92 protein-coding genes and 4 pseudogenes (1 of these 96 running past the window's edge) are annotated in these 115343 nt (G+C 70.4%); 51 read left to right on the top strand and 45 right to left on the bottom strand.

Annotated elements, in window-relative coordinates; genetic code table 11:
• From IL992_RS38920 to IL992_RS49280, 10 genes and pseudogenes are all read left to right on the top strand, one after another.
• Positions 1-254, top strand: the end of a protein-coding gene (locus IL992_RS38920) for a hypothetical protein (protein WP_193208311.1). 1120 nt of this gene lie to the left of the window's left edge; the window shows 254 of its 1374 coding nt (coding positions 1121-1374); the start codon falls outside the window, past its left edge; it ends in the stop codon at positions 252-254.
• 123 nt (positions 255-377) lie between these two features.
• Positions 378-716 carry an ArsR/SmtB family transcription factor gene (locus tag IL992_RS38915; protein WP_193208310.1) on the top strand — a complete coding sequence of 113 codons (339 nt, stop codon included), beginning with the start codon at positions 378-380 and terminating at the stop codon, positions 714-716.
• Positions 713-1414: a cation transporter gene (locus IL992_RS38910; protein WP_193208309.1), complete on the top strand. Its 702-nt coding sequence runs from the start codon at positions 713-715 to the stop codon at positions 1412-1414. The genes IL992_RS38915 and IL992_RS38910 overlap by 4 nt, the downstream gene beginning before the upstream one ends.
• A gap of 99 nt (positions 1415-1513) precedes the next feature.
• Positions 1514-1864 carry a hypothetical protein gene (locus IL992_RS38905; protein WP_193208308.1) on the top strand — a complete coding sequence of 117 codons (351 nt, stop codon included), beginning with the start codon at positions 1514-1516 and terminating at the stop codon, positions 1862-1864.
• The gene (locus tag IL992_RS38900) at positions 1861-2286 is read left to right on the top strand and encodes a MerR family transcriptional regulator (RefSeq protein ID WP_319019101.1); all 426 of its coding nucleotides are present in this window, start codon (positions 1861-1863) and stop codon (positions 2284-2286) included. The genes IL992_RS38905 and IL992_RS38900 overlap by 4 nt, the downstream gene beginning before the upstream one ends.
• 140 nt (positions 2287-2426) lie before the next feature.
• Positions 2427-2759: a YnfA family protein gene (locus tag IL992_RS38895; RefSeq protein ID WP_193208307.1), complete on the top strand. Its 333-nt coding sequence runs from the start codon at positions 2427-2429 to the stop codon at positions 2757-2759.
• Between the two features lie 101 nt (positions 2760-2860).
• Entirely contained in the window at positions 2861-3301 is a 441-nt protein-coding gene (locus IL992_RS38890) for a hypothetical protein (protein ID WP_226874595.1), read from the top strand.
• Between the two features lie 296 nt (positions 3302-3597).
• Complete coding sequence (locus IL992_RS38885) at positions 3598-5256, top strand: TIGR03767 family metallophosphoesterase (protein WP_193208305.1); 1659 nt, start codon at positions 3598-3600, stop codon at positions 5254-5256.
• A gap of 207 nt (positions 5257-5463) precedes the next feature.
• Positions 5464-6777 (top strand): vanadium-dependent haloperoxidase, encoded by a 1314-nt coding sequence (locus IL992_RS38880; protein WP_193208304.1) that lies wholly within the window; start codon positions 5464-5466, stop codon positions 6775-6777.
• Between the two features lie 134 nt (positions 6778-6911).
• Positions 6912-7274 (top strand): annotated as a pseudogene (locus IL992_RS49280) (transposase); the annotation flags it as partial.
• A 134-nt stretch (positions 7275-7408) separates the two neighbouring features.
• On the opposite strand, the gene IL992_RS38875 reads toward IL992_RS49280, so the two are convergent.
• The 5 genes and pseudogenes from IL992_RS38875 to IL992_RS38855 form a co-directional block, all read right to left on the bottom strand.
• Positions 7409-10339 (bottom strand): CHAT domain-containing protein, encoded by a 2931-nt coding sequence (locus IL992_RS38875; protein WP_193208303.1) that lies wholly within the window; start codon positions 10337-10339, stop codon positions 7409-7411.
• A gap of 1 nt (position 10340) precedes the next feature.
• A complete protein-coding gene (locus tag IL992_RS38870; RefSeq protein WP_193208302.1) occupies positions 10341-11252 on the bottom strand; it encodes a hypothetical protein in 912 nt (303 codons plus the stop codon).
• Positions 11253-11257: 5 nt separating this feature from the next.
• The gene (locus tag IL992_RS38865; protein ID WP_193208301.1) at positions 11258-11605 is read right to left on the bottom strand and encodes a hypothetical protein; all 348 of its coding nucleotides are present in this window, start codon (positions 11603-11605) and stop codon (positions 11258-11260) included.
• Between the two features lie 221 nt (positions 11606-11826).
• Positions 11827-12056 (bottom strand): annotated as a pseudogene (locus tag IL992_RS47090) (transposase); the annotation flags it as partial.
• A 310-nt stretch (positions 12057-12366) separates the two neighbouring features.
• Complete coding sequence (locus IL992_RS38855; protein ID WP_193208300.1) at positions 12367-12840, bottom strand: MarR family winged helix-turn-helix transcriptional regulator; 474 nt, start codon at positions 12838-12840, stop codon at positions 12367-12369.
• 57 nt (positions 12841-12897) lie between these two features.
• Between IL992_RS38855 and IL992_RS38850 the strand changes: the two genes are divergently transcribed.
• Both IL992_RS38850 and IL992_RS38845 read left to right on the top strand, forming a co-directional pair.
• On the top strand, positions 12898-13674 hold the full coding sequence (locus IL992_RS38850) for an alpha/beta fold hydrolase (RefSeq protein WP_193208299.1): 777 nt from the start codon (positions 12898-12900) through the stop codon (positions 13672-13674).
• A 99-nt stretch (positions 13675-13773) separates the two neighbouring features.
• Positions 13774-14238 (top strand): hypothetical protein, encoded by a 465-nt coding sequence (locus tag IL992_RS38845; RefSeq protein WP_193208298.1) that lies wholly within the window; start codon positions 13774-13776, stop codon positions 14236-14238.
• A gap of 248 nt (positions 14239-14486) precedes the next feature.
• Here IL992_RS38845 and ligA read toward each other — a convergent pair whose 3' ends face one another.
• Entirely contained in the window at positions 14487-16580 is a 2094-nt protein-coding gene (gene ligA / locus IL992_RS38840) for an NAD-dependent DNA ligase LigA (RefSeq protein WP_193208297.1), read from the bottom strand.
• 194 nt (positions 16581-16774) lie between these two features.
• Between ligA and IL992_RS38835 the strand changes: the two genes are divergently transcribed.
• From IL992_RS38835 to IL992_RS38820, 4 genes are all read left to right on the top strand, one after another.
• Positions 16775-18361 (top strand): serine/threonine protein kinase, encoded by a 1587-nt coding sequence (locus tag IL992_RS38835; protein WP_193208296.1) that lies wholly within the window; start codon positions 16775-16777, stop codon positions 18359-18361.
• A 202-nt stretch (positions 18362-18563) separates the two neighbouring features.
• Entirely contained in the window at positions 18564-19040 is a 477-nt protein-coding gene (locus IL992_RS38830) for a MarR family winged helix-turn-helix transcriptional regulator (RefSeq protein WP_193208295.1), read from the top strand.
• A 110-nt stretch (positions 19041-19150) separates the two neighbouring features.
• Positions 19151-20074, top strand: a complete 924-nt coding sequence (locus tag IL992_RS38825; RefSeq protein WP_319019100.1) for a zinc-binding dehydrogenase — start codon at positions 19151-19153, stop codon at positions 20072-20074.
• An 87-nt stretch (positions 20075-20161) separates the two neighbouring features.
• Positions 20162-21070: an NmrA family NAD(P)-binding protein gene (locus IL992_RS38820; RefSeq protein WP_193208293.1), complete on the top strand. Its 909-nt coding sequence runs from the start codon at positions 20162-20164 to the stop codon at positions 21068-21070.
• A 404-nt stretch (positions 21071-21474) separates the two neighbouring features.
• Here IL992_RS38820 and IL992_RS38815 read toward each other — a convergent pair whose 3' ends face one another.
• Positions 21475-21825: an ArsR/SmtB family transcription factor gene (locus IL992_RS38815; protein ID WP_193208292.1), complete on the bottom strand. Its 351-nt coding sequence runs from the start codon at positions 21823-21825 to the stop codon at positions 21475-21477.
• A gap of 123 nt (positions 21826-21948) precedes the next feature.
• Between IL992_RS38815 and IL992_RS38810 the strand changes: the two genes are divergently transcribed.
• A complete protein-coding gene (locus IL992_RS38810; protein WP_193208291.1) occupies positions 21949-23136 on the top strand; it encodes an MFS transporter in 1188 nt (395 codons plus the stop codon).
• 229 nt (positions 23137-23365) lie between these two features.
• Positions 23366-23677: a VOC family protein gene (locus tag IL992_RS38805; protein WP_193208290.1), complete on the top strand. Its 312-nt coding sequence runs from the start codon at positions 23366-23368 to the stop codon at positions 23675-23677.
• Positions 23678-23854: 177 nt separating this feature from the next.
• On the opposite strand, the gene IL992_RS38800 is transcribed toward IL992_RS38805, so the two are convergent.
• Positions 23855-24706: an alpha/beta fold hydrolase gene (locus IL992_RS38800; protein ID WP_193208289.1), complete on the bottom strand. Its 852-nt coding sequence runs from the start codon at positions 24704-24706 to the stop codon at positions 23855-23857.
• A 158-nt stretch (positions 24707-24864) separates the two neighbouring features.
• On the opposite strand from IL992_RS38800, the gene IL992_RS38795 reads away from it, so the two are divergent.
• Positions 24865-25257: a MarR family winged helix-turn-helix transcriptional regulator gene (locus tag IL992_RS38795; protein WP_193208288.1), complete on the top strand. Its 393-nt coding sequence runs from the start codon at positions 24865-24867 to the stop codon at positions 25255-25257.
• Positions 25254-25823: a nitroreductase family protein gene (locus IL992_RS38790; RefSeq protein WP_193208287.1), complete on the top strand. Its 570-nt coding sequence runs from the start codon at positions 25254-25256 to the stop codon at positions 25821-25823. Before IL992_RS38795 ends, IL992_RS38790 begins: the two co-directional genes overlap by 4 nt.
• 19 nt (positions 25824-25842) lie before the next feature.
• Here the strand turns inward: IL992_RS38790 and IL992_RS38785 are convergent, their stop codons facing one another.
• A complete protein-coding gene (locus tag IL992_RS38785; protein ID WP_193208286.1) occupies positions 25843-26043 on the bottom strand; it encodes a hypothetical protein in 201 nt (66 codons plus the stop codon).
• 310 nt (positions 26044-26353) lie between these two features.
• On the opposite strand from IL992_RS38785, the gene IL992_RS38780 reads away from it, so the two are divergent.
• The 3 genes from IL992_RS38780 to IL992_RS38770 all read left to right on the top strand — a co-directional run bounded on the left by IL992_RS38780 (position 26354) and on the right by IL992_RS38770 (position 29545).
• Positions 26354-27214 carry an alkaline phosphatase family protein gene (locus IL992_RS38780; protein ID WP_193208285.1) on the top strand — a complete coding sequence of 287 codons (861 nt, stop codon included), beginning with the start codon at positions 26354-26356 and terminating at the stop codon, positions 27212-27214.
• Between the two features lie 100 nt (positions 27215-27314).
• The gene (locus IL992_RS38775) at positions 27315-28499 is read left to right on the top strand and encodes an MFS transporter (protein WP_319019099.1); all 1185 of its coding nucleotides are present in this window, start codon (positions 27315-27317) and stop codon (positions 28497-28499) included.
• A 23-nt stretch (positions 28500-28522) separates the two neighbouring features.
• Positions 28523-29545 (top strand): TolB family protein, encoded by a 1023-nt coding sequence (locus IL992_RS38770; RefSeq protein WP_319019098.1) that lies wholly within the window; start codon positions 28523-28525, stop codon positions 29543-29545.
• Positions 29546-29593: 48 nt separating this feature from the next.
• Here the strand turns inward: IL992_RS38770 and IL992_RS38765 are convergent, their stop codons facing one another.
• A complete protein-coding gene (locus IL992_RS38765; RefSeq protein WP_193208282.1) occupies positions 29594-30256 on the bottom strand; it encodes a response regulator transcription factor in 663 nt (220 codons plus the stop codon).
• Positions 30244-31368 (bottom strand): histidine kinase, encoded by a 1125-nt coding sequence (locus IL992_RS48725; RefSeq protein ID WP_193208281.1) that lies wholly within the window; start codon positions 31366-31368, stop codon positions 30244-30246. Before IL992_RS48725 ends, IL992_RS38765 begins: the two co-directional genes overlap by 13 nt.
• A 132-nt stretch (positions 31369-31500) precedes the next feature.
• Between IL992_RS48725 and IL992_RS38755 the strand changes: the two genes are divergently transcribed.
• Positions 31501-32514, top strand: coding sequence for a hypothetical protein (locus IL992_RS38755; RefSeq protein ID WP_193208280.1), 1014 nt, complete (start codon positions 31501-31503; stop codon positions 32512-32514).
• A 294-nt stretch (positions 32515-32808) separates the two neighbouring features.
• On the opposite strand, the gene IL992_RS38750 is transcribed toward IL992_RS38755, so the two are convergent.
• The 3 genes from IL992_RS38750 to IL992_RS38740 form a co-directional block, all read right to left on the bottom strand.
• The gene (locus IL992_RS38750) at positions 32809-34038 is read right to left on the bottom strand and encodes an RNA polymerase sigma factor (RefSeq protein ID WP_193208279.1); all 1230 of its coding nucleotides are present in this window, start codon (positions 34036-34038) and stop codon (positions 32809-32811) included.
• Positions 34035-34373: a YciI family protein gene (locus IL992_RS38745; RefSeq protein WP_193208278.1), complete on the bottom strand. Its 339-nt coding sequence runs from the start codon at positions 34371-34373 to the stop codon at positions 34035-34037. The genes IL992_RS38750 and IL992_RS38745 overlap by 4 nt, the downstream gene beginning before the upstream one ends.
• Positions 34374-34504: 131 nt before the next feature.
• The gene (locus IL992_RS38740) at positions 34505-47572 is read right to left on the bottom strand and encodes a hemopexin repeat-containing protein (RefSeq protein WP_193208277.1); all 13068 of its coding nucleotides are present in this window, start codon (positions 47570-47572) and stop codon (positions 34505-34507) included.
• A gap of 319 nt (positions 47573-47891) precedes the next feature.
• Here IL992_RS38740 and IL992_RS38735 point away from each other — a divergent pair, with 319 nt between their 5' ends.
• Complete coding sequence (locus tag IL992_RS38735) at positions 47892-49304, top strand: hypothetical protein (RefSeq protein ID WP_193208276.1); 1413 nt, start codon at positions 47892-47894, stop codon at positions 49302-49304.
• A 193-nt stretch (positions 49305-49497) separates the two neighbouring features.
• Here the strand turns inward: IL992_RS38735 and IL992_RS38730 are convergent, their stop codons facing one another.
• Positions 49498-49815: a hypothetical protein gene (locus tag IL992_RS38730; protein WP_193208275.1), complete on the bottom strand. Its 318-nt coding sequence runs from the start codon at positions 49813-49815 to the stop codon at positions 49498-49500.
• Position 49816: 1 nt separating this feature from the next.
• Here IL992_RS38730 and IL992_RS38725 point away from each other — a divergent pair, with 1 nt between their 5' ends.
• Positions 49817-50881, top strand: a complete 1065-nt coding sequence (locus tag IL992_RS38725; protein WP_193208274.1) for a hypothetical protein — start codon at positions 49817-49819, stop codon at positions 50879-50881.
• A gap of 84 nt (positions 50882-50965) precedes the next feature.
• On the opposite strand, the gene IL992_RS38720 is transcribed toward IL992_RS38725, so the two are convergent.
• The 3 genes from IL992_RS38720 to IL992_RS38710 all read right to left on the bottom strand — a co-directional run bounded on the left by IL992_RS38720 (position 50966) and on the right by IL992_RS38710 (position 53476).
• Positions 50966-51811: an alpha/beta fold hydrolase gene (locus IL992_RS38720; RefSeq protein WP_193208273.1), complete on the bottom strand. Its 846-nt coding sequence runs from the start codon at positions 51809-51811 to the stop codon at positions 50966-50968.
• Positions 51808-52401: a TetR/AcrR family transcriptional regulator gene (locus tag IL992_RS38715; protein WP_193208327.1), complete on the bottom strand. Its 594-nt coding sequence runs from the start codon at positions 52399-52401 to the stop codon at positions 51808-51810. Before IL992_RS38715 ends, IL992_RS38720 begins: the two co-directional genes overlap by 4 nt.
• A gap of 85 nt (positions 52402-52486) precedes the next feature.
• Positions 52487-53476, bottom strand: coding sequence for a glutathione S-transferase C-terminal domain-containing protein (locus IL992_RS38710; protein WP_193208272.1), 990 nt, complete (start codon positions 53474-53476; stop codon positions 52487-52489).
• A gap of 238 nt (positions 53477-53714) precedes the next feature.
• Between IL992_RS38710 and IL992_RS38705 the strand changes: the two genes are divergently transcribed.
• The 3 genes from IL992_RS38705 to IL992_RS38695 all read left to right on the top strand — a co-directional run bounded on the left by IL992_RS38705 (position 53715) and on the right by IL992_RS38695 (position 56196).
• Positions 53715-54272: an NADPH-dependent FMN reductase gene (locus IL992_RS38705; protein WP_193208271.1), complete on the top strand. Its 558-nt coding sequence runs from the start codon at positions 53715-53717 to the stop codon at positions 54270-54272.
• 188 nt (positions 54273-54460) lie between these two features.
• Positions 54461-55549 (top strand): helix-turn-helix domain-containing protein, encoded by a 1089-nt coding sequence (locus tag IL992_RS38700; RefSeq protein WP_193208270.1) that lies wholly within the window; start codon positions 54461-54463, stop codon positions 55547-55549.
• 65 nt (positions 55550-55614) lie between these two features.
• The gene (locus IL992_RS38695) at positions 55615-56196 is read left to right on the top strand and encodes a dihydrofolate reductase family protein (protein WP_193208269.1); all 582 of its coding nucleotides are present in this window, start codon (positions 55615-55617) and stop codon (positions 56194-56196) included.
• 117 nt (positions 56197-56313) lie between these two features.
• Here IL992_RS38695 and IL992_RS38690 read toward each other — a convergent pair.
• Positions 56314-56613: pseudogene (locus IL992_RS38690) on the bottom strand (ISL3 family transposase); the annotation flags it as partial.
• Positions 56614-56762: 149 nt separating this feature from the next.
• On the opposite strand from IL992_RS38690, the gene IL992_RS38685 reads away from it, so the two are divergent.
• On the top strand, positions 56763-57152 hold the full coding sequence (locus IL992_RS38685) for a winged helix-turn-helix transcriptional regulator (protein ID WP_193208268.1): 390 nt from the start codon (positions 56763-56765) through the stop codon (positions 57150-57152).
• A gap of 5 nt (positions 57153-57157) precedes the next feature.
• Here IL992_RS38685 and IL992_RS38680 read toward each other — a convergent pair whose 3' ends face one another.
• Positions 57158-57448: a hypothetical protein gene (locus IL992_RS38680; RefSeq protein WP_226874592.1), complete on the bottom strand. Its 291-nt coding sequence runs from the start codon at positions 57446-57448 to the stop codon at positions 57158-57160.
• Positions 57445-57783 (bottom strand): RraA family protein, encoded by a 339-nt coding sequence (locus IL992_RS38675; protein WP_226874591.1) that lies wholly within the window; start codon positions 57781-57783, stop codon positions 57445-57447. Before IL992_RS38675 ends, IL992_RS38680 begins: the two co-directional genes overlap by 4 nt.
• A 133-nt stretch (positions 57784-57916) precedes the next feature.
• Here IL992_RS38675 and IL992_RS38670 point away from each other — a divergent pair, with 133 nt between their 5' ends.
• Genes IL992_RS38670 through IL992_RS38660 form a run of 3 tightly spaced genes read left to right on the top strand, consistent with a single transcriptional unit; the run spans position 57917 to position 60551 of the window.
• Entirely contained in the window at positions 57917-58738 is an 822-nt protein-coding gene (locus IL992_RS38670) for a CPBP family intramembrane glutamic endopeptidase (protein ID WP_193208266.1), read from the top strand.
• A complete protein-coding gene (locus IL992_RS38665) occupies positions 58735-59895 on the top strand; it encodes a sensor histidine kinase (RefSeq protein WP_193208265.1) in 1161 nt (386 codons plus the stop codon). The genes IL992_RS38670 and IL992_RS38665 overlap by 4 nt, the downstream gene beginning before the upstream one ends.
• Positions 59892-60551, top strand: a complete 660-nt coding sequence (locus IL992_RS38660; protein ID WP_193208264.1) for a response regulator — start codon at positions 59892-59894, stop codon at positions 60549-60551. Before IL992_RS38665 ends, IL992_RS38660 begins: the two co-directional genes overlap by 4 nt.
• 42 nt (positions 60552-60593) lie before the next feature.
• Here IL992_RS38660 and IL992_RS38655 read toward each other — a convergent pair whose 3' ends face one another.
• The 7 genes from IL992_RS38655 to IL992_RS38625 form a co-directional block, all read right to left on the bottom strand.
• The gene (locus IL992_RS38655; protein ID WP_193208263.1) at positions 60594-61451 is read right to left on the bottom strand and encodes a DMT family transporter; all 858 of its coding nucleotides are present in this window, start codon (positions 61449-61451) and stop codon (positions 60594-60596) included.
• Positions 61448-62164, bottom strand: coding sequence for an ABC transporter ATP-binding protein (locus IL992_RS38650; RefSeq protein WP_193208262.1), 717 nt, complete (start codon positions 62162-62164; stop codon positions 61448-61450). Before IL992_RS38650 ends, IL992_RS38655 begins: the two co-directional genes overlap by 4 nt.
• Positions 62161-63975, bottom strand: a complete 1815-nt coding sequence (locus tag IL992_RS38645) for a branched-chain amino acid ABC transporter ATP-binding protein/permease (RefSeq protein WP_193208261.1) — start codon at positions 63973-63975, stop codon at positions 62161-62163. Before IL992_RS38645 ends, IL992_RS38650 begins: the two co-directional genes overlap by 4 nt.
• Positions 63972-64841: a branched-chain amino acid ABC transporter permease gene (locus IL992_RS38640; RefSeq protein ID WP_193208260.1), complete on the bottom strand. Its 870-nt coding sequence runs from the start codon at positions 64839-64841 to the stop codon at positions 63972-63974. Before IL992_RS38640 ends, IL992_RS38645 begins: the two co-directional genes overlap by 4 nt.
• Positions 64842-64890: 49 nt before the next feature.
• Positions 64891-66051, bottom strand: a complete 1161-nt coding sequence (locus tag IL992_RS38635) for an ABC transporter substrate-binding protein (protein WP_193208259.1) — start codon at positions 66049-66051, stop codon at positions 64891-64893.
• A gap of 153 nt (positions 66052-66204) precedes the next feature.
• Positions 66205-67950, bottom strand: coding sequence for a thiamine pyrophosphate-binding protein (locus tag IL992_RS38630; RefSeq protein ID WP_226874590.1), 1746 nt, complete (start codon positions 67948-67950; stop codon positions 66205-66207).
• A gap of 2 nt (positions 67951-67952) precedes the next feature.
• Positions 67953-69398 (bottom strand): aldehyde dehydrogenase family protein, encoded by a 1446-nt coding sequence (locus IL992_RS38625; RefSeq protein WP_193208258.1) that lies wholly within the window; start codon positions 69396-69398, stop codon positions 67953-67955.
• 304 nt (positions 69399-69702) lie between these two features.
• Between IL992_RS38625 and IL992_RS48720 the strand changes: the two genes are divergently transcribed.
• The 3 genes from IL992_RS48720 (at position 69703) to IL992_RS38610 (ending at position 72552) form a co-directional block, all read left to right on the top strand.
• Entirely contained in the window at positions 69703-70467 is a 765-nt protein-coding gene (locus IL992_RS48720) for an IclR family transcriptional regulator (RefSeq protein WP_193208257.1), read from the top strand.
• 88 nt (positions 70468-70555) lie between these two features.
• Positions 70556-71779, top strand: coding sequence for a CaiB/BaiF CoA transferase family protein (locus IL992_RS38615; protein ID WP_193208256.1), 1224 nt, complete (start codon positions 70556-70558; stop codon positions 71777-71779).
• On the top strand, positions 71776-72552 hold the full coding sequence (locus IL992_RS38610; protein ID WP_193208255.1) for a citryl-CoA lyase: 777 nt from the start codon (positions 71776-71778) through the stop codon (positions 72550-72552). Before IL992_RS38615 ends, IL992_RS38610 begins: the two co-directional genes overlap by 4 nt.
• Before the next feature lie 158 nt (positions 72553-72710).
• Here IL992_RS38610 and IL992_RS38605 read toward each other — a convergent pair whose 3' ends face one another.
• Positions 72711-74861, bottom strand: coding sequence for an outer membrane protein assembly factor BamB family protein (locus tag IL992_RS38605; protein ID WP_193208254.1), 2151 nt, complete (start codon positions 74859-74861; stop codon positions 72711-72713).
• A 189-nt stretch (positions 74862-75050) separates the two neighbouring features.
• On the opposite strand from IL992_RS38605, the gene IL992_RS38600 reads away from it, so the two are divergent.
• On the top strand, positions 75051-76016 hold the full coding sequence (locus tag IL992_RS38600) for a ThuA domain-containing protein (protein ID WP_193208253.1): 966 nt from the start codon (positions 75051-75053) through the stop codon (positions 76014-76016).
• Between the two features lie 25 nt (positions 76017-76041).
• Here the strand turns inward: IL992_RS38600 and IL992_RS38595 are convergent, their stop codons facing one another.
• The 7 genes from IL992_RS38595 to IL992_RS38565 form a co-directional block, all read right to left on the bottom strand.
• Entirely contained in the window at positions 76042-76713 is a 672-nt protein-coding gene (locus tag IL992_RS38595) for a TetR family transcriptional regulator (protein ID WP_193208252.1), read from the bottom strand.
• Positions 76714-76753: 40 nt separating this feature from the next.
• Complete coding sequence (locus IL992_RS38590; RefSeq protein ID WP_193208251.1) at positions 76754-78616, bottom strand: bifunctional sugar phosphate isomerase/epimerase/4-hydroxyphenylpyruvate dioxygenase family protein; 1863 nt, start codon at positions 78614-78616, stop codon at positions 76754-76756.
• Positions 78617-78626: 10 nt separating this feature from the next.
• Entirely contained in the window at positions 78627-79481 is an 855-nt protein-coding gene (locus IL992_RS38585; protein WP_193208250.1) for a shikimate dehydrogenase, read from the bottom strand.
• Entirely contained in the window at positions 79478-79933 is a 456-nt protein-coding gene (aroQ, locus tag IL992_RS38580) for a type II 3-dehydroquinate dehydratase (RefSeq protein ID WP_193208249.1), read from the bottom strand. Before aroQ ends, IL992_RS38585 begins: the two co-directional genes overlap by 4 nt.
• Positions 79934-80022: 89 nt before the next feature.
• Positions 80023-80808: an N-acyl homoserine lactonase family protein gene (locus IL992_RS38575; RefSeq protein ID WP_193208248.1), complete on the bottom strand. Its 786-nt coding sequence runs from the start codon at positions 80806-80808 to the stop codon at positions 80023-80025.
• Complete coding sequence (locus IL992_RS38570) at positions 80805-82145, bottom strand: MFS transporter (protein ID WP_319019096.1); 1341 nt, start codon at positions 82143-82145, stop codon at positions 80805-80807. Before IL992_RS38570 ends, IL992_RS38575 begins: the two co-directional genes overlap by 4 nt.
• A 194-nt stretch (positions 82146-82339) precedes the next feature.
• Positions 82340-82498 carry a hypothetical protein gene (locus IL992_RS38565; RefSeq protein ID WP_193208246.1) on the bottom strand — a complete coding sequence of 53 codons (159 nt, stop codon included), beginning with the start codon at positions 82496-82498 and terminating at the stop codon, positions 82340-82342.
• 645 nt (positions 82499-83143) lie between these two features.
• On the opposite strand from IL992_RS38565, the gene IL992_RS38560 reads away from it, so the two are divergent.
• From IL992_RS38560 to IL992_RS38545, 4 genes are all read left to right on the top strand, one after another.
• The gene (locus IL992_RS38560) at positions 83144-84550 is read left to right on the top strand and encodes a family 43 glycosylhydrolase (protein WP_193208245.1); all 1407 of its coding nucleotides are present in this window, start codon (positions 83144-83146) and stop codon (positions 84548-84550) included.
• A gap of 20 nt (positions 84551-84570) precedes the next feature.
• Entirely contained in the window at positions 84571-85995 is a 1425-nt protein-coding gene (locus IL992_RS38555; RefSeq protein WP_193208244.1) for a family 43 glycosylhydrolase, read from the top strand.
• Positions 85996-86111: 116 nt separating this feature from the next.
• Positions 86112-87155, top strand: a complete 1044-nt coding sequence (locus tag IL992_RS38550) for a LacI family DNA-binding transcriptional regulator (RefSeq protein ID WP_319019095.1) — start codon at positions 86112-86114, stop codon at positions 87153-87155.
• 226 nt (positions 87156-87381) lie between these two features.
• Positions 87382-89631 carry a rhamnogalacturonan lyase family protein gene (locus IL992_RS38545; protein ID WP_193208243.1) on the top strand — a complete coding sequence of 750 codons (2250 nt, stop codon included), beginning with the start codon at positions 87382-87384 and terminating at the stop codon, positions 89629-89631.
• Between the two features lie 107 nt (positions 89632-89738).
• Here the strand turns inward: IL992_RS38545 and IL992_RS38540 are convergent, their stop codons facing one another.
• From IL992_RS38540 to IL992_RS38525, 4 genes are all read right to left on the bottom strand, one after another.
• Positions 89739-91871 (bottom strand): acyl-CoA dehydrogenase family protein, encoded by a 2133-nt coding sequence (locus IL992_RS38540; RefSeq protein ID WP_193208242.1) that lies wholly within the window; start codon positions 91869-91871, stop codon positions 89739-89741.
• A 22-nt stretch (positions 91872-91893) separates the two neighbouring features.
• Entirely contained in the window at positions 91894-94269 is a 2376-nt protein-coding gene (locus IL992_RS38535) for an acetyl-CoA acetyltransferase (RefSeq protein WP_193208241.1), read from the bottom strand.
• A 29-nt stretch (positions 94270-94298) separates the two neighbouring features.
• Complete coding sequence (locus IL992_RS38530) at positions 94299-96419, bottom strand: acetate--CoA ligase family protein (protein WP_193208240.1); 2121 nt, start codon at positions 96417-96419, stop codon at positions 94299-94301.
• A 206-nt stretch (positions 96420-96625) separates the two neighbouring features.
• On the bottom strand, positions 96626-97759 hold the full coding sequence (locus IL992_RS38525) for a nitronate monooxygenase (protein WP_193208239.1): 1134 nt from the start codon (positions 97757-97759) through the stop codon (positions 96626-96628).
• A 140-nt stretch (positions 97760-97899) separates the two neighbouring features.
• On the opposite strand from IL992_RS38525, the gene IL992_RS38520 reads away from it, so the two are divergent.
• Together IL992_RS38520 and IL992_RS38515 are read left to right on the top strand one after the other, a co-directional pair.
• Positions 97900-98517, top strand: a complete 618-nt coding sequence (locus tag IL992_RS38520; protein WP_193208238.1) for a TetR/AcrR family transcriptional regulator — start codon at positions 97900-97902, stop codon at positions 98515-98517.
• Between the two features lie 69 nt (positions 98518-98586).
• Positions 98587-99165 carry an NADAR family protein gene (locus tag IL992_RS38515; protein WP_193208237.1) on the top strand — a complete coding sequence of 193 codons (579 nt, stop codon included), beginning with the start codon at positions 98587-98589 and terminating at the stop codon, positions 99163-99165.
• Positions 99166-99261: 96 nt separating this feature from the next.
• Here IL992_RS38515 and IL992_RS38510 read toward each other — a convergent pair whose 3' ends face one another.
• Complete coding sequence (locus tag IL992_RS38510; protein ID WP_193208236.1) at positions 99262-100233, bottom strand: GlxA family transcriptional regulator; 972 nt, start codon at positions 100231-100233, stop codon at positions 99262-99264.
• Between the two features lie 72 nt (positions 100234-100305).
• Here IL992_RS38510 and IL992_RS38505 point away from each other — a divergent pair, with 72 nt between their 5' ends.
• The gene (locus IL992_RS38505) at positions 100306-101511 is read left to right on the top strand and encodes an MFS transporter (RefSeq protein ID WP_193208235.1); all 1206 of its coding nucleotides are present in this window, start codon (positions 100306-100308) and stop codon (positions 101509-101511) included.
• A gap of 412 nt (positions 101512-101923) precedes the next feature.
• Here IL992_RS38505 and IL992_RS38500 read toward each other — a convergent pair whose 3' ends face one another.
• Positions 101924-102754: an enoyl-CoA hydratase/isomerase family protein gene (locus tag IL992_RS38500; RefSeq protein WP_193208234.1), complete on the bottom strand. Its 831-nt coding sequence runs from the start codon at positions 102752-102754 to the stop codon at positions 101924-101926.
• A 123-nt stretch (positions 102755-102877) separates the two neighbouring features.
• Here IL992_RS38500 and IL992_RS38495 point away from each other — a divergent pair, with 123 nt between their 5' ends.
• Positions 102878-103261: a winged helix-turn-helix transcriptional regulator gene (locus IL992_RS38495; RefSeq protein WP_193208233.1), complete on the top strand. Its 384-nt coding sequence runs from the start codon at positions 102878-102880 to the stop codon at positions 103259-103261.
• 170 nt (positions 103262-103431) lie between these two features.
• Here IL992_RS38495 and IL992_RS38490 read toward each other — a convergent pair whose 3' ends face one another.
• The gene (locus tag IL992_RS38490) at positions 103432-104544 is read right to left on the bottom strand and encodes an ABC transporter substrate-binding protein (RefSeq protein ID WP_193208232.1); all 1113 of its coding nucleotides are present in this window, start codon (positions 104542-104544) and stop codon (positions 103432-103434) included.
• Positions 104545-104635: 91 nt separating this feature from the next.
• Positions 104636-105493, bottom strand: coding sequence for a helix-turn-helix transcriptional regulator (locus tag IL992_RS38485; RefSeq protein WP_193208231.1), 858 nt, complete (start codon positions 105491-105493; stop codon positions 104636-104638).
• A gap of 149 nt (positions 105494-105642) precedes the next feature.
• Between IL992_RS38485 and IL992_RS38480 the strand changes: the two genes are divergently transcribed.
• Together IL992_RS38480 and IL992_RS38475 are read left to right on the top strand one after the other, a co-directional pair.
• Positions 105643-106560 carry an NADP-dependent oxidoreductase gene (locus IL992_RS38480; protein ID WP_193208230.1) on the top strand — a complete coding sequence of 306 codons (918 nt, stop codon included), beginning with the start codon at positions 105643-105645 and terminating at the stop codon, positions 106558-106560.
• 643 nt (positions 106561-107203) lie between these two features.
• Positions 107204-108670 (top strand): MFS transporter, encoded by a 1467-nt coding sequence (locus IL992_RS38475; protein ID WP_193208229.1) that lies wholly within the window; start codon positions 107204-107206, stop codon positions 108668-108670.
• A 96-nt stretch (positions 108671-108766) separates the two neighbouring features.
• On the opposite strand, the gene IL992_RS38470 is transcribed toward IL992_RS38475, so the two are convergent.
• Entirely contained in the window at positions 108767-109528 is a 762-nt protein-coding gene (locus IL992_RS38470) for a class I SAM-dependent methyltransferase (RefSeq protein WP_193208228.1), read from the bottom strand.
• Positions 109529-110046: 518 nt separating this feature from the next.
• Here IL992_RS38470 and IL992_RS38465 point away from each other — a divergent pair.
• From IL992_RS38465 to IL992_RS38450, 4 genes and pseudogenes are all read left to right on the top strand, one after another.
• Positions 110047-111813: a ricin-type beta-trefoil lectin domain protein gene (locus tag IL992_RS38465; protein ID WP_319019094.1), complete on the top strand. Its 1767-nt coding sequence runs from the start codon at positions 110047-110049 to the stop codon at positions 111811-111813.
• 295 nt (positions 111814-112108) lie between these two features.
• The gene (locus IL992_RS38460) at positions 112109-113134 is read left to right on the top strand and encodes a LacI family DNA-binding transcriptional regulator (RefSeq protein WP_193208227.1); all 1026 of its coding nucleotides are present in this window, start codon (positions 112109-112111) and stop codon (positions 113132-113134) included.
• Between the two features lie 637 nt (positions 113135-113771).
• Positions 113772-115037 carry a lectin gene (locus tag IL992_RS38455; RefSeq protein ID WP_226874589.1) on the top strand — a complete coding sequence of 422 codons (1266 nt, stop codon included), beginning with the start codon at positions 113772-113774 and terminating at the stop codon, positions 115035-115037.
• A 105-nt stretch (positions 115038-115142) separates the two neighbouring features.
• Positions 115143-115343 (top strand): annotated as a pseudogene (locus IL992_RS38450) (PHB depolymerase family esterase); the annotation flags it as partial.

Here is a 115343-nt window from a genome sequence, read left to right as displayed (position 1 = left end):
GCTCGGGACGGATCAGCCTGGCCGAGGTCTTCCGGCGCACCGACCCGGTCACCCAGCACACCCCGATCCGGCGGATCCTGCGCGCCCTGCCCGGAGCCACCCCCGCCACCGTGCGCGACCTGATCACCACCACCGGGGTGGGCGCCAAAGAGCACATCGCCGACCTCAGCGACCGGCAACGCCGCACCCTGCTGACCGCCCTCACCCACCGGCCCGAACTCCTCACAGCCACCCACACCGGGGACGGCGACTGACGCCACACAGCCCCGTCTCCCGCATCTCGCGCCGGACGGCCTGTCGCCGCGGCTCGTGCGGCAGAGGGACGCAACCTATGATTCACGACGTACTGAATTCAGGTTCTTCTGTACTATCGGGGTGTGGACACCATCGCCTCCGACATCGACGTGCTCGCCCGGTTCGGTCGCGCCCTGGCCGACCCGATCCGCTGCCGCATCCTGATCGCGCTTCGTGAGGCTCCGGCCCACCCGGCCGACCTGGCCGACCTGCTCGGTATCTCCCGCACCCGTCTGAGCAACCATCTGGCCTGCCTACGTGACTGCGGCCTGGTCGTGGCCGTGCCCGTCGGCCGGCGTACCCGCTACGAACTGGCCGACGAGCGGCTCGGCCACGCGCTGGACGACCTGCGCACCGCGGTGATCGCGGTGGCCGCCGACCGAACCTGCGTGGACGCGGGCGAGAAAGGCTGTTGCCGATGACCGCGATCTCTCTCGGCCCAACCCCGGCCCGCCGCGACGCGCTCAGGCGGCGCATCCGGCTGCTGGTGGCCGCCACCATCACCTACAACGTCATAGAGGCCGTCGTCGCCGTCACCGCCGGCACCCTCGCCTCCTCGGCCGCATTGGTCGGATTCGGCCTGGACTCCGTCGTAGAGGTCGCCTCCGCCACCGCGGTGGCCTGGCAGTTCTCCGCGACCGACCATCAGGCGCGGGAGAAGACCGCGCTGAGGATCATCGCCATCTCCTTCTTCGCGCTGGCCGCCTACGTCACCGTCGACGCCGTGCGCGCCCTGCTCGGCGCCGGTGAGGCCGAGCACTCCACTCCCGGCCTGATCCTGGCCGCCCTCTCGCTGGTGATCATGCCGTTGCTGTCGTACGCCCAGCGCCGCGCCGGCCGCGAGCTCGGCTCCGCCTCAGCGGTCGCCGACTCCAAGCAGACCCTGCTGTGCACCTACCTGTCGGCGGTGCTGCTCGCCGGGCTCGCACTCAACAGCGCCTTCGGCTGGTCCTGGGCCGACCCGATCGCCGCCCTGGTCATCGCCGCTGTGGCGGTCAAGGAAGGCCGCGAAGCCTGGCGCGGCGACGCCTGCTGCGCCGCTCCCGCGCTCACTTCGTCCACCTCGTCCGGCGGGTGTGCCGACCCGTGCTGCTCCCCCGCCCACGACGACCCCCGGTGACCGACCGCCCGATGCCCGCTCGCGTACGCGCCGGCGCACGGGTCATCGGCGCGCAAGAGGTTGCATCCGATACCCAGGTACAGGCTTACCGTGACAGGTATGACGCAGGACATCGCCCTTGACCGGGGATGGGCTCCCTCAGCGTGCACACTGCCCACCGCGGAGCAGCCGCTCCGGGTGGCCGAGTTCGACGCCTTGTTCGCCGAGGCGGTCCAGTCGGTGCAACGTCCTGGGCGTGAGCGGCTGCGGCTCGAGCTCGTCTTCAGCCCGGAGCACGCGGCCCGGGCGGCCGAGCTGGCCGCGCGGGAGAACGGCTGCTGCTCCTTCTTCGCCTTCACCCTGACCATCGCCGACAGCGGCCTAGCGCTGGAGGTGGCGGTGCCGCCGGAGCAGACCGAGGTGCTGGCCGCGCTGCAGGCACGCGCCGTCACGGCAGCCGCTGCCCCGTGAAGCTGCGCAGCGGGCAGGTGGCCAAGCAGGCCGGGGTCAACCTGCAGACGTTGCGCTATTACGAGCGTCGCGGGCTGATCGCCGAACCGGCGCGCAGTCCCGGCGGGCACCGCGCCTACCCGCCGGAGACCGTCACCCTGCTGACCGTTATCAAGGCCGCTCAGTGGCTCGGCTTCACCCTGGACGAGATCGCCGAGCTGATCGACACCGGCCGGCGCGGTCACCCCACCCCCGACCTGCGCGCCCGCGCCCAGGCCAAGATCGCCGAGGTGGATGCGCGCATCGCCGACCTGACCACCATCCGCACCGCGCTGACTCAGGTGGTCACCGCCGGCTGCGACAGCCTGACGAACTGCACCTGTCCCGACTGCCCGCTGCCGTTCGCCGACCTGCCCACCGGCCGCGCCCCCGAGGAGAGCTGACCATCGCGCTGCGGGAATGTGGTGGCTTCGCCGCCGATGCGCCGCTCACGTGAGCTCCCACTGCGGATGCCTGGCACCCGCAGCGCGGCGAAGCGGACCCGACGTCGGGCGGGCCGCCGCCGTGCGCTGTACTACCGGCCATGACGGTCATCCGCTCCCTGCTGCTTTTCGTCCTGGCCGCCCTCGCCGAAATCGGCGGGGCGTGGCTGGTCTGGCAAGGCGTACGCGAGCAGCGTGGCCTGCTGTGGATCGGCGGCGGCGTGATCGCGCTCGGCCTGTACGGGCTGGTCGCCACGCTCCAGCCGGACGCGAACTTCGGCCGCATCCTGGCCGCCTACGGCGGCGTCTTCGTCGCCGGCTCCCTGGCCTGGGGCATGCTCGTCGACGGGTTCCGGCCCGACCGCTGGGACGTCATCGGCGCGCTTGTCTGCCTGGCCGGCGTCCTGATCATCATGTACGCGCCACGCGCCTGACCGACCACGTTGACGGTGGATCAACTGATGTCCCAGATCACAGGTGAGGGGTGTGCCGGGCGATGACGAGCCGACACAGGGCGAATCAGCCGGAGTGCGCTGTGCAACGCCGACGCCTGCATCGGGCCGTCTTCGTCGCCGCCGGGGTCTACAACATCGCCTCGGGCGCGTACGCGGCCATGGACCCACAGTGGCTGTTCCGGTTCGCCGGGATGCCGCTCCAGAACCAACCGCAGATCTTCACGACCCTGGGCATGGTCCTGGCGCTGTACGGCGTGCTGTATCTGGACGTGGCGCTGCGGCCCGAGCGGGGCTTCCTGATCGCGGCCGTGGGGCTGGCGGGCAAGATCCTCGGCCCGCTCGGCTGGCTGTGGCTCTTCTCCACAGACCAGTGGCCGGTTTCCTCCGGGATCCTCGTGGTCACCAACGACCTGGTGTGGTGGATCCCGTTCGTCGTCTATCTGGTGGACGCCTGGCCGAACTGGTGGCGCGACGTTCGCACCGGTTCCAAAGCCGATCACTGTGCCTCTGATCTTCCATAGCGACTGACTGCGAGGTGGACGTCCGCGACGGGACCTTCAGAAGGGCGGGGCGGCGCGTGTCGCGCGCCGCCCGGCCGGCCGGGCCGCGGCGGCCTCGCGAACTCGAGACCGCGCTCTTTTGAACGGTGGGAAAGCGGCAGGCTTCCGGCCCGCTGCCCCCAGGTGTCCGAATCCCCTACGGCTATTTCTAGGCCATATATGGCTGGACAGCGTTTCAGCCGTGTTAGGCCGGGAGTCATTCCCGCTGTCAAGCATTCCCAGTGGACGTTCGCCTCGACGCCACCACTGGGAGCATCATGGATCCCGCCCTCAGCCGCCGCGCCTTTCTCCTCGCCTCCGGGATGACCGCCTCGGGCGTCGCGCTGGAGATCGCACTTTCCTCCACCCCGGCCGCCTCCTCGGCCGTGACGCCCTCGGCAACGACGGCCATGACGACGGTCCACACCGTCGCCGGACCACGCGGCACCGGCGGATACCGCAGGCTGTCCGACGGCCCTGGCTGGCGGCGGGTGACACGTACCGAACTGGCCGAGGCCAAGAAGGGCAGGGCCGAACGCCGCACGGCGCTGGCCTGCTTTGTCCAGTTCACCGACCTGCACATCACCGACGTGCAGAACCCGCAGCGCTATGAGTTCCTGCGCGCCGGAGACATGGGCTCCTGGCGCCCGCAGGAGGCGTTGACCGCCGTCGGCGCCGTCTCGTTGATCGAACAGGTCAACGCCCTGCGGCACGGCCCGGCCACCCGGGCGCCGATCGGCTTCGTCATGACCACCGGTGACAACACCGACAACAACTCCCGGATCGAGCTGGAGTGGTTCCTCACCGCCATGACCGGCGGCCGCTTCACCCCCAACACGGGCGACCCCGGCACGTATGAGGGCGTGCAGAACTCCGGCCTGGGCCTCTACTGGCAGCCCGATTCCGGCATGCGCGACGTCGACAAGCGGGCAGGGTTCCCTCGCCTGGACGGCTTCCTGGAGGCGGCCATCCGCGAGGTGAGCAGCCCCGGTCTGGCCGTACCGTGGTATTCCACCATCGGCAATCACGACCAGCTCTTCGGCGGCGCCTACTCCGTGGCCGGCGGCTTCTTCGCCGACCTGGCCACCGGCTCGCGCAAGCTGTTCGCCCTGCCCGCCTCCGAGGCCGGCGCCGTCTACCAGGCACTGCGCCGGGGCGACCCCACGGGCGCCCACTTCCGTGCCGCGTGGAAGCGCTACAGAGGCAAGGCCCGCACGGTCACCGCCGACGAGCGCCGCGCCCCCTTGAGCCCGCACGCCTACATCGCCGCTCACCTCGACCCGGCGTACACCGGCTCGGGACCCGTCGGCCACGGCTATACCCGGGACAATCTCGACAGCGGCCGGCTGGACTACTCCTTCCGGATCGCCGACGGGGTCGTCGGCATCAGCCTGGACACCACCGACCGCGGCGGCGACTACCGCGGATCGGTCGGCACCCGGCAGCTGGCCTGGCTGGAGAGGACCCTGAAGACCCACGCCGACGACACCGCGCTGATCTTCAGTCATCACCCGAGCTGGGCCATGACGAACCTCACCCCCAATCCGGCCCGCCCGCACGAGAAGCGCCACGGCGGGCAGGAGTTGCTGGCAGTGCTGCGGAAGCACGGCAACGTGGCCGCGTGGATCAACGGTCACTCCCACCTCAACAAGATCGTCCCTCATGGCGGCTTCTGGGAGGTCTCCACCGCCTCGCACGTCGACTACCCGCAGCTGGCGCGCGTCGTCGAACTGGCCGACAATCACGACGGGACACTGTCCCTGTTCACCACGCTGGTGGAGTCGGCCGCGCCGCACCGCACCGACTTCACCGATCTGTCCCAAAGTGGCCTGGCCGCGCTCTACCGGGAGCTCTCGTTCAACTCCCCCGGCATGCGGAGCGGGCTGGCGGGCCTGCCCGGTGACCGCAACACCGAGCTTCTGTTGAAGAGGCGCTGACGGCACGCTTTCGGGCCCCGGCTGCCCGCGGAGGTGGCAGAGCGGTCACCTTGGCCGCGCCGGAGGCCAACTGACCGCTCGGGGTCAGGCTGAGAATGATCAGGATAGAAATATCTCATATTGCGAGCTCATTTCGGTCGGATCGATATCGATTTTCCGGCACTCTTGCCACTGTAACGTTTTTCAGCGGCATAGTAGTTTGCGTTCATGTCCAGCCCATTTGCTGCATATCGGGTAGCCGTTCTGCGACCCGCGGTCGTCTGGGTAGCCCTCGCCGGGGTCATCGCCGCCGGGTCGCCGATCGCCCTCGGCTCGCCCCCCGCGTACGCGACGGACTCGGGCTCCCCCGCCAACGCCGTCATCGTCTGGGACCGTAACGCGCAGACCGCGATTTGGGACATCGCCGGTCAGCAACCGCAGGTCCAGGCACGCAGCTTCGCGATGGTGCACGGAGCGGTCTACGACGCGGTGAACGCGATCGCCGGCGCCCCCTACCAGCCTTATCTGGTCGCACCGGCCGCCGCTGGCACCGAATCGACGGACGCGGCCGTCGCGACCGCGAGTTACCTGGTGCTGCAAGCGCTGTTCCCCGACCAGCAGGGGAGGTTGAAGACCCAGTACGACGAGTCGCTGAGCGCGATACCCGACGGCACCGCGAAACAGCGTGGAATCACCGTGGGCACTCAGGCGGCCGATGCGATGATCGCCGCGCGACGGGACGACGGGGCGTTCGGCGACCAGACCTGGCCCGTGGGCACCCAGCCTGGTCAGTGGCGGCCGACGCCGCCCACCTTCGCCTCGGATGGGGCATGGGTCGGTCACCTCAAGCCGTTCCTCATCCCCAGCGCGTCCATCTTCCGTACGTCCGGCCCGCCGGCGCTCACCAGCCGCCGGTACGCCCGGGACTTCAACGAGGTCAAGACGGTCGGCTCGGCGACCAGCACGGTCAGGACGGCCGACCAGACGCAGGCCGCGATCTGGTGGCACGACCGGCACCTGGCCGAATGGGAGATCAAGCGTCAGCTCGCGACGCGGCAACGCCTGAACACCCTTCAGACGGCGCGGATGTTCGCGATGGTCGATCTGGCCGAAGCCGATGCCACGATCGCCTGCTACAACGAGAAGGCGGCATGGAACTTCTGGCGGCCGGTGACCGCGATCCGGCTGGCCGACACGGACGGCAACCCGGAGACGGCCGCCGACCCCGGATGGACGCCGTTGCTCGTCACGCCGCCTCACCCCGACTACACCTCTGGGCACACCTGTTTCACGGCGGCGAGCATGTCGGCGTTGCGGCACTTCTTCGGCCGGGACGACATCCCCTTCAGCGGCTACAGCGCCGACTCGGGCACCACCAGGTATTTCCGTGGTTTCTCCCAGGCGCTCGCCGAGGTCATCGACGCCCGCGTCTGGGGCGGCATCCACACCCGCACGGCAGACGTGCAGGGCGCGAAGATCGGCGCGCAGGTCACCGCCTACATGAATGCGCACTACTTCAAGCCCAGGCCGAGGAGCCGGTAGAGCCTCGCAGCCCGTGATCCGGGCGGCGCTGGTGAGGTGATGTGTCTGATCAACACAATCCTGGACCTGCTGCAGGGGCCTGCCGGCACGCCGGCCGGGTATGTGGTGGCGGTGCCCGAGAGCCAATGGATCGGCACGGGCCGGCCGAGCCCGGCTACCAGCGCTGGCTTCTCGTCCGGCGTAGCCTCGCCCCCAATGCCAAGGGCGAGCTTGTCCTGGCCTATTACCTGTGTTACGCACCAGTCGGCACCACCGTGGAGGACCTCATCGCCGTCACCGGTTCCCGCTGGGCGATCGAGGAATGTTTCCAGTCCGTGAAGAACGAGACCGGACTGGGACCACTGCCAGGTCCGGCGTTATGACGCCTGGCACCGCCACATCACCTTGCGATGCTCGCCCACGCCTATCTCGCCGTCACCGCCGCGCACGCCCCAAAAGCCCAAGCCGCCTGGTCCGCCTCACACCAGCAGAGATCCGCCGTCTGCCGGCACGCCTGACCGCCAGGATCACCCTCCCGCTCGACCACGCCCTCGCCTGGTCCCAACTCCGAGGACACCACCAAGACCGCGCCCGAGCCAACCAGTACTGGAAACGCTGCCTCCAACATGGCGAAATCAGCCTGTAGTACTAGCTAGGGACCGTAGTGAACGAGTGCCGCCCAAAGATCAGGTCTGTCCGGGTGGGTGCGGCGCAGGTCGCCCATGACGCGGTGCAGCACACGGGCGGCCTCGTTCGCGTCCGGTCCAGGCAGTTGGCGGTAGAACTCGCGGGCGACCGCCGCGGCCGTCGCGTCGTCGAGCAGCCATTGACTGCCGACGACATGGCGGAAACCGGCCAGCTGGAACGCGGATGCGAGATGGATCGACTCGTTGGCGTGGAAAATCCCGCTGAAGGCGGTCGAACATGCCGACAGGTAAGCCAGTTCGGCCTGGTCGAGGGGCAGTGCGCCGATCGCGCCGATGGGCAGCAGGGTGTCGTGCAGGACGAGGCCGCCGAACGACGGTTTCTCGGCGTCGGTGGCCGCGTGGCAGGCGAAATGGGCCCAGGTGCGGCCGGGCAGCTCGGCGAGTACCCGATCGGTCGTGGCGTCCTCGTCGACGAGCAGGATGCCGGGGTGGCGCTGGTGCAGAGCCTCTGCCTCCTGGGCGGTACCGGTGAGAGTGGGCAGCTCGGGTGCGCTGCTGACCGCGACGGTGAGCTGGTGGCGCACCGTGGCCGGCGTACGCGACCTTGCCCGGGCGAGCGCGCGGAGCGTCGATGTGTAGGAGGACACCACGTGGTCGGGGAGTGCCGTGTGCAGAGGGAGGACGCCGAGCATGCCGATGGGCAGCCACCAGACTCGGTCCACTCCAGACAGGGCGGCTCCGATCGGCCCGGCGATCGTGGCCGACAGCCACTCAAGAGTCTCCTTGACCACCCGCTGCATGCGCAGCGCACCGGTCAGCGTGCCGTCCGCCGATGCCTGCATGGCGATGACCAGTTCGGCCACGTGTGCCGCCACATCGGCCCAGGAAAGGTCGGGCAACGCGACCGGTGTGATGTCCTCGGTGGTGATGATGATCGCGTCGCCACGGCTGCGCGCCGAGTTGACCAGCACCACCGCGCCGCCTCCCGCCGCGGCGCGCAGTTCGGTCAGGTCCAGCTGGCCGAGGAAGCGCGGGAACCCACATCGAATTTCCTTGACCAGGTCGTCGTACTCGGCCCATAGCCGCGTGCGATCGTTGACCAGGTCGGTGGTGTACACCATGAAGCCGCCGGGGCTCACCTGCGACGTCGCGCGAAGCCTGTCGCGTACGTCCCGGAAGCGCTCGGCGAGCCCAGGTTCGCGCGCCGCCAGTTCGGCGAGGTCGGCGTGCAGGTCGACCTCTTCGGCCAGCAGGATGCCTCTGCCCTGCTCCGCCACCGCGACGGCGCCCGCCGGATCGCCCGCGGCCAGGTGGGCGGCGACGGCCTCGCCCACCAGGTCCGGATACTCGCCGACCCGTTCTTCTTGATCTACGCGGGCGTTGCGCCTGGACACCGCGGCGGGCAGCAGCGCGACCGCGGCGGCGTACAGGTCGGCGGTGAGCGACAGGTCACCGAGGTCGCCGGCGAGCCTGGCCAGTTTGGCGAAGGCGCGGACACTGTGACTGGGCACTGAGCGGACGGCGCCGCGGGCCAACTCGGCGAGGTGCCGCAGCTCGTCCGCTTTCACCGCGAGTGAACCGGCGGCGCGGCGTGACGAGTGAATATCGGTGATTATGGAGACGATCGCGGCGGTTGCGGGGTGGCCGTCCGGCAGCCGCCGGAGGGCGTTCTGGGCGAGCTCGCCCGCGCGTCCCAGGTCCGCGGCGTCGCCGCTGCGCTCGTACCGCCAGAGGTAGCCGAGGGCGAGGTCCGCGAGCTGTTTGGCCTGATCCGCGTCGCCGGACACGAGCGCGAGCCCCTGTTCACCGATCTCGATCGCGCGGTCCAGCGTCGCCGGATCGCCACCGTGCTCGTGGCGCCGCGCCAGTACGGCGACGAGCTGCCTGAGGTAGATCACCCGCTCGGGATGGTCGTCGGGCACCGCGGCCAGGCTCTCCTCCGACAGCTCGATCGCGCGGTCGAGATCCGACACGTTACCCAGACGCTGGTAGCGCTGGAGCAACGCGATGCTGAGGTTGTTCAACCGGCCCGGCCGGTCCGGGTCGTCCGGGTGGGTGGCCTCGACCGACGTCTCGGTCAGCGTGATCGCGCGAAGCAGGTCGGTCAGCCCGCCGTCCCTTAGGTAACGCAGCTGGTAACCGATGCCGAGGTACGAGATCGCGACCAGCAGCAGGGGATGGTCGTCGGGCGCGGTCTCCACGACCTGGTCGCCCAGCCGGATCGCCTCGTCCAGGTCGGCCACATCGCCGCGGAGCTCGTATCGTTGCTGGTAGACCGCGGTGAGGTTGGTGGCCACCGCGAACCACTCGCCGCTCGACGCGCTCACGAGGCTCAGTGCCTCCTGTGTGGCCGAAGCCGCGGTATCGAGGTCGCCGGGGTTGCCGTGCCGCTGGTAGCGGTGGCGGTAGGCGACCCCGAGGTTTGTGAGCAGAAGCGGCAGTGCCGGGCTGCCGGCCGGTGTCCCGGCCGCCGCCTGGGCGAGCAGGGTGATGACGGCGGTCAGGTACGACGGCTCGGACGTGGTGTGCAACTCGGCCAGCATGACCGTCGCCGTGCCGGCCTGGACCTCCGGGTCGGCGTCGGGGCCGATCAGTTGCCGCAGCGGCTCGGGGACCACATCTGGGATGTGCGCGACCGGCGCCAGGTGGAAAACGGCCTGGGACAGCTCGAAGTTCGACTGCGTGGCCACCCAGCGGGCGTGAAAGAGCCAGCCGATGGCGATATGCGCCCTGAACAGCCATTCCCGCTCCAGGTCGGTCATGTCCGCGGGTTCCCGCCGCACGGCGCCGTGCCACAGCCGGAGCGCGTCCGCGAGAGCGGCGTCGGCGAGCACGGTCCGGGCGTCGCCGGTACGTTCATAGGCCACGAGGCGGCGGCGGATCCGACGGGCGATCAGGTTGAGCCGAAGGCCGCGTAGCGCACCACGGATTCCCACCTCAGCGTCCTTTCCGTGCCACAGCGGTGACCCGGCTGCCCTCCTCGACGGTGAGCGGCCCCGCATGGCCGTCGTCGGCCACGCCCAGTGCCACCGCGAGCGTACGGCCGTGCAGGTCCACGACGGACTCGACGAGCAACGCCAGTTCGGTCACGGCGCCGCGGGCGCGTACCCATCCGGCGGCGCCGACCGCGGCCGCGACCAGGGCGGCGGGCCACCACATGACGGCAAGGGCGACCAGGGGCCACGACCAGCTTCCGATGGCGACCGCGGTGGCCAGCGCGGTGTTGGCGTTCATGAGATCGGCACGCGCGGCCTCGGGCAGCACGAGCCACAGCCTCGGCCAGACGAAGGGCAGGTCCAGGCCGTAGCGGTCCCGTGCGACCGCCTCCGCACCATGGATCCGGTCGCCCAGCCATGTCGGCCGGCCCGGCTCGGCCAGGGCCACGCGGTTGACCCTGGCCGCCGCCTGATCGATCTGCTCCTGTTGCTCGGCGGTCCTGGTCTCGGCTGGGTGGGCGCGGGTGAGAGCCCGGCGGCGATCCAGCAGCGCGTGCCAGCGGACGCGCCTTCGCCGTACCAGACTGCTCCGCAGCCCGCCGAACGGCCGTGGCCATTGGCCCAGCCACAACGTACGCGTCACGCCGGCCATCGCCTGCACCAACAGCCCGACCCCGCCGGTCGCCACCAGCACGGCGACCAGTAGGCCCACCTGGGCGCCCGCGGGCCTTCGAGCGAACCACTCCGAGAACGCGGACACCTCCCTGGCCGCCAGGTCCACGTCGAGGGCGTGAGCATGCCCCAGGCGGACGCCGAGCGCCGCGGTGGCGAGGAACAGCACCCCGGGAAGCAGGAGCAGCGAGACCCATCGCTCGGCGAGCTTCTTGGCCAGCTCGGCGAAGAAATCGCCCACGATCGCTACCTGGGCCGCATCGGCGCGGAGGTCACCCGGCACACTGGAACCGGCCCGCCGGGCAACGGGACCTCCACCCGGTCACACGCGCCGTCCGGGCAGATGAACGCCTCGTCGTGCGCCCGGCCGGGACCGCTACCCGGGAGCGCGCTGCCGAGCGTGCGCAGGGCGCCGGACCCGTCGCTGCCGAGCAGCTGCCCCAGCATGGGGATGATCGGCTGCCGCGCGCGAGCCGCGGCCTCGATGGTGCCGAGCAGTCGCTGGTGGCGCTCGGACTGGCGTGCGCATTCGGCACGCAGCTCAGGCAGCTCGCCGCATAACACGGTAAGCGCGAGACGTTCGGCGGAATCCATCGTGCCAATCGTCCCAGCTCGTGATCGTGGCATCAAGGTGGGTGAAAAATCTGGCTGAGCACCCGCCTACTCATGCGTGATCGGCCGGGCCCCCGCATGGTGGCCCATGCAGACCACATCCCGCTCACCCGTGCCGTCGTCAGTGACGCTGGGCGAGATCGGTGCGGGCACCATGGCTGAGGCCGCCTGGTATGGGCTTGGTGGTGAAGCCACCTCCTCGCGCCGGCCTGGATGCAACGCTCCCGGTCGTCAGTCGGGGACTTCGGCAGATACAGCTCGGCGTCGATCAGCGTCCGGCCCAGCGGGGAGGCGTAGGCGAGGAACAGGCCCGCCTGGCAGTTCTCGATCCGGCCGGCCGTGCCGGAGTACTGGCGCTGCACCCCGGCCGACTCCCCAGCAGATACGCCCGCGCCCGCCTGCGCGGCTCCACCCGCCCGAACCGTCCCGTCACCTTCGCGAACAACACATCCAGCCCGGCCACCCACTCCTGAAGGTCGCCCGCGGTCAGGCTCGGCGCTGGCGTAGTCGTCGCGTTTCAGTGGCGTCGGCGGTGATGAGCCAGGTCCTGTCATCGGAGCAGGGCCTGGCGGCGCCCGATAGATCCAGGTGCAGACCGTGGCGGTCGGCGTGTTCGGGGCCAGGCCGCTCGACGCTTCAGGCACGGGCGCGTTGTACCGCCCGGCCATGGGTTAGGGCGAGTGCGGCGAGATCGGATTCCCCGCGCAAGACCTGAGAAGATGCCGCTCCTCGTCCCGTCCGGCTCATTCGATTTCGACGTTGTCCAGGGACTGCAGCAGGCGTGAGAGGACCCGGATGCAGGCGTCGACGTCGGCACTCGACAGGTCGCCGCCGACCCGGCGGAACACCGCGCGCTCGCGGTCGACCACGGCTGTGATAGCGGTCCGGCCCTCCTGGGTCAGCCGGATGAGCGAGGACCTCTTGTGCGCCGGATTGGGGACGAACTCGACCAGGCCCCGCGCGGCCGCGTCGTTGATCATGCGCTGGACGAACTGGCGGCTCAACGCCTGGTCCCGTCCCATCTGAGGGACGGTCATCGGGCCGCGCTCGCGGAGCATGTTGAGCACGGCCCGCATCCCTACCGACAGCCCCTCGATGGTCGTGTCCTGCTCCACCTTCCGGAAGGCACGTCGGTACAGCGGTCCAACAAGGTCGAACACCTCGGCGAGCCGGTCGGCGAGTTCTTCTGACGCCAGGCTACGTTCACTCTCACTCACCTCACCATCATGACACCTGGGTTGTCATTACCGGCAAACAATGACACCTTGGTTGTCATGAACGGTATGTACTGGCTCGACACCGGCACGGGCCGGCCCCTCGTCCTGCTGCACGGCGGCTTCCTGGACCACACCATGTGGGATGACCAGATCAAGATCCTCGCCGCGCACCACCGCGTCATCGCGCCCGACGCCCGCGGCCACGGCCGCTCCGCCAACCCCACCGAGCCGTACCGGCTCACCGACGACCTCGCCGCGCTGCTGCGCCACCTGGACACCGGGCCCGCGATCCTGGTGGGAATCTCCATGGGCGCGAGCACCGCGGTCGACACCGCGCTGGAGCACCCGGAATTGGTCAGCGCCGTAGTCATCAGCGGCGCCGGCACCAGCGAGCCGTACTTCACCGACCCCTGGACCACCCAGGTCCTGGCCACGTGGCACTCGGCCATGGCGGCCGGCGACCTGGAGGCCTCGATCGAAGCGTTTATGCTCTTCGCCGCAGGCCCGCACCGCGGCCTCGGCGATGTCGACCCCGGCATCACCGGCCGCCTACGCCGGATGGCCAGGGCCACCATGTCCAAGCACACCGCCGGAGAGGCCGGCCCGCTCGTCCCCGTACGCGACACCTGGGACCGCGTCGCCAAGATCGACGTTCCCGTGCCGGCCATCAACGGCGCCATCGACTCCCCCGACCACATAGGCATGGCCGAACGTCTCACCAGCACCGTCGCCAACGGCCGCGCGATCTCGATCGACGGGACCGCCCACTACCCCAATATGGAGCGCCCGAACGTCTTCAACGACATACTCGAAGCCTTCGTCCGCACCGTGTGACCACGCCATGAGCGCTAGCCGGTCAGAAGCTTGAAGGTCGTTGAGGCACGTCAGGCAATTAGGCTGACCGCGATCGCCCGCGACGGTGAAGGACTGCTCATGACCATCGACCCAACGATGACCCGGATCGCCCAGGGGGTGGACTTGCATCACCACCAAGGTCAGCGTGAAGCCGCTCGCGACTTGTTCACGCAGATCTGGGACGACATCGGCGGTGAGCAAGGCGACCCGCTGCATGTTTGCGTCCTTGCCCACTCGATGGCCGACGTGCAGGACGACGTGCACCAGGAGCTGATATGGGATCTGCGAGCGCTTGCCGCCGCCGATCTCGTCACCGATGAGCGGGTAGCCCAGGCTGGAGTGCCACTCACAGTGGCCGGCTTGTATCCGTCGTTGCACCTGAACTTGAGTGAGTGCTATCGCAAGCTGGGCGATCTCGGCCGCGCCCGTGAGCACCTCCGGCAGGCGCGGGCCAAGATCGGCGCGCTTGGCGACGACGAGTACGGGCAGCTCATCAGGGGCGGCCTCGAGCGGCTGGCCGAACAGTTGGGCGAGGTCACCTGACTGCGCCCCGGCGAATTCTCCGCACCAGCGCCACCTCATCCCGCGAAGAACATCAGTGCTCTCACCGCAAGCCCTCCGGCGCTTCTACTTCACAGTGACGTCGGTGGTTGACGGCCAGTCGCTCCAAGGCGGCGTCCGAAGAGGTCCGGTCCGACCACGCCGGGTCAGACCGGACACCATCAGACCTCTCGCCTGAGCTTGCTCGTCTCGCCCGTCGGATGTGGCTACACGCGGACGAACCGGGTCGCCTACAACAGCTGCGCGACCATCTCGGCGAACTCCTCCGGGGAGACGATCCGCACGCCGAGGGATTCGGCCTTCGCCCGCTTGGACCCCGCGTTCTCTCCCGCGACGACCAACGAGGTCTTCGCCGAAACGCTGGACGACGCCCGGCCTCCGGCCTGTTCGATGAGCTCGTTCATCTGGTTGCGCGACAATGCTGCCAGCCGCCCGCTCATCCCGCCCGTGACCACGACCGTCATTCCGGTCAGTGGCAGAGCACCCGGCTCGTCGCCACCCGATGTGGGGGTGGCCGTGCCGCCCTCGTCAGCGGCCACCGCCGCCACACCGGGCTCGACCATGTTCACCTCGGCGCGGACGAGCTTGTCGATGAGGTCGCTCAGCTCGGCCAGCTCGGCGACAATCACTGGCGCCTTCTCCGGGCCGATGCCGTCGACCTTCTGGAACCCCTCGGCGTCGGCCGCACGGACGGCCTCCATGGTGCCGAAGTGCCGGGCGATGCGGCGGCTCATCGAGCGCCCCGTCCCCCTGACCCCGAGCGCGCAGAACACCCGGCTCAGCGGTCTGGTCTTGGCCCTGTCGATGGCGGCCAGGAGGTTGTCCGTGGACACCTCCCCCATCCGTTCCAGGCCCAGTAGCTGCTCGCGTGTGAGGAAGAACAGGTCGCCGAAGTCGGTGATCAACCCGGCGTCCAGCATCTGCTGGACGCGGTTGTCGGCCAGCCCCTCCACGTCCAATTGGTCGCGGCCGACCGCGTACCGGATCGAGGCGATCGCGCGGCAGTTCCGGCCTCGCACGCACCTCCACCGCTCCTGCGACGTGTCGATCTCACCGCCGCAGGTCGGGCACACCTCCGGGAACACGATGGGCTGCTCGTCGCCGGTGCGCAGGTGCACCACCGGGGACTCCACCCGCGGGATCACGTCACCGGCCTTGTAGACGACGACGCTGTCCCTCAGCATGAGCCCACGGCGCTTGATGTCGGAGGGATTGTGCAGCGTCGCGTACGTCACGACGGAGCCGTCCAGCTCCACCGGCTCCAGAACCGCCCGCGGGGCGATCACACCGGTCCGGCCGGTGTTCCACTCCACCGTGAGCAGCTTCGTGATCTTCTGCACGGCGGGCAGCTTGTACGCGATCGCCCACCGCGGCGCCCGCGAGCTGAACCCGGCCTGCGCCTGATCCGCCGCGTCATTCGCCTTGATCACGATGCCGTCGATCCCGAACGGCAGCTCCGGCCGCGCGGCCGCGATCTCCTCGACCCGCTGCTGCACCTGCTCCACAGTCGTCGCCACGATCCCGGCGACCGCGGTCCCGGCTGTGGTCTGCACCCCCTGCCCGGCAACCCAGTCCATCACCTGGCTGTGCGGCAACTCCCGGAGCCGCCTGGCGAGGTCGGACGTGTCATCAGGCAGCGGCAGCGCGCCGTACCCGAAGAACGTCAGCTCACACACGTACGGCCGGTCCTGCGCCCTCAGCGTGCCCGCGGCGGCACTGCGCGGGTTCGCGAACGTGGTGCCGTCATGCGCCTGCCGTTTCGCGCACGCCTCCTCGAACTGCCGGGCGGTCATCATCACCTCGCCACGCAGCTCCATGGTGACCGGGTCGGCCAGCCGCTCGGGCAGGCCGACGATCGTGCCGATCGCGTGTGAGACGTCCTCGCCTGCTGTTCCGTCGCCGCGGGTGACCAGTTGGACGAGGCGGCCGGCCCGGTAGCGGGCGGCGATCGCCAGCCCGTCCAACTTCGGCTCCACGGACCATGCGGTTACCGGACGGCCGAGGCGGCGTTCCAGCGAGGATGCCCAGCCGGCCAGCTCCTCAGGCCCGAACACGTTGTCCAAGCTGAGCATGGGCACCGTGTGCGGGACATCACCCACGACCGCGCCACCCGCGACCTTGCCCGTCGGCGAGGCATCGAGAACCTGCTCGGGGTGGGCCTCCTCGTAGGCGGCGATGCCACGGACGAGCCTGTCGTAGGCGTCGTCGTCCAGTGGGGAGGTGCCGTCACCGTAGTAGGCCGCGGCCGCGTCGGCCGCCAGCTGGACCGCCTCGGCGTAGGCGGTCTCATCGGGGATCGCGTCGATCGGGGGCGCTTCAGTCATGCGGCCATCGTGCCGGGCGGCACCGACAAAGACGTCCGTCGCCGTGCGTCGGCCTCCGGGACGACGGTCGGCGACGTCCCGGAGGTCTGCGAGCAGCTCTGAGCGACATGGCGCGGCGGGCTCGCCTCCATGGTCGGCGTCCGGCTACTGCGAGGCGTATCGCACACCGCCCCTCGTCGCTAGGGTTCGGTGCCATGGTCACCCCCCTGGAGCCCGACGACCCGCGCGTGCTGGGTGAGTTCACACTGAACGGACGGCTCGGCGAGGGCGGGCAGGGGGTGGTGTTCCTCGGCCGGTCGCCCCGCGGCGAACCGGTCGCGGTCAAGGTGCTCAAGTCGGGGCTCGACGCGTCGGTGAAGGAGCGGCTGGTCCGCGAGCTCGACGCGATGCGCGGAGTCGCGCCCTTCTGCACCGCCCGGGTGCTGACCGCCGTGGTCGATGGGCGGATGCCGTACGTGGTGAGCGAGTTCATCGACGGACCGTCTCTGCAGCAGCGGGTCGCTTCCGGAGGTCCGCTGCGGGGCGGCGAGTTGGAACGCCTCGCGGTCGGCACGGCCACGGCGCTGGCGGCCATTCACGCGGCCGGGATCGTGCACCGGGACTTCAAACCGGCCAACGTGTTGCTGGGGCCGGACGCCCCCCGAGTGGTGGACTTCGGCATCGCCAGGCACAGCGCGAGTGACACGATCACGGCGGGCCCGGTCGGCACCCCGGCCTACCTGGCTCCCGAGCAGATCGCCGGGGAGCCGGCCACCCCCGCCTCCGACGTGTTCGCCTGGGGAGCCACGATCGTCTTCGCCGCCACGGGCCGCCCGGCCTTCGGCGCCGCCAGCGTCCCCGCCGTCATGCACCGGATCCTGACCGCCGAGCCCGACGCCTCGGCACTGCCCCGATCGCTGCGGGGGGTGGTCGAACGGTGCCTCGCCAAGGATCCCGCCCGCCGGCCGACCTCCCGCGACCTGCTGCTGGAACTCGTCGGGTCCGCCCCCGACCCGCTGCAGGCGGGCGCGGCCGCGGCGACCACCAGGCCGAAAGGCGTACGGCAGGGCGGGACGACCGCGATTCTCCCGGCCTTCCCGGCTCCCGGTCCGGCCGGGACGATCCCGTCGGGCCCGGAGACCACCGGGGCGGGCGGCCGTCGGCAGGCTTCCCGTATCGGGATCGTCGCCGGGGCGGTGGCCGCCGTGGCAGCGGTGTCGGTCACCGCCGCTCTGCTGGGGCCGCGCCTGCTGTCCGGCGACACGACCGCCACCTCGCCGCACGTCGCCATGACGACGACCGTCTCGCACACCGCCGGCTCACCGGCACCGCCCGCCGACCCCACGCCGGGGGAAACCGTCACGGACGACACCGGCGCGACCCAGGCCGACACCGGCGCGGGGCAGGACGACACCGTGACGACGGACGACGCCGCGGGGGACGCCACAGCGACTCCGAATGCCACTCCCGTGCCGTCGACCACGCCGGGCGGGACGGTTCCGGCCGCGTTCGCCGGCACTTGGGGAGGCCATCTCGAGCCCGACCAGCTCGTGGGAACCAGCGAGACCGACGTCCAGATCGTGCTGGAGCCGGGCAGGCGCACGGGAAGCTGGAAGGACACCAACAGCTCATGCCGGGGAAGCCTGACGCTGACGCGCAGCTCCGGCACGGCACTCGTCTTCCGGCTGGACAGGTGCGCCGCGGGCAGGATCACGCTGATCCAGACCGGCGACGGGCTCGCCTACCGATGGGACGGCGACGACGGCGACGTCACCTTCCGGGGCCTCCTGATCAGGGACTGACCACTCCGCATGGAGGTCCTCGCTTCCGACGTGCTCGGCCGGGCCATCGAGCGCCACACCGCGGTCACCCGCCACCGCAGTCCACGGCGAAGCGGATGACGGCCATCCACGAGAAGGGCCGTGACCCTCTGCTGCATGGACCGTCGCGCCTTGCTATATAGTTGGTTTTGGCCAACCAACTAATCGGGGTGAGGGTGCCGGGATGGACGGTACGGCGGGGAACGGGGACGACCGGCTGCGGGAGGCCACCGATCGGGTGGCGGCGGCGCTGGCCACGGTGGGCAACTGGATGTTCGCCCCGGCGACGCGGCGACGGATCATGGCGGCCTCCGGGCTGGAGCTGTCGCTGGGGGACTACACGCTGCTCGCGCAGATCTCCCTGCACGCGCCGGTGCGGTTGTCGGTGCTGGCCGAGCAGATGGAGGTGGACAAGTCCACGCTCTCGCCCCCCGCCAAGCGCCTGAAGTCGCGCGGGTTCATCGAGCGGCAGCCTGACCCGGCCGACGCCCGGGCGAAGTTGGTGAGTGTCACACGAGAGGGCAAGCTCGCCATCCGCCAACTCTGGAAGGCCCGGACGGCCGCCGTCGCCGCCCTCATGGAGGGCTGGGAACCGTCCGACATCGAGCATCTCGCCGACGGTCTCGCCGCCTTCGCCGAGGCGATCAAGAAAGGCGCATGACTTCACCGCCGGTCCGTGGGACCGCGCGTCGCCGATTGAACGGAGTGAGCACCATGCGTGCTGTTGTGCTGCGTGAATTCGGGCCACCGGCCCGTCTGACCATCGGAGAGGTGCCCGAACCTCGGCCGGGGGCGGGGCAGGTCACCGTACGGGTGGCCGCCGTCGGCGTCCAGTTTCTGGAGACCCAGGTGCGCTCGGGAGTGATGCGCGGCGCGCTGGGCGGCGCGGGCCTGCCGATCGTTCTCGGCAAGGAGATCGTTGGAGAGGTCGCGGAGGTCGGCGCCGGATGTGATCCCGCTCTCGTCGGCACTCAGGTCCTTGCCAGCACCTCGGGGACGGGCGGGTACGCCGAAATGGCGGCCGTACCCGCCGATTCGCTCATCCCGATTCCGTCGGGGCTCGGCCTGCACGAGGCCGTCGCGCTCTACCGGTACGGGGCCACAGCCCAGGGCCTGATTCGTGCGGCACGGGTGGCCCCTGGTGATCGTGTGCTGGTTCAGGCCGCCGCCGGCGCCGTCGGCACGGTGTTGGTGCAGTTGCTCACGCGAGCGGGCGCGACGGTCGTCGGGGCGGCGCGTGGTGAACACAAGCTCGACCTCGTCGCCAGGCTTGGTGTCGGCCATGTCGTCGACTACTCGCTGCCCGGCTGGACCGATCGGGTCCGTGAGGCGGTGGGCGGTTCGGTGGAGGTGGTGTTCGACCACGTCGGCGGGACACTCGGACAGGAGGCGCTCGGGCTGCTCACCCCGGGCTCCGGCCGGCAGGTCGTGTTCGGCTTCTCCAGCGGCGCGCCGCTGGAGGCCGCGCCCATGAAGCTGATGGGCCGGGGCCTGACCGTCAGCGGATTCAGCGCGGGCCTCATCTGGAGCCGGCCCGCCTTCGCCCGCGAGTTGGTGACCGAGGTGCTCGACCTGGCCGCCGCCAGTCGGCTCACGCCGGTGATCGGCCAGCGGTTCCCTCTGGAGAAAGCAGCCGACGCGCACGCCGCCGTCGAGGCGCGCGACACGCTCGGCAAGACCCTGCTCATTCCCTGAGTCCTGTGCGGACCCCCAAAGACGCCCAAGAGCCGTTACCGGCCTGGGTGAAGTACCGATTTGTTTCCGAACAAGGAGCCGGTAGACGTGTCCACTTCCCCAAAGGTCTTCGTGGCCGGTGCCACGGGACTGCTCGGCAGTCAGATCATCAGCGCCCTTCTCGACCGGGGCGCGCCCGTCCGGGCCCTGGTGCGGCCCGGTGCCGACGCGGACAAGAAGACCGCGCTCACAGCGCTGCGGTCGCGCGGCCTGGAGGTGGTCGAAGGCGACATCACCGACCCGGCCGAGGCGCTGGCCGAGGCCGTCGGCGACGCCGCCACCGTCATCTCGGCCGTGCAAGGTGGCCCCGAGGTGATCGTGGACGGCCAAGCCAACCTGGCCCGCGCCGCCGCGAAGGCCGGTGCCCGCCGGTTCGTCCCCTCCGACTTCGCCATCGACGTGACCAAGCTGGAGGACGGCGACAACGTCATGATCGACTGGCGTCGCCGGGCCGCCGCCGAGTACGCCCACGCCGGTGTTGAGGTGATCTCCGTGCTCAACGGCGCGTTCTACGAAGTGATGGTCGGTTTCATGGGGCTGGTCGACTGGGATCGGGGCACCCTGTCGCACTGGGGCGACCCCGACCAGCCGCTCGACCTGACCTCCGTGCGCGATACCGCCGCCTACACCGCCGCCGTCGCTCTGGACCCGAAGGCCACCGGCACGCTGCGTTTCGCCGGTGAAGTGCTGTCGATGCGGCAGTTCCACGAGGCCGTCCAGCGTGGCTCGGGCCGCACCCTGGAGCTGCGGCACCTTGGCACCGCCGACGAGCTGCGCGCGGAGATCGAACGCCGAGCCGCTCGAACCCAGAACCCGTTCGACTATGTCGCCCTCCAGTACCAGTGGTGCATGGTGACCGGAAAGGCCAAATTCGACGCCCTCGACAACGACAGGTACCCACAGATCACGCCGGCTTCGGTGACCGACTTCGTCCGCGCGGCCGCACCCACGGCCTGATTGGCAGCAATACCAGGCCGGGGCAGGACCCGGTGTGAGACATGACAGGACGCTGGGCCGGAACCGCTCTGTTCCGGCCCAGCGTGCCGACGTGGGCGTTTCACGAGCGGACGATCGCCGCGCCTTCTCGTCCGCTTCCCCTTCTGGATCTGGCACGACGATCCATCTGGCTTTGGCGGCGGAGGTGGGTGCTACCGGCCCTGATCTTCTTGGCGCCGGGCGGGGTCGGTGGTGCGCTGAGGTCCAGGCGCTGGTCAGTGGTGCGGTGCGCGTGCGGGCGGCTGTCGTATGGGCAGGCTCGCGCGATGCTGGACGCCCATACCGCGCCACGGCGGGCCGGGCACCGGGGAGCGGGCTCGTCTGCGTCTATCGCACGTTGTGAGCGGGTGCCGGGGAGCCCGGGTCTACGGTGCCTCGACAGTGCCGGTGGTCGTGGTGTCGCGTGTTCGGCGCTGTGCGCTCAGTACAGAGTCGAGCAGGCCGGGGAACAGTGCGTCGAGGTCCTCTCGGCGCAGCCGTACCAGCCGGGATCGGCCCTGCAGCTTCGTCCACGTCACACCGGCCTCGCGCAGCACCCGGTAGTGGTGCGACAGCGTCGTCTGATGCACATCGATTTCGGCGCCGATCGCGTTGCAGAAGTCCTCGCCCATCTGGTCGAGCCGCAGGACGAGGTCCAGCCGTACCGGATCGGCCAGTGCGCGCAGCACCTCCACCAGCCGGATGGCCTCGGTCGCCGGTTGTGACACCTCACGCATCGCCGCCCCCTGTGTTCCGCACTCCGCCACGCTACCAACATATGGATACATGGACAACCATCCATGTATTGCCTAGGGTTTCTCCTCGGTACTTCTGAGCCTCTGGAAAGGTGGCACCACCCGGTGTTGAAACGACTTCTTCCGCTGGCCCTGGCGACCTTCGCCGTGGGCACCGACAGCTACGTCATCGCCGGCCTGCTCCCGGCCATCGCCACCGGCCTGCAGGTGTCCACTCCCGCCGCCGGGCAGTTGGTGACGGTGTTCGCCCTGGTGATGGCGCTGTCGGCGCCCGTCATGGGCGCCCTTACCGGTGGACTGGACAGGCGGACCGCGCTGCTGATCGCGTTGAGTATCTTCGTGGTCGGCAACGCTGTCACCGCCCTGGGCACCAGTTACGAGGTGGTGATGATCGCCCGTATCGTCACCGCTGTCGGGGCCGGAATGATCAACTCCGCCGCCTCCAGCACTGCGGGGGCCATCGCACCCCCGGAACGCCGAGGCAGGGCCCTGGCCTTCGTGTTGGGCGGCCTCACGTTGGCGACGGCATTGGGTCTTCCTCTCGGCACGCTGATCGGCCGTACCGACTGGCACATCACTCTGTGGGCCGTCGCCGGGATCGGCCTCGTCGCGACCCTCGGGATCGCCGCCGGCCTGCCCAAGGTGACGCTCCCCGCTGCCTCACTGGGCGACCGGCTGCGCCCGCTCAAGCAGGGCCGGGTCCTCGCGCTGCTGGCGGTCACCACGCTCGTCTTCCTCGGCACCTACACTCTCTACACCTACATCGGCCCGGCCCTACAGGATGCGACCGGCGGCTCAGAATCGCTGCTCGCCGTCATCCTGCTGGCCTGGGGAATCGGCGTCCTGGCCGGAAACATCATCGCCGGACGGCTGGTCGACCGGCACGACCCCGCGCACGTGTTGACCGGTCCCCTCACCATCGCCGCCGTCGCCCTTGCCCTCACCTCGGTGGCGACCGCCACGCTCGTGTCCACCCTGGCATGGGCCGCGATCTGGGGCGCGGCCCTGGGCGTCATCGTCGTGCCCCAACAGCACCGACTCGTCGCCCTCAGCCCAGCCGCAGCACCGGTTCTGCTCGGCCTCAACTCCTCAGCCGTCTACGTCGGGATAGCTCTTGGTGGCGGCCTGGGCGGACTGGCCCAGAAGTGGTTTGCGCTCGTGCCCGCCGCACTGGGGCTGCCGGCCGCCGGTGTCACGACCTTGGCGCTGCTCTACCACCTGAAAACCGCACGCCGCCATGCGCCCGCAGCACCTCAGCCGACTCCCTCCACCTCGGAGACGGCCGGGGCGTAACGCCCCTGCTGGACTCGCCACGAGCCCCGGCGCGTTGCCGGTTCCGGGGCTCGAACGCTACCCGTCTACTCAAGGCACGGGATTAACGGACGGAGCCCGCCGGGCATCTCCGGGAGTTGGAAGGAGCAGCGGCCCATCAGGTTGATGTGGTGCCGTGACACCCCTCATGCCCAAGGCTGTCAGTAACGATCGTGGTCCAACGGAGCAACACGCGCAGAAAAGGATCCCCATGCCGACCACCGCTACTCGCTTCACGCTGCTGGTTCTCTACACCGACCGGATGGAGGAGTGCCGCACCTTCTACAGTGCACTCGGCATCGGCTTCACACGGGAGCAACACGGGCACGGCCCGCAGCATTACGCCGCTGTTCTGCCTGACGACAGCGTCTTCGAACTTTATCCGGCCACTTCCGAGCGCCGAACCGGCGCCGTACGGCTCGGTTTCAGTGTTGACGGCGCCACCTGCGAGCCGCGACTGAAGCCCGGTCGACATCTCATGACCGATCCGGACGGCAGGGTGATCGAGATCTACGCGGTGTGATCACAACCGGCTCCTTGACACCGACATCCCGCTGTCGTGCCGGTAGCAAGCCGGCAACTCCCCCCGACGGCGGCACGGCATCCATCCGTCCAGCCCGTCGTACGCGTGTCGGGCTGGGCGCCACCGCAGCTGCGGCAGAGCTGTTCTCCGGGCTGACCCGAGCCCCGGCCGGTGAGTTCAGGCGCGGAGAAAGTGGGTGATCGCTTGCCATGTGCCGTCCGGGTTTTCTTCTGCGAGGTAATGGACGGCGTCGGGGACGAGCCCGACAGCGAGATCCTCGTTCCCGGCGGCTGAGAGTCCCGCTCGGTAGGCGTCGAGAGAGGTTGTGGTCATGCGCATGCCGTGTTCGCCGCGCAGGTAGAGCAACGGCGTTGCGCAGGCGTCGAGTGAACGGTTGTGGTCGCTGTCCGCGGCGAACGCGCGGTACATGTCGAAGCCTGACGTGAGGGCGGCCGGGGTGGCGTAGGCCTTGGCGTAGACGTGTTGCTGTTCCGTGGGGATGGGATGGTCGGGATGGGTGAGCGGGTCGAAGAAATGCCGGAAGTAGGTGTGTTCGCGACCGCTGACGAGGCTCTCTGGGAGATCAGGCGTGGCGTGGAACGCGAAGTGCCACAAGCGCGGGTTGGCCAGAACCTGGTTCCATGGGTCGACGCCGGGGATGACCGCGTCCAGGATGACCGCGCAAGAAGCATCGTCGTAGTGATGGACGTAGTCGTAGGCGATCATGCCCCCGATGTCATGCCCCACGAGCACCGCGTCTGTCGCGCCAAGGTTGGCGAGTGCCTGGTGAAGAACGGCGGCGATCTGATGCTTGGTCCCGTCGGTACGAACGCCGGCGGAGTCTCCGATACCGGGCAGATCGAAAGCGATCACCCGGTGCGTGTCCGCGGCGAGAGGAATGAGCCGGTCCCAGCATCGTCGAGTCTGAGGCCAGCCATGCAGCAGAACGAGCACCGGGGCGCGGAAGTCCCCAGCCTCGGTGTACGCCAACTCCCCGCGCGGCACTGTCACCGTTCGGCTCGACGTCATCGCCCACTCCCTCTCCGAGTCCTCTGCGCATGCACAGCGAAGATACTAGGGGTATCCAACAATCGGGGTATCCAAGCATTTGCTACTGTGGCGCCGTGTCGATACACCCTGAGTCCCTTCGCCAACAGCCCACGTTCCTCCTCGCGCGGGCGGCCACGATGGCCCGCCGGCTGTGCGGCGAGGCATTGGCAGAGGTCGGCCTCACGCAGGCTGAGCACGGGATTCTTGCCTGCCTCCGCGAATGCGGTCCCCTCATGCAGCGCGATGTCGCGGAACGACTCGCGCTCGATCCCGGCGACCTGGTCACGTACCTGGACAAGCTCGAAGCACTCGAGGCGATAAGCCGGACGCCCGACAAGAAGGACAGGAGGCGCCGCGTCATTGAACCGACGGCGCTCGGCAACGAGCTGCTCACCCGCGCTGACGACGCCCTCGCCACCGCCACCGCCCGTCTCCTGGATCCACTCGACCCCGCGGAGACCACCCACCTCATGGCGGTCTTGACGCGGCTGCTTGGCGCACACGACCCGGCCCACTGGTGTGAGATATGAACGCCCCACAGCTCACATCGGCGCTGCACGGGCGGTTCAGTCCTCTGCGCTTCGATCCCAACCATGTGCTGTCTGGCTCCGACGTGGAAACCCTGCTGGAGGCAGCCCGGTGGGCTCCGTCTGCCGGCAACGCTCAGCCCTGGTCGTTCCATCTGCGCCGCCGAGGAGAGGACGGACACGATCAACTTGTCGAACACCTCGCTGGAAGCTCGCGCCGATGGGCGCCTGCTGCCAGCGCGCTGGTCGTCAACATGGCTCGCCGCGAAGTCGACGACAGCGGCATGGTCTACTCGGAGTTCGCCGACTACGACCTTGGCCAGGCGGTGGCGCACATGACTGTGCAGGCCCACGCCATGGGCCTGGCCTGCAGGCAGTTCCGCGCCTTCGATCTCGAAGGGCTACACGACCAGCTCGGTGTCAGGCTCGGTTGGCACATCCTCACGATGACGGCCATCGGAGTTCCACTCCGGGACGACACGACACCCCCCGTACGAGAGCGCCGGAGCATCGCGGACCTACGCACCGCAGGTGTGGCATCTCCACGAGACTGGCATCCACTGGAGTAAGTAGGCCGAGTTCGGCCTCTCACGGCCCGACAGGGCTCCCGCTGCCGGTAGTGAGGTGCGGGCCTTGGTCTGAGACCAGCCGGTATGGTCGCTTCAGCAGATACGGCGGGGCGAGGTCCTTCGGGTGTGCCTCCACGCGTTGCATGGCTGCGTCCAGCGTGGGGCCCAAGGTGAGGGCGTAGAGGACGAACAGCGTGAGGATCACCCTGAGCGTATGCACGGCGCCTCAGCCTAGGACGATCTTCGATCTTCGGCTGAGGGAATCCACCTGGCCGGCCATGATGCGATCAGCGCGGCCGGCCGGGAGCAGGGGGGCCGCCGGCTCCTCGGTCCGCTCCTCGCGCTCGCCGGGACCGAGCTCACCGTACGGCGCCGACTGCTTGCAGGTCTGCCCCGCGAGGCGTCCCGGAAATCGGGCGACAAGGGGCTTCACTCACCGTTCGGCCAACCTTCACGTCGGGCGGGCGATCCGCGTCACGGGGCGTTCCTAGCCTGAGCTGGTCGCAGACACCCCCCTGTGGAGGACAGCCATGCCGTCCCGCCGGATCACCGCTCTCGCCGCCGCCTTCACGCTGTCCGCGGCCTCCCTGGGCCTGTGGGCCGCCGGAGGCTTCAGCGCCCAGGCGGCCACGTTGCCGACACCGGACCACACGGTGGTCGTGGTCTTCGAAAACCACGCCTACTCACAGATCATCGGCAGCTCCAGCGCCCCCTACATCAACTCCCTGAAGAGCGGCGGGGCCAACCTGACCGCCTTCTACGCCGAGACCCACCCCAGCCAGCCCAACTACTTCGCCATGTTCTCCGGGTCGACGCAGGGCATCACCGACGACTCCTGCTACACCCCCGGCTTCAGCTCCGCGCCCAACCTGGCGTCGGAGCTGATCGCCGCGGGCAAGAGCTGGGCCAGCTACAACGAGTCGCTGCCCAGCCAGGGCTCGACCACGTGCAGCAGCGGCAAGTACGCCCGCAAGCACAACCCCTGGTTCGGGTTCTCCAACGTGCCGACGTCCACCGCGTACACGTTCGCCCAGTTCCCCACCGACTTCACCAAGCTGCCGAAGGTGGCGTTCGTCGTCCCGAACCTGTGCAGCGACATGCACGACTGCTCGGTGTCGACCGGTGACACGTGGCTGAAGAACAACCTCGGCGCGTACGCGACCTGGGCCAAGACGCACAACAGCCTTCTCGTGGTCACCTTCGACGAGGACAACCGCCTGGCCGGCAACCGCATCGCCGCCGTCCTGTACGGCCAGCCGGTGCTCGCGGGGTCGTCCTCCGGCACGACCTACAACCACTACAACCTGCTGCGCACCCTCGAGGACATGTACGGCACCGGCCACGCGGGCAACGCGGCGTCGGCGTCGGCCATCTCCGGCATCTGGAACTGACCGCGTGTACCTCGCGGACAGTCGCGGCGCGCCCGCCGCCGTCCCGCAACGGGGACGGCGGTGGGCCGCGGTTCCGGGAACCGTGCTGGCACTCGGCGCGGTGAGCCTGATCACGGACGTGTCGGCGGAGATGATCACCGCCGTGCTGCCGCTCTACCTCGTCTCCGGGCTGGGGCTGTCCCCGCTCGGCTTCGGCGTGCTGGACGGCGTCTACAACGGGGTCGGCGCCCTGGTGAGGCTGGCCGGCGGCCAGCTCGCCGACGGTGGGGGCGGGCGGCACAAGGCGGTCGCCGTGGCCGGCTACGGCCTGTCGGCGCTGTGCAAGCCGTTGCTGCTGGTCGCCCACACCCTGCCGGTGATCGGCGCGGTGCTGGCCCTCGACCGTACGGGCAAGGGCCTGCGCACCGCCCCCAGGGACGCCCTCATCTCCCTGGCCACCCCACCCGAGCGCCGGGGGCAGGCGTTCGGCGTGCACCGGGCCATGGACACCGCCGGAGCCCTCTGCGGGCCCGTCCTCGCGTTCCTGGTGCTGGGGGTGGCGGCGGAGGGCTACGACGCCGTCTTCACGGTCAGTGCCTGCGTCGCCGCGCTGGGCGTGCTGGTGCTGGTGCTCTTCGTCCCCGGCCGTCCCGGCGGCGTGGGCACCGCCGGGAGTGCGACGCCCTCCGGCCCGCTCCGGGCACCCGCCCTCCTGCGGATGCCCGGCCTGCCACGGCTGGCGGCGTGCGCGGTGCTGCTGGGGCTGACGACGGTGAGCGACTCCTTCGTCTACCTGCTGCTGCAGCGCAGGTTCGAGGTGCCCGCGCAGTGGTTCCCGCTGCTCCCGCTCGGGACCGCGGCCGCCTTCCTGCTGCTGGCCGTACCCGCAGGCGCCGTCGCCGACCGGATCGGGCGGCGGAGGCTGTTCCTGCTCGGGCACCTGGCGCTGCTCGTCGCGTACGGGCTGGTGCTGGCCGTTCCCGGCGGGCCGCCGCCGGCGGTGGTGGCGGTGCTCGTGCTGCACGGGGCCTTCTACGCGGCGACCGACGGCGTGCTGGCGGCCGCGGTCGCCGGCGTCGTGCCGGACGCGATGAGGGCGAGAGGCCTGGCCCTGGTGGGCACCGGCCAGGCCCTCGCCCGGTTCGCCTGCTCGATCGGGTTCGGCGCCGCCTGGACGGCCTGGGGCGACGGCCCGGCGCTGGCCCTCGCGACGGCGGGGCTCGTGGTCTCCACCCCCATCGCGATCGCCGCACTCCGCCCCTTCTCGTGCCCCTCCACATGCCCCTCCCGGCATCGGACGACCTGACCGTGCGACGAGAAAGAAACCCTGTGGCCGTCCCACCTCGCCTGACGGTCCTGCTGGCCGCGGTGCTGCTCCTCGGGGGCCTGTCCGCCTGGGCGGTGGTGCACGCCGCCGCCCGGGCGGGGAGCCGAGACCTACCCCGGGCGGGGGAACCCGCCGCCGGTCCGGGTTCGGTCACACTCGCGGCGGGACTGGGGCGCCGGATGCTCTTCCGGACGATGGCGTGGGGTCCACACCGTGACGAGGTGGTCTCCGTGCCCGCGGACGACCCTGGGGGCCCGCGCGTCTCGTCCGGAGTGCGGTGCCTGCGCTTCCACGCCTCGTCCGGCACCGGCTCATGCCTCCAGGCCGAGCACGGCTCGCTGGGCGACACCTATCGAGCCGTGGTGCTCGACGCGCGACTGCGGGAACGGCGGGCGTTCCCTCTCGCCGGCATCCCCACCCGCACGAGAGTCTCCCCGTCCGGCCGCATGGCGGCCTGGACCGTCTTCGTGAGCGGCGACTCGTACGCGGGGACGAACTTCTCCACCCGCACCTCGATCCTGGACACACGCACCTGGTCCCTGCAGGACAACCTGGAGACCTACCGTGTGCTCAAGGACGGCCGTCCCTATCACGCGGCCGACGTCAACCTGTGGGGGGTGGCCTTCGCCGACGACGGCCACTTCTGGGTCACCCTCGCGACCGGGGGCCGAACGTGGCTCGCACGCGGCGACGTCGCGGCCCGCACCCTGACCACGGTCAGGCAGAACGTGGAGTGCCCCTCGCTCTCCCCCGACGGCACCCGGATCGCGTTCAAGAAGCGGGTGCCCGGCCTGCCCGAGGACGCGCCGTGGCGGCTGTACGTCCTCGACCTCCGGACCATGCGGGAGACCCCGGTCGCCGAGCGGCGCAGCGTCGACGACCAGGCGGTGTGGCTCGACTCCCGCACGCTCGGCTACGCCCTGCCGGGCGACTTCGGCGCCGACATCTGGACGGCGCCGGCGGACGGCTCGGGCACGCCGCGTCGCCTGCTGGCCGCGGCGCTCGCACCCGTCGTCGTCGAGTGAACGCCGCCGCCCCGCCGAAGGTCGACCGTGTGCGGGAAACGGGTCCGGCTAGAGCGGACTGTCGTGGGCGATGAGGGCGAGTTGGACGCGATTGTCCAGGTCGGTCTTCGCCAGGATGCGGGAGATGTAGCTCTTGACCGTGCCGACGCTCATGTGGAGCTCGGCCGCGATGTCCGCGTTGGACCTGCCCCGGCCGACCGCGGCGGCGACCTCACGCTCGCGATCGCTGAGTCGGGACAGCAGCCTGCGTGCGTCGTCGCGGCGGCGGTCCTCCGCCTCCGGCGCCAGGTGGGCGATCAGGCGCCGGGTCACGCCGGGTGACAGGATCGGCTCGCCCGCCGCGACCCGGAGGACCGCGTCGACGATGCCCTCCGGCGGGGTGTCCTTGAGCAGGAACCCGCTGGCCCCGGCGCGCAGCGCGCCGAAGACATGCTCGTCGGCGTCGAAGGTGGTCAGCATGATGACGTGGGGAGGGTCGGGCCGCCGCCGCAGCAGCCGGGTGGCGTCGATCCCGTCCAGGCCCGGCATCCGGATGTCCATGAGCACCACATCGGGCGCATGCGCGTCGACCGCGGCTCCGACGTCGGCGCCGTCGGCCACGCCGCCCACCACGACGAGCTCGTCGGCGCCCCTGAGCATCAGCGTCAGACCCGCCCTGACGAGCGGGTCGTCGTCCACGACCAGCACGCGTATGGCGCTCACACCGGCCATGGTAGCCAGACCGCCAGGCGGAACTCGTCTTTCTCCACTCCGGCCTGCTCCACCCGGCCGCCCGCCAGCTCGGCCCGCTCCCGCATCCCGGCCAGGCCGGCGCCCTCGCCCCGGGGAGCGTGCACCACGGCATTGCGCACCTCGATGGCGAGCCCCCGGTCCGGCCTGCCGTCGAGGCGGACAGTCACCGGCCTGCCCGGCGCGTGCTTCCTGGCGTTGGTGAGGCCTTCCTGGACGATTCGGTAGGCCGCCCGCGCCGTCGCGCCCGGCAGGTCGGGCAGGCGCACGCCGCCGTCGTGCATCTCGACCTCCATGCCCGCCCGCCGTACCTCCTCGAGCAACGTGCGCAGGTCCAGCTCGGCCAGGACGGGCGCTTCACGGAGCACCGAGATGACCTGGCGCAACTCCTGCAGCGCCTGATGTGCGCTGGACCGCACCACCGCGGCCGCCTCGACCACCTCCGCGGGGTCGGCCCGCGCGTTGAACTGCAGCGCCCCGGCGTGCAGCGCCAGCAGCGACAGCCGGTGCGCAAGCACGTCGTGCATCTCGCGGGCGATGGCCAGGCGTTCGTCGTGGCGGGCCCGCTCGACGCGTCGCCGTTGCTCCTCCTCGGCCCTGCGGACCCGCTCCGCCAGCGACAGCACCAGTTGGCGGCGGGCCCGCGCCAGCATCCCCCATCCGGTCAGCGCCACCCCGAACAGCACCGCGACCAGCGCCCACACCGGGTATGGCGCCAGCCCCGGCGGCCGCAGCCAGAACCGGGCCAGCGTCGCGGCCACCCAGGCGGCGCCCACGCCGATCGCGACGACCGAGCGCCGGTACAGGGCGGTCATCAGCGTGGCGATGCCGGCCGCGACCGACGCCGAGGCCGCGGGCACCGCCAGCGCCACGGCCACGAGCGCCGTGGTGGCCGGCCACCGGCGCGACAGCCACAGCGCCCCGCACGCCGCCGCGCCGCCGGCCACGTCCGCGACCAGGTACCAGCCGGAAGCCGCCCCGAGGTCGTCTCGCACGACGACCGCCGCCGCGGCCAGCGCGCAGGCGACGCCTCCCGCCCGGATCGCCCGGTCCCGCCGGGTCCTGGCAGGGCCCGGCCGTACGTCTGCCGTCACGGACGCCCAGCGTAATGACGGCGGGCCCGCCGACGGCAGCAACCAAAGTCGACGCCAGGTTGTCACCCGGGTTGCCGTGGGCAGGACCCGGGGCGGCAGACGTGGGTGGTGTGCGCGGAACACGCTTGCCGCATGACGGCGAACAAGACGCGCGGCCGCCGGGCCGCACTGCTCCTCGCGGTGATCACACCGCTCGTGGCCGAGTTCACCCTCGGCAACCCGCCGCTGCGCATGGCCTGGCTCCTGCTGCTGTGGATCCCGATATACGGCGCGGGCGTCGTCCTGGTGCGCGAGCTGGTACGGAGGGCCGGAACGGGCTGGACCGGGGTGCTGCTGCTCGGCGCCGCCTACGGCATCGTCGAGGAGGGCTTGGCGCTGCAGGCGCTGAGCAGCCCCACGATCTACGGCGCCGCCGGGTGGGCGCCCCGGATCCTGGGCCTGAACAGCGCCTACGCCGAGCTGCAGATCCCCTACCACGCGGTCTTCAGCGCCGCGGTCCCGATCCTCCTGACCGACCTGATCGTCCCGTCCCTGCGTGATCGGCCCTACCTGGGCAGGCTCGGCACCTGGCTGGCCGGGACGGTCTTCGTCCTCGGCGCGCTGCTGCTGCGGGTGACGGTGGTGACGTCCATCGACCCCGGGTACGAGGCGCCGGCCGCGATCCTGGCGGGCTGTGCGGCCGCCGTGGTCCTGCTGACGGTAGCGGGGCTGCGGCTGAAGCCTCGCCCGGGCGTGCCCTCGATCAGCCCACCCGCGCCCGCGGCGGCCGGAGTGTTCGGCGCCGTGGCCGCCTTCGGATACCTGGCGTCGCTGTTCCCCTTCGGCGGCGCGACCCAGCCCGCCTTCACCCACGGCGGGTGGGTGATCGTGCCCATGTCGGCCGCCGCCGTTCTGGCGGTCACCGCCGCGTGGCTCCTGCGCCGCTGGACGGCCGGCGGCCTGTGGACGGACCGGCACAGCCTGGCCCTGGCCTCCGGCGCTCTGATCGCCCACACCGCCTTCGGCCTGATCTCCAACACCGACACGGCGGCCGACCGCGTCGGCCTGGCGGTCGTCGGCCTGGTCATGACGTGTCTGCTGGCCCTGCTGGGCCGCAAGGTCAGCGGCCTCCCTCGCCCCAGATGCAACGACGAGCAGTTCCTGTGAGCGCGAGCTTCGAGCACACACGGCGCGTCATCGGCCATGTGCACGTCGAACAGCGGGCGCCTTTACAAAGTAGATCACGAACCGGATGTTGTCCGACTGGCACACGCGGTGAGGTTCGGCGCTAGCTCCTCCCCCAGCGCGTTCTGCACCGGGGATGTGGCGACTCACCGCATGTGCAAGGGTGCCCGGGCCACGGAGATGACGCCCGGGTCGGAATCCGGTGACCCGGGTCCCCGCGACTGGCGAGTGAACGGACCCTTGCGATGGATGGCTGCGATGCTCAGCCGGCCGACGCTATAGCCACTCTCCATGAGTCAGGTCCAGCCGCTGGTGGAGCAGGGCCTGCTGGGCCGGGTTGGCGGTCAGGCCCAACGCCCGCTCGTCGCAGAGCCGCGCCTGGCTCGTCTCGCCCAGTGCGCGCAGCAGTTCCGCTCGGGTGGCGTGCAGGAGCGGATAGCGGGACAGCGCCTCCTCCAGACCGGCAAGCTCCGCCAGCGCGGCCGCGGGTCCCTTGACGTAGCGCAGGGCGATGGCCCGGTGCAGCCGGGTGACCGGCGAGGGGGTCACGGCCAGGAGCATGTCGTACAACACGAGGATCTGCGCCCAGTCGGTCTGCTCGAAGCCGGCGGCCTCGGCGTGACAGGCCACGATCGCGGCCTGCAACTGGTAGGGCCCCGGCCGGCGATAAGCCCTGGCGGTGCGCGTCAGCAACGCGGTCGCCTCGGCGATCGCGGCGCGGTCCCACAGGTCGCGGTCCTGCTCGGCGAGCGGCACCAGACGCCCGTGGGAGTCGAACCGGGCCGCGCCGCGCGCCCGGTGCAGCCGGATGAGCGCGAGCAGCCCGGCCACCTCCGGCTCGCCCGGCATGAGGCCGGCCAGGAGCGCGGCCAGCCACTCGGCGTCGTCGGCCAGGTCGCGCGCCTCGGCCCGATCGCCGGTGCTGGACAGATAGCCCTCGTTGAACAGCAGATAGACGACCGCGAGCACGGCGTCAAGCCGCTCGGGCAGCTCCTCTGCGGCCGGAATCCGGTAGGGGATGCCCGCTTCGGCGATCTTTCGTTTGGCGCGGGTGAGCCGCTGGGCCACCGTCGTCTCCGGCACGACGAAGGCCGCGGCGATCTGCGCGGTGCTCAGCCCGCACACCACCCGCAGGGTCAGCGCGATCCGGGCCGCCGGCGCCAGCGCCGGATGGCAGCACGTGAAGATCAGCCGTAGCCGGTCGTCGCCCTTTCCCGGCTCGGGCCACCGCAGCTGCGCCAGCTTGGCGCGGTAGTTCGTCTCCCGCCGCAGCACGTCGAGGCCGCGGCGGCGGGCCACGGTGAACAGCCAGGCATCCGGCCGGTCCGGCACGCCCTCGGCCGGCCAGCGACGCAGCGCGGTCTCCACGGCGTCCTGCACCAGGTCCTCCGCCGCGGAGAAGTCGCCCAGCAGCGACACCAGGCACGCCGCGAGGCGGCCCGCGTGCTCGCGCACGACGCGGGCCAGCGCCTCGCGGCTCCCCCGGCCGTCATCCGATCCGCTCACGAGACCGGGCGGATCTCCACGAGCGGGCACGCCGGCCAGGACCTGACCAGCTTCAGCGCCTCGTCCAGATCGGCCACCTCCACCTCCGCATAGCCGCTGACGACCTCCTTGCCCTCGACGAACGGCCCGTCGGTGACGACGGGCTCGCCATCGCCGAGACGTACGGTGGTCGCGGTGTGCGCGGGCGCCAGATGCATGTGATGCGTGATTTTGTCGGAGTTCTCGGCGAACCAGCGGCCCACCGCCTCGTAGGCGGCCTCGCGCTCCAGATCGCCCATCTCCTCCAGTCGCCTGCCGAACTCCTCGGTCTCGACGAACATCAGCACGTACTTCACGGTTGCCCCTCTTCCTTCGCTGCCGATCCGGCAGAGCCCCGATGCTCGGCCTTCGACAGGAAGACGAACGGGCGACCGCCTCATACGACATTCGGCGGCAAGACTTCTACCACGCCGCTCTCACGGCGGGGTCAGATGGCGCGGTAGGTGAAGATGAGCCCGATCGTGCTGAGCGTGGACGGATCGCCGTCGACGGTGAAGGTGATGTCGTCCGCGGTCATGCCTGCCGCGCGCACCAGCGAGCCCTCGGTGAGGGCCGTTCTCGTGTCGCCGTCGAGCAGCAACCGCACCGTACCGGCCTCCTCCTGCTCGGTGCCGTCCGCGACGTACGTCGCCGCGACGCCGGTGAGCTGGCGTCCGGTGAGCCGCGGGAAGAGCGCGGGGGTGAGCGGCAGCGTCAGTTCGCCGGTCTCCCCTTCCGTGAACGCGGACCACTCGTCGGGGAACTCTTCGGCGACGTCGATGTAGCGGGCGGCCTGGTACGGCTTGAGCATGCCCTTGACCGCGTTGGCGAACACCGCGCCGCCCTGGTCGGCGACGTACTTGACGACGATCGTCACGTCGGACAGATCGGCGGGCGGCAGGCCGGACGTCTCCAGCCGCCACGTGGACACCGCCCCGGTGCCTTCGAACGGCAGGTATCTGTCGTCGTCGAAGCGCAGCTCGAACAGGCCGTTGTTGTCGCGGCCCTCCTCGACGTCGGACAGCGCGATCTGCTGTCCGGCGCGCCAGTCGGAGCGGAGCGTGGCGGGGGCGGCGCCGCGGCCGTCCACGAGGTAGCGCACCGCGGCGGGATCGGGGGTGAGCACCGTGCGGTGGCCGAGTTGCGTGAGCGTCGCGTTGACGTCGACGATCTCCTCGGGGTTCTCGAACGTGACGGACACCGTCTTGATGCGGCGGCGGTAGTGGCCGGGGAAGTCTCGGTCGTACATCGCCTCGGTGAGCGCGAACTCGCAGCGGCCTTCGGACTTGAGTTTCAGCAGCGCCAGCGGGTCGAGCGCGAGCAGCGACACCCGCCGGGTGATCTCCAGGCCCCGCATGTCGCCCGCGACGTACGCCGTGGCGAGCCGTTGCAGGTCCTGGCCCAGCGCCTCGCCCGCCATCAGGCCGTTGCGCTGGTTCTCCCAGTAGGCGGGCCTGATGAACGTCTGGTCGGTGCCGCGTTCGTACTGGTAGGCCCGTTCGGCCGCGCGGGCCATGTCGTAGGCCATGTTGTACGACTGGAAGTACAGCGTGGCGAGCCGTCCCGACATCCACTGATAGAGGTCGACGTTGCTGAACTTGCCGGTCATGAAGTCGGCGACGGCCTGCGCGTTGGCGATCTCCTGGTTGGTGAGCTCCAGGTCGCGCTGGGCGGAGGCGAGCTGCGCCGCGGCGGACGCCACCTGGTGCTGGATCTCGGCGACCTCGCCCTGGGAGACCATGAGCTGGAACTTCCAGTCGCCTGCCTGTCGTTCCTGCTCGACGCGGACGGCGAACAGCTCGCCGGTGACGCTGAGCGCCTCGCCGATCGACGAGGCGACCTCGGCGCCCTTGTCGAGCACCTGCCCGACCTGTTCGCCGCCCATCTCGGTGCCCATGATGAACGGCCCGACCAGCGCCTGTGGCGCCGCGAACGCGATGGCCGCGCCGATCTTGAGCCCGCTGGCGTACAGGTGGGCGATGGACGCGCCGGTCATGGCGGCGATCTGGGCCAGCTGCAGCGGGCTCAGCCCGGCCGCGATCAGGTCCTGATAGTACGTGACCCGCTTGTTGGCGTAGTCCAGCGCGACCTGCGCCTCCGCGAGGCCCTCGGCGGCAGCCCTGACCTGCGCCTCCTTGACCTCGCGCATCATGATCTGGATCGCGGTGTCCTGCCGGGCGCGCAGCAGGTTGAGCTGTTCGCCGTCGCGCCGTTCCAGGACGCTGACCAGGTCGCCGCCGAACTGGCGCAGCTCGTCCACGAGCTCCTGGGCCTTGCGCATGACGAACGAGAACCGGTAGTGCGGCACCGGCGCGCTCGCCCCGGCGACGACCTGGTCGGGGCTGAGCCCGGTGGCCGCGCCGCGTACCAGGGCCATGACGTCGGCGGGCGGCTCGAACAGCGGCAGCGGCCGGCTGACGCCCAGGATGTCGAGCGACGCCCTGATCTTGCGGAGCCGGTCCTCGACCCTGGTCCAGTAGTCGCCGAGCACCGGGTTGCCGGGGATGTAGTAGTACGGGTGCGCGACGCTGGCGTGGATCGCGCCGAGGCCGTCGAGCATCCGGCCGCCCGCGGTGATCCGTTCCGCGGCGGCGTCCGGGGTCCACTCGGCGCTCCGCAGGTCGTCGTAGGTCAGGGTGGGCGACAGGGCGCGCGGGCCGACTCCCTCGGGACGCCTGCCGAGCAGGTCGTAGGCGAGGACGTACAGCATGCGGGCCTCGTCGATGCTCTCCATCGTGTACTGCCGGAAGAGCATGTCGCCCCAGTCGAGCAGGTTGTCCACGTACGCCATGACGACGGCCCGCCGGTACGCCGTCGGCCGCAGCTCGGCGATCGTGTGCGGGTCGAACGGGTCGTCCTGGTACGCCTTGAGCAGCGCGCCGTGGTCGCCCATGAGGTTGTACTGGGCGCGCAGCCGGGCGAGCATGGCGACCTTCTCGCGTAGCGCCGCCGCGGTGGCGTTGCCGGTGAGCAGGCCGAGCGCGGTGTCCACGGGGGTGAGCACGTCGGCGGCGAGGCCGTCGAGGAACACGGCTTCCTGCGTGGTGAGCGTTCTGGCCTGCTCGAACGCCGGGGTGACGGCCTCGACGTCGATCAGGATCTGCCGCAGCGCCGTGGAGATGCCGGGGTCGGCGAGCGCGTCGAGGTCGGCGCGGCAGGCCGCGACGAGGGCGCGCGCGTCCACCGCGAGGAACGGCAGGAACCGCCAATACCTGTCCTGCTCGGTGGGGTCGAAGACGTACTCGTACCACTGCCGGGCGTCCTCGAAGCGCTGCGCGGTGGCGAGCGCCTGCGCGATGAGCATCGGCGCGTGGAAGAAGATCTCCCAGTAGTAGCGGCCGTTGGCGCTGGAGAAGTCCAGGTGCGTGCTGGCCGGCATACCCGCGACCTCCGGGCGCACCTTGATCGTGGTCGGCCCCGAGGCGGCCTTGCTGAACGCGGGCAGTTCGTCGGTCTCCTGCGCCTGCGGGGCGAGCAGCGCGGGCACGCCGCCGACGAGCAGCCGCCGGTTCAGCTCGAACGCGCTGCTCGACGTGAGCCGGATGATCTCGTGCGGCAGCTCGGCGTACTCGTACGGGCGGGGGACGACGGTGTCCTTGGGGTAGCTCGCGTACTGGGAGCCGACGAACAGGTAGAGCTGGCTGTCGGCGTCGAGCATGCCGGTGAAGCCGGTGGCGAAGCCGGTCGGCAGGGAGTGCCAGTTGCCCGCGATGTCGTGGAAGGCGCCGGGGGTGAGGTCGCCGAGTTCCTTCCCGTCGGGGAGCACGGCGTACTTGCCGTCGCCGAAGACGTAGCGCCGCTCGCCGCGCCGGAACACGCCCTGCACGCGCTGCGGGAGCGTCCGGGGGTAGCCGGGGTCGGCGGTCCTGGCGACGGTGTCGTCGTCGACGAGCGAGTAGCGCATGTATTCCAGACCGCTGGTCAGGTAGACCTTGCGGCCGGCACGGTAGGCGGCGTCCACCAGGCCGGTCGTGTTGATAGTGGTCGGGATGCCGCCGAGGTCGCGGGTCTGGCCCGTGCTCCGCCCGCCGGGGCCGTCCACGAGGTAGGTGCCCGCGCCGTTGTCGAAGTAGTACCAGCTGTCGCCGTAGGCGAAGGCGGCGTCCAGGCGCTGCCAGGCGGGCAGGTGGTCGTCGCCGCCGCCGGTGAGCGCCTTGGGATAGCCGGGGTCCGGCCGATCCAGGCGGTCCGGGCGGTCCGGCCTGTCGTTGCGGTCGCCGCCGTAGCGGACGTACTGGCCGCCGGTCACGACGAAGGTGCGGCCGTCGCGGACGAACACGGCGTCGGGCAGGGAGCGGTTCCACCCGTCGCGCAGCTTCCTGGGCAGCCCGGACGGCGCCGACTCGTGGTAGGTGCCGTCGGACAGCGCGAAGCACTCGGCCCCGGTGCCCGAGTTGAACGCGAGGTCCACCCGGTCCCAGCGCGGGAACCCGTCCGGGTTGTCGCGCAGCTGCTTGGGATACTCCGGCTGCAGCGGCCCGAACGGCGTGCCCCGGTAGCAGTAGTACTGCGGCCCGGAGAACACGTACGTCAGGTCGCCGCGGACGATGACGCCGTCCACGGCCCCGGTCGTGGTCAGCGAGTTGCCGACGACGCCCCATGTCCTGGCGGTCACGTCGTTGCCGGTCCGCAGCTTGCCCCTGGTCTTGACCTCCAGGAACTCGCCGCCTCCGGCGGCGTTCCTCGTGAAGAACAGGCGGGTGCCGCCGGGCAGCTCGACGGCCGCGTCGATCTCGGCCCAGGCGGGCAGCCGGACGCCGTTGTCCTTCAGGTCGGTCAGCACCGGGTCGGCGCCGGGGTCCACGGTGATCGGGCGGCACAGGAAGCTGCCGCCCTTGTGGTCCACGCTGAACCACGGCCCGTCCTGCGACCCGGCCGGGCTGTTGAACCGCACGACGCCTGCCGGGTCGACGGGCGCGCCGTCGGGCTCGTCGAAGATGCGCGACAGCTCGACGAGCCGGGCGGGCTCGGCGGCCGCGTCGACCGGCACCGCGTACAGCTCGGGGGTGAGCGCGTGCGCCGCGGTGACGGTGACCGGGCCGGCGGGCCGGGCGACGGTGTAGGTGCGCGACACCACGATGGAGTCGTGCAAGCCGGGGTCGCCGCCGGGCAGCGTCGCGGACGCCTGGACGAACAGGTGGACGTCGCTGATCTGTCCGTCCTCCAGCGCGCCGGGCGGCAGCTCCTGCGCGGGCACCCACTCCTTGTTGAGGTTGTAGAAGGAGTAGTAGACGCGCACCCGGTGCTTGGGCGGCGGCGCGGCGACGCTCTGCTGGTCGCCGCTCTGCTTGGTGACGATGGTGGTGGCGCCGGTGGCGTCCGGCGCGACGGTCTCGACGACGCTCCAGAACACGAACACCCGGCCGAACGCGTGGACCGGGTCCACCCGGTCGGCGTCGATCTGGATGTCCACCTTGACCCACGGCTCCCAGGTGGCCGACAGCCGCGCGCCGTCGCGGAACTCGGCGGAGCGGTAGTAGTGGCGGCGCGGCTCGGTCCTGGTGCGGCCGAACAGCACGAGCCGGCGGGTGCCCTCGTCGTCGTGGTCGGCGCGGTAGACGTACGCGCCGGCGATGGCGAGCCGGGAGACCTCGGTGTACTCGTCGAGGTAGCGCTTGTAGGCGCGCTGCACGCTGTCGGCGGTGATCTCGCCCTGGAGCAGGTCGTTCTCCAGTTCGCGGAACGCGGGGGTCTTGGTGTCGCGCAGCTCGGGCCTGATGTAGTTCTCCGGGTAGAGGAAGACCTTCCTGTTGGCCTCCCAGATCCGGTAGTTCTTCAGCCACGCCCACCACGACTTGATCTTCTCCCGGACGTCGGCCGCGGCGGCGCCGGGGTCCTCCAGGTCGAGCAGGTAGCGGTGGATGTAGAGCTGCGTGGCGGCGATGGCCTCGCGCACGGGCGAGGTCATGCCCTCAGGGCCCATCTCGACGTCGGCGAGCACGTGCTCGTACAGGGCGCGGACGTCGGCCAGATCGGGGTTGAGGCACAGCGCGGCGGGCAGCAGCGCGTCGCGCTTGAGGACGTTCAGCTCGCCCTGGACCACCGCCGACAGCGCCTCCCACTCCTGCGGGGCGTGCCGCCGTTCCAGCAGCAGCGCGAGCGCGTCCGCGGGCGCGGACCCGGCGACGACCCGCGTGTACAGGTCGGAGGGGCCGGCTCCCGCCCGTCCCGCGAGCCGGAAAACGTCCACCAGGGCGAGCAGGAACTCGATCTCGAAGCGGTCCTCCTCGGCGGGGAACGCACTGATCAGCCCGGCGTTGCGGCGCAGCCAGCGGACCTCCTCGACCGGCCAGCCGAACAGCGCGGCGAGCCCGGCGAACGGGTCGGGGCCGCCCGCGTCGAGCAGCGCGGCCAGACCGGGGTGGGTGCGCGCGAGCGAGGCGAAGCCGGTGATGGTGTGCACGTCGGTCAGCCGGTAGTCGGCGAGGTCCGACCAGCGGTGCCGGAACAGCTGCGGGAACGTGCGGTCCACGTCGTCGTACGGGCCGGAGTAGCGGACGTACCTGTCGCAGCGGGCCAGGTAGGTGCGGCCCTCCACGACGAACGCGCCGCAGATCCCGGCCTCGAACTCGGCGGGGAGCGCGCCCCAGTCGTCCCTGATGGTGCGCGGGTAGCCCTCCTCGGCGAGGTCGAGCGCGCCGGGCCGGTACTTCACGTACTGGTCGCCGCGGAACGCGTACAGGTCGCCGTCCGGGGAGACGAACGCGGCGTCGATCACCGGGGCGGCGGCGAACTCGTTGCGGATCCTCCCCCACTGGTCCGTGATCGCGCGCGTGGTCGTCCCGTCGTGGAAGAGCGTGCCCTTGAACAGGTACAGCGTCCCGTCCGGGGCGCGGAACGCGGCGTCCAGGCCATCCTCGAACGCCTCGGGCAGCGCGCCCCAGTCGTCCCCGATGGAACGCGGGTAGCCCTCGTCGGGGTGGTCGTAGGCGGAGCCGGTGTAGCGGACGTACTGGTCGCCGGAGAACAGGTAGGTGTGGTCGTCGCGGACGAGCGCCGCGTCCACGCGCCGGCGGTCCTGTATCGCGTTGCGCACCCGGCCGAGCAGCGCCAGGTCGTACGTCTGCTCCGGGGCCCGCGACGCGACGTGCAGCACGCCGCCGACGACGAGGTAGGCGGTGCGCCCGTTGGCGACGGCCGCCTGCACGACCGGGCCGCTCCCCCGGTCCGCCACGGCGTCCTCGAACGTCTCGGGCAGCGCGGCGAACGCCGCCTCGGCACGCAGATCGCCCGCGATGGGCTTGGGGTAGCCGGGGTCGGCGTACTGGTAGTCCGGGCCGGTGTACCTGACGTACTGCGTGCCCGAGAACAGGTAGGTCGTGTCGTCGCCGAAGACGATCGCCGCGTCCACGCCGCGGCTGCCGTCGTCGGGCAGGAACGGGTTGACCGACCTGCCCCAGCGCTGCCTGATCGGCGCGGGCGGGTCGAAGGCGCGGTTCGCGTAGCGGGCGTAGTGCTCGGTGAAGAAGAAGTACGTCGCGCCGTCCGGGGCGGTGAACGCGGCGCGCAGCACGTCGCCCGGCGGCAGGTCGCGGCCGAAGCCGCGCCACACCCGCTCGATCGGCCGCGGGTAGGACCACTGGCCGGTCTCGCTGAGCTGCACGCACCGCTCGCCGTTGAGCAGGATCATCGTGTCGCCCTCGAAGAGCACGGCCGACGGGACGGGGAACCCGTCGGGCGCCTTCCAGAACGTGGCGTCGGCGAGCGCCGGGTAGCCGGGGTCGGGGTCGGCGTACGGGCCGTACTCGCCGCTGTAGACGACGTGCCGCATGACGCCGTCGGCGTCGGGGTGCTCGAACAGGTAGGTGACGCCGTCGCGCACGTAGGCGAGGGTGACGCTGGCGAGGCCGCCCCAGTGCTCGGCGATCGGGCGGGGCTCGCCGTCGGTGGTGCCGAGGGTGCCGGTGTAGGTGACGAACTGGTCGCCGCGGAACAGGTAGGTCTTCCCGTCCCGGCCGACGAACGCCGCGTCCACCGCGTTGTCCTGATAAATCGTGTTACGGGGGCGGCCCCACTCTTCGGCCGCCGGGTAGTCCTTGCCCAGCTGCGTGTTGTAGCAGTTCGCGCCCTTGAACAAGTACGTGGCGCCGTCCGCGCCGGTGAGCACCGCGTCCAGGCCGGTCCGGTAGTCCTCCGGCACCAGCCGCAGGGTCAGCGGCCGCACCGCCTCCTCCACCACCGGGCCCTCCAGCGCCGCGCGCCTGGCCCAGCCCGTGTCCCGCTGCACGAGCACCGCGCCGTTCTCCATGAACGCGCAGGTCACCGCCGCGAGGCCGGGGTCGGGGTAGGCCCGGTACAGGGTGTCGGACACCACGTGCCACTGGCCGCCGCGGAACAGGTACACGTTGCGGTGGTCGGCGAACGCCGCGTCCACCCCGTCGAACTCTTCGGACAGCGCCGCCATCCGCGGCTCGGTACGCAGCGCAGACAGGGGACGCGGGTAGCCGTTCTGGACGACCGAATAGTCGCCGTCGGCGTAGCGGACGTACTGGTCGCCGGAGAACAAATAGGTGTAGGTGTGCGGCACCTGCGCGCCGTCCACCGTCTCCACCACGTCGAGGACGAGCGTCGCGTCCACCCGGCCGGTGCGCGCGATCGCGTTGGCGACGTTGCCCCAGAACGCCCCGACCCGCGCCGGGAATCGGTCGTCCACCTGCGTGTAGTCCGTGCCCGAGTATCTGACGTACTGGTCGCCGTTGAAGATGTACGTCTTGCCGTCCCGGCCGACGAACGCCGCGTCCACCCGGTCGAACGGGATGCTGTCCCACTGCTCGCGCAGCCGCGCGGGCTCCGACCACCAGCGGTGCCGCGCGTCGAACACCACGAACCGCGACCCGGAGAACAGGTACGTCCGGTCGTCGCGCCCGGTGAACACCGCGTCGATCGTCGCGAACGCCGGGTCGGCGGCGAGCGTCACCGGCAGGTTCCACCAGTTCTCCGCCTGCGGGCGCGGGTATCCGGCGTCGGGGACGGTGTAGTCCCTGGTCGAGTAGCGCACGTAGAAGACCGTGTCGTCGCCCAGGACCTTGATCCGGTCGCCCGCCCTGCGGATCGTCAGCGTGATCGGGCCCTCGGCGACGACCTGCCACTCGGGCGATGTGCCGGTGACCGGCGCGTCGTCCGGCACGGTCACGCCGTGCTCGCGCAGGCGGCGGCGCAGCGCCGTCGACAGCCGCCCGCCCGCCAGCTCCGCCTCGTACGCGGCGGGCAGGTCGAGTATCTGACCGACCGGGCCGAACAGGTGCGTCACGCCGTCCAGCACGAACGCCGCGTCCACTCGGTCGAGGCCGCCCCAGTCCCCCGCGATGCCGCGCGGGTAGCCGAGGTCGACGACGGAGTAGTCGGCCGAGGAGTAACGCACGTAGCGGTCGCCGCTGAACAGGTAGGTCCTGCCGTCGCGGCCGACGAACGCGGCGTCCACCGTGCCGCTCGGTAGAACCGGGGCGAGCACGCCCCAGCGCCGCGCCGTCAGCGCGACCTCGCCGGAGCCCGCCGGGCCGAGCGCGACGGTCCTGCCGTCCTTGAACAGGTGGATCGTGCCGGTGGCGTCTCGGAACGCGGCGTCGAGGCCGGACTCGAATCCGGCGGGCACGTCCGGCCGCCAGTCCTCGATCCTGACCGGGTTGCCGTCGGCGACCCGGACGCCGTCGTTCTCCGGGCTGTCGGTCATCCTGGCGACCTGGTCGCCGCTGAACAGCAGGTAGCCCTCGGCGTCCGCGTACGCGGCGTCGAGCCGGGCCGCCCCCTCGAACGCGTTGCGCGGCCGGCCCCAGCGGTCGGCGAGCGGCCGTTCGACGGTGCCGTCGAACCAGCGGTCGCCGCTGAAGACGTGGGTGCGCCCGTCGAGGCCGTGGAAGGCGGCGTCCACGTTCCGTTCGAAGCCCGCGGGCAGCGGGGTGTCGTTGCCCTCGCGGGTCCACCAGTCGGCGACGGCGCGCGGGTAGCCCTCGTCGGCGACGGAGAAGTCGGAGCCGGAGTAGCGCACGTACTGGTCGCCACAGAACAGGTAGGTGCGGCCGTCGGCGTCCACGAACGCGCCGTCGATCTTCCCGGGGTTGTCGAAGGTGGAGCGGACCTTGCCCCACACCTGCTCCTTCGGCCCCCAGCGCAGCCCGCCCCGCGTCCGGACGAACGCGTGCGACCGCCCGTCCACGCCGCGCCCGACGAGCCACTCGGCGCCGTCCGGCAGCGTGAAGCCGGCGTCCATCCCGGCGAGCCCGGAAAAGTGCGGCGACAGGTCGGTCAGCGGCTTCGGCAGCGGGTCGGCGAGCGCGTACGTGGTGGCCGAGTAGACCCAGTAGCTCGCGCCGCGGAACAGGTAGATCTTGTCGTCCCAGCCGGTGAGCAGCGCGTCGATGCCGTCCACGCCGGGCGGCAGCGCGAGCGGCTCGGGGAACTTGCCCGCCAGATCCTGGTCGTGGAACGCGACGCGCACCCCGGCGGCGTCCAGGCCGAGCTTGGCGGCGAGCCTGGCGAACCGCCTGATCCGCCGATAGGAGCGGCGCAGGTGGGGGTCGCCGGGCAGGACGGTCAGGTCGTCGGCGAGCGCGGGCGGCACGAGCAGGTCGAGCACGTCCGGCGTGATGGCGTCGCAGATGGCCGCGACGACGTCGGAGGGGACGCCGAACGCGTCCTGGAGCACCGCGAGCACCGCCGTGTGCTGCCGCTCCGCGAGCGCCGCGACCCGGTTCACGATCTCGGTCATCGCGTCGGTCGTCTGCCTGGCGACCGCGTGCAGCAGGAAGAAGACGTCCTTGCTGTAGTCCTCCGCGCCGGGAAGCGTGAAGTCCAGCGCGTTGGCGACGGTGGCGAAGTAGTGCAGCATGTCGCGTGGCACGCCGAGCGCAGGGTCGAGGTCGCCCGCGTCTGCGAGCAGCGCGACCAACTGGCCCTGTTCCTGCTCGTCGAACCCGAGGTCGGCCACCGCCGCCATGTCCAGCCGGTACGGCGCCTGCGCGCGCACGATCGCGCCGATGCGCGCGTACACGACGGTGCCGTCGGCCTCGGTGAAGCCCGCGCCGAGGTCGAGGTAGCCTTCGGTGTCGCCGAACAGGTCGCGGGAGTCCTCGCGGACCCGGCCGTCCTCCGTGATCGAGCCTTCCAGCAGGTCCACCACGCGCCTGGCCTGCGCGTCGTCGGCGACGTCGGTGAAGTCGTCGGCGCCGAAGGTGAGCAGCTCGCCGCGGGCGGCCTCGATCTGGTCGCGCAGCGCGTCGAGGATGAGGCGGCGCGCCGGGTAGAGCTCCAGCGGCACCGGCAGGTCGTCGGCCCCGAGCGTCAGCAGCGCCACCGGGTCGGTGTACGCGTCGTCGGCGTCGAGCAGGCCGTTGAAGCGCAGCAGTTCGGTGAGCTCGGCGGCCTGGGACTCGGGGAGCCGCAGGTCCGCGAGCACGCCGGGGTCGAACGCGATGGCGGTGGCGTCGGCGTCCTCGATCTTGGCGGCCACGACGCCGAGCACGCCGGGCGTGAGGTCCGCGAGGTCGGCGGACGGGGAGAACAGTTCCGCGTTGTCCGGGTCGGCGAAGAACTCCTGGTCGGCGATCTGGCCGTCCTCGTCGAGGTAGCCGTTGTAGACGAGGTTGTCGTACAGCTCCTCCTGGTCCACCTCGTCCAGGTCGGGCAGCAGCTCGGCGACGTCGGACGGGTGGAAGGCCCCTCCCGCCCGCGCGAGCGCGTCGAACAGGACGGGCGCGAGGTCGTCGAAGAAACCCGCGATCAGCAGGTCGTCGGGCACGTCCTCGGTCGCCAGGCGGCCGTCGGACGCGAACAGGCCGTACAGGACGAGGTTGGTGAAGATCTTGGCCGCGACGCGCGGCGCCAGCCCGATGCCGTGGAAGTCCTCCTTGGTCAGCACCGGGAGGTCCGACACGGCCGCGTACGCGGCGTCGGCCAGGCGCGCCGGATCGACCCGCAGCAGGCGCGAGTCGCGCGGCGAGACGACCCCGTCGTCGTAGGCCACGAGCACGTCGTGCGCCACCTGCGCGGACCGCTCGTCGAACCGGTCGGACACCAGCGACTCGGGCGTGAAGGCGAGGTCGGCGAAGCGGTCGGCGATGCCGGTGAGCACCGCCAGCTCCTCCTCGGCGTCCTCCGCGGTGGCGGGCTCGCCGAGCACCTGCCCGAGCTCGGCGACGGCGAAGCCGGACGCGGTCAGCCAGGCGTTCACGGCGCACAGCGTCTGCGTGAGCCACAGCGCGGCCTGCGGGTCGTCGTCCATGAGCGTCCGGTGGCAGTCGCCGGGGCCCGCCTCGGTCACCGGCAGCACCGCGAACGTCGAATACCTGACCAGCGCCGGGTCCGCCTCGACGGCCGCGATCAGGCCGAACAGGTCCTCCACCGGCATGCCGAGCGTTCCGGTGAGCCGGGCGACCCGGACGAGCAGCGACAGCGCGGACGGCCCGATCGCCCGGTCGAACGGGCTCTCCTCCAGGGGCCCGTCGTAGTGGTCGCGGAAGTGCCGGACCACGGCGACCAGGTCGGCCTCGGCCATGTCGAGCGCGACCGACAGCCGCAGCCGATACTCGCGGTTCTGCGCGCCGAGCACGTCGCCGAACGGCGGGGCGAGCGCGGCGGCCTCGCGCGGCACGCGGTGCGTGGCGAGCGTCGCGACCACGTCGAACGGCACGCCGTACGCGTCGCGCAGGTCCACGGCCGCCGCGAGCAGGCGCAGCGCGGGGCCGTCGAGCGTGCCGTCCGCGCAGGCGGCGAGCACGAGGTCGAGGTCGGGGAAGGCGAGCCCGGTGCGCCTGGCCAGCCGGACGAACCGATTGACCCGGTCGAACCACTCCGCCGGGACGGCCGCGGCGGGGTCGTCGGCGCGCACCAGGGTGAGCCCGTCGTCGGAGACACGCACCACGGGACCGCCCGCGTGCACGAAGAAGTCCTCGGGGGAACGTTCCAGAGCGTCGTTCTGATCGGGGTCGCCGTACAGCACGACGCTCAGCTCGTCGCCGTGCAGCGCGGTCGCCGCCAGGAACGCCTCGACGTCGGTGAGCTCGGCGAGCGGCCTGCCGTACAGCTCGGCGATGCCGGCGTCGTCGGCGCGCGGGGTCGTCACGACCTCGACGTCCAGGGAGGTCAGCCGCAGCCGCTCGCGGGCGACCCGGTCCGGGTCGAGGCGGCCGGTGAAGACCCGGTAGAGCTCGACCGGGTCGAGGCCGAGATGACGCAGGTAGGCGGCGATCCGCGCGTCCTCCAGCGAGAACGGCAGCCCGGCCGGGTGCCGCATCGTCGCCAGCGTCTCGTACGGCCGGGGCCCGACGAGCCCTTCGAGTATCCGCACCACGATGTCCAGGTAGGGCACCGGCGGGAACGTGTTGCCGGCGTCCAGCGGGATCGCCGCGATGTCGGGCCTGCGCCGCAGCAGCGCCGGGTCCTCGAACGCGTCGTCCAGCAGGTTGAGCAGGTCGGTGAGGTAGGCGGCGGGCGAGTACACCGAGCGCGCCTCGTCGCCCAGGCGCAGGTCGAGGTCTCCGAAGAGCCGTTCGTAACTGGGTAACCAGGCATCGCTGTGCACGTGGGCACATCCCCTCAGAATCCCCGAATCGGCCCCCGAATCGGCCGCCCCATGATTTCCGATCGTGGCGGATGGGAGCTACGTGGCGGGAAGGTGACACTTCCGGCCGTAGGAGCTCCAACCAATGGACCGCGTCAAACCAGTCGTTGACCATGCGGCGCCTCGAGACATACCGTCCGGTAGCGCACCCAACGCCGTCCTGGAACGGCTGAACGCAACGTGCGAGCCCGAAAAGCCCACGAAGGCCGCGACCAAAGGCGAGACCAGAGCGGCGAACCAGCCCAAGGGGACGAAGAAGTAACGGCCGGAAGGCGGTGCCATGAGCGAGTCCTCCATTGAGGAGAAGAAGGCCAGGAAACGGCCCTCACGCAAGGTCGTCACCACGGACGGGAGCGACAACTCGCGGGTGAAGCGCGCCAGGCTCAACAAGGACGCAGCGGCCACCACGACCACCGGCTCGAAGTCCCCGGAGAGGTCGCCGCTCAGGAAGTCCAAGCGCACGGCGCCCGCCCCGGCGTCCGGGAACAAGCCGGTCGGCACGGGCGCGCCGGGGAGCGCACTGATCGGCGGCGACAACCCGATCCTCATCCCCGCGCCCGCCGCGATCGCGTCCCAGAGCGGCAAGCCCGACATCGCCCTGCTGACCGCGGAGGCCGACACCAGGGACTACGTCGAGTCGGACTACCTGTACCAGGCGCTCAAGCAGTTCAGGGAGAACGCCCTGTTCACCGACCTGCTCGCCTCGGTGACGGGCCAGGCGCCGGACTCCTGGGCCGCCCTCGCCGCCGACCAGAAGACCCTGGCCGAGGAGGCTCGTTCCATGCCCGACGACGTGCTCACCCGGATGGCCAAGGTCGATCCGTCCGTGGGCATCGTGGTCGTGGACGGCGTCGGCTTCCCCGACCTGGAAGAGGGCAGGCGCAACGGCGGGCCGCTCGCGGCGTACAACTCGATCCTGCACGTCATCGAGCACAACAAGGTCATGGCCAAGGACGCCCCCTACGCGCTGAAGGCCGGCGGCGGCTACTGGACGTACTTCCACGGCGTGCTGTTCGAGCTGTGCAACGCCTCCCAGCGAACCGCCATCCAGGCCATCGACAAGGCCGCGGCCGACGGCGACCTCGACTGCGTGAGCTTCATCCTCGCCAAGGAGACCCTGGAGGCCGCGAGCGAGGACCTGCACGACCAGCTGATGACGCAGGCGCTCCAGAACCAGGCGTGCCACACCGTACGCGACGAGGGCGCGAGCACCACGAGCGTCCTGAAGAGTCCGCAGCCCGCGAAGATGCTCTACGGCAACATCTCCGACTCTCGGACCGAGCGACTCACCAGCAACGTCAAGAAGGGCCACGCGCTCGGCTACGTGGAAGCTTGGAAGCGCGACTACGCGGACCAGTACAAGACCAGGAACGCGAACTCGTTCGCCCAGTTCGAGCGGTGGCTGGCGATGGCGGGGGACCCGCCCGCGATCGACCACGCGGCAGTGGTCCACCAGTTCACCGGCATCGACGTGACCGAGGACGAGGTCACCAGGATCCAGGACCACACGCGGGAGACCTACGCCAACCCGGACTCCTTCGACCCCGAGGCCGCGCAATCCGACGACGAGGACTACGTCTCCACCACGACGACGAAGACGTCCACGACGTCGAACAAGCGCAAGCGGACCTCGTCCGCCAAGAAGCCGGTCCGGAAGAAGACCAAGACCCGGAATACCAAGGTGGGCAAGTAAAAGGCGGCCGCATGAGCCTCGACTCCGGCGACGTGAACCAGAACAACAAACGCCGCACATCGAAAACGGACACCTCTCGCGTGAAGCGCGCCAGGAGGGTGTCGCCCCAGACACAATCGACGTCGTCGATCACGGCGTCCCCGCCGACGACCACGTCCCGCGTGCCTGTCCCGACTCCCTCGTCACCTCTCGGTCAGCTCGGCCACCAGGTCCCGTTCGTGATCCCGGCCACACACCCGACCACTCCCACGGTCACCCCGCCCACCACCTCACCGTTCCTCCCGCCGCCGATCACGACGACAACGTCGACGACGACCACCACCACCACCACCACCACGCCCGGGCTGGTGGGCGGGGACAACCCGATCATCATCACCGCGCCCCCAAGCGCCAGTGGCACGACCACCGGCGGCACGAGCACGACCAGAAGCACGTCCAAGGGACGGTCGTCCTCCACCCCGCCCGCCCCGCCGACGGCCCCCCGCCGGCCCGACATCGCCCTGCTGACCATCGTGGCCGACACCCAGGACGAGGTCGAGAGCGACTACCTGTACCAGGCGATCCGGAAGATCCGGGACAGCCCGATCTTCTCGGCCCTGCTCGACGAGGTGACGAAGCACGCGCCGGACGACTGGGCCGCCCTGGCCGCCGACCAGTTGAGCCTGAACCCGGACGAGCGCTCCATGCCCGACGAGGTGCTGAACCGCATGGCCAGACTCGGTCCGTCCGTGGGGATCGTGGTCGTGGACAGCGACGGGTTCGCCGGCATGGGCGACCCGCCCGTGGCCTACAACTCCACCACGCACGTCATCGAGCACGCCAAGCCCACCTCCAAGAAGGCCCCCTCCGCACTGAAGAACGGCGGCGGCTACTGGGCGTACCTGCGCGGTGTCGTGTTCGAGCTGTGCAACGCGTCCCAGCGGCCGCTCCTGCAGGAAATCGACCGCCAGGCCGAGGCGGGCGACCTCGACGCGATCAGCTTCACCTTGGCGAAGGAAGTGCTGGAGACGACGAGCGAGGAGATGCACGACACGCTGATGCAGCGGGTGTTCAAGGACCGGTCGTTCCGGAGCACACGTGACGAGGGCGCCACCACGACCACCGAACTCGCCCTGCCGAGCACCAAGAAGATGCTCTACGCGGAGATCTCGGCCGATCGCACGGATCGGCTGCGCAACAGCATCAAGGTGAGGCACGCGCTCGGCTACCTCGAGGCGTGGAAGAGGGACTTCGCCGACACGTACAAGAGAAAGCATCCCACCGAGTTCAATCGACTCACGGCGTGGACCACCTCGACCGGCTCGAAGGTCAAGCCGCCTGGGACCGATTACGTGAAGGTACTCGGCACGCTCGGGCTGACGACGAACAAGGCCGAGGTGTCCCTGATCGAGGACCACGCCCGTCAGGCGTACGACCGCCCCGACGCATACGACCCGGACGCCGGGCAGTCGAGCGACGAGGACTACTCGGAGAAGACGACGAAGAGGAAAGAGCGCAAGACGAGTAAGTCGTCGAAGCGCGGGAGCGCGAAGCGCACCCCGCGCAAGAACAGCACCAGCAGCAGCGGCAGCAAGTGACACCCAGCTGGGCGATGCCGTGACCGAGACCAGCCGCAGACCGCTTACCATCTGCGGCAGCGTGGCCTCGGCTCCGTACCGGCTCTAGGTCCAGGCGCTCAGTACCTTGCGGAGCAGCTCGCCGAACTCCGCGGGGTGCGTGCTGAGGCCCGTGTGCCCGCCGGGGAAGTGGACGAGCGACGTGCCGAACCGCTCGGCGAGGAATGCGGCGGGGCGGTAGGGCAGTTCACCGCGTGAGTCCGCTCCCCCGGCGAGCACGAGCCGGTCCGACAGAGCCTCCAGGCGATCCACGTCCGGCGTGTAGGCCATGAAGCTCGGCACGATACGCCCGAGGAAGTAGGGCATGTTCGCCATCGTCCGCTCCACTCGGGCCGCCGCCTGCGGAGGGAGTTCGGTGGCCGCCTTGGCGTCGACGGGATCGGCGCCGGGCCGCCTCATGCCGGCCGCGAACACGGCCGCCGCGGGCATCAGCCCCTCCCGGCGGAGCGTGTCCTGCACGCGGGCGAGCAGCGCGCGATGCTCGGCGGCGTCCGGCAGCACCTCCACCATCGGCGGCTCGTGCGCCACGACGCGCTCGATCCGCCCGGGATGAGTGGTGAGCATGTGCAGCGCGACGATCGCCCCCGAACTGCAGCCGACCACGCGGGCGGGCACGCCTGGAGACAGCAGTTCCAGCAGCCGGAACGCGTCGTCGGCGTGCTGCTCGACCCGCTGCCGGGCTTCCGGGTCGTCCAGCAGGCTGCGGGACAGGCCGCGCGGGTCGTAGGACGCGACCGTGTAGTCGGCGGCCAGGTCGTCGGCGACGCCGTCATAGGAAGCCGCGCCGCCCGTGCCGCCGGGGATCAGCAGCAGGAGCGGGCCTTTTCCGCGCACCTCGTAGTGCAGAGTGGCGCCGTCCACGCGTAGGCGGCCGATGGCCGGGCTGGTCACGTTTGGTCTCCTTCTTCGTGTGTGGGCCAGTGCTCCAGGAGGGTGTGCAGGGCGTCGAGGCAGCGGACCCAGGTGTCTTCCGCCGGGCGCGCGTGCGCGAACCCGCCCGCGGCCTCGAGGCTGGTGAAGCCGTGGAGCGTGCTGCGCATCAGCCGGACCGCGTCGGTCAGGTCGGGTTCCTCCAGTGCGTAGCCGCGCAGCATGCTGTAGGTCAGCTCGATGGCGCGTCGCGGCCCGGCTGCCCGGGCCACCAGCTCGGGATCGATCTGTATCGGAATCTGCGTCGCCGTGTATCGGCCCGGGTGATCGTGGGCGTACTGCCGCCACGCGTTCGCGTACGCGACCAGTGCGTCCTTGCCGGCCCGCCCGGCGGTCGCCTCCGCGATGCGGATGGTCTTCTCGTCCGCCGCCAGCAGCGCGATCCGCCCGCGCAGGTCCTCGAGGCTGCGGACGTGCGCGTAGAGGCTGGCGTCCTTCACCCCGAGTCGTCGTGCCACCGCCGACATGGTCACGTGCTCGAGCCCGACCTCGTCCGCCAGCTCGGCACCGGCGAGCGTCACCCGATCCGCCGTCAACCCGGCCCGCACCATGTGCATGCCGCCCTTCTCAGCCTAGAGGCATTTGGATATGCCTAGGAATACTAGACTATTCCTTGGGCCCCAAGGGCCACGGCGGTCAGGCGGTAAGGGAGTCCCGGTCGTGCGGCTCGTCCCAGTCGGCGCGGTAGGGCTCGACCTCGATACGGGTGACGGCCTCGTCGAGGAAAGGCGGGCCGAGGTGCGAGAACGCGTCGAGGTCGGTGCTGTCGCGGAAGGCCGGGCGCTGGTAGAGGTCGCGGGCGTACCCCCACAGGTTCGGGAAGTCCGTCAGCCGGCGCTCGCTGATCTTTGCGAACGGGTTATAGGTCAGGTCGAACCGGACCAGTGTCACCCACAGGCGGACGTCCGACTCGGTGATCGAGTCACCGTGCAGGAACCGGCACGCGGACAGCCGGTCGTCCAGCAGTTCCAGCGCGGAGATCACCCGTCCGCGCAGTTCCTCGTAGGACTCGTTCGAGGCCGCGCCGGCGACCCGGTAGGTGCCGTCGTTGACGTTGTCGTAGAGGTAGTCGTTGAGTTCGTCGATCCGCCGCCGCAGTTCGACGGGGTAGAGCCGGACGGCGGGGTCTCCCCACTCCTCGAACTGGGTGCCGAGATCGAGGGTGATGTCAGGGAAGTTGTTGCTCACGATTCGTCGGGTCTCCCGGTCCCAGAGCACGGGGACGGACACGTGGCCGCCGAAACCGGGCTCGGTCGCCTCGTAGGCCTCCCGCAGGAACCGGAAGCCGTTGACGGGATCCGCCCCGCGCTTCTCCCGGAACGCCCAGCCCCGCCCGTCCCGTTCGTCGTCGACGTAGGAGAGCGAGACGACGTCCTCGAGGCCCTTCAGGAGGCGGACGATCGCGCTGCGGTGCGCCCAGGGGCAGCGGTGCGAGACGTAGAGGTGGTAGCGGCCCGGTTCGGCCCGGTAGCCGCTCGACCCGTCGGCGGTGACGCGCCCCTGGAACGGATAGCGGGGCCGGTTCCAGCCCCCGTTGCCGACTTCGAGCGCAGTCGCGCCGTAGACGCCGTACGTGTCCAGGTCCACCGGGTCGGCGTACAGCGGGGCGTGGGCCGGCGTGGTCATGCGGATCGCCTCCACCTTCAGGGGTCACAGGGGCCGGCCGTCCAGCGGGGGCGCCCGGTCCTCGCCTCGGTCCCTGCCGCCACCATCCGGCTTCTTTCTCCTCGGCGAATTCTTCCGACCGGCGCGGCTTCTCGCCAGAAGGAACATTCGTGTAACCACGGGAAGGAAATGTGCCTTCTTCCACCTGCCCGTGAACGGGTGCAGGATCCCGAGCAGGCAGAAGGAAAAGGACTGAAGAATGACAAGAATCGCCATTGTCGTCGGCAGCACTCGGCCGGGCAGGATCGGCCGGGATGTGGCGGACTGGGTTCACCAGATCGCCTCGAAGCGCACCGAGGCCGAATATGAGCTGGTCGACCTCGCCGACGAGAACCTGCCACTCTACGACGAGACGATCCCCGCCGCCGTCGGCCAGTACGCCCAGGAGCACACCAAGCGGTGGGCCGAGGTCGTCCGCCGGTACGACGGCTACCTTGTGGTGACGCCCGAGTACAACCACGCTCCGCCGGCGGCGCTGAAGAACGCGTTCGACCTGGTGTACGCCGAATGGCACAACAAGGCCATCGGCTTCGTCGGTTACGGCGCCGCGGGAGGCGCGCGCGCCGTCGAGCACCTGAAGCTGGTGGCGGTCGAGCTGAGCATCGCGCCGGTCTCCGCGCAGGTCGGACTGCTGATCCCGGCGGACTTCCCGGCCTACCCGGAGTTCACGCCGCTGGAGCACCGCGAGTCCGAGCTGACACGCGTGCTGGACCAGTTGGAGTCCTGGACGAAGGCGCTGGCCGCCGTCCGCGGCTGAGCGCCGGCGTGAAGAGGCGCGGGCCCCGGTCCGGTGCCCGCGCCAAATTCTTTCCGCGGATAAAGGCCCGTGTCTTCTCATCGAGTTTGCCGGCCCTACCGGAACGAAAAGACGGGAACGGCCGTCGAATTTCCCTGAGCACCCCCCGTTCTCCGTTTCCCGGCTCTTCACAATGCGAAGTGTCTTCGGTGACGCTGATGCGCCGATTGTCGTCGAACTCGCGCAAGAACCAGATCTACAAGGCGTTCCGGGAGGTCGGGCGCGTGATGCGGACCGTGGCGCTGCCACGCAGCACGCGTAACCCACGCAAATGTCCGCGGCCGGGCGCTCGTCCGGGAGCGGTGCCGGCTCGATGCTGGCGGCAGCGCGGCTGGACCATCCCGGCGCGCGATGCCGGCGGGGTTGATCGCGAACACGGTGGCGGCGATGCTGTGGGCGTGGAGTACGTGTCCAGAGTGCCGCGACCGCCGCTGGACGGGCTGATCGACGACCTTTACTACCTGGAGGGTGCGCCGCCGTACGCCCGGCTGACGCTGCCGCCGATGCCGTCGGCGTTGCTCATCGTCAACCTCGGGGCACCGTTCCGCATCCGCGCCGGCACCGACATCGAGACGGCCGAGTACGCCGACGGCTGCGTGGTCACCATGCCCACCCGCGCGTTGGAGTTCGGCTACCCACTCCGGACTCGGTCCGTCGGCGTGCACTTCAAGCCGTGGGGGCTGGCGCCGTTCCTGCCGATGCCCGCGGCCGAGCTGTGTGACCGGCCGGTGACGGTAGAGCAGGTTTGGGGCCGGCCCGCCATTGCTGAGCTGCGAGACCGGCTGGCCACGGCGGACGGACCGCACGAGATGCTGACGCTGCTCGAGGAGGAGCTGATGCGACGGCTGTGCGAGACCGCCGGCCTGGGGCTGGTCCGCCATACGAGCAGTGTCATCGCGGCGACCAGCGGGGCGGTGGCGATCGGCGACCTGAGGGTGGCAGCCGGTGTCAGCAGCACTCATCTGACACAGCGGTTCAAGGAGCTCATCGGCGTCACGCCGAAGCGGCTGGCCCGCACCTACCGCTTCGCCGCCACCGTTTTCGCGATCAACCCCGCCGGACCGATCGACTGGGGCGACCTCGCCGGTGGCGCAGGCTACTTCGACCAGGCCCACTTCGGCCACGAGTTCCGGGCCTTCACCGGGCTCACGCCGACCCGGTACGTCGAAGTCCGGCGGCGGTTCCTGCGCGAACATCCCGGCCACGTGCTGGACGGCTGGCCGCTGCCGGCCGATTGATTTCTTACAAGAGCGACAGCTCACGACACGCTAATTTGGGGCACCCCAAAGCAGAGGAGAGCCCCGTGGGCAAGGTGATCATGTACAGCTCGGTGTCGGTGGACGGCTTCGTCGCGGACGAGAATGACCAGCCCGGACCGCTGTTCGACTGGTTGTCCAGCGGTGACGTCCCGTTGGACGAGAGCGGCGAGCTGAAGGTGTCGCAGACGTCCTACGACTACACCCGGGCGTACTGGGACCAGATCGGAGTCACGATCGTCGGCCGCCACGTCTTCGACCTGACGGACGGCTGGGGCGGCAAGCCGCCGAGCGGCATCGACCACGTGGTCGTCGTGTCGCACCGGCCGATGCCCGAGGGCTGGGACCCCGAGGCGCCGTTTCACTTCGTCGACGGCGTCGAGGCAGCCGTGGCCAAGGCGCAGGAGCTTGCGGGTGACCGCATGGTCGAGGTCGCCGCCGGCGACGTCGGTGGCCAGGTGCTTGCCGCGGGCCTGATCGACGAGGTGCGCATGGACGTCGTACCCGTCGTGTTCGGGTCCGGCAAGCGCTACTTCGGGTCCGTCCACGCTCAGCACATGTTGGAGGATCCTGAGGTGGTGATTCAGGGCAACCGGGTGCTTCACCTGCGCTATCGGGTGCGCCGTTGACCGATCTGAGCGGGTACGCGAAGAAGTCCACTGCGAACGGTGACACAAGATCGGGCCTCCGGCTGCGTTTGCGCATCGCTGTCCCTGGTCGGGCAGCCGACGCCGATCCAGCACCTCACCTGCGCGCAGGGTTCGCCGGGCACGGTAGAGCGGGTCGTTCTTACGCCCGCGGCGGCCGGGGGTGGTCTGCTGAACGCGGCGGCGGCAGTCGTTGAGGGCGTCGCCGGCAAGGCGCACCACGTGGAAGGGGTCCATCACCGCGACCGCGGCGGGGACCTCCCCAGCGGCGGCGGTCTTGAAGGCGGTGAACCCGTCCATCGCGACGACCTCCACGGCCTCGCGCCACGCCTGGGGGCGCTGGGTAAGCCAGGCCTTGAACACGGCCTTGGAGCGGCCCGGGATCATGTCCAGCAGCCTTTTCCCGCTTCACGTACGCCTCGATGGCGCCGGCGCCGATCCCTCTTACCGCGCTGCCTCCCCACAGGCTGGACCGGGTGGGAAGGCTGCGGCTTGTTCACGCGCCGGTCGCGTGCGAGGCTGACGTTCTCAGCGGGGAGGGGAGCGCGATGTCAGAAGGATCTCGACTGCCCGGCGACGTGGAGCCCGACGTGTGCGCGGCGTTCCGCGATGCCCTCGACCGGGTCGGGAGCAAATGGGGAATCGCGATCATCGCGGCCGCGAGCAGCGGGCCCATCCGGTTCGCCGAGCTTCACCGGACGATTCCCGGCATCAGCCGCCGCATGCTGACCCTCACGCTACGCACCCTGGAACGTGACGGGCTGCTCGTCCGCACCGTGTATCCCACCGTGCCTCCGCAGGTCGACTACACGGCCACCGCTCTGGCCAGGGAACTGTTCGCGTCCACGCGCGCGCTGTCGGAGTGGGCGGAGAACAACCACGAGAAGATCACGGCCGCGCGGGCGGCCTACGACAGGAGCGCCGACGCCCGCCAGTAGCCGGCTCACAGCTGTTCGCCGAGCTTGAAGCCACGCTCGACGTCGCCCACGCGGGTGTAGGAAAAGCCGTCCGCGCCGACCGTCACGGCCATCTCGCCGGTGTGCGTGCGCTCCACGACCGGCACCGGATTGCCGTCGAGATCGAGCACCGCCGACGCCTCGGTGTACCGGCTCGGGACGACCGGGTTGCCCCACCAGCCGAGGACCAGGCGGTAGCCGGGCGAGAACTGGCCGGTCTCGATGCGCTCGCGGATCCAGTCGTAGGCGATCCGAGACTTGCTCCTGGTCTGGGTCATGGATGCTCCTCCCGCCAGGCCCGATAGCGCCGCCGCCCGAGTACCGAGGGATGAGCGGCCTGGGCGAACGTGGGGATGCCGATGGCGGCGACGGCGGCCGAGTCACGCGCGGCCCCGTCCGTGACGATTCCGGCGGCACCCAGCGTCTTCGCGCGCAGAGCGAGGACGTCGCCGACGGTGCCGGCGGTGGCGTCGCCGCGGGCCTCGATCACCAGCACCTCGCCCTCCCCGAGCGAGTCGAAGGCCCGCTTCTGGGCGTTGAAGCCGCCGCCGTGCGACTCGAACAGATCCGGCCGGTGCGCGACGAAGCGCAGGGTCCGCGCTATCCCGATCATCGCGGCGCACCTGTCCCCCATGCGAGCTACCCGCGAGTGTCCACCGTGCGGTGACGATTCCAGGCCGACGAATCCCTAACGTTCCGGGCGTAGCCGCGGCGCTCCGGCCGCGGGATCTCGCAAGGGAGTCGTCATGCGACTGTTGAAGCAGCTCGTGGCCGTCGCGGCGGTCGCCTTCGCCGGCAGCATGGGCGTGGGCGCGGTACAGGGGAACGCGCTCCTCACCCTGATCCTCGGTGTCGCGACAGCCGTACTTCTGGTGTTCGTGTACGCCCGGGTGGTGCGGTGGTCCGAGCGCCGCGCGCCGGTGGAGGTGGCCGCGAAAGGCGCCGCCTCCGCCGTCGGCCGGGGGCTGCTGATCGGTGTCGGGATGTTCGCGGCCGTCATCCTGAACATCGCCCTCATCGGCGGCTACCGGATCGACGGCGCGGGCTCCGTGGCGGGCGCGGTCGGGGTGCTGGGCCTCATGGCCGCCGCCGCGGTGACGGAGGAGCTGCTGTTTCGCGGCATCCTGTTCAGGATCGTCGAGGAACGCGCGGGGACGTGGCTTGCGCTGGCGCTGACCGGCCTGCTGTTCGGCCTGTCGCACCTGTTCAATCCGCACGCCAGCCTGTGGGGCGCGATCGCCATCGCGATCGAGGCGGGCGGCATGCTCGCCGCCGCCTACGCCGCCACCCGCACCCTGTGGGTGCCGATCGGCCTGCACTTCGGCTGGAACTTCGCCGCGGCCGGCATCTTCGGCACCGAGGTCTCGGGCAACGGCGCGCAGGAAGGGCTGCTGCACGGCGTGACGTCAGGCCCGGCCCTGCTCACCGGCGGCGAGTTCGGGCCGGAGGCGAGCCCGTACGCGGTTCTGTTCGGCCTGCTGCTGGCGGTCGCCTTCATGTGGCTGGCCCGCCGGCGCGGCAACGTGGTCCCGCTCCGGCGCGGCGCGACCGCTACGCTCGCCCAGTGATCGATCTTCAGCGGGTCACGGACCTTTGGCGGCGATGCGACGTCGTGGTCCGGGATTTACCGTTCGGGCTGCTGCTGGCCGTCGCATCGCTCCTGCCGTCGCTCCACGGCAAGGGGACGCAGGTCGGAGACCTGCCGGCCCGCCCCTTCGACGCGCTGGCGCTCGTGGTGATCGCCCTGGAGTGCCTTCCGCTCGCCGTGCGCCGGCGGTGGCCGGCCGTGTGTCTGGCTCTGGTGTCGCTCGGCTTCGCCCTCGACCAGATCCGCGCCTACCACGTGTTGGCGAGCAACGCGATGCCCATCGCGCTGATCAGCGCGGGCGCCCATCTGGAGCGCCACCGGCGTGTCACCGTGCTCCTCCTGTCCGCGGCGTACGTGCCGCTGGCGGTCGCGCTCGGCCGGCTCGGCGCGGCCGAGCGGGTGGAAGGTTACGTGGTTTTCTACCTGGCGCTGGCTCTCGCGTGGGGCATCGGGGCCTGGCTGCGCTCCACCCGGGCCGCCGAGGCCGAGCGCCGCCGCCACATCGCCGAGGCCACCCGCGCCGCCGAGCGCACCCGCATCGCCCGCGAACTCCACGACGTCGTGACCCACCACGTGACGGCGATGGTCGTGCAGGCCGAGGCGGCCCGCTACCTGACCGCCGCACCCGACCGCCTCGACGCGGCCTTGAGCGCGGTCACCGGCACCGGCCGGCGGGCCATCGCCGACCTGCGGCACCTGCTCGATCTGCTCAACCCCGACCACTCCGACCCCTCCGACGTCAGGATGCCGTCCGTCGGCGAGCTTCACACGCTCGTGGAGCAGACGCGCCTGGCCGGGCAGCCGGTGGAGTTCGCCGAGGAGGGCAGGCCGGCGGAATCGGCGGGCAGTGCCGAGTTCGTGGCCTATAGGGTCGTGCAGGAGTCCCTGACGAACGCCCTCAAATACGCCCATGGCAGCCACACCGAGGTCCGCGTGCGCTACAGCGAGAAGGAGATCATCGTGGAGGTCGGCACCGACGGTTCCGGCTCGCGGGCGGGCTCGCCCGGCGGGAGCGGGCGGGGCCTCGCCGGGCTCCGCGAGCGGGTCGAGACCCTGGGCGGCGAGTTCAGCGCCGACCGGCGGGCGGGCGGCGGCTTCGTCGTGAGGGCCCGCATCCCCGTGGGGAGCCCGTCGTGAACGCGCCGGTCCGGGTCCTGGTCTGCGACGACCAGGCGCTGATCCGCACCGGGTTCGCGACGATCATCGATGCCCAGCCCGACCTCGAGGTGGTGGGCGAGTGCGGGGACGGCCGCACCGCGGTCGACCTCGCCCGCCGGCTGGAGCCGGACATCGTGGTGATGGACGTACGCATGCCGGTGCTCGACGGCATCGAGGCGACCCGCCTGCTGGCGGGTGCCGGGGTGAAGCATCCCGTCAAGGTGCTCGTGGTGACGACGTTCAACCTGGACGAGTACGTGTACGAGGCGCTGCGTGCGGGGGCGAGCGGGTTCCTGCTCAAGGACGCCCCACCGGCGCAGCTGCTGCACGGCATCCGAACCGTCGCGACGGGTGCCGCGTTGCTGGCCCCCGAGGTGACGCGGCAGCTCGTCGGCAGGTACGCGGCGCGGATCCGTCCCGCCGAGGGCACCCCCGACGACGCCGTGCTGACCCCGCGCGAGCTGGAGGTGCTGCGGCTCATCGCCGACGGCCTGTCCAACAGCGAGATCGCCGCGACGTTGGTGATCAGCCAGGAGACCGTCAAGACGTACGTGTCGCGCATCCTCACCAAGCTCGGCCTGCGTGACCGCGTGCAGGCGGTGGTCTACGCCTACCGCAGGGGCCTGGTGACCTGAGACCGGCAGACCGCCGCGCCACTCGGGACCAGGACGCCTCGCTCAGGAGAGCGGGTGGAGGACCCACCGCAGGCCGATCACGATCACGCCGATCCCGACCATCGTGACCGGCGACAGCGGCTCGCCGAGGAGCAGAAAGCCCCACAGGACGCCGAAGACCGGAACCAGCAGGTTGACACTGGCCGTACGGACGGGTCCCTCATGGTCGATGAGCCAATAGAACAGGAGGTAGGCCAGCCCGCTGCCGAGCACGCCGAGTCCGACGACGTCCGCGGCGACCCTGACGGTGAACGGGCCCGGCGGCGGTGACAGCACGAGAAGCGGGGCCAGGACGGCGGCCGCGCCGAGTTGCTGCCCGGCCGCCACAACCAGGGGAGGCACTCCGGCGAAGCCCCGGCCTGCGTACGAGCCGCCGTACGCGAAGACGAAGGCGCCGAGCAGGACGGTCACAACGCCGATGACTCCGTCGCCGCTGATGCCGAGACCGCGCGGGGCGGTGGCCAGTGCGACCCCGGCCATGCAGGTGACGAGGCCGGCGAGGCGCCTCCGGCTGAGCCGTTCCCGCCCGGCCGTGACCTCGATGAGCAGGGCGAACGCCGGGCTGGAGGCGTTCACCACCGCGGTGGTCCCCGCGTTCAGGCGGGTGGTGGCGATCGACAGCAGCAGGAACGGCGCCGCGGCCGACAGCACGCCGAGCAGCGCGAACCGCCAGGCCGGCACATCGCCGCGCTTCAACCCGCGGGCGCGTACGACGGCCAGCAGCAGGACTCCCCCGATGAGCGTGCGGCCCAGGGAAAGGGCGACCGGGCCGAGGTACGGCACGGCCGCCCGGACGAACACGAAGGAGAGCCCGAAGACGGCCCCGCAGCCGATGAGGATCGCCAGTGAACGGCGGCTCACAGGCCGAGGTAGATGCTGCGGACCTTCGGGTCGCCCCGCAGGTCCTCGCAGCTTCCGGTCATCGCGATCTCACCGTTCTCCATGACCAGGCAACGGCTGGTCACCTCGAAGGTGAGCTTGGCGTTCTGCTCGACCAGCAGGATGCTCAGCCCTTCCGCGTTGAGCTTCTTGAGAACTTCGACGATCTGGTTGACCAGCTTGGGCGACAGGCCCATGGACGGTTCGTCCAGCACCATGAGCCGGGGCCGGGACATCAGCGCCCGGCCGATGGCCAGCATCTGCTGCTGTCCGCCCGACAGCGCCCCGGCAAGACGGTCGCGCATCTCGCCGAGCACCGGGAACAGGTCGTAGACCTCGTCCAGCGACGCGCGCGTCTGCGCCTTCCACGGCCGGGTGTATGCCCCCAGCAGCAGGTTCTTCTCCACCGTCAGGCCGGGGAAGACGTGCCTGCCCTCGGGGACGTAGCCGATCCCGGCGCGTACCACGTGGTGCGCGGGCATCCGGCACAGGTCGTGCTCACCGAAGCGCAGCGACCGGACCGACCTCGGTGCGAGGCCCATGATGGCCTTGAGCGTGGAGGTCTTGCCCGCGCCATTGGCCCCGATGATGCCGACCGACTCCCCCGGCGCGACGGAGAAGCCGATGTCGTGCGCGGCTCGCACGCCGCCGTAGTCGACCCCGAGCCCGGTGACGGTCAGTTCCGGCCCGCTCATCGGGTGACCTCCTGTGCGTCCTGCGTCTCGGCGTTCAGGTAGCCGGCCTCGCCGAGGTAGGCCTCCACGACCTCGGGCACGACGGCGACCTCGGCGGGCGGGCCGTCGGCGATGACCCGGCCGCCGGACAGCACGGTGACCTGGTCGCACAGGGACATGACCAGTCCCATGTGGTGCTCGATGATCACTACGGTGACCCCCGAATCGCGGATGGAGCGGACCATCGCGGCCAGCTGCCGCACCTCCTCGTCGTTCAGCCCCGCGGCCGGTTCGTCGAGGAGCAGCAGGCGCGGCGACATGGCCATGGCCCGGGCGATCTCGATACGGCGCTGAATGCCGTACGGCAGGGACTTCGGCTGGGCGTCGGCGAAATCGTCCAGACCGTAACGGCCGACGATGTCGTCGGCACGACGGCGTAGGTCCCGGTCATGCCGTACGACGCCCCAGGGCAGCAGCACGTATCGCCAGATCCAATGGGTGCGGGTGCGGTCCAGGGCGACCAGGATGTTCTCCCGGGCAGTGAGGTCGCCGAACAGGCGCAGGTTCTGGAAGGTGCGCGCCACCCCGAGCTGCGAAAGCCGGTACGGCGCGGTCCCGCCGATGCCACGCCCCTCCAGGAGAACCTGCCCCGCGGTGGGGACGTAGAAGCCGCTGATGATGTTGAACAGGGTGGTCTTGCCCGAGCCGTTGGGCCCGACCACGCCGCGAATCTCACCGGCGGGCACGCTCAGCGTCACGTCGTCGAGCGCGCGCAGGCCCTTGAAGCTCATGCCCACGCCACGCACTTCCAGCATCACGCCGCCGCCGCGCACGGGCGCGGGCTCGTACGGCGTGAAGGATCCGAGCGTGGCCCGGCGGCCCTCGTCGCGGCCCTTACGCCGGCGCAGCCAGGAGCGCACGAGCCGGGGGACGCCCGCGAGCCCCGTCGGGGCGAACACGACCATGAGCACCACGACGGCGCCGTAACCGAGCTGCGCGTAGACCGAGAAGTCCACGAGGAGCTCTCGCAGCAGCGACAGCGCCAGCGCGCCGACGACGCAGCCCACGATGCTCTGCCTGCCGCCGATGATGACCATCGCGAGCAGGAGGAACATGTTGGCGACGCTGAAGGTCTCCGGCGCCACGTAGCGGATCAGGCCCGCGTACAGGACGCCGGCGACGCCGCCGTACAGGCCGGACAGGACGAACGCGGTGATGCGCAGCAGCGGGATCTCCGCGCCGAGCGCCCCGGCGGCGAGGCTGTCGTCGCGCATCGCCCGCATCCGGCGCCCGAGCGGGGTGCGGACCACGAACAGGGCGAAGGCCAGCGCGACCGCGAAGACCACCAGCTCGACGTAGTAGAACAGGTATTCGCTGCTCAGGTCGATGCCGAACATCGGCGGCACCGGCAGGTCGCTGATCCCCTCGGACTTGCCGGCCAGGGCCGCATTGGTGATCCAGTTGATGAACGCCAGGGCCAGGCCCAGCGTCACGATGCCGAGGTAGTGGGACTGCACGCGCAACGCCGGGACGGACACCACCAGGCCCACGACGACGGCGGCCAGCACGGCCAGCGCGGCGGCGACCCAGAAGCCGAGCCCGGCCCGGGTGGTCAGGATCGCGCAGGCGTACGCGCCGATGCCGAAGAAGGCCACCTGGGCCAGGTTGATCTGCCCGGCCACACCCATGACCAGGCCCAGGCCGATACCCAGCAGGGCGAAGATGACGGCGACGTCGACCACGTGGATGGCGTAGCGGTCCAGCCCGTACGGCAGCAGCCAGGCGGCGGCCGCGAAGAGGACGAGGGCGACGACGGGGGTCAGGCGCTTCACGCGCGGTTCACCGTCCTCTCACCGAAGATCCCGGTCGGGCGGATCATGACGGCGACCGCGAACACCAGGAAGACGACCAGTTCCGAATACCCCTGAAAGGCGCCGGCGGCGAAGGAGTCGAGGATCCCGAAGGCCATGCCGCCGACGATCGCGCCGGGGATGCTGCCGAAGCCGCCGAAGATGGCCGCGGCGAAACCCTTGATGCCCAGTGACCCGCCCATGACCGGGCTGACGTAGAGCAGCGGCCCGACCAGGCCGCCGGCCAGTGCGGCCAGGCCGGCGCCGATGGCGAAGGCCATGGCGTTGCTGCGGCCGACGTGGACGCCCACTGCGGTCGCGGCGTGCGGGTTCATCGCGACCGCCTGCATCGCCGCGCCGAGCTTGGTCCGCTGCAGGAACAGGGCGAGCAGCACGGTCGCCACGGCGGCGATGGCGATGACGACGAGGCTGTAGGTGCGGATCCGGATGCCGAACACGTCAAGCGGCGCGCTGCCGACCGGGGAGGGCACGGCGTGCCCGGTGGCGCCCCAGATGAGGACGGCCAGCGCCTCCAGCACGGTGCCGAAACCGATGGTGCCGATCAGCATCAGGTCGAAGTCGCGGCCCTCCAGCCGGCGCAGCATCCGCTCGATCACGAGGCCGACGATGCCGGTCACGACGATGGCGACCACCATGGCCACCGCGAACGGCAGATGGGCGGTCATGTAGAACGTGGAGGCGGCATAGGCGCCGATCATCACCACGTTGCCGTGGGCGAAGTTGACCAGCCCCATGGTCCGGTAGACGATCGAGAATCCCATCGCCACCAGGGCGTAGACGGCGCCGAAGCCGATCCCTCCGATGAGGGTCTGCAGAAATACCTGCATGGTTCTCCTTGGTCCGGGGCGGACCGGCCACCCCGGACGACGGCCGAGATCAGCTCGCGCTCTCGGCGACGAGCTTGCCGGACTTGATGACGGCGATCCGGGTGGAGTGGAGGCCGACCCCCGACTCGTCGTAGGCGAAGTCGCCGAGCAGCCCGGAGTACTTGGTGGCGCGGATGGCGTCGGCCAGCTTCTGCCCGCCCTCGCCGCCGGTGGCCTTGAGCGCCTCGATCACGATGCGGGCGCCGTCGTAGGCCTTGGCGCCGTGCAACTCGGCCTCCTCGTTGTAGGCGGCCTTGTACGCGGCGGCGAAGGCGCGGCTCGCGTCGGTGGCGTCGTTGCTCAGGTAGGGGGAGCTGACCACCGAGCCCTCCACGTTGTCCTCCCCTGCCGTGCTGATGTACGGCTCGGTGCCCATCGGGGCGCCACCGGCGAAGACCGCCTTGAGGCCGAGTTCGCGGGCCTGCTTGGCGATGAGGCCGGACTCCACCTCCTCGGCGCCGATGAACAGCACTTCGGGGTCCTTCTGCCGGATGCCCGTGAGCGCGGCGCTGAAGTCCTTCTGGTCGGGCGTGACGACCTCGTCGGCGACCGGGGCGATCCCGCGGGTCTTGAGCGCGGCGAGGAAGGCGTCGTGCTCGCCCACGCCGTACGAGCCGTTGTTGCTGATCAGTGCGTATTTCTTGAAGCCCTTGGACTCGACCAGATACTTGGCCAGCGTCTCGTCGTAGGCGACGCTGGTCGGGGCGTTCAGGAACAGGAAGGGGCTCTTGAGGTCGGCGAGCTTGGGCGACTGGCCGGACGTGATGTTGGGGATCTTCGCGTCCTTCAGGATGGGAGCCATGGCGAGCGTGACCGCGCTCTCCGCGGTGCCGAACATCGCGATGTAGCCCTCGCTGGCGATCTTGCGGGCCAGGTTGGTGCCGATCGTCGGGTCGCCCTGGTCGTCGAAGAGGTCGAGCTGGATCTGCCGGCCGTCGATGCCCCCGGCCTTGTTCGCCTCGTCGACGGCGAGCTTGACGCCCTTGTTCTCCCACTTGCCGAGCGGGCTGAGCTGCCCGCTCTGCGCGTTGATGTTCGCGATCTTGATCGGTCCCGTGGCGTTCGCGCCGGACTCGTTCGATTCGCCGGGTGCGGCGCAGGCGGCGAGCGTGGCCAGGGCCGCGGCGGTGGCCGACACGGCCAGGGATCGGCGCCAGGAGATGGAGGACATGACTGTCACCTCGTTACGAGAGGGGGGTGATGGTGCGGGGCCCGGCATCTCGCGGACGCACAGGCGTAATGTACGAACGAGTACGTTAGTTATACGATGCTTCGTCGCCGTGGGGAATCTCGAAAGCGCAACGGTTGGCGGCGGCGGGGCGGGTCAGTCGGCGAACACGCCGTGGTAGATGTCCTTGATGTTCCAGTGGCCCGGCGTGGGCACCGGTTCGTTGACCATGGGCACGTCGATCACCGTCGGCCGGCGGGCGGCCAAGGCGGCAAGAAGCGCGGCCGAGAGGTCCGCCGGACCGGCGACCGAGTAACCGTCCGCTCCACACGAGCGGCCGAACGCGGCGAAGTCGGGGCTGTACGCCTCGCCCTCCGGCGTGCGGAAGTCGCACCCGTAGCTCTGCCCGTAGCTGGCCGACTGCAGGTCGGAGATCGTGCCGTGGGCGCGGTTGTTCATCACGACGAAGACGACCGGTGCTCCCTGCTCGACGGCCATCGGAACGGCGGGCAGCTGCGCGCTCATCCCGCCGTCCCCGATGAGGGCCACCACGGTGGCATCCGGCCGGGCGATCTGCACGCCCACCGCCGCCGCCGGGCCGAATCCCATGGTGGAGGCGCCGCCGGGGGTGATGAACCGCCCCTCGGGCGGCAGCTCGTAGCACTGCGCGACACCGTTCTTGTTCCAGCCGACGTCGGTGACCAGGATCGTGTCGGCCGGCACGGCCTCGCGCAGGTCGGCCAGGATGCGCTCGGGCCGCAGAGGGAACCGGTCGCTGGTGCCGCGTTCCCGGCTGGCCGTGAACAGCTCGCGGCGCGCGGCCCCGATCTCCTGCCGCAGTCCTGGCCTGCTGACCGGGGGCCGCGCCTTGACCGCGTCCGCGATCGCCCGCAGCGCCAGCGTGACGTCGGCGACGGCGCCGATTTCCACGGGGTAGTTGCGGCCGATCTCCGCCGGATCGATGTCGATCTGGATGAGCCTGCCCGGAGGGAAGGCCCAGGTGTAGCGGGGATCCCAGGAGCTCGCGTCGGTCTCGGCGAAGCGGGTGGCCAGGGCGAGGACGACGTCGGCCTCGCGGGTGTAGCGGTTGGTCAGCTCCAGGCCCCAGAAGCCCGGCATGCCCAGCACCAGCGGATGCTCGTCGGGCACCGCGCCCTTGGCCATGAGCGAGTGCACCAGCGGGATGTCCAGGTGCTCGATCAGGGACAGCAGCGCGGCGCGGCCGTCCTCTCCCCTGGCCCCGCCGCCGAGGTAGACCAGCGGGCGCTCGGCGCCGGCCAGGGCGTCGGCGATGCGCTCGGCCACCGCCTGCGGCAGGTCGGGCGCGGCGGCGAGCCGCACCGGCGGGCGCGGCCCCGCCGCCAGCGGACGGGAGAACAGGTCCATCGGCACGTTGACCATGACGGCGCCCGGCCGGCCCGAGGTGGCCGTCCAGAAGGCCCGCTCGACGTTGCGGAGCAGGTCCTCGGCCCGATGGGTCTCCCAGGCCCGCTTCACGAACGGCCGGACGATCGAGGTCTGGTCGGCGTCCGCGTGCAGGTTCACCTCCTGGTGGGGGTGCCGGCCACGGTAGTAGGACGGCACGTCGCCCGCGATCACGACCAGCGGGATCGAGTCGAGCGCCGCGGTCATCACACCGGTGACCGCGTTCGTCAGTCCCGGGCCCACGTGCACCAGCAGGACCCCGGGCTTGCCGCAGGCGCGGGCGTAGCCGTCGGCCGCGTGCGCGGCCGCCTGCTCGTGCCGGGCGATGACGAACTCGATGGGGCTGTCGCGAAGCGCGTCCAGCACCGCGATGTTGGTATGGCCGCACGTCCCGAAGACGTACTCCACTCCCAGGTGTTCGAGCTGTGCCACCAGCGCGTGGGCGGCGGTCATCGGCGTTCCCTCTGTGTTTGTCATGATCATTCCCCCCACACGGAGACGCCGCGCAGGAGCAGCGTCTTGACGACGGTGAAGTCCTCCAGCATCCATCGCGGCGACTCGCGGCCGATGCCGGAGTCCTTCACGCCGCCGAAGGGCACATGGTCGAGCCGGAAGTTGGAGGATCCGTTGACGACCAGACCGCCCACCTCCAGTTCGCGCCAGGCCGTCATGATGCGCCGGATGTCGTGGCTGAACAGTCCTGCCTGCAGGCCGTACCTGCTGCGGTTGCACTCGGCGAGGACCTCGTCGAAGTCGTCGTACGGCAGGACCGCGACGAGCGCGCCGAAGACCTCCTCGCGCACCAGCGTGGCGTCCGGCGGCGGGCCGGCCACGACCGTGGGCGCCGCCACGGCGCCGTTCCTGGTGCCACCGGTGGTGACGACGGCCCCGCGGTCGCGAGCCTCTGCGGTCCAGCGGACGACCCGCTCGGCGGCATCCTCGTCGACCATCGACCCCACGTCGGTGGCCGGATCGAGCGGGTCCCCCACCACCAGGGACCGCACCTGCGTGGTGAACGTCCCGACGAACTCGTCGAACCGGCTGCGCTGGACGTACACCCGCTGGACCGAGATGCAGCTCTGCCCCGAGTTGCTGTAACCGGTGGCCGCGCAGATCCTCGCCGCCTGGTCGATGTCGGCGTCCTCGCAGACGATGGTGGCGGCGTTGCCGCCCAACTCCAGCGCCAGCCGTTTCGGCCCGGCCGCGCGGGCCACGGCCGCGCCGGTCGCCGCGCCGCCGGTGAAGCTGATGACCGACACCTCGGGCGCGGCGCACAGCGCGGCGCCGAGCCCGCCGTCTCCGTGCAGCACCTGTACGGCCTCGGGCGGCATACCCGCCTCCAGCAGCAGGCCCACCAGCGCGGCGGAGGCGGCCGGCGCCTGCGGGGGCGGTTTGACCAGCGTGGTGTTGCCCGCCGCGAACGAGGCGCCGAGCTTGTGGGCCAGCAGGTTGGCCGGGGCGTTGAAGGGGGTGATCGCGAGTGCCACGCCTGCGGGCGCCCGGTAGGTCAGGGCCGTGGTGCCCGCACCGCGTTCCCAGCCCGCGACCGGGAGCACCTCTCCGCCCAGGGAGCGTGCCTCGGCCGCACACACCGCGAACGTGTCGGCCACTCGTGTCATCTCGCCCCGGCCGTCCTTCAGCGGCTTGCCGAGTTCGAGGGCGAGCAGGCGGGCGAACTCGTCCCTCCGTGCGATCACCATACGCGCCGCCTCTTCCAGGACCGCCGCCCGCGCCGCGGGGGTGAGCCGGGCCACGGTTCTCGCCTGCTCTCGCGCGTACTCACGGGCGGTGGTCACGTCGTCCGGCCCGGCGATCCGCGCCTGGCTGACCACGTGCCCGGCATAGGGGCCGACCCGTTCGAGCCACTCCCCCTCGGACACCCACTCACCTGCGATGAAGCAGCCGGCTCGGCTGATGCTGTCCAAAGACCTCTCCTCAAGCTGATCCGCTAAGCGGTACTTATGGACCGCAGTGTGGACTGGGTGTTAACGTACGGGTGCCCGGACGTTCTGGCAATAGGAAGTTTCAGAGCCGTTACGGGCACGGCATCCCGGCCGCTGGGAGTGCCTGACGAAGACTGCCCGTCGTGAGCGTGGAGCCGGACGGACGCGTCGCGGCGCCATCGTGGCGACGCGCCGTCCGGGCCAGGCACGGCAGGGCATGATTTGTCCGACGCGACCGAGGACGCGGTGACACCACCGCGCCATCCCTACTGTCTAGTGAGGACCTGTGCCTTCATCCGAATCCGGCGAAGCCGGCGGCGTCCGCAGCGTGCAGCGCGCGTTCGAGATCCTGTCGCTGCTCACCGAGGACCGGCCGGCGATCACGATCAGGGAGGTCGTGGAGGCCACCGGCCTGGCCAAGACGACGACGATCCGGCTGCTGCAGACCCTGGAGCAGATGGGTCTGCTGTGGGCCACCCCCAAGGGCTACACCGCGGGCCCCGCGTTGTGGCGCTGGGCCCACCTGGCCAAGCGGGCGTGGGAGCTGCCGCCGGAGACCCAGGCCATGATGCGCCAGCTCGCGTTGCGGCAGGGCGAGACCGTCAACCTGTACGTCGCCCGCGGCATCTTCCGGGTCTGCGTGGCCCAGCAGGAAGGCACCCAGGCACTGCGCCACGTCGTACGCATCGGCGACGAGCTGCCCCTGTGGGCCGGAGCCTCGTCGAAGGTCCTGCTCAGGGATGCCAAGCCGGAGCTGCTGGAGCGTATCGCGGCCACCTCGCCGCACGGAGCCGCGCACCTGGCGACTCTGCGGGACTGGATCGCCGAGGCAACGCGGGCCGGATACGCCACCAGCCACGGAGAGCGCGACGCCGGTCTGTCCGCGGTGGCCGTTCCGGTCGTCGCCGCGTCGGGCTCGGTGGTGGCCGCGCTGACCCTGAGCGGACCGACCCAGCGTTTCACCGAGGACCGGGTGCGGGAGTTCGCCAAGGAGCTGGCGGATGTGGCCCGCCGCATGTCGGAACGGGGCTTCGACCACCCGCTCGCCTAGCCGCGGCGAGCGTACGGGGACAACGGCTTTCCACAACCACGTGACAAGACGGCGTCGTCGGTGACGGCGCCGCTGGAGGTGTGCCCGAATGCAGGAGTTACCCCTCACGGGGATCAGGGTCGTCGACCTGACCAACGTGCTCGCCGGACCGTACTGCAGTTACCAGCTGATGCTGCTGGGCGCTGAAGTGATCAAAGTGGAGGTGCCGGGGCGGGGCGATCTCGCCCGCCGTCTGGGCGCCGAGGCCGAGCTCAACGAGGCCGGCATCGGCGCGTCATTCCTCGCGCAGAACGCGGGGAAGAAGTCCGTGGAACTGGATCTGAAGGACGATGCCGGACGGGCCGCCTTCGAGGAACTCGTCACCGGCGCCGACGTGTTGCTGGAGAACTTCCGCGCCGGGGTGATGGCCCGGCTCGGTTACGGCTGGGACCGGCTGCGCGAGCTCAACCCGCGCCTGGTGTACTGCGCCATCTCCGGCTTCGGGCAGAGCGGGCCGATGAGCACCGCCCCCGCGTACGACCAGATCGTGCAGGGGCTGTCGGGGATGATGAGCATCACCGGCACCCCGGAGACCGTGCCGCTCCGGGTGGGATTCCCCGTGTGCGACACGATAGGCGGCCTGTCGGCGGCCATGGCGGTGTCGGCGGCGCTTGCCGGGCGGAGCCGTACGGGCCTGGGGTGTTTCCTCGACCTGTCCATGCTGGAGGCGTCCATCTCGGCGATGGGCTGGGCGGTCTCGAATCTCCTCATCAGCGGGATAGACCCCGAGCCGATGGGGCGCCAGAACGCCACAGCGGCTCCGTCGGGGACCTTCGAGGCCGCCGACGGCCCGCTCAACATCGCCGCCAACCGTCAGGAGCAGTTCCTGGAGCTGTGCCGGGTGATCGGGCGCCCCGACCTGGCGCAGGACTCCAGGTTCGCCACCCGCGAGGCGCGCAAGCGCAACCGGGAGGAGCTGAACGCCGAGCTCAACGCCGTGCTGCGTACCAGGACCGCGCAGGAGTGGGAGCAGGAACTGTCCGAGGCGGGCGTCCCCGCGGGGCGGATCCTGACCCTGCGTCAAACCCTCGCCCTGGAGCAACTGGCACAGCGGGGCTTCTTCACCGAGTTGCCCTTCCCGGACGGCTCGGCGCGGCGGCTCACCGTGGTGAGCAACGGCGTCGTGGTGGACGGCCGTCCATTGCGGCCGTCCGCGCCGCCTCCTCTTCTCGGCGAGCACACTACGGAGTTCGTGCCGGCACCGGCCGTGGCCGCTCCGGCGATCTCCGATCCGACTCCGGCAGCTCCGTCCGGAAAGGCGGCCACTCTATGAGCCACAACACGCTCGGCCAGACCACCGCGGCGGCCGACTGGTGGGCGACCGGTGTGTCGCGGATCGCCCCGGACGTCATCGAGCTGCGCGGGCTACCGGTTCAGGAGCTGATCGGCAAGGCCGGGTTCGCCGAGATCGTGTGGCTGATGCTGCGTGGCGCGCTGCCCGAGCCCCGGCAGGCGGCGCTGCTGGAGGCCGCGCTCGTGTGCTCCGTCGACCACGGCCCGCACGCTCCCTCGATCGCGGTCGCCCGGATGGCCGCCACCTGCGGCATCGGCCTCAACAGCGCGGTCGCCTCCGGCGTCAACCTGCTCGGGGACTCCCACGGCGGGGCCGGCCAGCAATGCGTCGAACTCCTGGAAGACGTGCTGGAGCGAGGGTCCGCGGAGGAGGCGGTGGCCGCCTGGCGCGCCCGCGGCAGGTATCTGCCGGGCTTCGGTCACCGCTTCCACAGAAAGGACCCGCGTCGCGATCCGCTGCTCGGCCTGGTGGAGGAGGCGGTCGCCGACGGCGTCGTCCCCGGGCGCCATCTGCGGGCGGCGCGTGAGGTGGAAGAGATCTTGAACCAGGGCAGGAGCAGGCCGATCCCGATGAACGTCGACGGCGCGACCGCGGTCGTCTACGCCGAGCTCGGCTTCCCCGCACCGCTCGCGAGAGGCCTGTTCGTGCTCAGCCGCAGCGTCGGCATCCTGGCCCACGCATGGGAGGAGTCTCAGCAGGGCCGCCGCAACAAGGGCCCGATCCCACCGTCCATCCTGCCCACCCAGCTCTGAGCTCGGAGGAGGAGGGCCGGGCCGCCCGGCCCTCCTCTTGCGCCTCCGGCAACGCGAAACGCGTCCGGAGGCTCGTCGACGCACCATGCCGAAGCGCCCGCCGTGAGGTCACGGCGGGCGCTTCGGCGTCTGTCCCGGGGTCAGCAGATGTCCGGAGTTCAGTAGACGACGATCTTGCCGGTGTTCTGCGGGAAGATCGCGTCGTTGTAGAAGAACTCACCCGGGGTGTCGAAGGTGTGGGTGAACGACTGCCCGGGCATCAGCACCCCGCTGTCGAACTCGTACTCGAAGAACGAGACGGCCGCGTGCGCGTACGCGTTGTCGGCGGGATTGACGAAGGTGACGGTCGTGCCGACGGGAACGCGCAGATGCTGCGGGGACATCGCGTTCTGCGCGACCGTGTTCTCCTTGGCGCCGGGACGCTGGGCGGCGTTGTCCCAGACGCGGCCCAGGGTGACGGTCGTGCCGTTCACGGCCGCGACGCGGATGTCGTTGCGCTTCTTCGGCGGCACGGGCGCCGGTGCGGGCGGCACGGTCCCGCCGAGCTTGAACGCCCACAGGTGGTCGCCGCGGGGGATGTCGGGATAGGGCAACCCGTTGCCGCCGGCGAACACCGCGATGTACTGCTCGCCGTCGATCTCGTAGCTGACCGGGCTGGTGTGCACGCCCGCGCCGCACTGGAAGCTCCACAGGATGTCGCCGTTGGTGTCGTCCATCGCGTGCAGGACGCCGTCGGGGCCGCCCTGGAACATGACACGGCCCGCCGTGGTCAGGATGCCGTTGCCGTGGGCCAGGGACCACTCCCGGTCCAGCGTCCAGACCGGCTTGTTCGTACGGGGATCCACGGCCGCGATCCCGCCGGCGAAGTACTCCCCCAGCGGCCGGGAGGTGTTGACCCGTCCGTCCCTCGAATTGGAGAAGCCCGAGTTGATCAGGCCGTACCCGACGTAGATCCAGCCGGTCTCGGGATTGAACGACAGGTGCGTCCAGTCACCACCGCCTCCCGCGCCGGGGAAGATGATCGTGGCCCGGTCCCAGTGCGGCGTGTAGAGGCCGCCCCAGGCATAGAAGGGCACCGGGCGGGTGGCGTTGTCGAAGCGGGGCGCCTGGGGGATGAACGGCTCGCCGCCCGGGAACGGCTGGGTCCTGGAAGTCTTCTGCCGCTCGTCCTGCGGCACCGGCCGCTCTTCCATGCCGTGGAGTGGCTCGCCGCTCGTCCGGTCGAGGATGTAGAACATGCCGACCTTGCTGCCGTAGACCACGGCCTTGCGCACCCGCTTGTCGATCTTGATGTCGATCAGGACCGGCGCCATGACGTTGTCCAGGTCCCAGATGTCGTGGTGCACGGACTGGAAGTGCCACTTGCGCTTGCCCGTCTTGGCGTCCAGGGCCACGATCGAGTTGGCGAACAGGTTGTCGCCACCGCGGCTCGACCCGTCGAGGCGGGGATAGGAACCGCCGAAGGTCCAGTAGACCAATCCGAGTTCGGGATCGATCGCCGGGTGGATCCAGGGCACCGCTCCCCCGGTCTTCCAGGAGTCGCCCTCCCAGGTGTCGTTGCCGAACTGGCCCTCGCCGGGCGCGCTCCAGAAGATCCAGGCGATCTCACCGGTGGCGGCGTCCAGCGCGTACGCCCGGCCGCGGGCGCCGCCCGTGCTGCCCTGCATGCCGACGTAGATCAGGCCGTCCCAATAGACGATCGCTCCGGCGAGGGTGCCGGTGAGCCCCCCGCACTGACCGTTGGACGGGTCGCATCCGCTGTCGCTGCCGCCTGTCTCGCCCTCGGTCATCAGTTGCTTCTGCCAGACGATCGCGCCGGTGTCCTTGTTCAGGGCGTAGACGATGTTGGCACCCGACGTCGAGAACACCAGTCCCCGGGCGACCGCGACGCCGCGCATGTTGGTGGTCTTCGTCCCAAGGTTGGTCTTCCACTTGATCCGTCCGGTGCGGCCGTCCACGGCGAACACGTTCTGCTGGGTCGTCTGGACGTAGATGACGCCGTCCTGGACGACGCAGGTGCTCTGCTGAGGGCTGGCGGTGCTGCCGCCCTCCAGGTTGACGTGCCAGGCCCCGCCGAGCTGCTTCACGTTGCGGGGGGTGATCCGCTTCAGGGTCGAGTGGTTGGTGTTGGCGAGGTTGCCGCAGACCTTGGGGTAGTCGCGGCCCGCTTCGCCGAACGCGTCGGGCTGGCGAGGCACCGGTAGGGCGAGGCCGTCCTTCACGTCGGCGCGGGCAGCGGTGGGGATGCTCAGCGCGGCGGCGCCCGCCGTGACGCCGGCGGCGCCGGCCAGGAATCGTCGTCTGTCCACGGTAGCTCTCCTATGGTCCACACAATGGACCTATAGATCCGTTTGATGGACGCACAATAGGCCGGTTCAGACCTGGAAACAAGAGGTTTCATAAGCATCACGAGGGGTTGTGGTGACTATGGAGAGATGGTTACCTTCGACCTCTAGATGGTTCTGATGGTCCATCTAGCGGATCGAGAAAGGCCCCCCATGAGGATCAGACGCTCCACCCTGTTCACCGCCGCGCTCTCCGCCGCGGCCGCGGCGACCGTCGTCACGCTGGCGGCTCCCACCTCGGCCGGCGTCACCCCCGGCAACCCCCGGGGGGCGACCGAGCTCGGCGACCCGGACTACGGCGTCTGCCGCGGCGTGGACCCGCGCTGCTACCACGACTGGGGCAACTTCGACCCGGCCAAGGGCTACCGCGTCCTCGTCTACACCCGCACGGCCGGCCCTCGGCACGCGCACCTGGGCACCACGCTCGGCCCCGGCCTCAACCCGCCGCTCAACGACAACAACGTCGCCGTCAAGGCGGTTATCAAGCTCGGCCAGGAGAACGGCTTCGCCGTGGACTACACCGAGGACGTCGCCCAGCTCGCCAGCGCCCAGACGCTGCTCAAGTACAACGCCGTCATGTTCCTCAGCACGACGCGCGACGCCCTTGACGACGGCGCGCAGACCGCGCTGCGGCAGTACATCCGCGCGGGCGGCGGCTTCATCGGCGTCCACAACGCGTTCGGCACCGAGTACAACTGGCCCTGGTATGAGGGCCTGCTCGGCAACGCCAATTTCTACGACCACGGCGCGAACCAGCCGGGCACGGTCGAAGTGGTCGACAAGCACGACGCCTCGACCGAGGGCTTGCCGAAGCGCTGGAACTTCACCGACGAGTGGTACAACCTGGTGCCCTTCCCCACCAAGGTGCGGTTCCTCGCACGGGTGGACGAGACCACCATGCCGCGGGGCGCACGCGGGAACCTCGGCCACCCCGGGCACGGCGGCGACCACCCCGTCTCCTGGTGTCAGTACTACGACGGCGGCCGCTCCTGGGTCACGACGCTGGGGCACGACGTCAAGGCATGGACCGACGAGCCGATGGAAGGCGACCAGTACTTCCTGCAGCACCTTCTGGGCGGGATCAAGTCCGTGATCGGCATGGCGCCCTTCTGCAGGTAGAAGGCACGCCGGGGGCGCGCCGCGGTCACGGCGCGGCGCGCCTGCCGGCTCCGGTCAGGTAGGCGACGACCATCTCTCCGATCATGGTCCGCTGCCGCTCACGGTGCTGCGGCGCGGTCATGTCGCGGCCGAACAGTGCGCCGAAGGTGTGCTGGTTGGCGATACGGAAGCAGCAGAAGGCGCTGATCATCATGTGCACGTCGATGGCGTCGGCGTCGGTGACGAAGACGCCCTGGGCCTGCCCGGCGTCCAGGATCCGGGAGATCAGGTCCAGCACCGGAGTGCCCAGGTTGGCCAGCGCCTCGGATTTACGGATGTGCTCGCCGTGGTGGATGTTCTCGATGCTCACCAGTTTGATGAAGTCCCGGTGGGCGTCGTGGTGGTCGAAGGTCAGCTCCGCGAGCGTGCGGATGGCCTCCACGGGCGCCAGATGCTCCACGTCGACGGTCCGCTCGACCGCCCGGATATCGGCGTACGCCTTCTCCAGCACCGCGACGTACAACTGCTCCTTGCCGCCGAAGTAGTAATAGATCATCCGCTTCGTGGTGCGCGTGAGCGCGGCGATCTCGTCCACCCGCGCCCCGGCGTACCCGTTCCTGGCGAACTCCCGCTGCGCGACCTCAAGGATCTCCGCCCTGGTCCGCTCGGCGTCACGTAAGCGATCCCCGGCGGGACGGGTGGCGGGCTGGGAGGACATGACGCTCCACTGAGGCCGATGAGTCAGGGTCGGCCTCATCCTATTGCCGTCCCGCCGACGGTACGGGGCCGTGCTGGACGGCGAGCCGGATCGGCGCGTTCTGCGCGCCGTACCCCTGGTATCCGCCGAATCTCTGGACGACCTCGAAGAACATCCGGCCGGCGGTGACCGTGTACAGGTGGAGGAACTCCCCGGCAGCGTCGCGGTCGTACAGCAGGTTGAGCTCCCGCAAGGTATGCAGCCGCTCCGAAGCGAGGTCGTGCCGGGCCTGCAGGTCGTCGTAATAGTTCGCGGGGACGGGCAGCACCAGCCCGCCGATCTCACGCAGTCGCCGTGCGGTGGCGAGGATGTCCCGGCTCGCCAGCGCGACGTGCTGCCAGGGAGCGTCCGGCGCCGAGGGGTGGCCCCCCACGTAGCCGACGTTGATCGCGATCCTGACCGTGCCGCCGGCGTTGGTCATCGCCCGGCTGCGCAGCAGTCCGTACGGATCGGGCAGTTCGAGGCTCTCCTGTGGAGTCAGTCCGAGCACGCCGCGGTAGAACAGGGCGGCCTCGTCGAAGTGGTGCCAGGGCTGGGTCAGCGCCACATGGTCGATGTGAGTGATCTCGTCGCCGGGGCGCCCCGCCCGGACAGGGGCGAAGTCGCCGGTCCAGCTCGGGTGGTCGAGCTGTGCCGTACGGCAGAAGAACAACGCGGTGCCGTCCGGCGCCGCGACCGCGTCGAGCGGCGCCTCGCCCGGGGCTCGGCGTCGCGGCAGCACCGGCGACAGCAGCGACTGAGCGCGTTTGACCGATCCGGCCGGATCGGGTGACTCCAGCCCGATCGCCGCCACCGCCGGCACGTCGGCGGACTCGCCGGTGTTGAGCAGGATCCGGGCCTCGCCCTGCTCCCACAACTGGACCGGCTTACCCGTGTGCGTACCGGTATGAGCGAACCCGAGCGCCACGAGTAGCGGCTCCAGTGCGTTCCGCCCGGGTACGGCCCCCGCCGGCGGTGGCGCGGCGGACACGGGCATGGCCAGTTCGGCGAAGGCGAACCCGGTGGGCTGCACGGGCGGCGGCGGAACGGCGAGCGCGGCGGCACCCGGCAGTCGCGCGCCGGTCTCCTCCTCCAGGGCGATCAGCGAGCGCATCGCGTCCACGGCGGTGCGTGCGGTGTCCGCCTGCCGGAACACGTCGTTGAACACCTCCAGCGACAGTGGACCGCTGTAGCCGGTGCGGAGCACGTGTGCCAGCAGCCCGGCCAGATCGAAGCCACCCTGACCCGGAAAGCAGCGGTGGTGCCTGCTCCACTGGAGGACGTCCATCGCCATCAGAGGCGCGTCGGCCAGTTGCAGGAAGAAGATCTTGTCGCCGGGGATGGCCTCGATGCCGCCGGGATCGGAGCCGCGGGACAGGATGTGGAAGCTGTCCAGGCAGGTGCCCAGATTGTCGTGGTCGGCCATCCGGACGATCCGCCACGCGTGCAGGTACTCGTTGACGTGCCGCCCCCAGGCCAGGGCCTCGTAGGCGATCGTGATGCCGTGTTCGGCCGCCGCCTCGGCGAGCAGCCGCAGTTGCCCGGCCGCCAGCGCGTCGTCGTCCACGGCGGTGGCGCTGACATTGGAGCACACCAGCAGCCGGGTGACACCGAGTCGTTCCATGACCGCGAACTTGTGCCGCGCACGGCGCAGGTTGCGTTCGAGCAGGTCGGCGGGAACGGCTTCAAAGTCGCGGAACGGCTGGTAGAGGTCGATACTCAGGCCGAGGTCGGCGGCCCGCGCGCGCACCTCCTCCGGCAACATGGCGCTGGCGACCAGGTCGTTGTCGAAGATCTCCACGCCGTCGAAGCCGGCCGCCGCGACGGCGTCGAGTTTCTCGGCCAGGGTGCCGCTCAGCGACACCGTGGCGATGGCCTTGCGCATCGGCGGCTCCTCACGCGGCGACGAGGTCGGTCATGTGGGCGAGCATCCGTTCCGCGTCCGGCTCTCGGCCGGTGAACAGACGGAACGCATGGGCGGCCTGGAAGACGACCATGCCGCCGCCGTGGAGCGTGCGGCAGCCGATGGCGCGGGCCTGCCGCAGCAGCGCGGTCTCCAGCGGCCGGTACACCACGTCGGCCACCCACAGGTCCGGCGTGAGCAGTTCGGCGGGCAGCGGCAGGCCCGGATTCGCGGCCATCCCGGTGGGAGTGACGTTGACCAGCCCGTCAGCGTTTGCGAGCAGCGCGGGCAGCCGGTCGGCCGTGGCCGCGACGGCGCGGCCCGTCCCGAAGCGCCGGGCCAGCTTGACCGCCAGTTCGACGGCACGGTCCTGCTGGACGTCCACCAGCGTCACCCTGTCGGCTCCCAGGGTCAGCAGCGCGTGCGCCACCGCCGAGCCCGCCCCGCCCGCCCCGAGCTGGACGACCCGGCGGGTCGCCGCGTCGGGCAGGCCGCGGGCGAAGGACTCGGCGAACCCGGTCCAGTCGGTGTTGTGCCCGATGGCGCGTTCGCCGTCGAACACCACGGTGTTCACCGCCCCCAGCTTCTCGGCGTCGGGCGACAGCTCGTCCAGATGCTCGATGACCGTCTGCTTGCAGGGATGGGTGATGTTGAGCCCGGTGAAGCCGAATCGGCGCGCCGTCGCCACCAGATCGCCGGCCGCCTCCGCGGGCAGCCCGAGTTCGGCGATGTCGATCAGCCGGTAGATGTAGCGCAGGCCGTGGAAGCCGGCCTCGCGCTCGTGCAGAGGAGGGCTGAGCGAGGGTCCGATCCCCGCCCCGATGAGCCCCACCAGATATGACGTCATCGTCCTTCCTTTTTCAGGAGCACGGCCGCGTGGGCGAGGGCGAGTGCGTAGCCGTTCGGCCCCGCCCCGCAGATCAGCGCGTCGGCGACCTCCGACACGTACGAGTGACGGCGGTACGGCTCCCGCCGGTGGATGTTGGTCAGGTGGACCTCGACCACGGGCAGTCCGGCGGCGGCCAGCGCGTCCCGCAGCGCGACGGACGTGTGCGTGTAGCCCCCGGCGTTGATCACGATCGCGTCCATCTCGCGCCCGGCCTCCTGAACGGCGTCGATGAGCACCCCCTCATGGTTGCTCTGCCGGAAGTCGAGGGTCAGGCCGTGCTCGCGGGCGGCGGCGAGCGACAGTGCCTCGACGTCCGCCAGAGTCGTGGTCCCGTATACGGCAGGCTCGCGACGGCCGAGCAGATTGAGGTTGGGCCCGTTGAGGACGAGTACGCGGGGGTCGGGCGGCATCGGCGCTCCATTATGTACGAACTAGTACGTTACTTTTATAGACCAGCTGGGCCGGCGGTGGAAGCCGCGGGCGGCTGCCGGCGGAAAGGTCAGGCGATGACCGCGACCCGTCCCGTCAGGGCCTCCGAGAAGGACGGGTGTACGGCCAGCACCTCGGGATCATGCCCGGGGAGGATGAGCTCCGGCCCCCCGGCCAGCTCGTTGATGCGGTCGAAGGCCGCGTACATGCCGGTCATGCTGTGCAGGATCGCGAAGGGCCGGTCCTCGCGGATGTTCTCGTAGTAGTGGCTCGCGTCGGAGGCCACGACCACGTCGCCGCGCGCGCTGGCGATCCGGACCACCTGCATGCCGGCGGTGTGCCCGCCCACCAGGTGGACGCTCAACCCCGGAAGAAGCTCCAGGTCGCCGTCGACAAGGAGCAGCCGGCCGTCCTCGCCCGCCTTCAGCAGGTGGTCGACGTCGTCCCGGTCGAGCAGCCACTGCTCGCGGGTGATGCGCTCGGCCCACGGCCCCGTCCAGTAGTCGAGTTCCGACCGCTGCAGAACGTATCGAGCACCGTCGAAGTCGTGGGCGGTCCCGGTGTGGTCGTAGTGCAGGTGCGTGAGGATCACGTGATCCACCGACGCCGGGCCGACGCCCATCTCGGCCAGCGTCTGCGCGGGCGAGCCCAGATAGGTCATCCCCGCGATCCCGGCGGCGCGTTCGGGACGGATACCGCTGTCGATCAGCACGGTGTGACTCTCGGAGACCGCGAGCCATACGAAGTAGGCCGTGGGATGCGGCTCGTCCCAGCGGTCGTCGTACCCGTGGAAGTGCTGGCCGCGACGGCCCTCACGCTCGGCGTACCGGATGGCGTAGACGCGGAAAACGCTCATGCCGGCACCTTGAGCCGCGTCCTGCCCACGAGGCCGAGCTGGTCGGTGGGCACCCGATAGGTCTCGCGCGCCGTCGCGACCGCCGCCACGTTGACCAGGCACAGCAGTGCGGTGAAGGCCGCGACCCCGAACCAGCTGCCGGGGCCGGTGCCTGCCACGGCGGTGGCGATCGTGGGCGCGAACCCGGCGATCGCGAAGCCGATCTGCGTGCCGACGGCCATCCCGGACAACCGCACGCGGGTGCTGAACATCTCGCCGTAGAACGCCGGCCACACGCCGCTGGTCGCGCTGTGCACGACGCCGAACATGAGGATGCCGATCACGAAGATCAGCAGGTAATCCCCCGCCGAGATCGACCACAGGTAGCCGAACATCAGCACGGCGCATCCCAGCGAGCCGCCGGCGAACACGGGCTTGCGGCCCACCCGGTCGGAGAGCCTTCCCCACAGCGGGATGGCGATCAGGGCGGCGACGTTGGCCAGGACCCCGACCCAGAGCATGGGTGTGCGGTCGAGCTTCATCGTGTTCACCGCGTAGGACAGCGCGTGCACCGTGAAGATCGTGCTGACGGACGCGATGACGGCTGCCACCACCACCCGCAGCACATCCTTCCAGTGGTCGCGGAACAATACGGCCAGCGGCATCTTGGCGACGGCGCCCTCGGCCACCTCCTGCTCGAAGGCGGGAGTCTCCTCAAGGGTCCGGCGGATCAGCAGACCGACCGCGGCGACCACGATGCTGAGCCAGAACGGCACCCGCCAGCCCCAGGCGAGAAGCTGGTCCTCGGGGAGCGCGGCGATCGGAAGGAAGACGGCTGTGGCCAGGATCTGCCCGGCCTGGGTGCCGTTGAGCGTGAAGCTCGTGTAGAAGGCGCGGCGTCCGGGCGGGGCGTGCTCCAGGGTCATGGAGTTGGCTCCGGCCTGCTCCCCCGCCACCGAGAAGCCCTGCAGGAGCCGCAGCACAACCAGCAGCACCGGGGCGAGAACACCGATGTCGGCGTACGTCGGCAGGCAGCCGACCAGGAAGGTGGACACGCCCATGAGGACCAGCGTGGCGACCAGCACCCGCTTGCGGCCGAACTTGTCGCCGATGTGCCCGAGCACGAAGGCGCCCACGGGGCGGGCCAGATAGCCGACGCCGAAGGTCGCCAGCGCCAGCAGCGTTCCAGTCGCCGGGGCCGACTCGGGGAAGAAGATCTTGCTGAAGACCAGCGCGGCGGCGGTGCCGTAGATGAAGAAGTCGTAGTACTCCAGGGCGCTGCCGATCCACGCGGCGAGCGCGGCCTTACGGGGCTTGCCCCGTGCGGCATGGGGACGGTCCACGGGAACAGCCGACACGGCGGGTCTCCTCTGTGACATCGGGCGGCGACCTGGGTCGCGCGCGAAGGGGTGGGGTGACCGCTGAGAACGGGGGGTGCCGTGTCGAGCCAGGGGCTCACCCATAGCGCAAACTTACCCATCAAGGGATGAACGGGATGCCAAGCCCTGGTCCGGTACGGGGTGGCCGTCCAGCCCGGCTTGTGACGATGAAGTTAACTCACTAGTTCGTTCATTACAAGGGCGGCCACGAGAAGTCCCGTGGAGGCGTTCGAGTCGCCGCCGACGGGGTCGCGGTCGAAGTACGGCCCGGTCAACGCCCTGTCGAGTGGAGGCTCGGCGAGGGCGCCGACCCGCAGGCCTGGAACGCTCACGGACGCAGCCGCCGCATGGCGATTCGCTACGCCATCGCCGCCGCACCGGCGCCCGGCGTCGGCTCCGTGCGGCCTCCACACGCGAAGTCGCCGTGCTCCAGGCGGCAACACAAGGGGTGCTCAATAACCCCACGGATGAACACGATTGTGAATCCCGCGCGCCCATGGCGGGATCAATGCCCAAAATGCCGAGCATTGATTAATGATGACACGAGGCGCGAAAGCAGATAAGCGACAGTATTCGCGTGTGCTGTTAACGCTAACAAGATCGGGCGCCAGGAGATTTCATCTCCCTCCACAGGCCATACCGCTACCGCTCGAGCGATTCGACAGCCATCACTATGGACCCGTCAGGGATGCCGCGTCAAGGATTCACAGGTTCGCACCTTCCTTTTCATCGAGGCACACAACCGAGAATATAGAAAATTTCGATAATGCTTCGAAAAGTTTAGGCCGACCCATCCGACAGTGCGGATCTTTGAAACTTTCACTGCGACTCGATAAAGATCAACACCGTTTTGAGCTGTGACATCACACCAAAATGTTAGCTATAACATCGGTCATCGTCTCCGTTTCGTTGACGACGCGAGTCGCCGCTTCTTACTGTCTGAACCCCTTCAAGCACCGACTCGAATGGGGTTGGCAATGCAACGTTCAACCAGATGGGCGGCACCCGTCGCGGCCCTCACCGGCGTTCTTCTGCCGGTGGTCGCCGGGGCGATGACCGCACCGGCGCCGGCCATGGCCGCGGTTTCCTGCCGGGTCGACTACGCCGTCACCAACCAGTGGCAGGGCGGCTTCGGCGCCAGCGTGACGATCCACAACCTCGGCGACGCGGTCAACGGCTGGCGGCTGACCTGGTCGTACGGGGCCGGCCAGACCGTGACCCAGGCGTGGAACGCCACCGTGACCCAGACCGGCGGCAACGTGACCGCCGTCGACGCGGGATACAACGCCCAGATCCCCACTGGCGCAAACACATCCTTCGGGTTCAACGGCTCCTGGAACGGCACCAACCCGAACCCCACGTCCTTCTCACTGAACGGCGTCCCCTGCACCGGCACTCCGGGCTCACCGAGCGCGAGTCCCAGTCCCTCGCTCCCGCCGTCGACGCCGGTCTCGCCAAGTCCCTCGGCACCGTCGGGCGGGCCCACGGTCCCTCCGGCCTCCTATCCCAACCCCGGCCGCGTGACCGGCGACATCGGGGTCCACGACCCCAGCGTGGTGAAGCGGCCCGGCGGCGGCTATCTCCTGGCGCACACCGGCGACAACATCGTCCTCAAGACGTCCCCCGACCGGACGGCCTGGCGTGACGCCGGAGCGGTCTTCCCCGGTGGCGCGCCGTGGACCACCTCCTACACCGGTGGCAGCAGGAGCTTGTGGGCGCCGGACATCTCCTACCACAACGGCAGGTACTACCTGTACTACTCGGCCTCGTCCTTCGGGTCGAGCAACTCCGCGATCTTCCTGGCGACCAGCACCAGCGGAGCCTCCGGCTCGTGGACGAACGAGGGGATGATCATTTCGACCAACTCGTCCAGCGGCTACAACGCGATCGACCCCAACCTCGTCATCGACGATCAGGGCAGATGGTGGATGACCTTCGGCTCGTTCTGGAGCGGCATCAAGCTCATCCAGCTCGACCCGGCCACCGGCAAGCGGATCGACACCACCGTCCGGAGCATCGCGCAGCGCCCGGGCAGCACGGCGATCGAAGCGCCCTTCATCTTCAAGCACGGCGGCTACTACTACCTGTGGGTCTCTTTCGACATGTGCTGCCGGGGCGCTTCCAGCACCTACCGCATCATGGTCGGCCGCTCGACGAGCGTGACCGGCCCGTACGTGGACCGCAACGGCGTGGCGATGACGTCCGGCGGGGGCACGCAGGTGCTCGCCGGTCATGGCGCCATCCACGGCCCCGGTCACCAGGCGGTCATCAACGACAGCGACGGTGACGTGCTCTTCTACCACTACTACGCCGACAACGGCGCGGCCCTGCTGGGCATCAACAAGATCGGCTACGACTCGGCCGGCTGGCCGTTCGTCTACTGACAGGCAGCAGGAGACTCTCCATGAAAATCTCCCCCTCGCGGGCCTGCCTCGCCACCTCTTTGGCCGCCATCCTGGCCGCCGTCCTGCCGGTCGGAGTCAACGAGGCGCGGGCGGCCGTCGGCTGCCGGGTCGACTACGCCGTCACCAACCAGTGGCAGGGCGGCTTCGGCGCCAACGTGACGATCCACAACCTCGGCGACGCGGTCAACGGCTGGCGGCTGACCTGGTCCTTCGGGGCCGGCCAGACCGTGACCCAGGCGTGGAACGCCACCGTCACCCAGACCGGCGGCGCTGTCACCGCCGTCGACGCGGGATACAACGCCCAGATCCCCACCGGCGCAAACACATCCTTCGGGTTCAACGGCTCCTGGAACGGCACCAACCCGAACCCCGCGTCCTTCTCACTGAACGGCGTCCCCTGCACCGGAACGCCAGGATCGTCTCCTTCGGCCTCTCCCTCTCCTTCGCCCTTCCCCTCGGCGTCTTCGGGGCCTCGCAACTCCTTCACCAACCCCGTCAAGCAGCACGGCCCGGACCCGTGGCTGACCTACCACAACGGCTACTACTACCTGGCGACCACCACCTGGAACTCCACGATCACCATGCGGCGGTCCCGTACGCTCGCCGGTCTGGCGAACGCCCCGGACACGACGGTGTTCAACCTGTCCGGCCTGCCGAACGGCTGCTGCAACATGTGGGCGCCGGAGTTCCACCTGCTCGACGGCCCCAACGGCAGACGCTGGTACCTGTACTACGTCGCGGGGCAGAACGTCGGCGACTACAACCCCACCCAGCGCCTGCACGTGCTGGAAAGCGACGGCACCGACCCCATGGGCCCCTACCACTTCAAGGCCGACCTCAGCAATGTCTGGGCCCTGGACGCCAGCATCCTGCAGCACGGCGGCCGGCTCTACCTCATGGGCACCTACCAGAACGGCGGCCAGAGCCTGTTCATCCAGGCCCTCAGCAACCCCTGGACCACCAGCGGCCCAATGGTGAAGCTCACCGGCCCCACCCTCGCCTGGGAGAGACAGACCTTCCCGGTCGCCGAGGGCCCCGAGCCGCTTTACCACAACGGCAAGACCTTCGTCGTCTACTCCGCCAGCGCCTGCTGGGGCCCCGACTACAAGCTCGGCATGCTCACCCTCACCGGATCCGACCCGCTCAACCCCACCCACTGGACCAAGTCGCCCAACCCGGTCTTCCAACGCAACGACGCCAACGGCGTGTACGCCCCGGGCCACAACGGCTTCTTCACCTCCCCCGACGGCACCGAGGACTGGATCGTCTACCACGCCAACTCCTCCGCCGGCGGAGGCTGCGACATGAACCGCAGCACCCGCGCCCAGAAGTTCACGTGGAACCCTGACGGCACTCCCAACTTCGGCACCCCCGTCAGGGTCGGCGTCACGCTCCCCGCACCCGCCGGCGAGCCGAGGAACTGACCACCGCCCCCATCCCCGGCCAGGCGCCGGGGATGGCGGCACCGGCCGGGACCGGATCGGTCCAATTGGCCGTATAACGCGATCTTTTACCTGCCTGGAGTGGATATGGTGCTGCTGTGGATGGGGAAACCTCGGAGGTCTCCGCGCCGCGCCGCCGCGGCATGCGCCATGTCGCGGAGATGGCCGGCGTCTCGCCGTCGACCGTGAGCAACGTCTTGAACAATCCCGAACTGGTCGCCGAGGAGACCCGCCGGCGCGTCCTGGCGACGATGGAGCAGGTCGGGTACGTGCCCAACAACGTGGCCAGGCGGCTGCGCGGAGTGCCGAGCCCGCTGGTCGGCGCGGTGGTGCTCGACCTGGCCAACTCGTTCTACACGGAGGTGTGCCGGGGAGTGGAGGACCGGCTGCTGCAGGACGGGTGCATGCTGATGACCTGCAGCACCGACGTGCAGCCGGGCCGCGAGCAGCACTACCTGGGAGAGCTGGAGAAACAGGGCGTGCGCGGCGTGCTGATCACACCGGTCGCGACCGGCCTCGAGCCGCTGGTCGCCCTGTCCGGGCGCGGCGTCCCGGTGGTGCTGCTCGATCACCGGGGCGACGGACGGTTGTGCTCGGTCTCCGTCGACAACGTCTCCGGCGGTGAGCAGGCCGCCGCCCACCTGATCTCGTTGGGGCACCGGCGGGTCGTCATGCTCACCGGCTCGGTGGAGGTGCAGCAGACCACCGACCGGCACGCGGGGGTGCGCAAGGCGTTCCGTGAGGCGGGCCTGGATCCCGACCGGGCGGTGCTGGAGGTGCGGGTGCCTCCACCGGACGTGGCCGCGACCGCCGAGGCCGCACTGGAGCACATCCTGCGACTGCCCGACCGGCCGACCGCGATCATCTGCATCAACGACCTCGCGGCGCTCGGCGTGATCAGCGGCCTGCGGGACCGGGGGATCGCCGTACCGCAGCAGATGTCGGTGGTCGGTTACGACGACGTGGTCTTCGCCCCGCAACTCACTCCGCCGCTCACCACCGTGTGGCAGCCCAAGCGGGAGCTGGGGCGGACCGCCGCCGCGATGCTGCTGGACGAGTCCCGCCCCGGCCACCAGCACCAGAGCCTGGTCTACCGGCCGCGGCTGGTCGTCCGCGCCTCCACGGCAGCGCCCTGCCGATAACCCCTGCCGATAATCCCTGCCGACGACCCCTCGGATTCCGAAAGTTTCAAGGCGGGGAATCATGCCCCGCCGCGGCCCTTTCCCAGGCTGACCTGAAACGAAACAAGTCCCCCTTCACCGTCATTGCGGCGTGACGTCAAAGGATGGTTGACGCCTTCACGTCCGCATTCCTAGCGTCTCGTGACGTTCACCACCGACCGCAACCCCCCACCAGATTGGACGATTCATGAAACGTCTAATCCGGCCGTCGGTCCGCCTCGCGGCGGCCGCCGGCACCCTCTGTGTGGCGATCGCAGGGGCGAGCGCCGCGCAGACACCCGCCTCCGCCGCGGTGGCCTGCCGCGTCAGCTACGAGATCACCAACCAGTGGCAGGGCGGCTTCGGCGCCAACGTGACGATCGAGAACCTGGGTGACCCCGTCAACGGCTGGCGGCTGACCTGGGCCTTCGGCGCCGGCCAGCAGATCACCCAGCTCTGGAGCGGCACCGTCAGCCAGAGCGGCGCGAACGTCACCGTCACCGACGCCGGCTACAACGCCGCCATCGGCTCCGGAGGCAGCACCGCCTTCGGGTTCAACGGCTCCTGGAACGGCTCCAACCCCATCCCCACGTCCTTCTCCCTCAACGGCACGGTGTGCGACGGCACCGCCCATTCCTCACCCTCGCCCAGCGCCGGCCCGAGCCGGTCGGCGAGCCCCAGCCCGTCGGGCGGCGCCTCACCCAGCCCGTCGGCGAGCCCGAGCGCCAGCCCCTCCCCCATACCTGGCGACGCCAAGCAGGCCGAGAAGCTGGACCGCGGCCTGATCAGCGTGCGCTCCGGCAGCGGCAATCTGGTCTCCTGGCGGCTGTGGGGCACCGAGTCCCGTGACACCTCCTTCAACGTCTACCGGGGCGGCACCCGCATCGCGACCGTCACGAACTCCACCAACTACCTGGACTCCGGCGCCCCGGCCGACGCCTCCTACACGGTGCGCCCGGTCGACGGCGGCAGCGAGGGGGCGGCCTCGGAAACCTCGCTGCGCTTCGCCAACGGCTACCTGGACGTGCCGATCAGCCCGCCGGGCAGCTCCTACAGCGCCAACGACGCCGGCGTCGGCGACCTGGACGGCGACGGCCGTCTCGACCTGGTGCTCAAGTGGGACCCGTCCAACGCCAAGGACAACTCCCAGGCCGGGGTCACCGACCCGGTGTACGTCGACGGCATCCGGCTGGACGGCACCCGGTTGTGGCGGATCAACCTGGGCCGCAACATCCGCGCCGGCGCCCACTACACGCAGTTCCAGGTGTACGACTACGACGGCGACGGCAAGGCCGAGGTGGCCATGAAGACCGCCGACGGCACGGTCGACGGCACCGGCAGGGTCATCGGCAACGCGAGCGCCGACTACCGCAACTCCGACGGCTACATCCTGTCCGGCCCCGAATACCTGACCATGTTCAACGGCCAGACCGGCGCGGCCATGTCCACGGTCGACTACGACCCGCCGCGCGGGACGGTCTCCTCCTGGGGCGACAGCTACGGCAACCGGGTCGACCGGTTCCTCGCCGCCACCGCCTACCTCGACGGCCGGCGACCCAGTCTCATCATGTCCCGCGGCTACTACACCCGTACGGTCATCGCCGCCTGGGACTTCCGCAACGGCTCACTGGTCGAACGGTGGAAGTTCGACTCCAACTCCAACACCGCGTACGCCGGTCAGGGCAACCACAACCTGTCGATCGCCGACGTCGACGCGGACGGCAAGGACGAGATCGTCTTCGGCGCCATGGCGATCAACGACAACGGCCAGCCGCTGTGGAACACCCGCAACGGTCACGGTGACGCCATGCACGTCGGCGACCTCGACCCCTCCCGGCCCGGCCTGGAGGAGTTCAAGGTCGACGAGGACAGCAGCAAGCCCGGCTCCTGGTTCGCCGACGCCCGCACCGGCCAGGTGCTGTGGTCCACCGCCTCCGGCGGCGACAACGGCCGCGGCGTGTCGGCCGACATCTGGGCCGGCAGCCCCGGCGCCGAGTCCTGGTCGGCCAGGGACGGCTCGCTGCGCAGCCCCAGCGGCGCCACACTGGGCCGCAAGCCCGGCTCGATGAACTTCCTCGCCTGGTGGGACGCCGACCCGGTCCGCGAACTGCTCGACGGCACCCACATCGACAAGTACGGCACCAGCGGCGACACGAGGCTGCTGACGGCGAGCGGCGTGCACTCCAACAACGGCACCAAGTCCACCCCCTCGCTGTCGGGCGACATCCTCGGCGACTGGCGCGAGGAGGTCGTCTGGCCCACCACCGACAACCGGGCCCTGCGGATCTACTCCACGCCCGACGTCACCACCGTCAAGATCCACACGCTGCTGCACGACCCGCAGTATCGGGTCGCCCTGGCCTGGCAGAACACCGCCTACAACCAACCGCCGCACCCGAGCTTCTTCATCGGCAACGGCATGTCCACCCCGCCCCAGCCCAAGGTCTACCTGCGCTGATCCCGTGGACTGCCACGGGTCGCTCCGATCCGGTCCCCGGCCTCTCCACGATGCCGGGGACCGGCTCGTTCGCAGACGCGGCACGCGGTCACCGGGGCAACACGTGCTCACCGAGGCAGCCCCAGGGACCGGGCGACGAGGTTGCGCTGGATGTCGATGGTGCCGCCGCCGACGACCTGCATGATGGAGTACCGCAGGTTCCACTCGAACGCCCCGCGCCCGGGGACGTCCGGGACCGTCTCCCCCAGCGCGGCGGCCGGACCGAAGACGCGCAGCGTGGCCTCGCCGAAGTCCTCGTGCAGCCGACTGGCGATGATCTTGGCCATCGGCGCCTCCAGTCGCGCGCCGCCGCCGGTCGAGGTGGCCCGGATGCCGGCGGCGACCAGCACCCGCGCGGCCTGCAGCCGGGCGGCCAGCTCCGTGATCAGGGCGCGCTTGGCCGAGCCGCGGCCACCCACGGTTCCCTGCGGGTCCTTGCGGACCTCGGCGAGCATGTCGTCGAGCAGCCGGAGGATGTCGGCCGCGACGTTGGCCATGATGATCCGCTCCTGTGCGAGGGCGGTGGTGATGACCTTCCAGCCGCCGTTGACCTCCCCCACCCGGTCGCTGTCGGGGACGCGGAAGTCGTCGAAGAACGTGGAGCACGAGGTCTCACCCGAAAGCGCCCGATGCCGCTGCAGCTCGAAGCCGGGACGGTCGACGCGGGTGAGGAAGACGGTGATGCCGGCGTGCGGCGGGGTCGCGTCCGGGTCGGTGCGGGTGGCCAGCCACACCCACTCTGCGGTGTGCGCGCCTGTGCCCCACATCTTGCGCCCGTTGACCACCCACTCATCGCCGTCGCGCACCGCGCGGGTGCGCAGCGCGGCGAGGTCGGAGCCGACCTCCGGCTCGGAGTAGCCCAGGTAGAAGGGGAACGTCCCGCCGGCGATGAGCGGCAGCAGGCGCCGCTTCTGCTCCTCGGTGCCGTGCCGCAGGATCGCCGTGCCCAGCATGTCGATCGCCGCCTTGCCGTGCAACGGGAGCCGGGCGTAGGAGAACTCCTCCCCCAGGACCGCCTGCCGCTCCACCGACGCGTCGGACCCGCCCGCGCTGCGGGGCCACGCCATCGTCAGGTAGCCCCGCTCCCGTGCCGCCGCGATCAGGCCCTCGTCGGGCCGCTCGTCGATGTGCCGGACGGCGACGTCACCGGCGAATCGGCCGATGAACTCCCGCACCTCGGCCCGGAAGGCCTCCGCGTCCTCGCCCAGCGCCGGCGCCGGCATCCGGGCACCGGTCTCGATCAGCAGGTCGGCCACCTCCCCGGCGGCCATCGGGAGCGCGTCCACCCGGCTGACATCGGCGTTGACCCGGCGGAACAACCACGGAGCCTCGTGCTCCTCGAAGTATCCCGACGCGGCCAGCGTGTGCTGGGCGCCGAACTGGGTCCGGACGGCGGCCGGTCCGGCGAAGGCGACCGCGAGCTCGGCGGCGAGCACGGCATCGGAGCGACCGGCCGACAGGGCCGCCACCGCCTCGCTGATCAGCCGCTGCGACGCCGTGATGTCGGTGGCGCCGTCGGCCGCCCGGTGGGAGACGGCCTGGAAGCTGCCGATGGGCTTGCCGAACGCGACGCGGTCCTTCGCGTGCGCGATGCTCAGTTCCAGTGCCCGCTCCGCCGCGCCGACGGCCCGGGCGACCAGCCCAAGCCGCAGCGTCGCCTTCGCCCGCTCGATCGCGCCGGTCCCCGGGACCGTCTCCGCGGTGACCTCCTCGGCGAGCGTCACGTCCGACCACGCGGGGTCCGCGAGACCCGGTGTCGGGGTCCGCGCCGCGATCGGCCGGAGCACGGCCCGCGTTCCGTCGACGAGCAGCAGGACGTGCGTGGCCGCCGACGCCGCCTCCGCGAACCGCACCCTCGGCAGGTCCGCGGCGGCCACCGCCACCACCGGCCGGATCTCACCGGCGGCGATCCGGTCTGCCACCGGCTCGTCGGCGGCGAGCAGTTCCTGGGCGACGTAGGCATCGACGAGCGGCAACGGACAGGCCACCCGGCCCAACCGGCCGGTCGCGGCCATCACGGCGTCGAGGGCGCCGTCGGCCGCGAGCCCGGTCCAGCCCTGGGCCGCGGCCACCGGCCACAGCTCGCCGAGCGTACGTTCGGCGTTCTTTCCCGCGGCGGTCGCCGACGGCCAGGCGCGGCGGAGCTCGCCCTCCACCGACTCGGCGAACGCGGTGATTTCGTCGTGCGTGAGTGCTGACATGATCAGGCCTCCTCCATCGCGGTCACCGGTTCTTCCACTCAGGTCGGCGCTTCTGGGCGAAGGCGGTGAGGCCCTCGATCATGTCCTCGCTGAGCATCAGGTCGTCGACGGCGCCGGTGGGGTGATTGACCGCCTCGACGGTGTCGGCGATGCCCTGGGTCTCCTCCATGACCTGCAGGGAGATGCGCACCGAGGTCGGGGACGCCGTGAGGATCTCCCGGGCCAGTGCGCGGGCGCCCTCGAGCGCGGTGCCGGCGGGGACGACGCGGTTGACCAGGCCGTGCCGCAGCGCCTCCTCGGCGGTGAGCCGGCGGCCGGTGAGGATCATCTCGTTGGCCAGCTTCGGCGGCACCGTCCGGGGCAGCCGGACCAGGCCGCCCGCGCCGGCGATCAGGCCGACCTTGACCTCGCTGAGGGCGAACTGCGCGGTCTCGTCGGCGACGACGAGGTGGCAGGTCAGGGCGATCTCGCAGCCACCGCCCATGGCGAAGCCGTTGACCGCGGCGATGACCGGCTTGGGCAGCGACCGGCGGCCGGTCAGGCCGCCGAACCCGTTCTCCGGCACCCACATCGGCTTGCCACTGGCCGACCAGATCAGGTCGTTTCCGGCGGAGAAGGCCTTGTCGCCTGCGCCGGTGAGGATCGCGACCCACAGGTCGGGGTCGGCGAAGAAGGCGTCGAAGACCTCGTCGAGCTCGTCGTTGGCCGGCGGAGTCAGCGAATTGCGCTGGCCGGGCCGGTTGATGGTGATCTCGAGGACGTGCCCGTCGCGGCGGACGAGGACGTTGTCGTACCGGTCCCGGAAGCCGGGCACCCGGGCCGGATGCAGTTCGGCCATGCGCGCCTCCGTGATGGTGACGCGGTTGCCGCGAGACGTCGACTTCACGAAGACCCGCTGCCCGATCGGTTCTTCGTCGGACAGAAGGTCGAGGATGTCGTCGTCGCCCTTCGTCGTGGTGGCGAGGAAGCGGTGGCCGCCGGCCTCGAGCCGTCCGACGACGATGCCGGTGCGGTTGCCCTTGCGGTCGTGCTTGACCGTATACGTCTCGATCGTGGCCCAGCCGTCGGCCTTCCGCGTCCGGGCGGGCGCCGGCCAGGAGTCGATCTCCGCCTGCAGGACCGCGCTGCGGTCGGGCCGCCACTCCACCGGGGTGGTCGAGTAGACGCCGGCCGAATACTTGCTGAGCATGCCGCCGTTGGCGCCGACGAAGCCGAAGGTGCCCGGGGCCGTGCGGGCCCGCTGGACGGTCTCGGCGACGGCGTGCATGGAGTAGTTGTTGCCTGCGCCGCCGAAGAACGGCAGCCCGCCGGTGAGGGTGAGCCCGCGCGGGTCGTCCGCGGCCAGGCCGAGGCCGTCGACGGCGGTGGTGAACACGGCGATCGGGAAGCAGCTGTAGAAGTCGAACGTCGCCACCTCGTCGAGGTTCACACCGGCGACCTCGAGGGCGTGCTTGGCGGCCATCACCGACGCGGGCCCGCCGCCGAGGTCGGCGCGGTCGAGCAGGTCCCGCTCGCGCAGGTCGGCGTGCCCGTGCAGGAACACCCACTTGTCCTCCGGCACGCCGAGCCGCCGGGCGGCCGCCACCGACATGAGCAGGATCGCGGCGCCCTGGTTGACCTGGTCGCGGGCGACGACGTAGCGGGTGTACGGGTCGGCGATCGGCCGGTTGGCCTCCGTGGGGGTGACCAGTTCGGCCGCGTCCCGCTCGACCCGGGCGGCGGCGTGCGGGTTCTTCGCGGCGACCCGGGTGAACGGCGCGAACAGCTCACCCATCGCGCGGGCGTACTCCTGGCGGGACAGGCCGAGCCGGGCGCGGCGCGCGTTGTCGAACAGGGCGTACATCTCCGGCGCGGCGGTCAGCCCGTGCTCGGCCGCGTACCGGGACACCAGGCCCTTGAGCCCGTAGCCGCGGTCCTCGAGGTCCCCGTCGACGTGCTCGGTGAAGTCGGGCTTGTCCTCCGCGCCCGCGAGGTGCCGGGCAGTGGAGATCGCCTCGGAACCGAACAGGAGGACGACCTCGGCCGCGCCGGCGGCGATGGTGGCGGCGAACTCGTTGACCAGGTGCTGCGGGGACTGCCCGCCGCCGACCTCCAGCACGGCCCGCCGCGGCGCCGCACCCACCCGGGCGGCCACCGACCGCGGGTAGTTGTCCGACTTTCCGAGCGGGGCCGGCGCCCCGGGGGTGGAGATCTCGAACTGCCGGACACCGGCGACGGTGTCGATGGCGCCGGCGATCCCGTGCACGTCCGCGCCGGTGTCGGCCAGGGCCTCCCGGGCCGCGTCGGCGGCCAGGTCGACCGGTGAGCGACGCCGGTAGTCGGGCTCGCCGAGACGCTCGGACGACTGCCCGACGCCGACGACGACCGGCGTTCGCGGATCGAGGTCCTCGTACTGCATGTCATGACTCCTGAGAAGGTCGGATGCGATCAGGCGCTGCGCCAGGTGACGACGGCGTCGAGGGCCTCCACGGCGGAGCCGTCGACGCGCAGGGGATTGATCTCCAGGGATTCCAGGTCGTCACCGAGGGCCAGGGCGAGATCGCCGACCCGGGCGACGACCGCCGCGATCGCGTCCAGATCGGCCGGCGCGCCGCCTCGTACGCCGTCGAGTACGGCCGCCGCCCGCAGGCCGGTGAGCAGCCGCCGGGCCCGAGCGGCGGTGACGGGAAGCGGGGTGAGCGCGGAGTCCTTGAGCACCTCGACGAAGACGCCGCCGAGGGCCACCGCCAGCATGGGACCCCACTGCGGGTCGCGGACGACGCCGACGAGCAGTTCGATGCCGCCGGAGCGCATCGGCGAGACGAGGATCCCCTCCAACTCGGCTCCGTCGACGGTCTCCGCCGCCGCGACGAGCGCCTCGTACGCCGTGCGGACGTCCGCGCCGCTGACCCCGAGCCGGACCCCGCCGATGTCGCTCTTGTGCAGGATCTGCGGTGAGCACACCTTGAGCGCGACCTTGCCGCCGAGGTCGGCCGCCGCTTTCGCCGCCTCGTCCGCCGATCGCGCCAGGACGGCGGGGACGACTGGGATGCCGGCGTCGGCGAGCAGCCGCCGGGCGGCGTCCTCGGACCAGGCGCCCTCGCGGGCGGACGCCGCGGGCACCGGGAGGTGCTCCCCCGGGGTTGGCTTCGCGCCCGACATCGCCCGGGTCGTCTCCGACCACCAGCCGACGTTCCTCAGCGCGACCACCGTCTGCCGCAGGCCGGGGATCGTGAACGGCACTCCACCGGCCTGCATCGAGGCGCGCGTGACGTCGGTGACCGGTTGCAGGATCTGGTTGACGTACACGCACGGCGTGGCGGCCTGCCGCATCCCCTCGCCGATCGCGTTCACGTAGACCTGGCCCATGTAGGGCACTTCGTCCGGCCGCCACGGCAGCCCGTTGACGACCGCGACGACGCCGACCGACGGGTCCTTCGACATCGCCGAAACCGCCCGCGTGAATATCGCCGGGTCGATGACCGCTGCGCCGGTGACGTCGAGCGGGTTCTGCACCGTTCCGTAGCCGGGCATGATCTCGGCGAGCGCCTGCTGAGTGTGCGGGGCCAGGGCCGGCAGCGGTGCCCCGAGGTCCTCGGCGCGGTCGGCGATGATGTCGCAGGCGCCGCCGGAGATCGACACGACACCGATCCCGGGGCGTTCGAGACGGCCCAGCGCCGCCGCGGCGCCGGCGGTGATGAGCATGTCCTCGATCGAGTCGACCCGGATGATCCCGAGGTCCTTGAACACGGCGTCGATCGTCGCGTCGTCTCCGACGAGCGCGCCGGTGTGCGCGGCCGCGGTCCGCGCGGACAACTCGCTGCTGCCCGCCTTGAGGACGACGATCGCCTTGCCGGCCTCCGCCGCCCGGCGGGCGGCGTGCCGGAACGTCCCGGGATCGCGGATGGTCTCCATGAACACGGCGACGGCTTTCGTGTGCTCGTCGTCGACCAGGTAGTCCAGGACGTGGCCCGCGGAGATCATGGCTTCGTTGCCGAGGGTGACCATGTAGGACATCCCGACGCCGACCATCGACGCGAAGTCGAGCATCGCGCTGGAGCTGGCGCCGCTCTGGGACAGCAGCGCGACCGGGCCGTGCTCCTGGGGCAGCTTCGGGATCGCGGTCACCGGGATCCGGTCGACGAAATTGGCGAACCCGAGCATGTTGGGCCCGAGCAGCACCATGTCCAGCGACCGGGCGTGCGCGACGAGTTCCGCCTGCGCCGCGCGACCGGCCTCCCCCGCCTCGCCGTACCCCGACGACAGGACGACGGCGTTGCGGATGCCGGCGGCCGCCGCGTCGGAGAGCGCCTCCAGCGTGCCCGCCTGCGGCACCATCATGAACGCGACGTCGACCGGCGCGCCGATCTCCTGGCAGGAGGTCACCGTGGGCCGGCCGTGGGTCTCGGCGCCGCGCCGGTTGACCAGGTGCACGTGCTCGCCGAAGCCGAACTGGAGCAGGTTGTGGTAGACGAGGGCCGAGAACTGCGACTTGTTGGCCGCGCCGACGAGGGCGACGCTGCGCGGCTTGAACAGCGAGGACAGCCGCTGCGGGGTGATGGTCGTCATCGGGATCCTTCAGGTGAGGTGGACCGTCCTCCGTCCGGGCGAACGACGGATCGGAGGTCTCCCGGGGCCGGCCGGGAGCAGAACAAGCGGTGGGCGGCGTGCACGATTGCGAGTTGCCGGACGGCGCCGCGAAGACCGGCGGCGCGCACTGACGGGCGCCGAGGATTCGACCTGGCAACCGGAGTGAACCTCGTGGCAGCCGCAGCTTAGACGGCCGGAGACGGCAGCAGGGCCCCGAGGTCGGCGATGCGCCGTTCGCAGTCGGCGACGAGCTCGCGGACGATCTCCGCGGCCGGGCGCACCTCGCGGAACGAGCCGACGACCTGGCCGACGAAGAACGACTCCAGCGTCAGTGCGCCTTCGTGACCGGCCTCGGCCGCGGCGTCGATGCGCTGCCAGGCCTCGTTGACCAGCAGCGGCTGCAGCGGCATGGGCAGTGGCTCGGGACTCCCGGCGGCCTCCCATTCGTCGTGCCAGGCGGTGCACAGCTGCCGGGCCGGCTTGCCCGTACGCGTGGGCGAACGCAGGGTGTCGGAGCTGGTCGCGGCGAGGAACTTGTTCTTGATGGCCTGGTTGGCGACGTCCTCCTCGCTGGACAGCCACACCGAACCGGTCCACACTCCGGCGGCGCCCAGCGCCAGGGCGGCGGCCATCTGCCGCCCGGAGGCGATGCCACCGGCGGCGAGGACGGGCCGGTCACCGGCGATGTCGACGATCTCCGGGGTGAGGACCATGGTGGCGATGGTGCCGGTGTGCCCGCCCGCCTCGGTGCCCTGTGCGATCAGCACGTCGACCCCGGCGTCGATCTGGCGATGGGCGTGCTTGGGCCGGCCGACCAACGCGGCGACCACGACGCCGGCGGCCTTGCCGCGCGCGACGAGGTCCGGCGGCGGAGTGCCGAGGGCGTTGGCGATCAGCGAGATGCGGTGCTGGAACGCCACGTCGAGCAGCGCGGCGGCGCCGGCCGGGTTGAGACTGGCCGCGATCTCGTCGAAGCTGCCGGTCCCCTCCGGCGCGGGCGGGATGCCGTACCGCTCGAGGAGGTCCTGGACGAAGGCGAAATGCTCGGGCGGGATCTGCGCGCGCAGGCTGGCGATGAGATTGTCCGGGTCGCCGGCGGCGAACTTCTCCGGTACGAGCAGGTCGACGCCGTACGGCTTGCCCTGCACCTGCTCCTCGATCCAGGTCAGCTGGGCATCGAGCTCCTCGGGCTTGTACGCCGAGGCGGCGAGCACGCCGAAGCCGCCGGCGTTGGTGACCGCCGCGACGACGCCGGGCGAGCGGTTGAAACCCACGATGGGGTGCTCGACGCCGAGCAGGTCGGTCAGGGCCGTACGCATGATCTGTTCCTCCAGCCTCGCGGGACCGGCTTCGCGCCGCTCGAGCAAATACTGAACGCTTAACGTTCAATTTTTCGTCACTGTATCCTGACGGCAACCGTTCAGCAATAGTCCCGTGAAGATCAGGAAAGGCAGGCTCGGTGAGCGCGACGCCAACGTCACCGGGGCGCCCCCGCGACCCCGACGTCGATCGACGGATCGCCCAGGCGGCCCTGGAGGTGTTCGGCGAGGCCGGCTGGGCCGGCTTCGCGATGGAGACGGTCGCCCGGCGTGCCGGCGTCGGCAAGGCCTCGCTCTACCTGCGCTGGAACAGCAAGGAAGCGCTGCTGACCGATGCGCTGACGGTCGGCCTGCTCCGGGTCAACGACGTCGACACCGGTACGCTGCACGGCGATCTGGTCGAACTGGCGACGCAGATGCTCGATCTCTACGCCGGCGAGAGCAGCCGGGCCGCGCTCCGGATCACCCTGGAGGCCCCGGCGATCCCAGGCGTGGCCGAACATTTCGAGACGATGCGGCGAGACCAGATCCTGGCCGCACGCGCCATCGTCCGCCGCGGCATCGCCCGGAACGAGATACCTGCCACCGCCTCGGTCACCTTGCTGCTCGACACTCTTACGGGCGGAGCGATGATGCACGCGCTGAGCACACCGCCGGGCGAGCAGGAGACGCTGGCCCGCGACACGGCCGGCCACGCGCGACGGCTCGTCGATTTCCTGCTCAACGCGGTCACCGCCCCGGCGGCGGACCGCGAATGATCAACCGCCGGTCGGGGACGACGGCATAACCGGATGCGTGGGTGAGAGCGCCTGTGGCACGGTGTGGGCATGTCCGAGCAAATCGTGCTGCCGCGCAGCGTGGACGAGGCGGTCGCCGCGGAGCAGGCCGGCCGCGCTCTTCGCTACCTGTACTTCTGGGGCCACCGGCCCGCCCGGGACGGCGGCGTCGGTCCCGGCTGCCTGTCGCAGTGGTGGCCGGTCACCTTCACCGAGGACGGCCACACCTTCGCCTCCGCAGAGCACTACATGATGGCGCACAAGGCCTGGCTGTTCGGCGACACCCAGGCCGCCGGACAGATCCTCGCCGCCGGTCACCCCGGCGAGGCCAAGAAGCTCGGCCGTACCGTACGCGGCTTCGACGAGCAGGTCTGGAACGCCCACCGGTTCGGCATCGTGGTGCGCGGCAGCATCGCCAAGTTCGGCCACAACCCCGAGCTGCGGCACTACCTGCTCGCGACCGCCGGCCGGGTCCTGGTCGAGGCCAGCCCGTACGACCGGATCTGGGGCATCGGCCTGACCGCCGGCGACGAACGCGCCGCCTCCCCCTCGACCTGGCAGGGGCTCAACCTGCTCGGCTTCGCCCTGATGGCGGCCCGCGACGCCCTGCAGACCGGGTCGTCGTCGTAAGGACCATCAGCTGACCGAGGCCGCTGCGACGCAGAACTCCTTGCCCTGTGACATGGGCCCCATGGCCGTGATCGCGGCGGGACCTGCCAGGGATCTTCAGCGGAAGGAGCGGCGGTAGGCGGCCGGGGTGGTGCGCAGGGCGGTGTGGAAGCGGCGCCGGAGGTTGACCGCCGAGGAAAGGCCGACGCGGGTGGCGATGGTCTCGACGGGCAGGTCGGTCTCCTCCAGCAGGGCGCGGGTGGCGGCCAGGCGGCGCTCCAGCAGCCACCGGGCGGGTGGGACGCCGAGTTGCTCGGTGAACTGGCGGGTGAGGGTGCGAGGGGAGACGCCCGAGTAGGCGGCCATGTCCTTGACGGTGACCTGCTCGGAAAGGCGCGAGAGGAGCCATTCGAGCAGGGGGGCCAGGGAGTCCGGCATCGGGCCGGTGGTGGGGAGCGGGGGGTACTGGCGCTGGCAGCCCTCGCGGTGCGGACCGGCGGCGAGCTGACGGCCGATGCGCATGGCGTGGGCCGCGCCGTACTCCTGGAGGACCTGGTGAAGGCAGAGGTCGAGGGTGGCGGCCGAGGCTCCGGCGGTGGCGACGTCGCCGTGGTCGACGTAGATGACCGTGTCGTCGGGGATGACGCGCGGGTGGCGGGCGGCGAGGTCGCCGGACAGTTCCCAGTGGACGGAGGCGCGGCGGCCGTCCAGGAGGCCCAGGGCGGCGGGGATGAAGATTCCGGCGCAGACGGCGACGATGCGGGCGCCTCGGGCATGGGCTTGGGCCACCGCGTGGAGTACGGCGGGTGAGGGGGTGAGGGTCCAGCTCGCGATGACCACGGTGTCGGCGCCGTCGAGGGCTTCGAGACCGCTGTTCACCTGGATGGGGACGCCGAGGGTGGTGGGGAGTGAGCCGGGGTGTTCGGCGCACAGGCTGAAGCTGTAGTGCTGGGGGATGTCGGGGCCGTGGTAGCCGAAGACCGCTGAGGCGGAGGTGACCGGGTAGAGCTCCTGGTTCGGGGCGACCAAGGCGACCACACGATGCGGGTTGAGGGGCGTCGGGGGCGTTTCCGGGCAATCCAGGGGCATGGCGCAAATGTACCCAATGATGTCATTTGGGACACCGGTGCTCTGATCTGCAAAAATCCAGAATTGGGGCTCATGTGGACGAGGAACTTCACCCTCTACTTCGGGGCCCGCACGATCTCGCTGTCCGGTGACGCCATGATGCCCGTCGCCTCGGCGCTGGCGATCGGGAAAGTCTATGGGATCGCGGGCGTCGGCTACGCGCTCGCACTCTGGACCGCGGCGGCCGTGCTGGTCATGGTGTTCGGCGGGGTTGCCGCCGACCGGATCGGAGCCCGGCGCTTGATGATCGGCGCGGACGTGGTCAGGGTCGTCACCCAGGGGGTCGTGGCCGTCGCCTTCCTGGGTGGTGCTCCGCCGTACGCCCTGTTGCTGGTGATGGCGTTCTTGTCGGGCACGGCCGCCGGGCTGTTCGAACCGGGCGTCAACGGCATGGTCCCCCTGGTCGCCGAAGATTCGCAGCGGGCCAACGCGACGCTGAAGATCGCCGAGGCGGTCACTCAGCTGGCGGGTCCCGCACTGGCCGGAGTCCTCATCGTCGTCGCCGGGCCGGTCGTCGTCTACACGGTGGACGCCGCGACGTTCCTGGTCAGCGGGGTGTGCCTGCTGCTGGTCCGGGTCACCGTACCCAGGCCGGAGCCCTCCGACGTGCTGAGCGACCTGCGCAGGGGGTGGGAGGAGTTCAGGGCCAGGAGCTGGATGTGGTCGGTCATCCTGGTCTGGGTGTTCTGGGGCGTTCTGGTGGTCGGGCCGTACGTGCCGCTGTCGTCGCAGGTCATCGGGGCCGACTACGGCTGGGTGATGGCGGCGCTCGGCCTCGGCACCGTGCTGGGCGGGCTGGTGGCGATCAGGCTCAGGCCGCGCAGGCCGCTGGCGGCCGGGGCGGTGGCGCTGAGCGGGTACGTGGCGGTGCCGCTCACGGTCGCACTCGGGCTGCCGCTGCCGCTGCTGATGGCCGGACACCTGCTCGGGGGGTGCGCGTTGGCGTTCTGGTCGGTGATGTGGTCGACCAGCGTGCAGACGCAGGTCGCGCCGGACGTGGTGAACCGGGTCAACGCCTACCAGGTGGCCGGGTCGGTCGCGGGCATGGCAGTCGGACAGGCGCTGGCCGGTCCGGTCACCGCGCTGGTCGAACCGCGCGCCTTCATGCTGGGGTCGGCCCTGGTGACGGTCGGCGTGGTGGCGGCGCTGCTGTTGATCAAGCCGGTCAGGCGGCTTGGGCGGGAACCTCAGAAGGCCGGAGGCCGGTCGATCTCGGTCCCGGCCGGCTTGTCGACGTAGTTGGTCATCCTCTGCAGGGCGAGAACTGTGGCAGTACTCGTTTGATCACTGTCCGCGATAATCGGGGCGTATCGGTTTCCAGGAATCGCCTGCTTAGGCGGCGATACGTTGGTGGTCTTGTCGTGAACCCCGAGGGCTTGAGCGATGACCGGGGGCGGGACGGGGCCGGCAGGATGAGCTGGCGCAGGGCTGCAGAGCGAACCGACCCTTCAGGTCAGGTCCCACAGCCGCACCCTCCCGTCGTGGCCTCCAGTGACGGGGCCGTCAGATCAACTCCTGACATACCAAGCCTGCACGAGGCCGAAGTAACGGCAAACGACGGTTGCCCGACAGGCCGCCGACCCGGCCCCTGACGGCCCGGCCTCACTTCAGGTGCCGCGCGAAGGACCGGGCCGCGTCGTCCCTCCGGGCCCTAACCGGCCAGTCGCCGGAGGAGGCCCTCCAGATCGCGTTCGCCGTCGGGGGTCTGGGCGCCATGGGCCAGTCCGTCGCGGATCAGCTCTGTGGCCACAGGGCGAATGATCTGTCCCGTCCAGGCGTCGTTCTCCCGCAGGAGCCCCTCGGCCAGGTCCTCCGGAAGAATGGCGCGCTTGGCCGCTGCGATCACGCCCTCGGGCAAGGCGGCGATGTTGCGGGCGAGCCGGTCGACGACGTCGTCGAGTTCATCGGCGGGGACGGCCCGGTTGACCCAGCCGTAGCGCTCCGCGGTCTTGGCGTCGTACAGGTCGGCACTCAGCACCGCCTCCAGCGCGCGGTTGCGGCCGACCCTGGTGGCGAGATACTGCGTGCCACCTCCGCCGGGCACGATGCCCATGAGGGCTTCGATCTGGCCGATCCCAGCACGGCCGATCGCCGCGAACGTCATGTCCGCTGCGGCGACGAACTCCGCCCCGCCGCCGCGCGCCATCCCGGCGAGCTTGACGATGGTCACCTGGGGCTGGCGCCGCAGCAGTTCCCCCAAAGCCTGGAAAACGTTGACACCATCCGGAAGGTCTTGCGCGAACTCGTCCAACGCGTCCGGCGTGTCACCAAGCGACATGTCGACGTGGGCGATGAAGAACTCGGGATTGGCACTGTCGAACACGATGACCCGAACCGAGTCGTCGTCCCGCAGCGCGGTCAGCAGGCGCCGGAGGTCGCCCATCAGAGCGACGTCCAAGACATTGACGGGTGGATTGTCGAGGGTGACGCGGGCGATGCCGGCTTCGCGGCTCACCCGCAGGGTCGTGTAGGCGTCGTTCATGGAGATCCCCGATCCGTATCTGAAGTGCATCTAGGTTCCCGATGCATACTTACGATGTGGCGGCGAGCGACCAGCCGTCAATAACGCACTTTCGGCATCTCAAGGATCGCGAAGGATACCGATATGGCCATTCCCGAAGCCGGCACCTCAGCGGACATCGTCTACCGGGCCGACTGCCCCAGCCGCCCCATCCTCGACCAGATCGCCGACAAGTGGTCGATGATGGTGATGGCGGTCCTCAACGAGCCCAGGCGGTTCAACGAGATCAAGCGCCGCCTTGAGGGCGTCACCCAGCGCGTCCTGACCCAGACCCTGCGCCGCCTGGAGCGCAACGGGATGATCGCGCGCCGCGTGCTACCCACCTCGCCGGTCGGGGTCGAGTACTCACTCACGCCGCTCGGCGAATCGCTGCGCGAGCCGTTCGGCCGGTTGTACGACTGGACGGTCGACAACGCGGACGAAATCCAGAGGCATCAAATGGAGTACGACCGACGCATTCAGAGCTGAGAACCTGATGTGCATGCCCTGCATGCGCGAGTTCTGGCGCATCACGGGTGGCGAGAGACGATGATCGCGCCACGGACGGCCCTTGCCGTCACCAACCCGTGATCATTTGTCAGGCAGGCTCTAGCGCCGGCTGCCCCGCGATAGTCCGAGAATGCGAGGGCCATGCTCTCTCATCCGGCGTGGAGGATCCGAAAGCGATCCGGTTCCGCCGGATCTCGATCAACGACGTGGATCGGCGTCCAAGCCCATTGCCAAACGCTGATGCCTGGCGTGCGGGAGAACCGGATCTGCCCACGGGTGCCTTCGACCGCGACGCCCGGCCAGGATTCGGCAATGCGCGCCCGGTCCCCGCCGTGAGAACTCAGCACATCGGCGAGGACGGCGATCGTGTCGTAGCCCTCGAAGGCGACGAAGGAGGGCGCTTCGGCCAGCCGCTCGCGGAGGGCCGTCTCGACTCGTGCACCGAGTGGGCTGAGGAGCTCGGGCAGGTAGCGCAGGAACGGGATCGCGGTGCCGTCGTCGCCCAGCAACGTCGCCCATTCCGCGAACTCCGGTTGTCCGGCCGGGGCGCCGATCATGATCTCGGCGAGGCGCCGGTGGCGGCGTACAGACGTGACGATCGACACCGCCGGCTCCGGGTGGCCGACCAGAAGAAGCAGGGCTGTCGCGCGATTCTCAACGAGTTCGTCGCAAACGGCCGTGGGGGCGAGCGCGCGCATGTCGAGTTCGATGACGGTGCCGCCGCGGGGAGCGAGGTAGTCCCGCAGAATGCGGGCCCCGGATGCCCAGTAGACACTCGACTCTGCTGCTACGGCGATTCGACTGTGGCCCGCGCCGAGGAGGAAGTCCGCGTAGATCTGCCAGCCGTGGGACTGCGCCGGGGCGAGGCGCGCGACCCATTCCGTCGGCTGTTCGGTGAGCGCGTCGAGAACCGCCGACGAGCAGAGGAACGGCAGGCCGAGGGCGTCGGCCCTGGCGGCGGCGGCGCGAGCGACGACGCTGTGATACTCCCCCGCCAGGGCGGCCACGCCCAGGCGAGCCAGTTCGTCTACGGCCGCCGCGGCCCTCTGTGGATCGGCCGCGGTGTCTCGGACCACCAGCTCGAGTGGTCTTCCGGCGATCCCACCGGCGTCATTGACCTCGCTGACGGCCAGCTCGAGTCCAGCGAGCAGGTGCCGGCCTGCCTCGACCCAGCCAGGCCGGGTCAGCGGAACGAGAGCGCCGATCTGGACGGATGACCCGTCAGTCCGCTCCGCTCCAGGTGGCGACGGGGGCGTATTCATGCGGTTGCGTCTCCCGTTTTACGGATGTGGTGCCATCTTGGCCGGATCTCTGAGGGGCAAGGCACGGGGCGTCTTTTGAACGTTCGTCCACTCAGGTGCGCGTCGCGGCGGTGTCGTGCCGGTGCTGCGGGCCGAGCACGCGCAGCATGTCCAGCGCGTCGGTGCCGCCGGGCGGCGGGGTGAAGACCCGCAGTCGCTGGTCCGCCGCGGGCGTCGCCAGCACCTCGCAGTCGAACTCGATCCTGCCGAGCTCGGGATGCGTGAGCCGGTACGGGTGTGACCTGCGCACCGCGACCTCGTGCCGGTCCCAGAGCGCCGCGAACTCGGCGCTGGCCGCGCGGACCCGGCTGACAAGTGTGCGGGATGCCGCGTCGTCCCCGCGGCGGGCCACCGCGGCGCGCAGGTCGGCGACCAGCTGCCGGGCGTGCTCCTCGTGCTCCTCGGCTGCGAAGCGGCTCCGCACGTCCGGGTCGGTGAACCAGCGCAGCACGATGTTGCGGTCCTCCTGGGCCACCGTGCACACGCACCCGAACAGCGCCTGCGCCATGTCGTTCTGTGCCAGCAGGTCGCCCAGATCGCTCAGGACCTGCACCGGAACGCTGTCCAGCCGGTCGAGGAGGTACAGCATGCTCGGCCGCAGGTACTCCCCGGCCCGCGCCCCCTCCGGCGGGCGGTGCCCGGCGAGCAGGTACAGGTGGTCCCGCTCGTCGATGGTCAGCCGCAGCGCGCGCGTCAGCGCGGCCAGCACCTGAACCGAGGGCTGCGGGCTCCTGGCCTGCTCAAGCCGCATGTAATAGTCGGCCGACATCCCGGCGAGCGCCGCGACCTCCTCGCGGCGCAGTCCCGGCGTACGCCGCCTCGGTCCCTCGACCAGTCCGACGTCCCGTGGCGCCAGCCGTTCCCGGGACCGGCGCAGGAAATGGGCGAGGTCGTCGCGGTGAATCCCCATATCGGCAGTGATATCACCGTTCGTCAAACACGTCCTGGGACCGTCGATCCTAGGGAGACCGCTCCGTTCCTGAGCCGTCGATGACGGAGGCATAGTCGCGGTGTGGCCGTCCACGGCCCATCCGAACGAGGAAGAGCGGATATCACACGATGAAGGCAGTACGGTTCCACGAGTACGGCGAGATCGATGTGCTTCGGGTGGAGGAGGTGGAGCGTCCGGTGCCCGGCCCCGGGCAAGTGCTGGTCGAGGTCCGCGCGGCCGGAATCCAGCCCGGCGAGGTGATGATCCGGAAGGGCGCACGGCACGACCGCTGGCCGGCGACGTTCCCCTCCGGACAGGGCAGCGATCTGGCCGGCGTCGTGGTGGAGGTCGGTCCGCAGGTGCGTGGCGTCGCGGTGGGCGACGAGGTCCTCGGCTTCACGCACAACAGGGCAAGTCACGCGGAGTATGTCGTGGTCGACGACGTGCAACTGACCCCGCGTCCGGAAGGGTTGTCCTGGGACGTGGCCGGATCGTTGTACGTGGCCGGCACGACCGCATACGCCACCGTGTTCGCGGTCGACCCCGGACCGGCCGACACGGTCGTCGTGTCCGGTGCGGCGGGCGGCGTCGGGTCCCTTGCCGTGCAGCTCGCACGGCGGCGCGGCGCCACGGTGATCGGGCTGGCGAGCGAGCCGAACCACGCCTGGTTGAAGGATCGCGGCGTCGTACCGGTCGAGTACGGGGAGGGTGTGGCCGAGCGGATCCGGCAGGCCTCCGGCGGGAACGTCGACGCCTTCATCGACACGTTCGGCGACGGCTACGTGGATCTGGCGGTGGAGCTGGGCGTGCGGCCCGAGCGGATCAACACGATCCGCGACTGGCAGACCGCGGCCAAGGTCGGCGCGCTGACCTACGGAGAAGGCGCGGCGGCGTGCGCGGTCGTGCTCGGCGAACTCGCCCGGCTCGCCGCACGCGGGGAACTCGAGGTGCCGATCGCCCGCGTCTACCCGCTGGAGCGGGTGCGGGACGCGTTCCGCGAGCTGGAACGCGGGCACACGCACGGCAAGATCGTGCTCCGGCCCTGACCGGGGAAGGCAGGGCCGGGTGCACTCCCGACCGGCACCGCGTCGAGGCCTCACGAAGCAGATCCGGGTGTGCGGGTTGGCCGGTTCCGGGGTCACGGTGGTGCCGCGGATGGTGTCTCAGCGGCCGTAGTCCAGGAACAACGTGCCGTTCTTGCCCCGTTCGACCTCGAGCAGCACCTCCACGACTGGACGTCGTCGCCCTCGAACACCCGCCTGCCGTGGCCCACAACCGCCGGTGCGACGACCATCCGCGGTTCGTCGACGAGCTGGGGGGCCGTCGTGGTGTGGATTGGTCCGCATGGCCGACGAGACTCCGGGCTCGCTGACCGGCTGTGCCATGGAGCTGCGCCGGCCCACGTCGTGTACCCGAGTTCCTGGATATCGCTCCAAAACGTCGGCAAAGGTTGCGGCCAGAGTTTCCCGCACCGGCGCGACGCCTCGTCCAGGCCGGGGAGTGGACGAAGAGAGGCGAGGTGATCCTGTCATCTCGTCCAGCTTGACCTGCTTCCTTTCCTACGAGCATCGAGCGGCCGGGCAGGAGCCTGGACTGCGGATTCGCGGCCAGGCCGGCTGCGAAGCCTCTCTCACTCCGATTGACCTGCCTGCGACTGTCCGCGTTCCTGCGACCCGGTGATGGAGCAGCATGTCCGCGAAACCAGGGGGTTGGGTGCGTGCGGCGGTCGACTGGGCCGTGCGGTGGGTGACCGCTGCCGTGGGAGGCCCGGCGCGCTTCCAGGTCATCGCCGTCCTCGCCTGCGTGCTGGCGCTCGACGCGGCGGACAAGGGAACCGTGGGAGCGGTGGCGGTGGAGCTCAAGGAGAGTCTGGGCATCACCAATACCGAACTCGGTTCCTTGACCGCGGTGTCGTCGGCCTCGGCCGCCTTGGCTGTCATACCCGTGGGTGTGCTGACCGATCGAGTACGGCGGGTCAGGCTCCTGGCCGCCAGCGTCGTGCTGTGGGTGCTGGCGATGCTGGCCGGCGGCGTGGCGGATTCGTACCAGTGGCTCCTGCTGTCGCGGCTGGCGCTCGGCGCCGTGTCGGCCACGGCCGGGCCCACGCTCAGCTCCCTCATCGGCGACTTCTTCCCGCCGGGTGAACGAGCCCGCGTCTACGGGTTCATCCTCAGCGGAGAGATGCTCGGCGTCGGACTCGGCCTGCTGGTGGGTGGCAATCTTGCGCACCTGCTGTCATGGCGTGCCGCGTTCTGCCTGCTCGCGCTGTTCGGGATCCTCCTCGTGATCGTGATCGCGCGTAAGCTTCCCGAGCCGACGCGCGGCGGCCAGGGACGGCTGCGTCCGGACGGGCACCGTCCGGACGCGGAGCGGGATTCCGGCACGTCACCGAGCCGGAGCGATGCGGTGCACTTCGCCTTAACGGGCCGCGGCGTCGAACCCGACCCTGGGCTGATGCTGCGGCGAGACCCCACGCGGATGTCGATGTGGGAGGCGGCCCTCTACGTCCTGCGGATACGCACGAACGTCGTGTTGATCACCGCGTCCGCGGTCGGATACTTCTTCTTCGCCGGCCTGCGAAGCTTCGGCGTGCTCTTCGTCGACCGGCAGTACGGTCTCACCGCGGCGGCGGTCACGGGCCCGGCCGTACTCGTCGGTTTCGGTGCCCTGGCGGGCGTTCTCAGCGGTGGGCGGATCGCCGACCACCTTGTTCGCCGTGGTCGTCTCAGCGCGCACATGATCGTTCCCGCGGTCGCCTACCTGACCACCGCCGTGTTCTTCGTCCCGGCTCTGCTGACGACGTCGACGGCGACGGCGTTGCCGTTCTTCCTCGTCGCCGCCGGGTGCCTTGCCGCCGCCAATCCCCCGCTGGACGCCGCACGCCTCGACGTCGTCCACTTCCGGCTCTGGGGACGCGCGGAAAGCATACGGACATTCCTTCGAATGGGCGCGGAGTCCATCGCCCCCGTGACCTTCGGATTCCTGGCCGACGTCCTCGGCTCGGGCGGCGCCACGAGCGCGCGGGGCCTGCAGTACACCTTTCTGATCATGCTCGCGCCCCTGATGGCGAACGCGATCATCCTTCTCCACGGCAGGCACTCCTATCCCCGCGACGTCGCGACAGCGGCCGCCTCCGAGAAGCCCCGCGTGCGGTGACCCGTCCCGGCAGGAGAGCCGGCTCCCCCGACCGGGGCGGGCCGCAAAGCGCCGACCGCAAGCGCGCCCTTTCTGCGGACAGCATCACGGGCACCGTTACCAGAGTCGTTCGAGCGTGAGCAGGAGGGCAGGTTCTGCAGGCGCCGGCGCGCCGGGATCCGCGGCGACGGCCTGCTCCAGGCGGCGGAAACCGGCCGCCAGTTCGTCGGGAGTGAAGTGGGCGAAGACCGAATGGGTGCGCAGGCGCAGCCGTTCGAGCATCTCGCCGCGCGTGCCGGAGGACGGCTCGGTGACCGTGCCGAAGCCGGCGACACGCCAGCCGGCCGCCGTGAACGTCTCGATGACCTCGTGCAGCGGCTGGAACATCGAGGCGTCCACCTCGAAGCCGCGGGGGAAGTACTCCAGCCACCAGATCCTGGGCATGTGATCGCTGAACCCGGAGCGCAGTAGCAGCCGCCCGGCGGGCCTGAGCGCCCTGGCCAGTTCGCGGGCTGCCCGCGGCTTGTCCTGGACGTGGTGCCAGGCCTGCAACATGACAGCGTAGTCGGCGCTGCCGGACGGCACCGGAATGTCCTCTGCGGAGCCCGCCAGATATCGCACACCGGGATGCCGGGACTGCGCCTGCGCTGTCTCGCGCATGCGTACCGACGGCTCGACGCCGATCACCGGCCCGAACGCTCGCGCCAGCGCAGGGGTGAACCTCCCGGTCCCCGAGCCGACGTCCAACCCGGCCAGCGGACGCCGCTCGGGCAGGAGAGCTCCGAATGCGCTGATCCATGCCTGCAGTTGCTGCTCGGTGAGCGCGCGGCCGCGCGCGTAGTCCTGGTATTGCTCCGAGTTGTAGTCGATCCGCCTCATCGCAGCCCCTTTCGCCTGCGGTCTCCGGTAGGTGTGCAGCCCCGCAGGCGGCCGACCGGAACCAACGTGACCTGGGCCGTGCACTCTGCCGTTTCGATGTATCGCTCCGATACATCGGCAAGATACGTACGCGGCGCGCTCCGGCGCAAGGCTCCAAACCCGCCAGCCGTAGCGAGTGATCACCTGGGAGGGGCATCCGTGCGTCCAGGGATGTTCGGAAACGCAATTCGCGAATCGATTCGAAGCAAGTCTTGAACTGGAAGTTTCATGCCCGACCCGTAGAACCTCCGCAGATCCAGGTGTTCGGACATATGCCCTTCACATGCCGGACACATGCGATTGACACGCCTTCCCGCCAAAATCTAACCTATTGGCGAATCGATTCGACCACGTCGCCTGCGTTATAGGCCGCTCTTTCGCTTCACCCGACCGACAGACGGCGACGCCACAGGGTCCAGGACAAGGCCCGGCTCGTCCTGCGATCCCCACCACCCCCCTTTCCGTCGAAGGAGTCACGAGTGAACATCGCCTTGAGTCGGCGGCATAGCCGCCGCCGCGGTCTGGCCGCCCTCTTCTCCGCCGCGGCCCTCGTCGTCGCGTCCGTCCTCGCGACCGCCGCGCCGGCCCAGGCCGCCGACGAGTCCATCACCGTCGACTTCTCAGTCGCGGGTGGTTCCCCGACCTACCGAGCGTCGGGGTGGATCTACGGCATGACCGAGAACGCGGCCGCGCCCCCGGACAACTACTTCACCGACGTGAAGTTCCGGTACATGCGGGCCGGGGGCGCCCAGCTCGACAGCCCCGGCGGCTGGGTGTCCGGCAAGTACGACCGCCGGTGGAACGCCACCCGCGCCCAGTTGCTACGCACTCGGTCACTGGGCGGCCAATTCGTCCTGCTCGTCCATGATCTATGGGGCGCCGACGGCTACCCGATCTCCCGCTTCCCCGGCGACAACGGCAACTGGACCGACTACGACAACTTCCTCACCCGCCTCATCGACGACGTGCGGGCCACCGGTGCGCCGGTCCAGTGGGACATCTGGAACGAGCCCAACATCACCCTGTTCTGGAACCGCCCCCAGTCGCAGTACTTCGAGATGTGGAAACGCGCCTACCAGCGCATCCGCGCCGCCTTCCCCTCCCACCTGATCGTGGGCCCCAGCTGCGCCTGCGTGCCGTCCACCGGCGGCTGGTGGACGCAGTACCTCGACTACGTCAAGGCCAACAACGTCGTCCCCGACATCGTCAGCTGGCACTCCCTGCCCGGCGACCCGGTGGCCAACGTCGCGACGGCCGACACCACGCTGAACTCCCGCGGCATCGCCCACCCGCGCCCCTACCAGATCAACGAATACGGCGCCTCCAACGAGCAGAACCCGGCCGACGGCGCCTGGTACATCGCCCGGCTGGAGCGGGCCGGCGCCGACGGCCTGCGCGCCAACTGGGCCGGCGGGAGCAACCTGCACAACGACCTGGCCAACCTCCTCACCCACAACTCCTCCGGCCAGTACTCGCCGAAGGGCGAATGGTGGGTCTACCGCTTCTACGGCTCCCAGACCGGACAGATCGCCTCCGTCACCCCCAGCTCCAACTACGACGCCTTCGCCACCAAGACGAGCGGGAACGCGAAGATCCTCGTCGGCGGCGGCCGCACCACCGGCAACATCGCCGTCAATCTGCAGCGCCTGGACACCACCAGCGGCATCGTGCAGAACAACCAGGTCCGCGTTCTCGTCGAGCGCATCCCCTACAACGGCGGCGGCGCGGTCCAGGGACCGGTCACCGTCCAGAACACCGTGGCGACCCTGTCCGGCAACGGCACGACCGTCAACCTGCCGCACACCGCCGTCGACGACACCTTCACCATCACACTCCTGCCGCCCTCGAGCGGCGGGGAGTCGACGTCGGCGTTGCGCAACGTCAACGCCGGCCGCTGCCTCGACGTGCCGAACCTGTCGCAGACGAACGGCACGCAGCTCCAACTGTGGGACTGCAACGGCCAGACCAACCAGCAGTGGACGTACACCTCCTCGCGGCAACTGCAGGTGTACGGCACCAAGTGCCTGGACGCCGAGGCCGCCGGAACCGCGAACGGCACGAGAGCGATCATCTGGGACTGCAACGGCCAAGCCAACCAGCAGTGGAACGTCAACGCCGACGGCACCATCACCGGCGTGCAGTCCGGCCTGTGCCTGGAGGCGAGCAACTTCGGCACCTCGAACGGCACGAAGGTGCAACTGTGGTCCTGCACCGGCACGACCAGTCAGAAGTGGACCCGAAGCTGACCCGGTGACGGGCGGGCGCCGACCCGCTTCGCCCTGACCGCCACGCCGGTCGGACGTGCGGCACACGTCCGACCGGCGTCCGGCCTTGCGGGCCCCACGGGCTGCACACAGGACCGCTCGCTTGACGAGACGCGATCCTCCCCTCTCGGCTTCGAATCGGTTCGTAAGACCATGGATCCACAGACTCCGCACGTCAACGGGGTCGAGCGGAACGCCGTACGGGTCGCGATCGTCGTTTCATGCGCTCGATTCGACTTACGATGTGCATATCGGTCGGATCAGGTGAGGAGCGCCGGTGAATATCGGGGAGATCGCCAAGCGGTCGGGTGTGGCGCGCAGCACCGTCTCGTACGCGCTCAGCGGCAAGCGCCCCGTGTCGGAGGAGACACGCCGGCGCATCCAAGCGGTCATCGACGAACTGGGCTACCGGCCCAACGCCGCCGCCAAGGCGCTCAAGGAAGGCAGGACCCACACCATCGGCCTGGTCATCCCTCCCGCCAGCCGTCGCCTGACCGACATGCAACTCGGCTTCGTGGCCAGCGTCGTCGACGCCGCTGCACGCGCCGACCTGGACGTCCTGTTGTCACCGTCCGGGGGCGAGCACGACCGGTCGTTCGAGCGCGTGGTCGGCGGCAGACGCGTGGACGGCGTCATCGTCATGGAGATACGGCTGGAGGACGACCGGGTCACCCGCCTGCGGCAGGCCGGGCTGCCTTTCGTCGGAATCGGCCGCACCAGCCGCGCCGAGGAGATGTCCTGGGTGGACATCGACTACGAGAAGCTGATCGCCAACTGTGTGCATCACCTGGCCGACCTCGGCCATCGCCGCATCGCCCTGGTCAACCGCTCGGAGGAGCTGGTGGCGGCCGGGTATGGTCCCGGTCACCGCGCCCAGGCCGGCTTCACGCGCGCGATGACCGAGCGCGGTCTCGACGGCGTGCAGACGTGCTGCGCCGACGACGCCCAGTCGGGGGTGTCCTGCGTCGAGCGGCTCCTCGGCGAGCACCCCGACCTGACCGCGATCGCCACCATCAACGAGGCCGCCACCCCGGGGATGTACCACGCGCTCGCCCAGGCGGGCCTGGTCGTGCCCCGCGACTTCTCCATCGCCGGCGTCTGCGCGCGCCACTGGGCGGAGAACCTGCACCCTCCGCTCACGGCCGCCGACGTCCCTGCGGATGAGCTCGGTGCCCGCGCCGTCGAGATGCTCATCCGGCTGATCGCCGATCCCGCCACCCCGCACGGCCATCTCCTGGTCGCGCCGCCCATCTCCCTGCGTGGCACGACCGGACCCGCCCGCGCCCGGGATCACCGTTCCTGACGGCTGAACGTAAGCCCGGGCCCGCCGCGCCGCCACGGCGGTAGCTGCCGCCCGCCACCGGCCCCGGAGGAGACGACACTCCGGGCAGTCAGCCGGGAAACCGCCGCGAAACATGTCAGGGCCGAGGGCGGATCGTTTCCTGGATTCTCAAGAGAGACTCCGGCCTTCATCTGGTGTTTCCTCCGATCCTTCGGGGGAAATTTCGTCAACCCCGGCAGAGCGGTTCTGCCGGCTCATCGCCGCCATATAGGTGTCGGTGAAAGTTTCATCCCCGCACCCCGCAGCGATCGGGCCTCGCCCTCGTCGCAGCAGATGACGCGCCCGGGCAGATTGGGGAGCCAGGCGGTGAGAGGCGGGAGCCTTGACGTGAGGTCGGCCGTCGTATTTGCTCCGCCGCACCACCACCTCATGTCAGCACAGAGAGAGGGCTCGTCCTGTAGACACAAATGTTAACGCTAACAGAATTGGTCCGGATCCGGGATTTCCGAATCAGGGCCCGCCTCTGCGGCACAGGCCGAGTCCGGACCACACGGACGACGGCCGCCTCCCCTAGGCACGGATCAGGCTGCACGGGCGGCCACCCGCATGTGAGCGATAACAGCCCACGGTCTGTCCCACACTCTCCCCAGGAGCATCCATGAAGATCACATCCCTTCTGCGCCTGGTCGGCGCCGGAGTCACCCCTCGCAGCCGGCTCGGCGGAAGTAGGCCGGAATTCCGCCATAGGCCGAACCGGCCGCATCGCCTTCCGACGGATGGAGGGCTGTCCCTGCGTACGTGGAGACGTTGGTCGATCGCGGCGCTGCTGGCCGTGGTCGTGGCGATGGCGGGCACGCTGGTGGGGACGGGTGTCGCCCTCGCCGAGTCGAACGGCGGGGTGCGGGTCATGCCGCTGGGCGACTCGATCACCGAGGGCACACAGGTGCCGGGCGGTTACCGGATCGGGCTGTGGCAGCGCCTGGCCGCCGGCCGCTACACGATCGACTTCGTCGGGTCGCAGTACAACGGGCCCGCCAGTCTGGGCGACCACGACCACGAGGGACACCCCGGGTGGCGGATCGACCAGATCGACGCGAACATCACCGGCTGGCTGCGCACCTTCACCCCGCGTACGGTGCTGCTGCACATCGGCACCAACGACGTGCTGCAGAACTACAACCTGTCCGGCGCGCCGCAGCGGCTGTCCACGCTGATCGACCACATCACCGCCGCCGCGCCGAACGCCGAGGTGTTCGTCGCGACCATCATCCCGCTGTCGAACTCCGGCCAGGAGGCCGCCGCCCGCACCTTCAACGCGGCCATCCCCGGCATCGTGCAGTCCAAGGTCAGCAGCGGCAAGCACGTCCATCTGGTCGACATGCACAGCAAGCTGACCACCGCCGACCTGATCGACGGCGTCCACCCGACCGCGACCGGCTACGACAAGATGGCCGCCGCCTGGTACGCGGCGCTCCAGTCGGTGCCCGGCAGCATCGGGCAGGGCCCCGACACCAGCCCCAGCCCGTCGCCGACCTCCTCCACCAGTGCCATCCGGGGGGTGGGGTCGGGCCGCTGCCTGGACGTCACCGGCGTCTCGCAGGCCAACGGCACCCAGGTGCAGATCTGGGACTGCAACGGGCAGAGCAACCAGCAGTGGACGCTGACCAGTGCCGGTGAGCTACGGGTCTACGGCGGCAAGTGCCTCGATGTGAACGGCGGCGGCACCGCCGACGGCAGCAGCGTGATCATCTGGGACTGCAACGGGCAGAGCAACCAGCAGTGGCGCTTCAACTCCGACGGCACCATCACGGCGGTCGGCGCGAACAAGTGCCTGGACGTCCCCAACTACTCGACCGCCAACGGCGTCAAGCTCCAGATCTGGTCCTGCAGTGGACAGGCCAACCAGCGCTGGACCCGCGTCTGACGGTGAGGTTCCTGCCGTGGTCGCCTTCGCCGAAGGCGACCACGGCCGCGTCCATTACGGAGTCTGCCGGACGGCTCACTCCAAGACCCAACATGAGGAAACAGCGTGAGACAAAGACTCAGAGCGGTACTGGCGGCCGTCGCCTTACCTCTGGTGGTGGCGGGCATTTTTCTCGGGGTCCGGCCCGCCGCGGCGGCGTCGCTGACCCGGGTGACCGGTTTCGGCACCAACCCGACGAACCTGAACATGTACCTCTACGTGCCCGACAGGGTCGCGGCACGGCCCGCGCTGCTGGTCCTGGTCCAC

The sequence above is a fragment of the Microbispora sitophila genome (assembly GCF_014892245.1).
GTDB lineage: Bacteria > Actinomycetota > Actinomycetes > Streptosporangiales > Streptosporangiaceae > Microbispora > Microbispora siamensis.
Note: the sequence above shows the minus strand (reverse complement) of the source record. Positions and strands in the feature narration are given on the sequence as shown.

Bases quoted from the DNA above. Each gene is read 5' to 3' on its own strand.
- IL992_RS38910 (WP_193208309.1), top strand. From the start codon at position 713: ATGACCGCGATCTCTCTCGGCCCAACCCCGGCCCGCCGCGACGCGCTC.
- IL992_RS38905 (WP_193208308.1), top strand. From the start codon at position 1,514: ATGACGCAGGACATCGCCCTTGACCGGGGATGGGCTCCCTCAGCGTGC.
- IL992_RS38895 (WP_193208307.1), top strand. From the start codon at position 2,427: ATGACGGTCATCCGCTCCCTGCTGCTTTTCGTCCTGGCCGCCCTCGCC.
- IL992_RS38885 (WP_193208305.1), top strand. From the start codon at position 3,598: ATGGATCCCGCCCTCAGCCGCCGCGCCTTTCTCCTCGCCTCCGGGATG.
- IL992_RS38880 (WP_193208304.1), top strand. From the start codon at position 5,464: ATGTCCAGCCCATTTGCTGCATATCGGGTAGCCGTTCTGCGACCCGCG.
- IL992_RS38865 (WP_193208301.1), bottom strand. From the start codon at position 11,605: ATGGATTCCGCCGAACGTCTCGCGCTTACCGTGTTATGCGGCGAGCTG.
- IL992_RS38850 (WP_193208299.1), top strand. From the start codon at position 12,898: ATGAACGGTATGTACTGGCTCGACACCGGCACGGGCCGGCCCCTCGTC.
- IL992_RS38845 (WP_193208298.1), top strand. From the start codon at position 13,774: ATGACCATCGACCCAACGATGACCCGGATCGCCCAGGGGGTGGACTTG.
- ligA (WP_193208297.1), bottom strand. From the start codon at position 16,580: ATGACTGAAGCGCCCCCGATCGACGCGATCCCCGATGAGACCGCCTAC.
- IL992_RS38835 (WP_193208296.1), top strand. From the start codon at position 16,775: ATGGTCACCCCCCTGGAGCCCGACGACCCGCGCGTGCTGGGTGAGTTC.
- IL992_RS38830 (WP_193208295.1), top strand. From the start codon at position 18,564: ATGGACGGTACGGCGGGGAACGGGGACGACCGGCTGCGGGAGGCCACC.
- IL992_RS38815 (WP_193208292.1), bottom strand. From the start codon at position 21,825: ATGCGTGAGGTGTCACAACCGGCGACCGAGGCCATCCGGCTGGTGGAG.
- IL992_RS38805 (WP_193208290.1), top strand. From the start codon at position 23,366: ATGCCGACCACCGCTACTCGCTTCACGCTGCTGGTTCTCTACACCGAC.
- IL992_RS38800 (WP_193208289.1), bottom strand. From the start codon at position 24,706: ATGACGTCGAGCCGAACGGTGACAGTGCCGCGCGGGGAGTTGGCGTAC.
- IL992_RS38795 (WP_193208288.1), top strand. From the start codon at position 24,865: ATGGCCCGCCGGCTGTGCGGCGAGGCATTGGCAGAGGTCGGCCTCACG.
- IL992_RS38790 (WP_193208287.1), top strand. From the start codon at position 25,254: ATGAACGCCCCACAGCTCACATCGGCGCTGCACGGGCGGTTCAGTCCT.
- IL992_RS38780 (WP_193208285.1), top strand. From the start codon at position 26,354: ATGCCGTCCCGCCGGATCACCGCTCTCGCCGCCGCCTTCACGCTGTCC.
- IL992_RS38765 (WP_193208282.1), bottom strand. From the start codon at position 30,256: ATGGCCGGTGTGAGCGCCATACGCGTGCTGGTCGTGGACGACGACCCG.
- IL992_RS38755 (WP_193208280.1), top strand. From the start codon at position 31,501: ATGACGGCGAACAAGACGCGCGGCCGCCGGGCCGCACTGCTCCTCGCG.
- IL992_RS38735 (WP_193208276.1), top strand. From the start codon at position 47,892: ATGAGCGAGTCCTCCATTGAGGAGAAGAAGGCCAGGAAACGGCCCTCA.
- IL992_RS38730 (WP_193208275.1), bottom strand. From the start codon at position 49,815: ATGGTCAGCAGGGCGATGTCGGGCCGGCGGGGGGCCGTCGGCGGGGCG.
- IL992_RS38715 (WP_193208327.1), bottom strand. From the start codon at position 52,401: ATGGTGCGGGCCGGGTTGACGGCGGATCGGGTGACGCTCGCCGGTGCC.
- IL992_RS38710 (WP_193208272.1), bottom strand. From the start codon at position 53,476: ATGACCACGCCGGCCCACGCCCCGCTGTACGCCGACCCGGTGGACCTG.
- IL992_RS38705 (WP_193208271.1), top strand. From the start codon at position 53,715: ATGACAAGAATCGCCATTGTCGTCGGCAGCACTCGGCCGGGCAGGATC.
- IL992_RS38685 (WP_193208268.1), top strand. From the start codon at position 56,763: ATGTCAGAAGGATCTCGACTGCCCGGCGACGTGGAGCCCGACGTGTGC.
- IL992_RS38680 (WP_226874592.1), bottom strand. From the start codon at position 57,448: ATGACCCAGACCAGGAGCAAGTCTCGGATCGCCTACGACTGGATCCGC.
- IL992_RS38675 (WP_226874591.1), bottom strand. From the start codon at position 57,783: ATGATCGGGATAGCGCGGACCCTGCGCTTCGTCGCGCACCGGCCGGAT.
- IL992_RS38670 (WP_193208266.1), top strand. From the start codon at position 57,917: ATGCGACTGTTGAAGCAGCTCGTGGCCGTCGCGGCGGTCGCCTTCGCC.
- IL992_RS38650 (WP_193208262.1), bottom strand. From the start codon at position 62,164: ATGAGCGGGCCGGAACTGACCGTCACCGGGCTCGGGGTCGACTACGGC.
- IL992_RS38640 (WP_193208260.1), bottom strand. From the start codon at position 64,841: ATGCAGGTATTTCTGCAGACCCTCATCGGAGGGATCGGCTTCGGCGCC.
- IL992_RS38635 (WP_193208259.1), bottom strand. From the start codon at position 66,051: ATGTCCTCCATCTCCTGGCGCCGATCCCTGGCCGTGTCGGCCACCGCC.
- IL992_RS38630 (WP_226874590.1), bottom strand. From the start codon at position 67,950: ATGACAAACACAGAGGGAACGCCGATGACCGCCGCCCACGCGCTGGTG.
- IL992_RS38615 (WP_193208256.1), top strand. From the start codon at position 70,556: ATGCAGGAGTTACCCCTCACGGGGATCAGGGTCGTCGACCTGACCAAC.
- IL992_RS38610 (WP_193208255.1), top strand. From the start codon at position 71,776: ATGAGCCACAACACGCTCGGCCAGACCACCGCGGCGGCCGACTGGTGG.
- IL992_RS38600 (WP_193208253.1), top strand. From the start codon at position 75,051: ATGAGGATCAGACGCTCCACCCTGTTCACCGCCGCGCTCTCCGCCGCG.
- IL992_RS38595 (WP_193208252.1), bottom strand. From the start codon at position 76,713: ATGTCCTCCCAGCCCGCCACCCGTCCCGCCGGGGATCGCTTACGTGAC.
- IL992_RS38590 (WP_193208251.1), bottom strand. From the start codon at position 78,616: ATGCGCAAGGCCATCGCCACGGTGTCGCTGAGCGGCACCCTGGCCGAG.
- IL992_RS38585 (WP_193208250.1), bottom strand. From the start codon at position 79,481: ATGACGTCATATCTGGTGGGGCTCATCGGGGCGGGGATCGGACCCTCG.
- aroQ (WP_193208249.1), bottom strand. From the start codon at position 79,933: ATGCCGCCCGACCCCCGCGTACTCGTCCTCAACGGGCCCAACCTCAAT.
- IL992_RS38575 (WP_193208248.1), bottom strand. From the start codon at position 80,808: ATGAGCGTTTTCCGCGTCTACGCCATCCGGTACGCCGAGCGTGAGGGC.
- IL992_RS38560 (WP_193208245.1), top strand. From the start codon at position 83,144: ATGCAACGTTCAACCAGATGGGCGGCACCCGTCGCGGCCCTCACCGGC.
- IL992_RS38555 (WP_193208244.1), top strand. From the start codon at position 84,571: ATGAAAATCTCCCCCTCGCGGGCCTGCCTCGCCACCTCTTTGGCCGCC.
- IL992_RS38545 (WP_193208243.1), top strand. From the start codon at position 87,382: ATGAAACGTCTAATCCGGCCGTCGGTCCGCCTCGCGGCGGCCGCCGGC.
- IL992_RS38540 (WP_193208242.1), bottom strand. From the start codon at position 91,871: ATGTCAGCACTCACGCACGACGAAATCACCGCGTTCGCCGAGTCGGTG.
- IL992_RS38535 (WP_193208241.1), bottom strand. From the start codon at position 94,269: ATGCAGTACGAGGACCTCGATCCGCGAACGCCGGTCGTCGTCGGCGTC.
- IL992_RS38530 (WP_193208240.1), bottom strand. From the start codon at position 96,419: ATGACGACCATCACCCCGCAGCGGCTGTCCTCGCTGTTCAAGCCGCGC.
- IL992_RS38525 (WP_193208239.1), bottom strand. From the start codon at position 97,759: ATGCGTACGGCCCTGACCGACCTGCTCGGCGTCGAGCACCCCATCGTG.
- IL992_RS38515 (WP_193208237.1), top strand. From the start codon at position 98,587: ATGTCCGAGCAAATCGTGCTGCCGCGCAGCGTGGACGAGGCGGTCGCC.
- IL992_RS38510 (WP_193208236.1), bottom strand. From the start codon at position 100,233: ATGCCCCTGGATTGCCCGGAAACGCCCCCGACGCCCCTCAACCCGCAT.
- IL992_RS38505 (WP_193208235.1), top strand. From the start codon at position 100,306: ATGTGGACGAGGAACTTCACCCTCTACTTCGGGGCCCGCACGATCTCG.
- IL992_RS38500 (WP_193208234.1), bottom strand. From the start codon at position 102,754: ATGAACGACGCCTACACGACCCTGCGGGTGAGCCGCGAAGCCGGCATC.
- IL992_RS38495 (WP_193208233.1), top strand. From the start codon at position 102,878: ATGGCCATTCCCGAAGCCGGCACCTCAGCGGACATCGTCTACCGGGCC.
- IL992_RS38490 (WP_193208232.1), bottom strand. From the start codon at position 104,544: ATGAATACGCCCCCGTCGCCACCTGGAGCGGAGCGGACTGACGGGTCA.
- IL992_RS38485 (WP_193208231.1), bottom strand. From the start codon at position 105,493: ATGGGGATTCACCGCGACGACCTCGCCCATTTCCTGCGCCGGTCCCGG.
- IL992_RS38480 (WP_193208230.1), top strand. From the start codon at position 105,643: ATGAAGGCAGTACGGTTCCACGAGTACGGCGAGATCGATGTGCTTCGG.
- IL992_RS38475 (WP_193208229.1), top strand. From the start codon at position 107,204: ATGTCCGCGAAACCAGGGGGTTGGGTGCGTGCGGCGGTCGACTGGGCC.
- IL992_RS38470 (WP_193208228.1), bottom strand. From the start codon at position 109,528: ATGAGGCGGATCGACTACAACTCGGAGCAATACCAGGACTACGCGCGC.
- IL992_RS38455 (WP_226874589.1), top strand. From the start codon at position 113,772: ATGAAGATCACATCCCTTCTGCGCCTGGTCGGCGCCGGAGTCACCCCT.